Origin of the sequence: Pseudomonas sp. BIC9C, from assembly GCF_034541995.1 — a bacterium.
Lineage (GTDB): Bacteria > Pseudomonadota > Gammaproteobacteria > Pseudomonadales > Pseudomonadaceae > Aquipseudomonas > Aquipseudomonas fluorescens_CC.
Window position 1 is genome coordinate 172,563 of record NZ_JAWDGM010000004.1, and the last position, 113,446, is coordinate 286,008.

Annotated in this window: 104 protein-coding genes and 6 pseudogenes (1 of these 110 running past the window's edge); 48 read left to right on the top strand and 62 right to left on the bottom strand. The window is 61.2% G+C overall.

Annotated features, from left to right (window positions below; genetic code table 11):
- Positions 1-13: 13 nt before the first annotated feature.
- The 5 genes from RS887_RS18595 to RS887_RS18615 form a co-directional block, all read right to left on the bottom strand.
- A complete protein-coding gene (locus tag RS887_RS18595; RefSeq protein WP_322616485.1) occupies positions 14-817 on the bottom strand; it encodes a hypothetical protein in 804 nt (267 codons plus the stop codon).
- Between the two features lie 469 nt (positions 818-1,286).
- Positions 1,287-1,835 carry a cupin domain-containing protein gene (locus RS887_RS18600; RefSeq protein WP_007975263.1) on the bottom strand — a complete coding sequence of 183 codons (549 nt, stop codon included), beginning with the start codon at positions 1,833-1,835 and terminating at the stop codon, positions 1,287-1,289.
- Positions 1,836-2,236: 401 nt separating this feature from the next.
- Complete coding sequence (locus RS887_RS18605; protein ID WP_322616486.1) at positions 2,237-3,535, bottom strand: FAD-binding oxidoreductase; 1,299 nt, start codon at positions 3,533-3,535, stop codon at positions 2,237-2,239.
- Between the two features lie 53 nt (positions 3,536-3,588).
- Positions 3,589-5,079 carry an aldehyde dehydrogenase gene (locus tag RS887_RS18610; protein WP_322616487.1) on the bottom strand — a complete coding sequence of 497 codons (1,491 nt, stop codon included), beginning with the start codon at positions 5,077-5,079 and terminating at the stop codon, positions 3,589-3,591.
- 188 nt (positions 5,080-5,267) lie between these two features.
- Positions 5,268-6,644, bottom strand: coding sequence for a glutamine synthetase family protein (locus RS887_RS18615; protein WP_322616488.1), 1,377 nt, complete (start codon positions 6,642-6,644; stop codon positions 5,268-5,270).
- Between the two features lie 283 nt (positions 6,645-6,927).
- On the opposite strand from RS887_RS18615, the gene RS887_RS18620 reads away from it, so the two are divergent.
- From RS887_RS18620 to RS887_RS18640, 5 genes are all read left to right on the top strand, one after another.
- Entirely contained in the window at positions 6,928-7,689 is a 762-nt protein-coding gene (locus tag RS887_RS18620; protein ID WP_322616489.1) for a gamma-glutamyl-gamma-aminobutyrate hydrolase family protein, read from the top strand.
- Positions 7,690-8,055: 366 nt separating this feature from the next.
- Complete coding sequence (gene potA, locus RS887_RS18625) at positions 8,056-9,198, top strand: polyamine ABC transporter ATP-binding protein (RefSeq protein WP_008019692.1); 1,143 nt, start codon at positions 8,056-8,058, stop codon at positions 9,196-9,198.
- Positions 9,195-10,109, top strand: coding sequence for an ABC transporter permease subunit (locus RS887_RS18630; RefSeq protein WP_322616490.1), 915 nt, complete (start codon positions 9,195-9,197; stop codon positions 10,107-10,109). Before potA ends, RS887_RS18630 begins: the two co-directional genes overlap by 4 nt.
- Positions 10,106-10,990 carry an ABC transporter permease subunit gene (locus RS887_RS18635; RefSeq protein WP_322616491.1) on the top strand — a complete coding sequence of 295 codons (885 nt, stop codon included), beginning with the start codon at positions 10,106-10,108 and terminating at the stop codon, positions 10,988-10,990. Before RS887_RS18630 ends, RS887_RS18635 begins: the two co-directional genes overlap by 4 nt.
- 165 nt (positions 10,991-11,155) lie before the next feature.
- Positions 11,156-12,253 (top strand): polyamine ABC transporter substrate-binding protein, encoded by a 1,098-nt coding sequence (locus tag RS887_RS18640; protein ID WP_322616492.1) that lies wholly within the window; start codon positions 11,156-11,158, stop codon positions 12,251-12,253.
- A gap of 228 nt (positions 12,254-12,481) precedes the next feature.
- Here RS887_RS18640 and thpR read toward each other — a convergent pair whose 3' ends face one another.
- Complete coding sequence (gene thpR, locus RS887_RS18645; protein ID WP_322616493.1) at positions 12,482-13,024, bottom strand: RNA 2',3'-cyclic phosphodiesterase; 543 nt, start codon at positions 13,022-13,024, stop codon at positions 12,482-12,484.
- A 157-nt stretch (positions 13,025-13,181) separates the two neighbouring features.
- On the opposite strand from thpR, the gene RS887_RS18650 reads away from it, so the two are divergent.
- Positions 13,182-13,376 carry a hypothetical protein gene (locus tag RS887_RS18650; protein WP_111286898.1) on the top strand — a complete coding sequence of 65 codons (195 nt, stop codon included), beginning with the start codon at positions 13,182-13,184 and terminating at the stop codon, positions 13,374-13,376.
- Between the two features lie 14 nt (positions 13,377-13,390).
- Here the strand turns inward: RS887_RS18650 and RS887_RS18655 are convergent, their stop codons facing one another.
- Together RS887_RS18655 and RS887_RS18660 are read right to left on the bottom strand one after the other, a co-directional pair.
- The gene (locus tag RS887_RS18655) at positions 13,391-13,744 is read right to left on the bottom strand and encodes a DUF1428 domain-containing protein (protein ID WP_322616494.1); all 354 of its coding nucleotides are present in this window, start codon (positions 13,742-13,744) and stop codon (positions 13,391-13,393) included.
- Between the two features lie 16 nt (positions 13,745-13,760).
- The gene (locus tag RS887_RS18660) at positions 13,761-14,828 is read right to left on the bottom strand and encodes a hypothetical protein (protein ID WP_322616495.1); all 1,068 of its coding nucleotides are present in this window, start codon (positions 14,826-14,828) and stop codon (positions 13,761-13,763) included.
- Positions 14,829-15,148: 320 nt separating this feature from the next.
- Here RS887_RS18660 and RS887_RS18665 point away from each other — a divergent pair, with 320 nt between their 5' ends.
- Positions 15,149-15,409, top strand: coding sequence for a hypothetical protein (locus RS887_RS18665; RefSeq protein WP_322616496.1), 261 nt, complete (start codon positions 15,149-15,151; stop codon positions 15,407-15,409).
- Between the two features lie 38 nt (positions 15,410-15,447).
- Here the strand turns inward: RS887_RS18665 and RS887_RS18670 are convergent, their stop codons facing one another.
- Complete coding sequence (locus RS887_RS18670) at positions 15,448-15,684, bottom strand: hypothetical protein (protein WP_008019682.1); 237 nt, start codon at positions 15,682-15,684, stop codon at positions 15,448-15,450.
- Positions 15,685-15,863: 179 nt separating this feature from the next.
- Between RS887_RS18670 and RS887_RS18675 the strand changes: the two genes are divergently transcribed.
- The 6 genes from RS887_RS18675 (at position 15,864) to yghX (ending at position 23,061) form a co-directional block, all read left to right on the top strand.
- A complete protein-coding gene (locus RS887_RS18675; protein WP_322616497.1) occupies positions 15,864-17,627 on the top strand; it encodes an L-lactate permease in 1,764 nt (587 codons plus the stop codon).
- Positions 17,628-17,819: 192 nt separating this feature from the next.
- Complete coding sequence (glcD, locus tag RS887_RS18680; protein ID WP_322616498.1) at positions 17,820-19,319, top strand: glycolate oxidase subunit GlcD; 1,500 nt, start codon at positions 17,820-17,822, stop codon at positions 19,317-19,319.
- The gene (gene glcE, locus RS887_RS18685; protein ID WP_322616499.1) at positions 19,319-20,383 is read left to right on the top strand and encodes a glycolate oxidase subunit GlcE; all 1,065 of its coding nucleotides are present in this window, start codon (positions 19,319-19,321) and stop codon (positions 20,381-20,383) included. The genes glcD and glcE overlap by 1 nt, the downstream gene beginning before the upstream one ends.
- A 3-nt stretch (positions 20,384-20,386) precedes the next feature.
- Positions 20,387-21,604 (top strand): glycolate oxidase subunit GlcF, encoded by a 1,218-nt coding sequence (gene glcF / locus RS887_RS18690; RefSeq protein ID WP_322616500.1) that lies wholly within the window; start codon positions 20,387-20,389, stop codon positions 21,602-21,604.
- A gap of 19 nt (positions 21,605-21,623) precedes the next feature.
- Complete coding sequence (locus tag RS887_RS18695; protein ID WP_322616501.1) at positions 21,624-22,025, top strand: heme-binding protein; 402 nt, start codon at positions 21,624-21,626, stop codon at positions 22,023-22,025.
- Positions 22,026-22,173: 148 nt separating this feature from the next.
- Positions 22,174-23,061: a YghX family hydrolase gene (gene yghX / locus RS887_RS18700; protein WP_322616502.1), complete on the top strand. Its 888-nt coding sequence runs from the start codon at positions 22,174-22,176 to the stop codon at positions 23,059-23,061.
- A gap of 143 nt (positions 23,062-23,204) precedes the next feature.
- Here the strand turns inward: yghX and RS887_RS18705 are convergent, their stop codons facing one another.
- Positions 23,205-23,858 carry a peroxiredoxin gene (locus tag RS887_RS18705; protein ID WP_085717968.1) on the bottom strand — a complete coding sequence of 218 codons (654 nt, stop codon included), beginning with the start codon at positions 23,856-23,858 and terminating at the stop codon, positions 23,205-23,207.
- 123 nt (positions 23,859-23,981) lie between these two features.
- The gene (locus tag RS887_RS18710) at positions 23,982-24,926 is read right to left on the bottom strand and encodes an aldo/keto reductase (protein WP_322616503.1); all 945 of its coding nucleotides are present in this window, start codon (positions 24,924-24,926) and stop codon (positions 23,982-23,984) included.
- Positions 24,927-25,055: 129 nt separating this feature from the next.
- Between RS887_RS18710 and RS887_RS18715 the strand changes: the two genes are divergently transcribed.
- From RS887_RS18715 to RS887_RS18725, 3 genes are all read left to right on the top strand, one after another.
- Positions 25,056-25,844, top strand: coding sequence for an alpha/beta hydrolase (locus RS887_RS18715; protein ID WP_322616504.1), 789 nt, complete (start codon positions 25,056-25,058; stop codon positions 25,842-25,844).
- Positions 25,845-25,978: 134 nt separating this feature from the next.
- Positions 25,979-26,608, top strand: a complete 630-nt coding sequence (locus RS887_RS18720; protein WP_111286876.1) for a hypothetical protein — start codon at positions 25,979-25,981, stop codon at positions 26,606-26,608.
- Between the two features lie 19 nt (positions 26,609-26,627).
- Positions 26,628-27,359 carry a helix-turn-helix transcriptional regulator gene (locus RS887_RS18725; protein WP_322616505.1) on the top strand — a complete coding sequence of 244 codons (732 nt, stop codon included), beginning with the start codon at positions 26,628-26,630 and terminating at the stop codon, positions 27,357-27,359.
- Positions 27,360-27,441: 82 nt separating this feature from the next.
- Here the strand turns inward: RS887_RS18725 and RS887_RS18730 are convergent, their stop codons facing one another.
- A complete protein-coding gene (locus RS887_RS18730; protein WP_322616506.1) occupies positions 27,442-29,439 on the bottom strand; it encodes an ABC transporter permease in 1,998 nt (665 codons plus the stop codon).
- Between the two features lie 35 nt (positions 29,440-29,474).
- On the opposite strand from RS887_RS18730, the gene RS887_RS18735 reads away from it, so the two are divergent.
- Positions 29,475-29,903 (top strand): hypothetical protein, encoded by a 429-nt coding sequence (locus RS887_RS18735; protein ID WP_322616507.1) that lies wholly within the window; start codon positions 29,475-29,477, stop codon positions 29,901-29,903.
- A 191-nt stretch (positions 29,904-30,094) separates the two neighbouring features.
- Here the strand turns inward: RS887_RS18735 and RS887_RS18740 are convergent, their stop codons facing one another.
- From RS887_RS18740 to RS887_RS18755, 4 genes and pseudogenes are all read right to left on the bottom strand, one after another.
- Positions 30,095-30,769 (bottom strand): ABC transporter ATP-binding protein, encoded by a 675-nt coding sequence (locus RS887_RS18740; RefSeq protein WP_322616508.1) that lies wholly within the window; start codon positions 30,767-30,769, stop codon positions 30,095-30,097.
- The gene (locus tag RS887_RS18745; RefSeq protein WP_322616509.1) at positions 30,753-31,424 is read right to left on the bottom strand and encodes an ABC transporter ATP-binding protein; all 672 of its coding nucleotides are present in this window, start codon (positions 31,422-31,424) and stop codon (positions 30,753-30,755) included. The genes RS887_RS18740 and RS887_RS18745 overlap by 17 nt, the downstream gene beginning before the upstream one ends.
- Position 31,425: 1 nt before the next feature.
- The gene (locus RS887_RS18750) at positions 31,426-32,004 is read right to left on the bottom strand and encodes a hypothetical protein (RefSeq protein ID WP_322616830.1); all 579 of its coding nucleotides are present in this window, start codon (positions 32,002-32,004) and stop codon (positions 31,426-31,428) included.
- Between the two features lie 124 nt (positions 32,005-32,128).
- Positions 32,129-32,404 (bottom strand): annotated as a pseudogene (locus tag RS887_RS18755) (hypothetical protein); the annotation flags it as partial.
- 184 nt (positions 32,405-32,588) lie between these two features.
- Between RS887_RS18755 and RS887_RS18760 the strand changes: the two are divergent.
- A complete protein-coding gene (locus RS887_RS18760; RefSeq protein WP_322616510.1) occupies positions 32,589-33,449 on the top strand; it encodes a CAP domain-containing protein in 861 nt (286 codons plus the stop codon).
- A 384-nt stretch (positions 33,450-33,833) separates the two neighbouring features.
- Positions 33,834-34,235, top strand: a complete 402-nt coding sequence (locus RS887_RS18765; protein ID WP_322616511.1) for a GFA family protein — start codon at positions 33,834-33,836, stop codon at positions 34,233-34,235.
- 901 nt (positions 34,236-35,136) lie between these two features.
- Here RS887_RS18765 and RS887_RS18770 read toward each other — a convergent pair.
- On the bottom strand, positions 35,137-35,769 hold the full coding sequence (locus tag RS887_RS18770) for a PQQ-binding-like beta-propeller repeat protein (protein WP_322616512.1): 633 nt from the start codon (positions 35,767-35,769) through the stop codon (positions 35,137-35,139).
- 35 nt (positions 35,770-35,804) lie between these two features.
- A complete protein-coding gene (locus RS887_RS18775) occupies positions 35,805-37,025 on the bottom strand; it encodes a helix-turn-helix domain-containing protein (RefSeq protein ID WP_322616513.1) in 1,221 nt (406 codons plus the stop codon).
- Between the two features lie 84 nt (positions 37,026-37,109).
- Between RS887_RS18775 and RS887_RS18780 the strand changes: the two genes are divergently transcribed.
- Complete coding sequence (locus RS887_RS18780) at positions 37,110-37,868, top strand: DUF899 domain-containing protein (protein WP_322616514.1); 759 nt, start codon at positions 37,110-37,112, stop codon at positions 37,866-37,868.
- 12 nt (positions 37,869-37,880) lie between these two features.
- On the opposite strand, the gene RS887_RS18785 is transcribed toward RS887_RS18780, so the two are convergent.
- From RS887_RS18785 to RS887_RS18795, 3 genes are all read right to left on the bottom strand, one after another.
- Positions 37,881-38,177: a hypothetical protein gene (locus RS887_RS18785; protein WP_322616515.1), complete on the bottom strand. Its 297-nt coding sequence runs from the start codon at positions 38,175-38,177 to the stop codon at positions 37,881-37,883.
- A 33-nt stretch (positions 38,178-38,210) separates the two neighbouring features.
- Positions 38,211-38,744 (bottom strand): molybdopterin-dependent oxidoreductase, encoded by a 534-nt coding sequence (locus RS887_RS18790; protein ID WP_322616516.1) that lies wholly within the window; start codon positions 38,742-38,744, stop codon positions 38,211-38,213.
- A gap of 78 nt (positions 38,745-38,822) precedes the next feature.
- Entirely contained in the window at positions 38,823-40,187 is a 1,365-nt protein-coding gene (locus RS887_RS18795; protein ID WP_322616517.1) for an OprD family porin, read from the bottom strand.
- 1,408 nt (positions 40,188-41,595) lie between these two features.
- Here RS887_RS18795 and RS887_RS18800 point away from each other — a divergent pair.
- Positions 41,596-41,871 (top strand): annotated as a pseudogene (locus RS887_RS18800) (cupin-like domain-containing protein); the annotation flags it as partial.
- A gap of 332 nt (positions 41,872-42,203) precedes the next feature.
- The gene (locus RS887_RS18805) at positions 42,204-42,476 is read left to right on the top strand and encodes a DUF2790 domain-containing protein (protein ID WP_322616518.1); all 273 of its coding nucleotides are present in this window, start codon (positions 42,204-42,206) and stop codon (positions 42,474-42,476) included.
- Positions 42,477-42,538: 62 nt separating this feature from the next.
- On the opposite strand, the gene RS887_RS18810 is transcribed toward RS887_RS18805, so the two are convergent.
- From RS887_RS18810 to RS887_RS18830, 5 genes are all read right to left on the bottom strand, one after another.
- A complete protein-coding gene (locus RS887_RS18810) occupies positions 42,539-43,471 on the bottom strand; it encodes a LysR family transcriptional regulator (protein WP_322616519.1) in 933 nt (310 codons plus the stop codon).
- A 63-nt stretch (positions 43,472-43,534) separates the two neighbouring features.
- Entirely contained in the window at positions 43,535-44,485 is a 951-nt protein-coding gene (locus tag RS887_RS18815) for an aldo/keto reductase (protein WP_322616520.1), read from the bottom strand.
- A gap of 23 nt (positions 44,486-44,508) precedes the next feature.
- The gene (locus tag RS887_RS18820) at positions 44,509-45,987 is read right to left on the bottom strand and encodes an efflux transporter outer membrane subunit (RefSeq protein ID WP_322616521.1); all 1,479 of its coding nucleotides are present in this window, start codon (positions 45,985-45,987) and stop codon (positions 44,509-44,511) included.
- A 19-nt stretch (positions 45,988-46,006) separates the two neighbouring features.
- Positions 46,007-47,503 (bottom strand): DHA2 family efflux MFS transporter permease subunit, encoded by a 1,497-nt coding sequence (locus tag RS887_RS18825; RefSeq protein WP_322616522.1) that lies wholly within the window; start codon positions 47,501-47,503, stop codon positions 46,007-46,009.
- Positions 47,503-48,639, bottom strand: a complete 1,137-nt coding sequence (locus RS887_RS18830) for an HlyD family secretion protein (RefSeq protein WP_322616523.1) — start codon at positions 48,637-48,639, stop codon at positions 47,503-47,505. The genes RS887_RS18825 and RS887_RS18830 overlap by 1 nt, the downstream gene beginning before the upstream one ends.
- Before the next feature lie 260 nt (positions 48,640-48,899).
- On the opposite strand from RS887_RS18830, the gene RS887_RS18835 reads away from it, so the two are divergent.
- Positions 48,900-49,526, top strand: coding sequence for a TetR/AcrR family transcriptional regulator (locus RS887_RS18835; RefSeq protein WP_322616524.1), 627 nt, complete (start codon positions 48,900-48,902; stop codon positions 49,524-49,526).
- A complete protein-coding gene (mug, locus tag RS887_RS18840) occupies positions 49,519-50,040 on the top strand; it encodes a G/U mismatch-specific DNA glycosylase (RefSeq protein ID WP_322616525.1) in 522 nt (173 codons plus the stop codon). The genes RS887_RS18835 and mug overlap by 8 nt, the downstream gene beginning before the upstream one ends.
- 152 nt (positions 50,041-50,192) lie before the next feature.
- On the opposite strand, the gene RS887_RS18845 is transcribed toward mug, so the two are convergent.
- Both RS887_RS18845 and RS887_RS18850 read right to left on the bottom strand, forming a co-directional pair.
- Entirely contained in the window at positions 50,193-51,275 is a 1,083-nt protein-coding gene (locus tag RS887_RS18845; protein ID WP_322616526.1) for a sterol desaturase family protein, read from the bottom strand.
- Between the two features lie 77 nt (positions 51,276-51,352).
- Positions 51,353-52,016 (bottom strand): annotated as a pseudogene (locus tag RS887_RS18850) (hypothetical protein).
- 151 nt (positions 52,017-52,167) lie between these two features.
- On the opposite strand from RS887_RS18850, the gene RS887_RS18855 reads away from it, so the two are divergent.
- A complete protein-coding gene (locus RS887_RS18855) occupies positions 52,168-52,539 on the top strand; it encodes a DUF3302 domain-containing protein (RefSeq protein ID WP_322616527.1) in 372 nt (123 codons plus the stop codon).
- A gap of 3 nt (positions 52,540-52,542) precedes the next feature.
- Positions 52,543-53,501, top strand: a pseudogene (locus RS887_RS18860) (HlyD family secretion protein).
- A 615-nt stretch (positions 53,502-54,116) separates the two neighbouring features.
- Here the strand turns inward: RS887_RS18860 and RS887_RS18865 are convergent.
- Entirely contained in the window at positions 54,117-54,509 is a 393-nt protein-coding gene (locus RS887_RS18865; protein WP_322616528.1) for a MerR family transcriptional regulator, read from the bottom strand.
- 74 nt (positions 54,510-54,583) lie between these two features.
- On the opposite strand from RS887_RS18865, the gene RS887_RS18870 reads away from it, so the two are divergent.
- Both RS887_RS18870 and RS887_RS18875 read left to right on the top strand, forming a co-directional pair.
- Positions 54,584-55,651, top strand: coding sequence for an SDR family oxidoreductase (locus RS887_RS18870; RefSeq protein ID WP_322616529.1), 1,068 nt, complete (start codon positions 54,584-54,586; stop codon positions 55,649-55,651).
- Between the two features lie 178 nt (positions 55,652-55,829).
- Positions 55,830-56,729 carry a DMT family transporter gene (locus tag RS887_RS18875; protein ID WP_322616530.1) on the top strand — a complete coding sequence of 300 codons (900 nt, stop codon included), beginning with the start codon at positions 55,830-55,832 and terminating at the stop codon, positions 56,727-56,729.
- Between the two features lie 228 nt (positions 56,730-56,957).
- On the opposite strand, the gene RS887_RS18880 is transcribed toward RS887_RS18875, so the two are convergent.
- The 12 genes and pseudogenes from RS887_RS18880 to RS887_RS18935 form a co-directional block, all read right to left on the bottom strand.
- Positions 56,958-58,331 (bottom strand): IS1182 family transposase, encoded by a 1,374-nt coding sequence (locus RS887_RS18880; protein WP_322616531.1) that lies wholly within the window; start codon positions 58,329-58,331, stop codon positions 56,958-56,960.
- A 246-nt stretch (positions 58,332-58,577) separates the two neighbouring features.
- Positions 58,578-60,056 carry an aldehyde dehydrogenase family protein gene (locus RS887_RS18885; RefSeq protein ID WP_322616820.1) on the bottom strand — a complete coding sequence of 493 codons (1,479 nt, stop codon included), beginning with the start codon at positions 60,054-60,056 and terminating at the stop codon, positions 58,578-58,580.
- A gap of 336 nt (positions 60,057-60,392) precedes the next feature.
- A pseudogene (locus RS887_RS18890) lies at positions 60,393-60,830 on the bottom strand (NTP transferase domain-containing protein); the annotation flags it as partial.
- Positions 60,831-60,857: 27 nt separating this feature from the next.
- Complete coding sequence (locus tag RS887_RS18895; RefSeq protein WP_322616532.1) at positions 60,858-62,366, bottom strand: aldehyde dehydrogenase family protein; 1,509 nt, start codon at positions 62,364-62,366, stop codon at positions 60,858-60,860.
- Positions 62,353-63,420: an aminoglycoside phosphotransferase family protein gene (locus RS887_RS18900; RefSeq protein WP_322616533.1), complete on the bottom strand. Its 1,068-nt coding sequence runs from the start codon at positions 63,418-63,420 to the stop codon at positions 62,353-62,355. Before RS887_RS18900 ends, RS887_RS18895 begins: the two co-directional genes overlap by 14 nt.
- A gap of 5 nt (positions 63,421-63,425) precedes the next feature.
- Positions 63,426-63,770: a cupin domain-containing protein gene (locus RS887_RS18905; RefSeq protein WP_111288867.1), complete on the bottom strand. Its 345-nt coding sequence runs from the start codon at positions 63,768-63,770 to the stop codon at positions 63,426-63,428.
- 266 nt (positions 63,771-64,036) lie between these two features.
- Positions 64,037-64,405 (bottom strand): cupin domain-containing protein, encoded by a 369-nt coding sequence (locus RS887_RS18910; protein ID WP_322616534.1) that lies wholly within the window; start codon positions 64,403-64,405, stop codon positions 64,037-64,039.
- Complete coding sequence (locus RS887_RS18915) at positions 64,398-65,681, bottom strand: glycosyltransferase (protein WP_322616535.1); 1,284 nt, start codon at positions 65,679-65,681, stop codon at positions 64,398-64,400. The genes RS887_RS18910 and RS887_RS18915 overlap by 8 nt, the downstream gene beginning before the upstream one ends.
- A gap of 32 nt (positions 65,682-65,713) precedes the next feature.
- Positions 65,714-66,793, bottom strand: a complete 1,080-nt coding sequence (locus tag RS887_RS18920) for an ABC transporter ATP-binding protein (RefSeq protein ID WP_322616536.1) — start codon at positions 66,791-66,793, stop codon at positions 65,714-65,716.
- Positions 66,786-67,592 (bottom strand): ABC transporter permease, encoded by an 807-nt coding sequence (locus tag RS887_RS18925; protein ID WP_223448706.1) that lies wholly within the window; start codon positions 67,590-67,592, stop codon positions 66,786-66,788. Before RS887_RS18925 ends, RS887_RS18920 begins: the two co-directional genes overlap by 8 nt.
- Positions 67,589-68,449: an ABC transporter permease gene (locus RS887_RS18930; protein WP_322616537.1), complete on the bottom strand. Its 861-nt coding sequence runs from the start codon at positions 68,447-68,449 to the stop codon at positions 67,589-67,591. The genes RS887_RS18925 and RS887_RS18930 overlap by 4 nt, the downstream gene beginning before the upstream one ends.
- 82 nt (positions 68,450-68,531) lie before the next feature.
- Positions 68,532-69,587 (bottom strand): spermidine/putrescine ABC transporter substrate-binding protein, encoded by a 1,056-nt coding sequence (locus tag RS887_RS18935; protein WP_322616538.1) that lies wholly within the window; start codon positions 69,585-69,587, stop codon positions 68,532-68,534.
- A gap of 198 nt (positions 69,588-69,785) precedes the next feature.
- Here RS887_RS18935 and RS887_RS18940 point away from each other — a divergent pair, with 198 nt between their 5' ends.
- From RS887_RS18940 to RS887_RS18955, 4 genes are all read left to right on the top strand, one after another.
- On the top strand, positions 69,786-70,718 hold the full coding sequence (locus tag RS887_RS18940) for a GntR family transcriptional regulator (RefSeq protein ID WP_322616539.1): 933 nt from the start codon (positions 69,786-69,788) through the stop codon (positions 70,716-70,718).
- Between the two features lie 100 nt (positions 70,719-70,818).
- Positions 70,819-72,093, top strand: a complete 1,275-nt coding sequence (locus RS887_RS18945) for a glycosyltransferase (protein ID WP_322616540.1) — start codon at positions 70,819-70,821, stop codon at positions 72,091-72,093.
- Positions 72,094-72,163: 70 nt separating this feature from the next.
- Entirely contained in the window at positions 72,164-73,561 is a 1,398-nt protein-coding gene (locus tag RS887_RS18950) for an FAD-dependent oxidoreductase (RefSeq protein WP_322616541.1), read from the top strand.
- Positions 73,562-73,574: 13 nt separating this feature from the next.
- Positions 73,575-73,934 carry a cupin domain-containing protein gene (locus RS887_RS18955; RefSeq protein WP_322616542.1) on the top strand — a complete coding sequence of 120 codons (360 nt, stop codon included), beginning with the start codon at positions 73,575-73,577 and terminating at the stop codon, positions 73,932-73,934.
- A 33-nt stretch (positions 73,935-73,967) separates the two neighbouring features.
- Here the strand turns inward: RS887_RS18955 and RS887_RS18960 are convergent, their stop codons facing one another.
- From RS887_RS18960 to RS887_RS18990, 7 genes are all read right to left on the bottom strand, one after another.
- On the bottom strand, positions 73,968-75,008 hold the full coding sequence (locus RS887_RS18960) for a GGDEF domain-containing protein (protein ID WP_322616543.1): 1,041 nt from the start codon (positions 75,006-75,008) through the stop codon (positions 73,968-73,970).
- Between the two features lie 125 nt (positions 75,009-75,133).
- Entirely contained in the window at positions 75,134-76,549 is a 1,416-nt protein-coding gene (locus RS887_RS18965; RefSeq protein ID WP_322616544.1) for a cytosine permease, read from the bottom strand.
- Positions 76,550-77,060: 511 nt separating this feature from the next.
- Positions 77,061-78,101: an ABC transporter substrate-binding protein gene (locus RS887_RS18970; RefSeq protein ID WP_322616545.1), complete on the bottom strand. Its 1,041-nt coding sequence runs from the start codon at positions 78,099-78,101 to the stop codon at positions 77,061-77,063.
- 35 nt (positions 78,102-78,136) lie between these two features.
- The gene (gene argE, locus RS887_RS18975) at positions 78,137-79,306 is read right to left on the bottom strand and encodes an acetylornithine deacetylase (RefSeq protein ID WP_322616546.1); all 1,170 of its coding nucleotides are present in this window, start codon (positions 79,304-79,306) and stop codon (positions 78,137-78,139) included.
- Complete coding sequence (locus tag RS887_RS18980; RefSeq protein ID WP_111288897.1) at positions 79,299-79,973, bottom strand: DUF1028 domain-containing protein; 675 nt, start codon at positions 79,971-79,973, stop codon at positions 79,299-79,301. Before RS887_RS18980 ends, argE begins: the two co-directional genes overlap by 8 nt.
- Positions 79,974-79,983: 10 nt before the next feature.
- Entirely contained in the window at positions 79,984-80,394 is a 411-nt protein-coding gene (locus RS887_RS18985; protein ID WP_003201555.1) for a RidA family protein, read from the bottom strand.
- Positions 80,394-81,755, bottom strand: a complete 1,362-nt coding sequence (locus RS887_RS18990; RefSeq protein ID WP_322616547.1) for an NAD(P)/FAD-dependent oxidoreductase — start codon at positions 81,753-81,755, stop codon at positions 80,394-80,396. Before RS887_RS18990 ends, RS887_RS18985 begins: the two co-directional genes overlap by 1 nt.
- A 277-nt stretch (positions 81,756-82,032) precedes the next feature.
- On the opposite strand from RS887_RS18990, the gene RS887_RS18995 reads away from it, so the two are divergent.
- The 6 genes from RS887_RS18995 to phnE all read left to right on the top strand — a co-directional run bounded on the left by RS887_RS18995 (position 82,033) and on the right by phnE (position 88,101).
- Positions 82,033-83,409 (top strand): pyridoxal-phosphate dependent enzyme, encoded by a 1,377-nt coding sequence (locus RS887_RS18995; RefSeq protein WP_322616548.1) that lies wholly within the window; start codon positions 82,033-82,035, stop codon positions 83,407-83,409.
- Positions 83,406-84,584: a PLP-dependent aspartate aminotransferase family protein gene (locus tag RS887_RS19000; protein ID WP_322616549.1), complete on the top strand. Its 1,179-nt coding sequence runs from the start codon at positions 83,406-83,408 to the stop codon at positions 84,582-84,584. The genes RS887_RS18995 and RS887_RS19000 overlap by 4 nt, the downstream gene beginning before the upstream one ends.
- A gap of 286 nt (positions 84,585-84,870) precedes the next feature.
- On the top strand, positions 84,871-85,722 hold the full coding sequence (locus tag RS887_RS19005) for a putative selenate ABC transporter substrate-binding protein (RefSeq protein WP_322616550.1): 852 nt from the start codon (positions 84,871-84,873) through the stop codon (positions 85,720-85,722).
- The gene (locus RS887_RS19010) at positions 85,719-86,516 is read left to right on the top strand and encodes a phosphonate ABC transporter ATP-binding protein (protein WP_322616551.1); all 798 of its coding nucleotides are present in this window, start codon (positions 85,719-85,721) and stop codon (positions 86,514-86,516) included. The genes RS887_RS19005 and RS887_RS19010 overlap by 4 nt, the downstream gene beginning before the upstream one ends.
- Positions 86,510-87,337, top strand: a complete 828-nt coding sequence (locus RS887_RS19015; protein WP_322616552.1) for a PhnE/PtxC family ABC transporter permease — start codon at positions 86,510-86,512, stop codon at positions 87,335-87,337. Before RS887_RS19010 ends, RS887_RS19015 begins: the two co-directional genes overlap by 7 nt.
- On the top strand, positions 87,334-88,101 hold the full coding sequence (gene phnE / locus RS887_RS19020; RefSeq protein WP_322616553.1) for a phosphonate ABC transporter, permease protein PhnE: 768 nt from the start codon (positions 87,334-87,336) through the stop codon (positions 88,099-88,101). Before RS887_RS19015 ends, phnE begins: the two co-directional genes overlap by 4 nt.
- An 85-nt stretch (positions 88,102-88,186) precedes the next feature.
- Here the strand turns inward: phnE and RS887_RS19025 are convergent, their stop codons facing one another.
- Positions 88,187-88,501 carry a hypothetical protein gene (locus RS887_RS19025; RefSeq protein ID WP_322616554.1) on the bottom strand — a complete coding sequence of 105 codons (315 nt, stop codon included), beginning with the start codon at positions 88,499-88,501 and terminating at the stop codon, positions 88,187-88,189.
- A 509-nt stretch (positions 88,502-89,010) separates the two neighbouring features.
- Here RS887_RS19025 and RS887_RS19030 point away from each other — a divergent pair.
- Positions 89,011-89,361, top strand: a complete 351-nt coding sequence (locus tag RS887_RS19030; protein WP_322616555.1) for a BON domain-containing protein — start codon at positions 89,011-89,013, stop codon at positions 89,359-89,361.
- A gap of 92 nt (positions 89,362-89,453) precedes the next feature.
- On the opposite strand, the gene RS887_RS19035 is transcribed toward RS887_RS19030, so the two are convergent.
- Complete coding sequence (locus tag RS887_RS19035; RefSeq protein ID WP_322616556.1) at positions 89,454-90,557, bottom strand: polyamine ABC transporter substrate-binding protein; 1,104 nt, start codon at positions 90,555-90,557, stop codon at positions 89,454-89,456.
- Between the two features lie 298 nt (positions 90,558-90,855).
- On the opposite strand from RS887_RS19035, the gene RS887_RS19040 reads away from it, so the two are divergent.
- Positions 90,856-92,229, top strand: a complete 1,374-nt coding sequence (locus RS887_RS19040) for an IS1182 family transposase (protein ID WP_322616557.1) — start codon at positions 90,856-90,858, stop codon at positions 92,227-92,229.
- 410 nt (positions 92,230-92,639) lie between these two features.
- Positions 92,640-93,866: an RtcB family protein gene (locus RS887_RS19045; protein WP_322616558.1), complete on the top strand. Its 1,227-nt coding sequence runs from the start codon at positions 92,640-92,642 to the stop codon at positions 93,864-93,866.
- Positions 93,867-93,905: 39 nt separating this feature from the next.
- Here the strand turns inward: RS887_RS19045 and RS887_RS19050 are convergent, their stop codons facing one another.
- Complete coding sequence (locus tag RS887_RS19050; protein WP_322616559.1) at positions 93,906-94,148, bottom strand: type II toxin-antitoxin system VapC family toxin; 243 nt, start codon at positions 94,146-94,148, stop codon at positions 93,906-93,908.
- 503 nt (positions 94,149-94,651) lie between these two features.
- Between RS887_RS19050 and RS887_RS19055 the strand changes: the two genes are divergently transcribed.
- Positions 94,652-96,025 carry an IS1182 family transposase gene (locus RS887_RS19055; RefSeq protein ID WP_322616531.1) on the top strand — a complete coding sequence of 458 codons (1,374 nt, stop codon included), beginning with the start codon at positions 94,652-94,654 and terminating at the stop codon, positions 96,023-96,025.
- Between the two features lie 322 nt (positions 96,026-96,347).
- Here the strand turns inward: RS887_RS19055 and RS887_RS19060 are convergent, their stop codons facing one another.
- Positions 96,348-96,809 (bottom strand): hypothetical protein, encoded by a 462-nt coding sequence (locus RS887_RS19060; RefSeq protein ID WP_322616560.1) that lies wholly within the window; start codon positions 96,807-96,809, stop codon positions 96,348-96,350.
- Between the two features lie 428 nt (positions 96,810-97,237).
- Here RS887_RS19060 and RS887_RS19065 point away from each other — a divergent pair, with 428 nt between their 5' ends.
- A complete protein-coding gene (locus tag RS887_RS19065) occupies positions 97,238-98,503 on the top strand; it encodes an epoxide hydrolase (RefSeq protein ID WP_322616561.1) in 1,266 nt (421 codons plus the stop codon).
- Positions 98,504-98,522: 19 nt separating this feature from the next.
- Here the strand turns inward: RS887_RS19065 and RS887_RS19070 are convergent, their stop codons facing one another.
- On the bottom strand, positions 98,523-99,539 hold the full coding sequence (locus RS887_RS19070) for a succinylglutamate desuccinylase/aspartoacylase domain-containing protein (protein WP_322616562.1): 1,017 nt from the start codon (positions 99,537-99,539) through the stop codon (positions 98,523-98,525).
- Between the two features lie 171 nt (positions 99,540-99,710).
- Here RS887_RS19070 and RS887_RS19075 point away from each other — a divergent pair.
- Positions 99,711-100,196: pseudogene (locus RS887_RS19075) on the top strand (TetR family transcriptional regulator C-terminal domain-containing protein); the annotation flags it as partial.
- Here the strand turns inward: RS887_RS19075 and RS887_RS19080 are convergent.
- The 6 genes from RS887_RS19080 to RS887_RS19105 form a co-directional block, all read right to left on the bottom strand.
- On the bottom strand, positions 100,152-101,156 hold the full coding sequence (locus tag RS887_RS19080; protein WP_322616563.1) for a DMT family transporter: 1,005 nt from the start codon (positions 101,154-101,156) through the stop codon (positions 100,152-100,154). The pseudogene RS887_RS19075 and the gene RS887_RS19080 overlap by 45 nt on opposite strands.
- Positions 101,156-101,854 carry an ABC transporter permease subunit gene (locus RS887_RS19085; RefSeq protein WP_322616564.1) on the bottom strand — a complete coding sequence of 233 codons (699 nt, stop codon included), beginning with the start codon at positions 101,852-101,854 and terminating at the stop codon, positions 101,156-101,158. The genes RS887_RS19080 and RS887_RS19085 overlap by 1 nt, the downstream gene beginning before the upstream one ends.
- An 18-nt stretch (positions 101,855-101,872) precedes the next feature.
- The gene (locus RS887_RS19090; RefSeq protein ID WP_007981895.1) at positions 101,873-102,586 is read right to left on the bottom strand and encodes an ABC transporter permease; all 714 of its coding nucleotides are present in this window, start codon (positions 102,584-102,586) and stop codon (positions 101,873-101,875) included.
- A gap of 147 nt (positions 102,587-102,733) precedes the next feature.
- A complete protein-coding gene (locus RS887_RS19095) occupies positions 102,734-103,516 on the bottom strand; it encodes a transporter substrate-binding domain-containing protein (protein ID WP_322616565.1) in 783 nt (260 codons plus the stop codon).
- Between the two features lie 27 nt (positions 103,517-103,543).
- Positions 103,544-105,547: an aminotransferase class I/II-fold pyridoxal phosphate-dependent enzyme gene (locus RS887_RS19100; protein WP_322616566.1), complete on the bottom strand. Its 2,004-nt coding sequence runs from the start codon at positions 105,545-105,547 to the stop codon at positions 103,544-103,546.
- Between the two features lie 157 nt (positions 105,548-105,704).
- On the bottom strand, positions 105,705-107,105 hold the full coding sequence (locus tag RS887_RS19105) for an MFS transporter (protein ID WP_322616567.1): 1,401 nt from the start codon (positions 107,103-107,105) through the stop codon (positions 105,705-105,707).
- Between the two features lie 215 nt (positions 107,106-107,320).
- Between RS887_RS19105 and RS887_RS19110 the strand changes: the two genes are divergently transcribed.
- Both RS887_RS19110 and RS887_RS19115 read left to right on the top strand, forming a co-directional pair.
- Complete coding sequence (locus RS887_RS19110; RefSeq protein ID WP_322616568.1) at positions 107,321-108,205, top strand: LysR family transcriptional regulator; 885 nt, start codon at positions 107,321-107,323, stop codon at positions 108,203-108,205.
- A gap of 230 nt (positions 108,206-108,435) precedes the next feature.
- Positions 108,436-108,855: an organic hydroperoxide resistance protein gene (locus tag RS887_RS19115; protein ID WP_322616569.1), complete on the top strand. Its 420-nt coding sequence runs from the start codon at positions 108,436-108,438 to the stop codon at positions 108,853-108,855.
- Between the two features lie 178 nt (positions 108,856-109,033).
- On the opposite strand, the gene RS887_RS19120 is transcribed toward RS887_RS19115, so the two are convergent.
- Positions 109,034-109,486, bottom strand: coding sequence for a cupin domain-containing protein (locus RS887_RS19120; RefSeq protein ID WP_322616570.1), 453 nt, complete (start codon positions 109,484-109,486; stop codon positions 109,034-109,036).
- A gap of 211 nt (positions 109,487-109,697) precedes the next feature.
- Positions 109,698-110,225 (bottom strand): helix-turn-helix domain-containing protein, encoded by a 528-nt coding sequence (locus tag RS887_RS19125; protein WP_322616571.1) that lies wholly within the window; start codon positions 110,223-110,225, stop codon positions 109,698-109,700.
- Positions 110,226-110,324: 99 nt separating this feature from the next.
- Between RS887_RS19125 and RS887_RS19130 the strand changes: the two genes are divergently transcribed.
- Together RS887_RS19130 and RS887_RS19135 are read left to right on the top strand one after the other, a co-directional pair.
- Complete coding sequence (locus RS887_RS19130) at positions 110,325-110,957, top strand: isochorismatase family cysteine hydrolase (RefSeq protein ID WP_322616572.1); 633 nt, start codon at positions 110,325-110,327, stop codon at positions 110,955-110,957.
- A complete protein-coding gene (locus tag RS887_RS19135; RefSeq protein ID WP_322616821.1) occupies positions 110,957-112,522 on the top strand; it encodes an aldehyde dehydrogenase (NADP(+)) in 1,566 nt (521 codons plus the stop codon). Before RS887_RS19130 ends, RS887_RS19135 begins: the two co-directional genes overlap by 1 nt.
- Positions 112,523-112,656: 134 nt before the next feature.
- On the opposite strand, the gene RS887_RS19140 is transcribed toward RS887_RS19135, so the two are convergent.
- On the bottom strand, positions 112,657-113,446 hold the 3' portion of the coding sequence (locus RS887_RS19140) for a TolC family protein (protein ID WP_322616573.1). The gene runs 626 nt beyond the window's last position; only the last 790 of its 1,416 coding nucleotides appear in the window; its start codon lies beyond the right edge, outside the window; its stop codon occupies positions 112,657-112,659.

A 113,446-nucleotide genomic window follows, 5' to 3' on the forward strand; every position in this document is an offset into this window, starting at 1 on the left:
GCGGTTGCCCCTTTCACTCCTCGTTGCCCGCTGTGATGAAGTAACCCGTCAGCGAGCGACAGATCGACTGCGCGAGGTCCTCCTGGGTGGCGATGCCATAGGGTCGATCACGATCGAACTGCGCCGACCAGCGAATCCGCCCCTGCGCCACCTCCACCAGGCGCAATGACGCTCGCACCCGCGAAGGCTCGACCCGCACGCTGCCCTCCAGGCAAAAGCTGCAACGCCCGCCACGCTTGAAGTCCGGTACCGGCTCGCTGTGGCGTGCCACCCGCATCAATACATGATTGGTCCCGGTCTGCGTCTGCTCGAACGACTCGAACAGTCGGCAGCTCAACTCCTCGCACAAACCCCGGGTAAAGTCATCGCCATCGCGGGTGAGGCAGGTAAACGGCTGGATCTGGACCACAGGGTGGCGAGTGCCGACACCCTTGGGCCGCAGCCGCTGATAGGTCAAGCGATAACACCCGGGTGGAATGCTGAAGCGCACCGGGTCCTGCTGGCCGTTGCCGGCGTAATGCGCTGCGAGCTTGCGCCGCAAGCGCCCCACCTGCACTCGCACCACCGGATCGTCGCCCGTGCAATACACTGCCGGGTCACGACGAAACACCGCGATGCCGATGGCGTGTTCGGTCAGCGGCGTATTGCAAGCCTGAAGGTCGTGCTCGACCAGAAAGCGCAACAGACTGCCCATGCGCCTGGATTTGGCAAACAACGGGCTGGCCAGCAACAGCGCCAACACCCGCTCGATTTCTTCCCGATCGAGCGGCACGGGAACCCCCGCCGCAGCCGAATCGGCCATGCTCTTGATCACCATCGCCTGCCTCCGTGCAGGTTGCCGACAGGAATGGATGTCGCACTCCGTGATTACCCTTGCAGCGCGAGCAGGAATGGGGCTCGGGCACTGCAACGACCAAGCGTAGCAGCCGTGTCGAGATCGGCAGGCATTTGCGATGGTAGCAACCCGCCATCCGACGAACGTTCAATCTCGACGTTTGAAAAATTTGCAGGGCTTGTTTCTTTGTGGCGAGGGAACTTGCTCCCGCCGGGCTGCGAATTGCCGGGCGAAGCAAGGTGGTAAAGGGTGCGAAAATATCCATAACGACGACCTGCGCAACCAGTGCAAGGCCGTGACGTCATGAAAGAGCGGCCTCAAAACGGTCAATTAAGCCCAATTGCATGATCTTTGGTCGCATAAAAAAATCCGACGCCTGAATGGGCATCGGATTTTTATCATCCACGGTCAATGCAGGCTCAGCCAGCAGCCGAATTACGCATCGTCGTAATCAGAAGTTCGCCGGCGTGTTGGCACTGATAATTTCAGCCTCATCCGCGCCGATATTGCGAAACCGATGCGGCAGGGTCGTCGGGAAGTAATAGCCATCCCCGGCATTCAGTACACTCACCTGCCCGTCCACGGTCAACTCCACGGTACCCCGTGTCACCAACCCGCACTCCTCGCCTTCGGAATGCACGATCGGCTCTTCACCCGAACTGGCGCCCGGTGCGTATTGTTCGCGCAGCAGGCGCATCTGCCGGCTCGGCACGGACGCGCCGATCAGCAGCAGGCGCAGGCCATGGCGGCCAAGGTCAGGCTGTTCATTGGCGCGGAAGACATACTGGTGTTCGCGTGGTGGCTGATCGAAGGTGAAGAAGTCAGCCAGGGACATGGGGATGCCCTCCAGCAATTTCTTCAGGGAGCTGACGGAAGGACTGACCCGATTCTGTTCGATCAGGGAGATGGTTGCATTGGTGACGCCACTACGCCGGGCCAGCTCGCGCTGGGACAGTTTGTAGCTTTCGCGTACTAATTTGAGTCGTGAGCCCGTGTCCATGACAGCCTTATGCGCCAACCTGTAGGAGCGAGCTTGCTCGCGATTCTGATTTGACCTTCAACATTGATGTTGACTGAACCGCCGCTATCGCGAGCAAGCTCGCTCCTACAAGGATAATGGAGGGGTGGAGAGCAGGCGCGGATCACGCCGTTTTCCGGTCCCGGAAACGTGAAAGGCGGCTATTAAATCACGTTTGTTCGTAATGCTCAGCAGGTTCGATAAACGGCAGAAAAAAACGACTTGTGGGAGCGAGCCTGCTCGCGAAAACGGTGTGTCAGGCGCCATCTATTTTGACTGATATGGCCTCTTCGCGAGCAGGCTTGCTCCCACAAGCAGACTGCGGTGTGTCAGATAAAAAAACCGGCAGCACCTTTTTAGGGCGGCCGCCGGCGAGGTAAAGTCTAGATGCCGAAACGGTCGCGCAGCGAGTAGTACACGGCGCCGAGGGCGGTCAACGGTGCCGAGAAAGTGCGCCCGCCGATCATTGGCATGTGCGGCAGCGAGGCAAACGCGTCGAAACGCTCGGCATCGCCACGGATCATCTCCGAGATCAGTTTGCCGGCCAGGTGCGAGCAGGTAACGCCGTGGCCACTGTAGCCCTGCATGTAGTAGGCGTTTTTCTCGATACGGCCGAATTGCGGCATGCGCGACATGGTCAGCAGGAAGTTGCCGGTCCAGCGGTAGTCGATCTTCACGTCCTTCAATTGCGGGAAGGTCTTGAGGATTTTCGGGCGGATCAGTTGATCGATGTCGTCCGGTTCACGAGCGCCGTAGACTACGCCACCGCCGTACAGCAGGCGGTTGTCAGCGGTCAGGCGGTAGTAGTCGAGCAGGTAGTTGCAGTCTTCGACGCAGTAGTTGTTCTTGATCAGGCTGCGGGCCTGTTTTTCCGACAACGGCTCGGTGACGACGATCTGCGAACCGCACGGCATGCTCTTGCTGGTCACGCGGTTGTCGAGGCCCTGTGGCAGGTAGGCGTTACCGGCGATCAACAGGTACTTGGCCCTCACCAGGCCTTTGGCTGTGCGCACGGTGATCGGCTCGCCGTAGTTGATTTCCACCGCCGCCGATTGCTCGTAGATCTTGCCGCCCAGGCCGATGATGGCCGAGGCTTCGCCGAGGGCCAGGTTCAGCGGGTGAATGTGGCCGCCCTGCATGTCCAGCAGGCCGCCGACGTAGGCGTCGGAACCGACTTCGCGTTTGATGTCGGCTTCGCCGAGCAGTGTCAGGTTCTTGTTGCCGTAGCGTTCCCAACTCTTCTTCTGCTCGGCCAGGCCCTTGAGTTGCTTCTTGTTCATCGCCGCGAAGATACCGCCTGGACGGTAATCGCACTGGATGTCGTAGTGCTGTATGCGCTGACGGATGATGTCGGCGCCTTCGAAAATCATGCTGCCGAGGACTTCGGCGGTCTTGTCGCCATAGCGCTCTTCGATGACATCAACGTCGCGGCTGTAGGAGTTGACCAGTTGGCCGCCGTTGCGACCACTGGCACCGAAGCCGACCTTGGCCGCTTCCAGCACGGTCACGCTGTAGCCCGCTTCGGCGAGGAACAGCGCCGAGGACAGACCGGTGTAGCCGGCGCCGATCACGCAGACGTCGCAGTCCACCGCCCCTTCCAGCACCGGGAAATCGCCGGTGAAGTTGCGGGTGGCGGCGTAGTAGCTGTTTACATGCTTTTGTTTAACGGAATCTTGTTTCATAGGTTTCTCCGATGGCCGCCGGCAACGTGCAGGCGACCGCCGTTCAAAAGGTCTTAAAGCTTGATCCAGGTCGCTTTGAGTTCGGTGTACTTGTCGAACGCGTGCAGCGATTTGTCCCGACCGTTACCCGACTGCTTGAACCCACCGAACGGCGCGGTCATGTCGCCGCCGTCGTACTGGTTGACCCAGACGCTGCCGGCACGCAGGCCACGGGCGAAGGTGTGGGCCTTGCTCAGGTTGCTGGTCCATACGCCGGCAGCCAGGCCGAAGATACTGTCGTTGGCAATCGCCAGGGCTTCTTCAGCGGTGTCGAAGGTGATGACCGACAGCACCGGGCCGAAGATTTCTTCCCGGGCGATGGTCATGGCGTTGGTCACGCCGTCGAAAATCGCCGGCTCCAGGTACAGGCCACCGGTGTCTTCGAGGGTGCGGCTGCCGCCGGCGATCAGTTGACCGCCCTGCTGCTTGCCGACTTCGATGTAGCGCAATACGTTTTCCAGCTGGCGCTGGTCGACCACCGCGCCGACGGTCGTCGCAGGATCGAGCGCGTGCCCCGGCTTCCAGGCTTGCAGGGCCTCCACCAACAATGGAATGAACTGCTCGCGAATCGAACGCTCCACCAGCAAGCGCGAACCGGCGGTGCAGACTTCGCCCTGGTTGAAAGCGATGCCACTGGCCGCCGCCTGTGCCGCCACGCGCAGATCCGGCGCGTCGGCAAACACCACGTTCGGGCTCTTGCCCCCCGCTTCTGCCCAGACGCGTTTCATGTTGCTTTGTCCGGCGTAGATCATCAGTTGCTTGGCGATCGTCGTGGAGCCGGTGAAGGCCAGCACGTCGACGTCCATGTGCAACGCCAGCGCCTTGCCGACGGTATGACCGTAGCCCGGCAGGACGTTGAACACGCCTTTCGGGATGCCCGCTTCCAGGGCCAGCTGTGCGATGCGGATCGCGGTCAGCGGCGACTTTTCCGAAGGCTTGAGGATGAACGAGTTGCCCATTGCCAGGGCCGGGGCGAATTTCCAGCTGGCCATGATCAACGGGAAGTTCCACGGCACGATGGCCGCGACCACACCGGCCGCTTCGCGCGTCACCAGGCCAAGCTGATCCTGGGGCGTGGCGGCGACTTCGTCGTAGATCTTGTCGATGGCTTCGGCGGTCCAGCGGATCGCATTGGCGGTCGCCGGAATGTCGATGCTCATGGAGTCGCTGATCGGCTTGCCCATGTCGAGGGTTTCGAGCAGGGCCAGCTCTTCACGGTTGGCCAGGATCAGGTCGGCGAAACGGATCAGGACACGCTTGCGCTCGGCCGGGGCCAGGTTGGCCCAGACGCCGGATTCGAAGGTGCGGCGCGCCACGGCGACCGCGGCATTGGCGTCAGCTTCGTCGGTGCTGGCGACGTTGGCCAGGAAACGACCGTCTACCGGGCTGATGCATTCGAACGTGGCGCCACTGGCGGCCGCGCAGTACTGGCCGTCAATGAATGCGCGACCTTCAATGGAGAGGGACTGGAAGCGTTGCTCCCAATCGCTGCGAGTGTTTGTCATGGTTGTGACTCGACGCAGGGGAATAGGTGGTCGCCGGATTGAACGCCAACCAATTACGACCTTGGAAATACGGTCCCCTGTGGGAGCGGGCTTGCTCGCGAAGGCGGTGTATCAGGCGGCATCAGTGTTGACTGTGCCGCCGTCTTCACGAGCAAGCCCACTCCCACAGTTGATAGGTGTGATCCGTCTTAAACAGTGTGCAGGTACCAGTTGTACTCAAGGTCCGAGATGGAGTTCTCGAACTCGGCCAGCTCGCTTTCCTTGCACGCCACGAACACATCGATGTACGTCGGGTCGATGTAGCGCGCCATGACTTCGCTGTCGTCCAGTTCGCGCAGGGCATCACGCAGGTTGTTCGGCAGGCTCTGCTCGTTCTGCTCGTAGCTGTTGCCTTCCACCGGGGCGCCCGGTTCGATCTGGTTGGTCAGGCCGTGGTGCACGCCGGCCAATACCGAAGCCATCAGCAGGTACGGGTTGGCGTCGGCACCGGCTACACGGTGCTCGATGCGCACGGCGTCCTTTGAGCCGGTGGGTACACGGACAGCCACGGTACGGTTGTCGATGCCCCAGCTCGGCGAGTTCGGCACATAGAACTGCGCGCCGAAACGACGGTACGAGTTGACGTTCGGGCAGAGGAACGCCATCTGCGCCGGCAGGGTCTCGAGCACACCGCCGATCGCGTGACGCAGCGCGGCGTTCTGCTCGGGATCCTCGCTGGCAAAGATGTTGTTGCCGTCCTTGTCGAGAATCGAAATGTGCACGTGCAGACCATTACCTGCCTGGCCCGGATACGGCTTGGCCATGAAGGTGGTGTCCATCTCGTGGTCGTAGGCGATGTTCTTCACCAGACGCTTGAGCAGGACCGCGTAATCGCACGCCTTGATCGGGTCAGCCACGTGGTGCAGGTTGACTTCGAATTGCGCCGGGGCGCTTTCCTTGACGATGGCGTCAGCCGGGATGCCCTGCTCTTTCGCGCCTTCGAGGATGTCTTGCAGGCAGTCGACGTATTCGTCGAGGTCGTCGATCAGGTACACCTGGGTCGACATCGGACGCTTGCCGGATACCGGCGAACGTGGCGATTGCGGACGACCGTTCACGTTGTCCTGGTCGATCAGGTAGAACTCCAGTTCGAACGCGGCGCAGATGGTCAGACCCATGTCGTCGAACTTGCGCACAATATTGGCCAGCACTTCACGCGGGTCGGCGAAGAATGGCTCGCCTTCGAGTTCGTGCATGGTCATCAGCAGTTGCGCAGTCGGGCGCTTTTGCCAGGGTTCGATGCTCAGGGTGCCCGGGATTGGGTAGCAGATCCGGTCGGAGTCGCCGATGTCCAGACCCAGGCCGGTGCTTTCCACCGTGGAACCGTTGATGTCCAGAGCAAACAGAGACGCCGGCAGGTTGATGCCTTTCTCGTAAACCTTATGAAGACTGGTGCGCTCGATGCGCTTGCCGCGCACCACACCATTCATATCCGCAATCAGAAGGTCGACGTACAAAACCTCAGGATGTTTCTTAAGGAATGCGTTTGCTTCGTTGAGTTGAACGGCACGCAGAGGGACCGACATGATGCACCTATTTTTTACTGTTAATTATTATGTTCACCGCCCTTTCACGAGCCCAGTCAATCCGAAAGGCAAAGTGAAGTCAATAGCGAACACTCAGCCGTTCAACGTTTATTTTCGGGCCTTTCAGAGGGCCATGAGTGCCAGAAACGCCCTCAAGCACGCATAAACCCTGAAGATCGGACGTGTGGCGTTTAGAATTTTTTACATGGGAGTTGTTAATTAAAATCAACGAGGCTAAGCTCCGGAAAAGCTCGTTCAAGTGTGAAACTTCGAGGTGATAAAAATGGCACTCAAGCCATTGATCGGCGTTACTGCGTGCGTCAAACAGATTGGCCTGCACCCCTACCACATCAGCGGCGACAAGTACTTGCGTGCTGTCAGCGTTGCGGCGCTGGGGCTGCCTGTCGTCATTCCTTCCCTGGCTGAACTGACCGAAATCGATGACCTGCTGCCGCAGCTCGACGGTCTGTTGCTGACCGGCTCGCCGTCGAACGTGGAACCCTTCCACTATCAAGGCCCCGACAGCGCCCCCGGTACGGAGCACGATCCGCAACGGGACCGCACCACCCTCCCCCTGATTCGCGCGGCCATTGCGGCTGGCGTTCCGGTCCTCGGCATCTGCCGGGGCTTTCAGGAAATGAATGTGGCGTTCGGTGGCAGCCTGCATCAGAAAGTCCATGAACTCCAAGGCTTCCTAGATCACCGCGAAGCCAACCACCCGGACCTGGCCGTGCAATACGCGCCGGCCCATGGGGTGAATGTGCAGCCCGGTGGCGTGTTCGAAGCGCTGGACCTGCCGGCGGTGTTCCAGGTCAACTCGATTCACAGCCAGGGCATCGACCGCCTGGCGCCCGGCCTGCGTGCCGAAGCCGTCGCACCCGATGGCCTGATCGAGGCGGTGTCGGTGGAGAACAGCAAGGCCTTCGCCCTCGGTGTGCAATGGCACCCGGAATGGCAGGTCCTGAACAACCCTCCTTATTTGAGTATTTTCCAGGCGTTCGGCGAAGCCTGCCGGCAACGGGCGGCGCTACGTCACTCGCGCTGACGTAAAAACACGAACAAAGGATTTTCTGCCCCCGTGGGTCAGGCGGGCGTGCCTTTGCGCGTCCGTCACCCGCGACAACAACACACTGCAATAACAACAAGTACGAAAGGCAGCCAGGATGGCGGCGCCGAATAAACCCGAACGGTATGGGTGATTTCGGTCAGCAAACGCAAATCCCTGTGGGAGCGAGCTTGCTCGCGATAGCGATGTGTCAGGCGACATCAATGTCGATTGTGCCGGCCTCATCGCGAGCAAGCTCGCTCCCACAGGGTCTGCGTTCTGAGCGAAGTTCCCGATGCGGGTTTGCAATCCACTATTAAGCCGGGCCGTGTTGGCCTGGCGACTGAAACCTGTTGGGAGTTTCACATGGCAAACGCCTCCAGCACTTACAGGAAGGCAATTGAAGGTCACCAGGCACCGAAAAAGGTGTTGGTGAAAGTCGATCGCGTCACCAAGAAATTCGACGAAACCACCGCGGTGGACGATGTGTCCCTGGAAATCCACCAGGGTGAAATCTTCGCCCTGCTCGGCGGTTCCGGCTCCGGCAAATCGACCCTGCTGCGCATGCTCGCCGGTTTCGAGCGCCCGACCGAAGGGCGGATTCTGCTCGACGGTGTCGACATCACCGACATGCCGCCGTACGAACGACCGATCAACATGATGTTCCAGTCCTACGCGCTGTTCCCGCACATGACCGTGGCGCAGAACATCGCCTTCGGCCTCAAGCAGGACCGTTTGCCAGCAGCCGAAATCGAAGCCCGCGTGCAGGAGATGCTGCGCCTGGTGCACATGACCCAGTACGCCAAGCGCAAGCCGCACCAACTGTCCGGCGGCCAGCGTCAGCGCGTGGCCCTGGCCCGCTCCCTGGCCAAGCGTCCGAAACTGCTGCTGCTCGACGAACCGATGGGTGCACTGGACAAGAAGCTGCGTTCGCAAATGCAGCTGGAGCTGGTGGAAATCATCGAGCGTGTGGGCGTGACTTGCGTGATGGTGACCCACGACCAGGAAGAGGCCATGACTATGGCCCAGCGCATCGCGATCATGCACCTGGGCTGGATCGCCCAGATCGGCAGCCCGGTCGACATCTATGAAGCCCCCGTCAGCCGCATGGTCTGCGAATTCATCGGTAACGTGAACGCCTTCGACGGCACCGTGGTTGAAGACCTGGAAGGTCACGCGATCATCCACAGCCCGGACCTGGAGCAGAAGATCTACGTCGGCCACGGCGTCAGCACCTCGGTGCAGGACAAGTCGATCACCTACGCGATCCGCCCGGAAAAACTGCTGGTCAGCACCCTCAAGCCGGAGAACCGCTACAACTGGTCCAGCGGCAAGGTGCATGACATCGCCTACCTCGGCGGCCACTCGGTGTTCTACGTCGAGCTGCCTGGCGGCAAGATCGTCCAGTCGTTCATGGCCAACGCCGAACGCCGTGGTGCGCGTCCGACCTGGGACGATCAGGTCTACGTGTGGTGGGAAGACGACAGCGGCGTGGTACTGCGCGCATGAAAACCTTCAATCAGCAATTTTTGAGGTTGGTCCCCAGCGGGCGCAAGTTCGTCATCGGGATTCCATTCATCTGGCTTTTCCTGTTCTTCATGTTGCCGTTCTTCCTGGTGATGAAGATCAGTTTTTCGGAAGCAGCCCTGGCCATTCCGCCCTACTCGGAGATCTACACCTACGCCGAGCAGAAATTCCAGCTGTTGCTCAACATCGGCAACTACTCCCTGCTGGGCGAAGATGAGCTGTACCTCTCCGCCTACCTGGGTTCGTTGAAGGTCGCGCTGTTCAGCACCCTGATGTGCCTGGTGATCGGTTTCCCGATGGCCTACGCCATCACCAAGGCCAGCAAGGAAGCGCAGAACGTCCTGATGCTGCTGATCATGATGCCGACCTGGACCGCGATCCTGATCCGCGTCTATGCGTGGATGGGCATCCTGAGCAACAACGGTTTGCTCAATGCCTTCCTGCTGTGGACCGGGCTGATCGATCACCCGATCGAGATCCTCAACACCAACACCGCCGTCTACATAGGCGTCGTATATGCGTACCTGCCGTTCATGGTGCTGCCGCTGTACGCCAACCTGGTCAAGCACGACCAGAGCCTGCTGGAAGCCGCATCGGACCTGGGTTCGAGCACCTTCAACAGCTTCTGGAAAATCACCGTGCCGTTGGCCAAGAACGGCATCATCGCCGGCTGCATGCTGGTGTTCATTCCGGTGGTCGGTGAGTTCGTGATTCCGGAACTGCTCGGCGGTCCGGAAACCCTGATGATCGGTCGAGTGTTGTGGCAAGAGTTCTTCAACAACCGCGACTGGCCGGTGGCATCTGCCCTGGCGGTGGTGATGCTGTTGATCCTGATTGTGCCGATTCTGCTGTTCAACCGCAGCCAGGCCAAAGAGATGGAGGCACGGGGATGAAACGCTTCGGATTTTCAAAGTTCATGCTGATTTTCGGCCTGTCGTTTATCTACCTGCCGATGCTGATCCTGGTGATCTACTCGTTCAACGCCTCGAAGCTGGTGACGGTGTGGGGTGGCTGGTCGATCAAGTGGTACGCCGGCCTGCTCGACAACTCGCAACTGATGGGTTCGGTGGTGCGTTCGCTGGAAATCGCCTGCTACACCGCCGTCGCGGCGGTGGCCCTGGGTACATTGGCAGCGTTCGTGTTGACGCGCGTCACGCGCTTCAAGGGTCGTACCCTGTTCGGTGGCCTGGTCACCGCGCCGCTGGTGATGCCTGAAGTGATCACGGGTCTGTCGCTGTTGCTGCTGTTCGTGGCCATGGCGCAGTTGATCGGCTGGCCGCAGGAACGCGGCATCGTCACCATCTGGATCGCCCACACCACGTTTTGTGCGGCCTACGTGGCGGTGGTTGTCTCCGCCCGCCTTCGCGAGCTGGACCTGTCCATCGAAGAAGCGGCCATGGACCTGGGTGCGAAGCCGTTCAAGGTGTTTTTCCTGATCACCATTCCGATGATCGCGCCGTCACTGGCGGCCGGCGGCATGATGTCGTTCGCCCTGTCGCTGGACGACCTGGTGCTGGCGAGCTTCGTGTCCGGCCCGGGTTCCACGACCCTGCCGATGGAAGTGTTCTCGGCGGTGCGTCTGGGGGTCAAACCCGAGATCAACGCCGTGGCCAGCCTGATTCTGCTGGCAGTGTCGATCGTGACCTTCATGGTCTGGTACTTCAGCCGTCGTGCCGAAGAAAGCCGCAAGCGCGCGATCCAGGAAGCCATGGACCAGACCGCCAGCGAATCCTGGCAACAACCGAAAAAGCAAATGGCAGGCGCGACAGCCTAGTGCCCCCCCTGTAGGAGCGAGCTTGCTCGCGATGGACGTACACGATGACGTGGGCTGTCTGAATCAACGCGGCGTCCTTGTGTTTTTCGCGAGCAAGCTCGCTCCTACAAAGGAGCGCTCTTGCCACTGGTTTTGTGTTTTGTATAAAAAAATGGAGTTGTACCGATGAAAATGTTTGGCAGGACTCTGCTGACACTGTCCTTATTGGGCGCAATCGCCACTGGCGCCCAGGCCAATGACAAGGTTCTGCGCGTCTACAACTGGTCGGATTACATTGGCCCGGATACCGTCAGGAAGTTCGAAGACGAGACCGGCATCCAGGTGACCTACGATGTGTTCGACAGCAACGAAACCCTTGAAGCACGCCTGCTGGCGGGAAAATCCGGCTACGACATCGTCGTGCCGTCCAACAGTTTCCTGGCCAAGCAGATCAAGGCCGGCGTCTACCAGACGCTGGACAAATCAAAGCTTGCGAACTGGAAAAACCTCAACCCGGTGCTGCTGAAGAACGCCTCCGCGAGCGATCCCGATAACGCCCACGCCATCCCGTACATGTGGGGCTCGATCGGCATCGGCTTCAACCCGCAGAAGGTCAGGGAAGTGCTCGGCACCAACGCCCCGACCAATTCCTGGGACCTGCTGTTCAAACCGGAAAACGCCGAGAAGCTAAAAGCCTGCGGCATCAGCTTCCTCGACTCGCCGACAGAAATGATCCCGACCGCCCTGCACTACCTGGGCTACCCGGTGAACGATCAGAACAAACAGCACATCGCCGAAGCCGAGGCGCTGTTCATGAAGATTCGCCCGAACGTGGCGTACTTCCATTCGTCGAAATACATCTCGGACCTGGCTAACGGCAACATCTGCGTGGCCGTGGGTTACTCCGGCGACGTGCTGCAGGCCAAGGCCCGCGCCCAGGAAGCCGGGGACAAAGTGAAGATCGACTACAGCATCCCGAAAGAAGGCGCCGCCAGCTTCTACGACATGCTCGCCATCCCGCGCGATGCCGCCAACGTCGAGAACGCCTACCTGTTCATGAACTTCCTGATGCGCCCCGACGTGATCGCCGACATCACCAACAACATCGGCTACAGCAACGCCAACGCGGCGGCCACACCGTTGGTCGATGAGGCGATCCGCAACGATCCGGGCTCCTACCCGCCGGAAGCGGTGATGGCCACGCTCTATGCCGTGCCGGACCAGCCGATCGCCATCCAGCGGATCATGACCCGTGGCTGGACCAAGGTGAAACTCGGCCAATAATCCAGAACACCACCGATCCAGTGTGGGAGCGGGCTTGCTCGCGAAAACGGTGTGCCAGCCACCATAAATGTTGAAGGTGATGGCCTCTTCGCGAGCAAGCCCGCTCCCACAAGGATCCAACCATTTCCGTTCACGCAGCGCCTTACCACCGCTGCCTCTCCTGCAGTAGAACGGCCTCACCTGGGCTCCCTCGGTCAAGGTGAAGTTTGGCGCCCTCGGGCGCCTTTTTTATTGGGGATCAATCAAAGGCCATTCGGCCAGCGCCCGATAGCGCCCCTTGTGGGATTCGAACAGGGTGAAGCGCTCGGCACGCAGGAAGAATTGCGGTGCGGTCGCGGGCTCCGGCACCGGCGCCCGATACTGCCGTGCCAGGGTCAGGTGCGGACGGTATTCCCTGGGTGCTTCCTCCAGACCGAACGGCAACATCGCCTGCTCCAGCGCATACACCAATCGCAACAATGCCGGGGACGCCTGCTCCGGCGCGAGCACCAGCGCCCCTGCCCTGCGCCACACATCCAGCCGGTCCAGCACCACCGTCAAGCGCTCGCCCGGTGTGCGAATAGACGCCGCAGCGATGCAGATGTCGGAAATCTGCGCCACACCCACAGCGCCCAAAAACTTCAGCGTCAGGTGAAAGTTTTCCGCCGGCACCGGCCGTCCATTGCGCAGTTGCAGCGCACTGCGCCACTGGGCGATGTCCCGGCGCTGGGCAGGCGCGCAATCGAGCGCAAAGAACAGACGCTTGAACGGCTCGCGGGACTCTTCATTCATGCCGGACACCTCCAGGGAAGACTGCCTGAGTGTACTCAACCCTCGCGTACCGGCCAGCGCATTTCTGGCGCCGTCCGGCAGGCGCGTTATAGTTCTAGGGGGCGTTCTCAATCAGTTTTCACACCGCGCCGGGTTGTGCCTTAAAGCGGAGGGGGCGATGCGACAGATCCTCAGCAAAGAGCCATGGTGGGCCAGACCGCCCGAGCCAGGTCAGGATGAACTCAAGCTGGAATGGGGCTGGCTGGTGCATTACAGCGAAGGTGAGCCGCGCTTCGAGTTCATCCGCGAGCGGCCGACGGACGAAGAAATCCAGCAGCGCAAGAGTTGCAGGATCACCCCGACGCCGGAGTGATCCCAGGGCCGGCGTCAGACTTCGAGGAGTATTTCAAACCCGCCATACACCAGGCGCTGACCGTCAAACGGCATCGGATTGACGTTCGGCTGCATGCGCGGGTCCTGCATCATCCTGTCCATCCCGGCATTGCGGGTGGCCTTGTCCGGCCAGATGATCCAGCCAAAAGCCACGGTTTCGCCGTCCTTGAGTTTCACCGCCAGCGGGAACGAGGTGACCTTGCCTTGCGGCACGTCCTCGCCCCAGCATTCGACCACGCTCAAGGCACCGTTTTCCTTGAAGATCGAGGCGGCGATTTCGGCGTGCTTGATGTATTGCTCACGGTTGGCGGTGGGTACGGCAGCGATAAAACCATCGACGTAAGACATGAGTGCTCTCCTTGGGTCATGGGGTGTGCTGCTGGATAGTCGATTGCGCTGGCGTCCGATCGACAGTGCCGGTGCCCAAACCGACCGGCGGTGCAGTGCGGTCCGCCAGGCTGCCTTCGATCTGCGCCGCCATGTAAAGCGTGGCGGCCATGACGCCGCTGGTCGGGCTCTGCACCAGTTTGGTCCAGACCTTGTCGAAGGTATTGCCCAGGCTACGGCGAATCAGCGCCTCGCTATCGGGCCGGTCAAAGGCCTGGATGAATGCGCGAATGCCAGCCACCCCTAGCGTGATCAAGCCACCGGCCAGTTTCCCGGTCGCTGCGGCCACGGCGCTGGCGGCCCCGCGCGGGGCCATCTCGGCTTCCATGCGCCGGCTGGCGCGCCTGGCCACCGGCGCCATCGCGATGTCGGTCGAGCCCACGCCCTTGTCGCCACCGGCCTTATGGACTTTGTCGATCAGCGCGGCGAAGGCCGGCAAGGAGTTCAGCGGTTCGGTGTGCACGACCTGGTACAACGAGGCGTCCCTCGTCGGCGGAGGCCCGAGGGCGATGGCCGGGACTTTCTGGATGCGCCCGTTGAGCTGGGCCATCGGCACGCCGTGGCGGTGGGAGATTTTCTGCAGCTCTTCCTTGAGGATATCGACATAGAACGCCGCTGCCAGGCCGAGAATCGCATCGGGATCGACTTCCACGGCCGCCGGGGCCAGGACCTTCTCCTGATAGGCTTCGAGCAGGTACGCCGCCAGGTGTTTTTCCACGGCGTCCTGCTCACCCTTGGCGCTGATGGTGTACCAGCTGACCTTCATCGACAGCCATTCCTGGGTCCAGTAACTGCTGAACCACGGAATGAAATTCTGTTCGGTCAATTCATAGACCCGTGTGCGCCAGTATTCCATGGCGCCGCGGGCGTAGATTTTGGTCTCCTCGGTCGCCGCCTGCGACGCGGCGACGATCTCCCGGTCCACTTGTTGCCAGGTGCTGGCAGGAACAACGATGACCGGTGCCACTTCCACTGGCGCGCGCACAGGCGTAGCACACCCCGCCAACACCACCAGCACGGCAATGATCAGCGAACGCAGGTTCAAGATGGTGGTTTCCTGCAGTTGGTACCGGGCGGAATGCCTGACACACGAAACTTTCGGTTTAAGTATAGGTGGCGGTGTCCCGGAGCCCGCGAAAGGGTCCGCATCAATAGCGAAAAAACCACCATCACTTGCGTCGATAATCACCATCGCCGCGATTGCCTTCCGCTTGATGGCTGTCAGCGTAGGATCGATCCCAGGCCAACACGAAACCCCGAATCGGAGGGGAACATCATGCTGATCCATTTGCTGACCTGCCTGGCCCTGACGGCGCTCACATTGGGTGTGTTTTCCTGGTACGTCTTGAGCGAGGAGCAAACGTCATGATTCACACCGTCACCCTCGCCGTGCATTTTCCGGTGTTTGGCAACAATTTCTACGCGCAGGAATTCGAGTCACGTAAAGAGTTGACTCTGATGTTCGACAAAAATTTCGAGGCATTGCTGATTCCGGCAGCCGATCATCACTTCAGCAACGAAGTGGTCGGACTCAATGATCAGTTCCGTTTTTTGAATGATGTGCTGGTCGAGCATCTACTGGATGTCGAGCTGGCAAAAGGCTCGGCCCGTTCGTTCGGGTTCTGACAGCGACCGCCGGTCGCCCGGGCACGAACGGGAACCGCTCACAACGTTCGCTGGCTATTGCCAATCCCCTTGGCAATATCGATCCCCCAATCCATCGCCGCCTCCATGTCCATCATGTGCGGCCGTGGATCGTGGTTTTCATTGATGACCGTGCCGTCCGGCCGATACACGCCGATGAACATGCCCAATGAACCGTCCTTCAAGATCTCGGCCTTGACTTCGATCCGGCATCCGTTCGACAGCGTTTCCTTGTGGACCTCATGGCGCTCAGTCATTGCTGCTTTCCTCCCGCCTGTGGATTGCGAGCCTACCGGCAATGCTAGCTCAGCCCCCGCAAATGCGCCGACCCGCTGGACCAGAGGACTGCCCTGGCAGCGGCGCAAGGCCACCTATACTCAAGACCACCTCCCCCCAGGGGATCTGCACGTTCAACAATAAAAAGCAGAGGTGGAACATGGTCTGGCAGCAAGTCTACGATCCGTTCGGCAACCCGGTGCTTTCAACCATCATGGCCGCCGTACCGGTGGTGGTGATGCTGGCGTCCCTCGCTTTTTTCCATGTCAAGGCGCACCTGGCGGCGTTGCTCGCCCTGACCTCGGCCTTGCTGATCGCGATCTTCGCCTTCGGCATGCCGGCAAACATGGCTGGCACGGCGGCGCTGTTCGGTGCAGCCAACGGTCTGCTGCCGATTGGCTGGATTGTGTTGAACATCATCTTCCTGCACCGCCTGACCACCGAGAACGGCTCGTTCAAGGTGCTGCAAGACTCCCTGGCACGCATCACCGATGACCGACGCCTGCAATTGCTCCTGATCGCCTTCTGCTTCGGTGCGTTTTTCGAAGGTGCGGCCGGTTTCGGTACGCCGGTGGCGGTGACTGGCGCGATTCTGATCGGCCTGGGGTTTTCGCCGCTCGCCGCTTCAGGGCTGGCGCTGATCGCCAACACCGCCCCCGTGGCGTTCGGCGCCCTCGGCACGCCGATCATCACCCTGGCCAAGGTCACCGGGCTGGATGAAATGGAACTGTCGATGATGGTCGGCCGACAGTTGCCGTTCTTCTCGGTGCTGGTGCCGTTCTGGCTGATCTGGGCCTTCGCCGGCTGGCGCAAGATGCTGGAAATCTGGCCGGCGATCCTGGTGGCCGGGGTCAGTTTTGCCGTGCCGCAGTTCCTGGTGTCCAACTATCACGGGCCGATGCTGGTGGATGTGATCGCCGCGCTGATTTCCATGGCCTGCCTGACCGGTTTCCTCAGGGTGTGGAAGCCGGCCACGGTACACACTTCCGCCGCCCTGTCCGGCCGGGTCGACAACTCGAAGATCGATGCCGAGCACGACGAAAAGCCCGTACCGACTGCAACCTTTGCCAATGAGGCAAAACCGGCCGTGATGCGTGCGTGGATGCCGTGGATCATCCTCACGGTCTTCGTGTTCATCTGGGGCACCCAGGGCTTCAAGAACACCTTCGACACCCGCCCTGCCATCGACCCGCAAACCAGCGCTGCCAAGCTCGATCCCCAGGGTAAACCGCTGCGCGAGGCGAATCCGGTGTTTGCGCCGGTCGTGACCTTCACCACCCTGCACCTGCAGGTCGAGAAAGTCCCGCCCGTGGTGCCCGCGCCGAAAACCGAAGAAGCGGTGTACAAGTTCACCTGGTTCACCGCGACCGGCAGCGGCATTCTGCTGGCGGCGATTGTCGGCGGCTTGCTGATGGGTTACTCGATCCCGCAACTGATCCGCCAGTACCTGCGCACCCTGTGGGTGGTGCGTTACTCGCTGATCACCATTGCGGCAATGCTTGCCCTGGGCTTCCTCACGCGCTACTCCGGCCTGGATGCGACCATGGGCCTGGCCTTCGCCGCGACGGGCATCTTCTACCCCATGTTCGGCACCCTGCTCGGCTGGCTCGGCGTGGCGTTGACCGGTTCGGACACCGCATCCAACGTGCTGTTCGGTGGCTTGCAACGGGTGACTTCCGAGCAGTTGGGCATCAGCCCGGTGCTGATGGCCGCCGCCAACAGCTCCGGCGGGGTCATGGGCAAGATGGTCGACGCCCAGTCGATCGTGGTCGCCTCCACCGCCACCCGCTGGTACGGCCATGAAGGGGAAATCCTGCGCTACGTGTTCTTCCACTCGATCGTGCTGGCGATTCTGGTCGGCGGACTGGTGACGTTGCAGGCCTACGTCGCGCCGTTCAGCCATATGGTGGTGGGCGGGCATTAAATCGACCCCTTGTGGGAGCGGGCTTGCTCGCGAAGGCGGTGTGTCAGGCGACAGTTGTGTTGAATGTGTCGCCGCCTTCGCGAGCAAGCCCGCTCCCACATGGTCCGTCGTGCAGACAAACATCCCAATGGACAGCCGGCCGTCTCAGGCCAATGATGAAGGTCAGTGGCCTCCAGCGAGAATCATCGACCCATGAACATTCTCTACGATGAACGCGTTGACGGCGCCTTGCCCGACGTCGACAAAGAGGTGCTGTTGCACACCCTGAAAACCCGCTTGCCGAATCTGGAAATCCTCCATCAGCAGGAGGAACTCAAGCCCTACGAATGCGATGGGCTCTCGGCCTATCGCACCACGCCGATGCTGGTGGTGCTGCCCCGATACATCGACGAAGTGCAAGGGGTGCTGCGCGTCTGCCATGAACGGCACGTCCCCGTCGTGGCCCGTGGTGCGGGCACCGGTTTGTCCGGTGGCGCCTTGCCTCTGGAGAAAGGCGTGCTGCTGGTGATGGCGCGCTTCAACAACATCCTGCACATCGACCCCGCCGCCCGTACTGCGCGGGTTCAGCCCGGCGTACGCAATCTGGCGATTTCCCAGGCGGCGGCACCGTTCGGCCTGTATTACGCGCCGGATCCGTCCTCGCAAATCGCCTGCTCCATCGGCGGCAACGTGGCGGAAAATGCCGGTGGCGTTCACTGCCTGAAGTACGGCCTGACCGTGCACAACGTGCTGAAGGTCGACATCCTCACCGTCGACGGCGAGCACCTGAGCCTGGGCTCCAACGCCCTCGATGCCCCCGGTTTCGACCTGCTGGCGCTGTTCACCGGCTCCGAAGGCCTGCTCGGGGTCATCACCGAAGTCACGGTCAAGCTGCTGCCCAGACCCCAGACCGCCAAAGTGCTGCTGGCAGCATTCGACTCCGTGGAAAAAGCCGGCCGTGCCGTTGGCGACATCATCGCCGCCGGCATCATCCCCGGTGGCCTGGAAATGATGGACAACCTGGCCATCCGCGCCGCCGAGGACTTCATCCACGCCGGTTATCCGGTGGACGCCCAGGCCATTCTGCTGTGCGAGCTCGATGGTGTCGAAGCCGATGTTCAGGATGACTGCGACCGGGTGCGCCAGGTACTGCAAACGGCCGGCGCAATCGAGTTGCGTCAGGCGAAAGACGAAGCCGAACGCGTGCTGTTCTGGGCCGGGCGCAAGAATGCCTTCCCGGCGGTGGGTCGCCTCTCGCCGGACTATTACTGCATGGACGGCACCATTCCCCGTCGCGAACTGCCCGGCGTGCTGCGGGCCATCGCCGAGCTCTCGGACGAATACGGTCTGCGGGTGGCGAACGTGTTCCACGCCGGCGACGGCAACATGCATCCGTTGATTCTGTTCGACGCCAATCAACCCGGTGAACTTGATCGGGCCGAAGCCCTGGGCGGCAGGATTCTGGAGTTGTGCGTGAAGGTCGGCGGCAGCATCACCGGTGAACACGGCGTGGGCCGCGAGAAGATCAACCAGATGTGTGCGCAGTTCAACAGCGATGAACTGACCCTGTTCCATGCCATCAAAGCCGCCTTCGACCCGAGCGGCCTGCTCAACCCCGGCAAGAACATTCCGACCCTGCACCGCTGCGCCGAATTCGGTGCCATGCACGTGCACGGCGGACAATTGCCCTTCCCTGAGCTGGAGCGTTTCTAATGCGCAGCCCTGAAGATTTCGATGACAGCCAGTCGCTGCTGGAACAGGTCAATCAGGCACTGGAAAACGCCACGCCGTTGCGCATCCAGGGATCCAACAGCAAGGGCTTCCTCGGCCGTACCACGGCCGGGGAAATTCTCGATACCCGCTCGCACCGGGGCATCGTCAGTTACGACCCCACCGAACTGGTGATCACCACCCGTTGCGGCACGCCGTTGGCGCAACTGGCGCAGGTGCTGGATGCCGCACAACAGATGCTGCCCTGCGAACCGCCGGCCTTTGGCGACAGCGCCACGGTCGGCGGCATGATCGCCTGCGGGCTGTCCGGCCCACGGCGTCCGTGGTCCGGCTCGGTGCGCGATTTCGTACTCGGCACACGGGTCATCACAGGGCAAGGCAAGCTGTTGCGCTTCGGTGGCGAGGTGATGAAAAACGTCGCCGGCTACGACTTGTCGCGCCTGATGGCCGGCAGTTACGGCTGCCTCGGGCTGATCACTGAAGTCTCGCTCAAAGTGCTGCCCAAACCCCGACAATGCCTCAGTATCAGCCTGGAAATGGACACCGCGCAGGCCTTGCTGCGCCTGGCGGAATGGGGGCAGCAGCCGTTGCCGATCAGTGCCGCTTGTCACGACGGTTCACGCCTGCACCTGCGACTCGAGGGCGGTGAAGGTTCGGTGGCGGCGGCCCATGATCGCCTCGGTGGCGAACGGCTGGACGCTTCATACTGGGACGATCTCAACGAGCAGCGCTTGAGTTTCTTCGATGAAGACCAGCCGCTTTGGCGCCTTTCACTGCCGCACAACACGCCATGCCTGACGCTGCCGGGCCGCCAGTTGGTCGACTGGGGGGGCGCCCAGCGCTGGTTGAAGTCCGATGCCGAAGCAGCGTTCATCCGCCAGGTCGTCGAAGAGGTCGGCGGCCATGCCACCTGTTTCAGCCACGGCCTGACCGACACCCCGTTCCAGCCGCTGCCCCCGGCCCTGATGCGTTATCACCGCAACCTGAAACAACAACTCGACCCACGAGGCATCTTCAACCCCGGACGCCTGTACGCGGAACTTTGAACCATGCAGACGACCTTGAGTGAAAGCGCCAGCCATCTACCCCGCGCCGCAGAAGCCGAAAGCATCCTGCGCACCTGCGTGCACTGCGGGTTCTGCAATGCCACGTGCCCGACCTATCAATTGCTCGGCGATGAACTGGACGGACCGCGGGGCCGCATCTACCTGATCAAGCAAGTGCTGGAAGGCAACGACGTCACGCAAAAGACCCAACAGCACCTGGACCGCTGCCTGTCGTGCCGCAACTGCGAAACCACCTGCCCGTCGGGCGTCGATTACCACAACCTGCTGGACATCGGCCGGGCGGTGGTCGATGCGGCGGTGCCGCGCCCGCTCGGTCAGCGCCTGTTGCGCGAGGGGTTGCGTCAGACCGTGCCGCATCCCGATCTGTTCAAGAGCCTGATCAATAGCGGTCAGGTATTCCGTGCGCTGCTGCCCGGCCCCCTGCAAAGCAAGTTGCCGCGCAGAATCTACCCGGCCAAGCCACGACCCATGACCGTCCGTGAGCGTCAGGTGCTGATGCTCGAAGGATGCGTACAGCCCAGCCTATCACCCAACACCAATGCCGCGGCGGCGCGGGTGCTGGACCGCCTGGGGATCAGCGTCATCGCGTCCCGCGAAGCCGGTTGCTGCGGTGCCGTGGACTACCACCTGGACGCCCAGGCCGCCGGCCTCGATCGTGCCCGGCGCAACATCGACGCGTGGTGGCCGAGCATCGAAAAAGGTGCCGAAGCGATTGTGCAGACGGCCAGCGGTTGCGGCGCCTTCATCAAGGATTACGGCCACCTGCTCGCCAGCGACCCGGCCTATGCCGACAAGGCGAAAAAGGTCAGTGCGCTGGCCCGGGACCTGGTGGAAGTGTTGCGCGACGAACCGCTGGAGCAACTCGGCATCCACGCCTCGCAGCGCCTGGCGTTCCATTGCCCCTGCACCTTGCAGCACGGGCAGAAACTCGGCGGTGCCGTGGAGGCACTGCTGACCGGGTTCGGTTTCAACCTGACGTCCGTTCCCGACGGGCACCTGTGCTGCGGTTCGGCGGGCACCTATTCACTGACCCAGCCCGAACTGTCGCGACAACTGCGCGACAACAAGCTCAACGCCCTGGAAAGCGGCCATCCCGAAGTCATTGTCACGGCCAACATCGGCTGCCAGTCGCACCTCGACGGCGCGGGCCGAACCCCCGTGCGGCACTGGATCGAACTGGTCGAAGCCGCCCTGCCTTAACCGAACCCCGGAGATGCCCATGAACCGCAAAGCCGTCCTGAGCCAGGCCGAAGTCAGCCGGATCATCAAAGCCGCCCGCGCCGAAGCCCAGGCCAATCAATGGGCCGTGACCATCGTGGTAGTCGATGACGGCGGCCACCCGCTGGCCCTCGAACGCCTCGACGGCTGCGCGCCGGGCAGCGCCTATATCGCTACCGAAAAGGCACGCACCTCAGCCCTCGGGCGGCGCGAATCGAAAAACTATGAGGACATGATCAACGGTGGGCGCTACGCTTTTCTGTCAGCACCCTTGCTGACCTCGCTGGAGGGTGGCGTGCCGATTGTTTTCGATGGCCAGGTGATTGGCGCTGTCGGGGTGTCCGGGGTCAAGCCTGAGCAGGATGCGCAAATAGCGAAGGCCGGTGTGCAGAGCTTGAAATAAAATTTTGCATCACCCCGGCCCCTGTGGGAGCGGGCTTGCCCGCGATGAGGCCATCACAATCAACATCGATGGCGACTGACCCACCGCTATCGCGGGCAAGCCCGCTCCCACAGAGGTTGTGTTGAACCAGCCGAGAGGAACTCCGCCGATGACCCGCCTCACAGCCAAAGACTTTGCCCCCGAATTGCTGGAACTCTACGACTACTACGCCCACGGCAAGATCGACCGTCGGGAGTTTCTCGATCGCGCGGCGTTATTTACCTTCGCAGGTCTGACAGCTGGAGCCCTGCTCGCCGCGCTGAGCCCCAACTATGCGCTGGCCGAGCAGGTCGCGTTCACCGACCCGGAGATTGTTGCCGAGTACATCACCTACCCCTCGCCCAAGGGCCACGGCCAGGTTCGCGGTTATCTGGTGCGTCCGGCCAAGGCCACCGGCAAAGTGCCGGCAGTGGTGGTCGTGCACGAAAACCGCGGGCTCAACCCGTACATCGAAGATGTGGCCCGGCGGCTGGCCAAGGCCGGTTTCATCGCCCTCGCCCCGGACGGCCTGAGTTCGGTCGGCGGTTATCCGGGCAATGACGACAAGGGCCGCGAGCTTCAGGCCACGGTCGATCCGGAAAAGCTGATGAACGACTTTTTCGCCGCCGTCGAATGGATGATGAAACACCCTGCCGCCAACGCAAAAGTCGGCATCACCGGATTCTGCTACGGCGGTGGCGTGACCAACGCCGCTGCCGTGGCCTATCCGGAACTGGGTGCCGCCGTGTCGTTTTATGGTCGCCAGCCAGCGGCCGAGGACGTGCCCCGCATCAAGGCCCCGCTGATGCTGCACTACGGCGAGCTGGATACGCGGATCAACGAAGGCTGGCCAGCCTTTGAGAAAGCGTTGAAGGCCGGGGGCAAGACCTATGAGGCCTACATTTATCCGGGCTGCAATCATGGTTTCCACAACGACTCCACGCCGCGCTTCGACGAGGCGGCGGCGAAACTGGCGTGGGAGCGGACGCTGGGGTGGTTTCGCAAGTATCTGGTTTGAATTGAAGTCTGGGGTCGGCAGGACCGGCCCCTTCGCGGGCAAGCCCGCTCCCACAGGGTCCGAGTCGAAGCTAATGTCTGTGAACGACTCAGGAAATTGTGGGAGCGGGCTTGCCCGCGAAAGCGGTTTCAGGTCCGCAGCAGTTACTTCGGTTGCGCCACCGTACGCAGATACGGCTTCAAGGTCTTGAAGCCATCCGGGTATTTCTTCTTCGCGTCTTCGTCCGAAACCGAAGTCGGGATGATCACATCTTCACCCGGCCGCCAGTTCACTGGCGTGGCGACGGTGTGCTTGGCATTCAGTTGCAGGGAATCGAGCAGGCGCAGCACTTCATCGAAGTTGCGCCCGGCGCTCATCGGGTAGATCAGCATGGCCTTGACCTTCTTGTCCGGGCCGACGATGAACACCGAACGCACCGTGGCGTTATCCACCGCCGTGCGCGCGCCGCCGCTGGCATTGGGGTGGATCATGTCGTAGAGCTTGGCCACCACCAGGTTTTCGTCGCCGATCAGCGGATAGTTGACCGCGCTGCCCTGGGTTTCGGCAATGTCACCGACCCAGCGGTGGTGGTCACTGACCGGGTCGACGCTGAGGCCGAGGACCTTGGTGTTGCGCTTGTCGAATTCCGGCTTGAGTTTGGCCAGGTATCCCAGTTCGGTGGTGCACACCGGGGTGAAATCCTTGGGATGGGAAAACAGGATGGCCCACCCGTCGCCGATCCATTGGTGAAAGTTGAGGGTGCCTTCGGTGGTTTCGGCGGTGAAATCCGGTGCTTCATCGCCAATGCGGATAGCCATGTTCGATCTCCTTGCAGTGATGGACAGGGACGCCGTCAGGGCAACGAATGCGCTTTCAACGGCATGGACGCGAAACAGTATAGGAGAGGTTCCGGGACTCGCCGGGCTGCGTTGGGCGAGTCGCTAGCCCACCAGTGCAATCAGTTGCTGACGCTGGGCATCGGTCAGCATCGGGCCGAAACCGGCCCGGGCATTTTCCGCCATGTAGCGCGGGTTGCCGGTGCCCGGAATCACGCACGTCACCGCCGAATGCGACAGCAGGAACTTCAGCGCCAGTTGCGGCCAACTCTTGACCCCGACTTGCGCCGCCCAGCCTGGCAGCGGCTTATCCTTGAGCCTGGCCAGCAAGCCGCCACCGCCGAACGGCCGATTGCAGATCACCGCCACGCCAAGCTCACGGCACAACGGCAGCAGGCGTTTCTCGGCACCGCGATCATCCAGGGCGTAGTTGATCTGCAAGAAATCCACTGGTTCGGCCTTGAGTACCGCCTCCACTTCTTCATAGGCCGACGCCGTGTAATGGGTGATGCCGATGTAGCGAATGCGCCCTGTTTCCTTCCAGTGGCGCAGGGTCGGCAGGTGAATCTGCCAGTCCAGCAGGTTGTGGATCTGCATCAGGTCGATCCGGTCGGTCTGCAACAGGGCAAAGGAGTGTTCCATCTGCGCGATGCCTTCTTCGCGCCCCCGGGTCCACACCTTGGTAGCCAGGAACGCCGGCGAGCGCGGCTCATGGATCGACAGCAGTTCGCCGACGGTCTGTTCGGCGCGACCGTACATCGGCGAACTGTCGATCAGCTTGCCACCTTTGTCGAACAACGCGTCCAGCACCGCGGGCAAGTCTTTGTACGCCGGTTGCGAAGGCTCGACATCGAATCCGCGATAAGTGCCCAACCCTACGATCGGCAAGGACTCGTTGCTGGAAGGAATGGCACGGGTCTGCATGGTCTCGCCTCCTGTTCCCGTCGACGGCACGGGTTGAGCACCCGTCGGACCGAACGTGAAGACCGCCGAAGCACCGGCAGCCAGCGTGAGTATTTCTCTACGGGTGTAACCCACAGGATGGCTCATAAAACGTTTCTCACCAGTCGCCCGGATCAGACCTGTTGCACCGACAACCCGGATAACCCGCGCCAAGGGTCGATTGACTACACTCAGAAAGCCTTGCGGCGCCAGCCTCTTTCAACCCCCGAGCAGTCAATGCCGCCCACTAACGTTAGCCGAATGTCGCGCACCCTGGTGTTACTCGTCGTCATCGTCGCTGCGTTGTACCTGGCGCTGTGCGTGGCGCTGTTCGTGTTTCAGCGGGCGCTGATTTATTACCCGCAACCGCGCGCCGTCGGCACAGCCGCTACCCTGCTCACACTGCCGGTCGCCGACGCGCGGGTGCTGGTCACCATCCGGCCTCACGAAGGTCCCGACGCGCTGATTTATTTCGGCGGCAATGCCGAAGACGTCTCGCGCAACCTGCCTGAGTTCACGCAAGCGTTCCCTGACCATGCACTGTATCTGCTGCATTACCGTGGTTTCGGCGGGAGCTCCGGCTCGCCTTCGGAAGAGGCCATCGCCCGCGACGCCATCACCTTGTTCGACCAGGTGTATGCCACCCATCCCCATGTGGCGGTGGTCGGACGCAGCCTGGGTTCCGGGGTCGCCGTGCGCCTGGCCAGCCAGCGCCCGGTGGCACGGCTGGTGCTGATCACGCCCTACAACAGCCTCGAAGGGCTCGCCGCCCGTCAGTTCCGCTGGTTTCCGGTGCGCTGGCTGTTGAAGGACAAATACCTGTCCTGGCAGTACGCCGCCCGCATCACGGTGCCGACGGTGTTGATAGCCGCCGAGCATGACGAGGTGATTCCGCGCTCGAGTACAGAGCGCCTGTTGAGTCACTTCACCCCTGGTATGGCGTCATTGCAGGTCATTGCGGGGACGGGACATAACTCGATCAGCGACAGCCCCGACTACCTCAAACGTCTGCGTGAAGGGTTGTAAAATCTGAGCACAGCCAGCCTTTTCCCATGACGAAATACGACCGTTGATCCGGGATTTTGCTACGGACCAATAAAAACATATTTTTATGCCTATATTGATATTGTCGAACGTTCCCATTCTCAGAGGGTGCCGTCATGAATATCAAAACCCTGGCTTTGCTCCTGCTGGCTTTCTGTGCGCAACCGGTCTGGAGCCAGACGCCCACCGCCTCACCCGCCGCTGCCGACAGCCCCGCGCTGACCACGCGCCTGGCCCTGCGTGACCTTTGGGTCGAACACATTTTCTGGATCAGAAACTACGCGTTGGCCAATCAATCCGCCGACCAGAAGCAAGCCAAAGTGGCGGCGGACCAGGTGGTCGACAACGCCACCAAAATCGCCAACAGCATCGCCCCGCTCTACGGCCAACCGGCAGCCGATCAGTTGCTCAAGCTGCTTGCCGGTCATTGGGGCGCGGTGAAACACTACAGCGATGCCACCGTCGCGAAAGACGCGAAAGGCAAGCAGGCCGCCGTCACCGAGTTGACCAGCAATGCCAAGGCGATTGCGGCTTTCCTGGCCAGCGCCAACCCCAATCTGCCTGAAGCCACACTGGTCAACATGTTGTCAGCCCATGGCGGTCACCACGTTGCCCAGATCGATGAATTCGCGGCACACGATTACGCTGGCGAAGCCCGCACCTGGGCGATGATGCGTACGCACATCCTGGCCCTGGCCGACGCCTTGACCGGCGCGCTGGTCAAGCAATTCCCGGACAAGTTCTGATATCGCGCGAGGGCACACCATGCTGGAAGGACTGGGCCGAACACAGCAAGACCTGCTCAATGCACTGCTGCACCATGCGGGCGGCATGAGCATTGACGAGTTGGCTGACCACCTGGCCGTCACGCGCACGGCGATCCGCCAACACCTGGCGGCGCTGGAGCGTGACGGTCTGGTGCTGCGCGGCGACACCCGGCCGACGGGTCGTCGTCCGGAGCAGCTCTATCGGCTCACCGACCACGCGCGGGAGCAGTTCCCTCGCCACTATCAGCTGCTGGCCAGCGTATTGATCGATGAAGTGGCGGGCATCATCGGGCCTGAGGCCCTGGCCTCGCTGATGCGCAGCATGGGCCGCAAGCTGGCTCTGGAGCGTGAACAACAGGTCGTGGATGAAGCCAGGATCGTGCAACACATGAATCAGGCGGGCTACGAGGCCGAGGTGTTTTTTCGCTCGGCCGGCACCCCGGAAATCGTCGCGCATAACTGCGTGTTTCATCGACTGGCCGCCGAGCACCCGGTGGTCTGCGAACTGGACCTGGCCTTGATTGGCGCGTTGGGCGGCGGTGAAGTCGAGCACAGCGAGTGCATGGTGCGTGGCGGGCATGTCTGTCGCTTCAGGCTGCGACCGAGCGAAACCCCGGACGTCGCGACAGAGGCTGCGTCAGCCAATACCGATCAGCCAGCCCAGGAGCCTGTCAGGCGTAGAAAAATCAGGAAACGCTACTTGCTCTCTAAGCAAGTCACAGACGCTTGATGCCGTAGAATTCACGTAACGCTCAATTTTATAGTTGTTATTTGCTCATTATCGGGGTTTTCGCGGAAAATCTGACAGGCTCCTAGAGTTCGCGCATACGTTGCACCGCCGGTATTCGCGTATCGCGTAACACCCCCAGCACGGCGAGGACAATCGACACCAACGCCAGGAAAATCAGCGCCCCCAGATAACTCCAGGGTATCTCGAGGCTCTGCGGTGGAGGATCGAACACGCCGGTCAGCAATTTGACGAGCATCCAGGCCAGGCCGAGTCCCGTGAGCACACCCCAGCTGGTACCGGCAACAAACTGCAGCAGTGCCTCGCTCCAGATAAAGGCGCCGAGCTGCCGTGGCTTGGCGCCCAACGCCGAGAGGATGGCGAAAGTACGACGGCGCTCAGCCAGACCGAGGGCCAGCATCAGCCCGCAGGCGGCGGTCACCATCAGGACCGCGAAACTCAATTCCAGTTGCGCAAGCCCGCGAAGGTCGATGGCCGTAAGGCCCGAGGCAATCAATCGGTGTGCCTCGTCGAGGTCACTGACCTTACTGCCTGGCAGGTCGGCGACCACCTGCCGGGAAGCCCTGGACAGCCCCGCGAGATCCGCTGCATCGCTGCGCATCAGAACGATTTCAGCTCCCTGCGCGCCTGACTGCTGGCTCACATAAGCCGCATTAGCGACCAGGAAGGAGTCATGGGGGGCCGTGGGGAATTCCCGGACCAGACCGATAAAGTGGAAGCGTACACTGTGGTATTGATGGTCGACTTCGCTCTGCAGTCGCAAGTTCAGTTCGTCGCCAAGCTGCAACTGGAAGTCCTGTGCAGTTTCTTCCGAGACCAGTATGCCGTCCGGCGTCTTCGCCAGCAGTCCCAGTGAGGTCTCGGCACTTGCGCCTTGAAAGTAAGCATCGGCCAGTCGCGTGGCCTCACCGATATGCAGGGGATCAATACCGTAAAGATCCTGCAGATCGTTGCCAACATAGGCGTAACGGTGCTGCATCGGCTGTGCGGCCTCCACGCCTGGCAGCCGCTCCAGTTCGTGCAGGCGGCTGGATGCAGGGGCCTGTACGGTACCTGTGACAGTGACGTCGGCCCCGTTGGTCAATTCAGCGTCGACCCGCGCCTGAGCGTTGTAAGTGGTATTGAAAATTGCCGTCGAGGTGGCAAAGGCAAAGCCCAGCGCAGCCAGGGCAATGCCCTGCGTTACACGTCGGCGCTGCTGGTTGATGGAGGCCGCCACCAGATCCGACAGTGGGCCGGCCAGCGGGCGCAGCAGGCGTGCCAGCGATCGGCGGCCATGTTGCAGGGCGAACGTGCAGAGCCGCAGGACCAGCAGCCCCATCCCTATCCAGAACAGCAGAGGCGCGAGGAAGGCCTGGTAGTCGATCTGGGCTGTCGGCACGCCTTCCGGTGCCAGCACCAGTTGGTAACCGCTGCTCAAGGTGCGCCAAAAAACCACGCCCGCCAGCGCCAGGCAGATGAAGTCCAGACCAATGCGCTGCCAGATCGGTGGGTGCCCTTGCACGCTGCTCATGCGCGCCTGCTTGACGGTCACCTGTCTCAGGTCGCGCCAGGCAGGCAGAAGGATGGCCGACAGCGCCAATAGCAGCCCGATCAGGGCGGCCAGGCCAAGCCAGAGAACAATGGCTGTCTGGAACAGTCCTGCACTCAACAAGAGTGGCGCCCCCAACGCGGCCATTGCCACGCCGATGATAAGTCCACCGACCCCGATCATGGCCGCCTCGGCAGCGGCCAGCCAGAGAATGTCGGCAGCCACAGCTCCGCGAATGCGCAGTAGCGCTTGTTCGCGCCGACGCCGTTCACTGCCGGAGGCTGCTACGGCGAGGGTAAGAAACCCCGCCAGCAGACAACCTGGTACACCAAGAAACAGAAACAGTACCCGGGCATAGAGGGCATCACCGCGTACCGCGTCGAGCCGCGCCGTCAGGTTGTCAGCAAGCACCCCACGCCCTGCGATACGAACTTCCAGATTGCGCGCGGCACGCTGGCTGAAGACAAAAGCCGTGTCAGGGGAATCCGGCAGCTGGCTGCGTTCGAGTGCGATGTGCAATTGCAGGCGCACGGAATCCGGCCTGACCTGTGCTTGCGGATCGAACAGTGAATGCCAGAGTGGCAACGGGAGCAACAGCACATTGTCCGGCGGTGCCTGGGGGCGGCACCGGGCGGTACACCGATGGCCTGGAACAGCGAGTCTGCGGTGGGCAGGTCAACCACCCCGTCAATCCGTACCTCGGTGGCTGTCAGCCCAGGCCTTTGGATGGTCACCAGGTCGCCGGGGGCTACATGCAGGTTGGCCGCGGTTTGCTGGGCGATGAGCACGCCCTCGCCGGTACCGACCAGCAGCCGGAGCTGGCCCGGAAAGTCTCGAGCATAGTCGCCTCCCAGCCCCAGCACTATACCGGCACCGGTGGTTTGTACCGTGCCACTCGACTGCGCCTGCAAACCCTCCACGCTGGCAAACCCGACCGTCTGTTGACGGCTGACGCGCGCGGCCTTGGCAACCGCCAGGGAGATATCGGCAAGTGACTCCCCCGGTACCACTTGCAGTTGCCAGTCCACCGGGATATCCCGAACTGCCCGGGCGGTCATACTGGCACCGCTCTGGGCAATAAAGGCGCCGAGCAGGGTCAACAGCGCTACCGTGAGGGCGACCCCGGCCATGCTGCCGGCGAGTCGTCCTCTGCGCGCGCGGAGCAGACCGCCGAGCCACAGCCAGATCATACCGAGCCTGCGGTTCGTTCACCGCAACTGAGCAGGCCATGCTCCATGTGCCAGTGGATGTCCATCCTTGCAGCGATGACCGGGTCGTGAGTGGCAATCAGTAAGGCACATTCGCTATCGGCCAGGTGCCTGAACAATGCGTCGAGCAGAGCCTGTGCACTGAGCTGGTCGAGCTGCCCGGTGGGTTCGTCGGCCAGGATCAGTTTCGGTTGCCCCACGATCGCTCGAGCCATAGCGACGCACTGCATCTGCCCGCCGGACAGCGTCTGCGGCAATTTGTCGACCAGCGCGAGCAGGCCGAAGGTTTTGAGTGCAAAGGCTACCCGTGCGGCGCTATCCCTGCCCTGTCCGGCCATCAATAGTGGCAAGGCAACGTTTTCGGCAACGCTGAGCGAGTCCAGCAGGCTCGGTGCCTGGAATACCAGGGCAACTTTCTCTGGCAGCAGCGATTCAACCGGCCCCAGCGTCGGCCACGCAAGCTTTCCGCAACTGGGTTGATCGAGCCCGGCGAGCAGGTGCAGCAGCGTCGATTTGCCACTGCCGGAACGGCCCACCAGCGCTATCCGCTGGCTGGGCCAGATGCGCAGAGACGCCGGACTCAACGCAACCACCGCCTCCCCGGCTTGCTGGTAGCTGCGCCCGAGGCCGTCTGCCTCAATCAGCGGGGTCATTGATCAGGCATCCATCATTGAGTTGCAGCAGCCGGTCGGCCTGGCTGGCGAGCGCACGACTGTGGGTCGCGATCAACATCGAGCAGCCCTCGCGGCAACGGGCCTTCAAGTAGTCGAGGATGTTCGCCTCGGTCGCCCCGTCCACCTCGGCGGTCGGTTCATCCGCCAGCAGTAACGCTGGCCGGGTGCACAGCGCCAGCGCCAGTCCGGCGCGTGCCAGCTCACCACCGGAAAGCTGCGACGGGCAGGCCTGCAAGCGCTGAGTCAGCCCCAGGGTCTGGAGCATGGCATCGATCCCGGCCCGTTCGCGCAGCCCCGCCAGTTTCAGCTGAAAGCGCAGATTGTGTTCCAGGGTGAGGTGTTCGAAGAGGTTACCCGACTGCATCAGGATGCCGATATGCCGCGACCGCAAGCGCGTCCGCTCACGCTCGGTGCGCCTGGAAATACGCTGCCCCATTACCTCGACTATGCCGCCGTCCGGGTTGTCCAGCCCGGCCAGACACGCCAGCAAGGTAGACTTGCCGCTACCGGATGGCCCCATGATGGCGACAAACTCGCCTGCTGCGATCTGCAGGGACACTCCCTTGAGTGCCGCCGTCTCGACGTCGCCGTTATGGTAGAAGCGGTAAAGCCCGTTAGCCGAGAGAGGCAGCATCTCAGTTCCAGCGCAATGAATTGGCCATCAATCGCCATTGATCGGCATTGTCAGCCCCCACTGGGGCCGACAGATCAAGCGCGGCCTGCCGGCCATCGTGAAAGAACAGATAGCGTTCATGCTCCAGGCGCAACTGACGGTGGGTCACGGGGTTGGCTTCTGAGTCTGACGTGTAGCGGATGCGGATGGCCGGCCCGCCCTTGAGCGTGACGCTCTCCACTTTGCCCGGTTCGACTTTGTCTCCGGTGTTGACCAGCACCGGCACCTCAACGGCCTTCGCCGACTCCAGGCTCGGTGCGGCAGCCACCTGAGTCAGACTCAAGTCAACCGCATTGAACTTGTCGGCAAAACGCGCGCCGTCATCACGCTCGGTTCGCGCCCAGCCCTCGGGCACCTTGAGCGAAAGCCCGAGCGGTGATTGATAGCTGATAAAAACCTGGGAGTCAGGAATGTCGCCTGGCGGACTTTTTTCCTGTTGAGCGGCAGAAACACCGGAAGATGCCAGGCAAAATACTGCCACCATGGCCATGAGGCGCTGCCCGATGGCGAGTCGTGGAAAGTGTCGAATGTTGCCGTTCATGCTGGCCTCGGCGTGCAAGCTGATGGGCAGGCGACCGCGAGTGTCGCCTCCCACTAAGCGTAGGTGACTTGCGCTCTGTTGCCTTGGGAAAACGTCGGTAAGCGCCTGAACGTCTTCCTGTCAAGGACACCGGGCTGAGCTGAACGTGCGCCTCACCCACGGTCATGGCAGTGAATTCGACCATGCGTTCGCCTTGCCCTTTGGCCAGCGCCGGCTCCCTGTTGGCCTGCGTATCAAAGATCCAAAACACCTTGAGGCTGGCCGGAATCCGAGCGTAGACAGCGACATGAGTCAGCCACTGAAACCCGACGATCTCCGCTTTGGTCGTCTCGCACGCATCGGTCAGAGCGGCGACCAGTCGCCGCTCGATATGCGCCTGATCGCGTTTGCTCAAACCCATGGATTGATCCTTGCCCGGGGTGAAAAAGTCCCAGCCTACAGCCCCGCCGACACCCTTCGTAGGACTCATGGCTTCGCCCGAAAATAGACCGGTCTGCAGCGTGAACCTTGTTTCGAGGCGCCAGTCATAGCCCAGCGCTTTTCCCCCACTTTCTTCGTTGTCATCTCATCAGAGTTGTCCGTTCATGCGCCAAACTGTCGTTGCCTCGCGCTTTTCTTCACTGTGCCTGTTTTCCCTGCTCCCCGTTTTTTCCAGCCCCGCCCATGCCGATGGGCAGCGGCAACTGGTCGACGCCATCAACGACTACCGCGCCCATCCGCAACGCTGCGACCGGCGACCGACGCAACGTTTATCCCCCCTGAAGCTCAAGTCGAACCTGGCCTTGCCCGTTGGCTATGGCGGTGGGTTGCGGGACCGGTTAAAGGCTTCCGGCTATCAGGCAACCATGGTGCGGTCGATCCGCGTGGTGGGTGCACGAGATGCCGATGAGGCGTTCGATTTGTTCCAGGACGAACATTGCGCAGCACTGCTCGACAACCAATACGCCGACATCGGCGTCAGCCGCGCCGGGAGTGAGTGGCAAGTGGTGCTGGCGCGCCCGGTATTCGACGGGCAAACCGGCGATCCACGCAGCGCCGCCCAAGCGTTGCTGGCGCAGGTCAACGCGGCCCGGGCCAGGCCGCGCCTGTGTGGTCGTCAGCGCTTCGCCGCCGCGCGGCCGCTGTCCTGGAACGCAGCCTTGGGCTCCGCAGCACAAAGCCACAGCAAGGATATGGCCTACGGCCACTATTTCGCCCACCAGGACCCCGACGGCGACATGCCCTACGACCGCGCCAGGGCCGCCGGTTACCGAGGCCGGCAGATCGGTGAAAACATCGCCGCCGGGCAAGGTTCGCCGAGCAAGGCCATGGCCGGCTGGCTCGCCAGCCCCGGGCACTGCGCCAACCTGATGAACCCGATGTTTACCCAGGTCGGTGCCGCTTACGCCGCCAACGCGCGCAGCGACAACGGTGTTTACTGGACGATGCTGTTTGGCGCGCCTTGAGCCGCTGACCAACCCCACCGTGCGGGCATTAAAAAGCCCGCACTGGGCGGGCTTCGCTGGTGAGTATAAGTAGGTGGCCGGTGCTGGTCTCCGGCTTACAAGGTTTATCAGGCCTCCCACAAAAGAGTCATGAAACTGTAATGGAACTCTTCTGCTTCACACGGCATAAGGGCTGGATCCCAGCGCGGAGATCTTTCTAACCGTGTACCCTTCGGAACGCGCCCCACGTCTCCTTGCTATCCTTTTGCGCATCAGTCTGCGTCTTCACCTACAGGTTTGAGGATAGCAAAACAGACACAATTGCCAACCGGGCTTTTAGACCGATTTCGACCAGCAGAAAACACCGCAGGACGGAAAAATACTATCGATACAGGGATGACTTTAATGGATGCGTTTCACCAAGGCAGTTGCCTCTGCGGCGCCATCAGATATGGCCTGTCGACCGAGCTGAAAGCCGTCACCCATTGCCATTGCAGCCAATGCCGGAAGGGACATGGGGCTGCGTTTGCAACCTATGCCAGCGCGCCCGCCTCGGCACTATCGATCATGACCGGCGCAGACTCGCTGCAGGCGTATGAGTCGTCCAGGGGTGTCACGCGGCAGTTCTGTTCCCGCTGCGGATCTTCGCTGTTCTGGACTGACTCGACAGGAATGTTTTCCGACTGGGTTTCGGTTGCCCTCGGCACGCTGGATACGCCACTACGACCAAACAAGCAAAAACATGTTTTTGTCAGCTCGAAAGCGGATTGGTACGACATCAACGATCAGCATCCACAAACCGATTGATTCGTGGGAGCGAGCCTGCTCGCGATGAGGTCAGCACATTCAACATTGATATCCGCTGACCCACCGCTATCGCGAGCAAGCTCGCTCCCACAGTGATTTCGGTTGCCCGCAGATGTTGCGTACACCCACTACCCCTGTGGGAGCTTGCTCGCGATGGCGTCCTTACAGCCAGCATCGGTGCGACTAACCCACCGCTATCGCGAGCAGGCTCGCTCCCACAGTGATTTCGGTTGTTCGCAGATGTTGCGTACACCCACTAACCCTGTGGGAGCGAGCTTGCTCGCGATGGCGTCCTTACAGCCAGCATCGGTGCGACTAACCCACCGCTATCGCGAGCAGGCTCGCTCCCACAGTGATTTCGGTTGTTCGCAGATGTTGCGTACACCCACTAACCCTGTGGGAGCGAGCTTGCTCGCGATGGCGTCCTTACAGCCAGCATCGGTGCGACTAACCCACCGCTATCGCGAGCAGGCTCGCTCCCACAGTGATTTCGGTTGTTCGCAGATGTTGCGTACACCCACTAACCCTGTGGGAGCGAGCTTGCTCGCGATGGCGTCCTTACAGCCAGCATCGGTGCGACTAACCCACCGCTATCGCGAGCAGGCTCGCTCCCACAGTGATTTCGGTTGTTCGCAGATGTTGCGTACACCCACTAACCCTGTGGGAGCGAGCTTGCTCGCGATGGCGTCCTTACAGTCAGCATCGGTGTGACTAACCCACCGCTATCGCGAGCAGGCTCGCTCCCACAGTGATTTCGGTTGTTCGCAGATGTTGCGTACACCCACTAACTCTGTGGGAGCGAGCTTGCTCGCGATGGCGTCCTTACAGCCAGCATCGGTGTGACTAACCCACCGCTATCGCGAGCAGGCTCCCAAACAGGTTACACCGGGCAATCCGTGCTTCATGAAGGCCGACGCACCACCCTCACCTTGCCGCTATCGCCGCCACCGCAGAACAACCGCTCGCCACCATCGGACTCAAGCCCCGACACGCCCACGCCTTCGGGCATCTTGAGGCTCTCCAGTACTTCACCGGTTTGCGAGTTGATGCGACGTAACTCACTCTCGTCACCCTCCCAGGTACCGTGCCACAGCGCGCCGTCAACCCAGGTCACGCCGGTGACGAAACGGTTGGATTCGATGGTGCGCAGAATCTTGCCGTTCTCGGGGTCGATCTGGTGAATCCTGCGTTCGCGGTACTGGCCCACCCACAACGTCCCTTCGGCCCAGGTCAGCCCCGAATCGGTGCCTGCGCCGGGGGCAGGAATCGTCGAGAGGATGCGGCCGGTGCGGGGGTCGATTTTGTGGATGCGGTCTTCGGCGATCTGGAACAGATGCTCGCCATCGAACGCGGTGCCGGCATGGGCCGCGACATCGATCGAGCTCAGCACTTTGCCGCTTTCCGGGTCCAGGGCGTTGATTTTGCTGTCGCTTGCGAACCAGACCTTTTCGCCGTCCCAGGTCACTCCGCACACATGGTCGACATCGGCAAACGGGCCATACTCACGAATGATTTCAGCAGCTGCGTGTTTCATCTGGCATTCCTCGATGGGGGTTGGTGGCGTTCATCCTAGCCACCGGGCAGCGGCGCCGGGAGTAACAAGGTCGTCGCGAATCCCGGCACGGGCGGTGTCATCCAGCGCCGTGCGCGACCACGGCCAAACCACTGCACCTTGCCCTGTGCCGCCAGCGTATCGAGCGCCCGTTGCACCGTGCGCTGGCTGGTACCCAGCGCCAATGCCAGGGCGGAACTCGACCACGACTCGCCATCGGCGAGGCAGGCAAAGACCGCGGCGAATTTTTCCTCGACCGGTGGCGCCAGTGTCACCACCTCCGTACAGACCGGTGATTGCAGGGCATAACCGCGCACCGTCGCGATGACGCCGGCCAACGGCTTGAGCGTTTGACGCAGCCTGCCGACTTCCACGCGAAGCCGGGCGCGATGGGATTCATCCGAGAGCTTCAAGCGGAACGCCCGGGCGATCAGCGTTTCCCGCGCAACATCGGCGGGCCACGCTTCGGCCAAGGCGCGGGCCAGCATGAACAGGATCGGCCGCGTAGCGAGCGACACCGACATGCCACAGCCATGCACAACGTACCGGCAGGCATCCACCACCAGAGACGTTGAACAGAACAACGTTTCAATGTCATCGAGCAACAGCGGCCGTTCTTCACCTTGGGCAATCAGGCGTGCCGCGGGGGTATCGAGCAGATGCGCTGCGTGTTCGACCTCCGCCATCAGCGCGGCAATCCCTGTTTGACTGGCTGCGTACCCGGCCCTCGTCAACGCCTCCCGCGCTGCGTGCGATTGCAAGCGTCGAATGGCGATCCCCGCCAGCACCAGTTCATGGGTTGCCCGCAACGCTGGCGGCAATGGGCCGGGGTCGAGTTCGGCCAATAACTGCTGCGCCTCATCGAGCTGGCCGAGCAACAGCAAACGGCGGATTTGCAGATAGCGCGCATGGGCGGCATTGACCCGGTCACCGTGCTGTTCAAGGGTGACCCGCGCCGTTTCGAGCGCCTTGACCGGCCACCCGAGCTCCCGCGAAGCCAGGGCGATTTCGGCCTCGGCCACCACGCATCGCGCCCGGGCCAGCACTTCCCTGGGCGCAAAGGCCCGTTGCGCACGCTTGACCAGCGCCCTGGCCCGCACCAGATCGCCCAGTTGCGCCATGGCGATACCGCGCAGGGCCAGCGCCGGCGCATCGTCGCGCAATGCCACGCGGTCCAGTGCGCCCAGCGGGTTCCCCGCCGCCAACGCCTGGGCGGCCGCCGCGATCATCGAGTCCATCGCAATCCCGCCACGCTTGTCACTCCCACCGTTCGATACCCGGGTTTAGTCTAAATCACGACCTTTCACCAGGAGCGTACAACGATGAACACGCACAAAACCGCGACCCGGGAACAATGGCTGGCGGCACGTTTGCAATTGCTTGAAGCGGAAAAGGCCCTGACCCGACGCAGCGATGAAGTGGCCAGGCAACGCCAGGCATTGCCATGGGTTCGCCTCGACAAGGCGTACCGCTTCGATACCGACAGCGGCAGTGCAACCCTGGCCGAACTCTTTCAAGGGCGCTCGCAACTGCTGGTCTACCACTTCATGTTCGGCCCCGACTACACGGCCGGCTGCCCGTCCTGCTCAGCCATCGCCGATGGCTTCGACCCCATCGTCATCCACCTGGCGAAGCACGACGTGACCCTGATGGCGATATCCCGCGCACCGCTGGCGAAACTGCAAGCCTACAAGCGCCGAATGGGCTGGACCTTCCCCTGGGCCTCGGCCGCCGACAGCGACTTCACCGCCGACTTCAATGTCTACTTCACCGAAGCGCAGCAGCGCGAAGGCTTGGTCGAATACAACTACCAGCGAGGCGGCCATGCCATGGACGCCAGTGAAATACCGGAACCGGTGAAACAGTTCGCCGCGACCTGTGGCACCGACGCGCCAACCTATACCCGCGACAGGCCAGGGCTGAGCACGTTCGTGTTGGAAAGCGGCAAGATTTATCACACCTACTCCACCTACGCGCGGGGCCTGGACGGATTGTGGGGCATGTACCAGTGGCTCGACCGCGCACCCAAGGGGCGCAATGAAACGGGGCCCTGGTGGCGCCGGCATGATGAATACAAGTGAGTACCAGCGGTGTCACTGGCTGCCGATAAAGACATCCGCCAGTTTGTCCACCAGCGCCGGCTTGGTCTGCGCGAACCAGCGTCGGGTCGCCCATTCCTGCCATTCCTCGGCACGGTCCAGGGTGTATCGCGGCACAAAGTCGCCGAGGAACCGGCCCAGGTTATGCAGCGTGAGTTCATGACCGGCGTTGGCCATTTGCTCCAGCAGATCCCTCAGGGCCACTTCGAATTCGGGTGGCCACTGTTCGCCGGCCAACACCTGCTCGACCGAGGGATGTCGATCATGACCATGCGAATGGAAGACTGGCATCGGCATTTTCCTCAGTACCGCGTGGTGGATGAGTCAGCCAAAGATGCTGCACAGTTCAATGCTGCGCAACCACTTCACCTGACGCGCCCCGGAGTGGCGATCGCTTCCCGAGACCAATGAAAGGTGCTCGCCGAGATCCGTCTGCCCGTGCGAATGTTGTCGGTACACCACCAGCACCGCATCGCCCACGTCGGTATTGATCAGTTCGTTCCAACTGAACAACGCGACATAGCCGTCACTGGCCCGCGCCACCACATAGGCGCGTTTCCAGCCTTTGGGGTCGTCGCTCTTCAGCCCGGCCTTGAGGACAATTTCCCGCAGCAGCACCCCGCGATAACCCTTTTTCTGTGCTTTTTGCGCATTGCCCTCGCAGGTATTGCTGGTCAGTCTCACCCAGTCATAACCCGGCATGGCTTGCAGGTCGGCCACGCTCAGGCACAGCGGGTTCTGCACCTGCCCGACCACCTCCAGCGCCTGCCCGGCCACATCGATGGCTGCGCCTGGCAACAACAGGGGTTTTGCGCTGGGGCGAACAAGGCTTTGCACAGTCGAAAAAATGGAACGCATGGCGATGCTCCTGTCGTGGTTGACCAATCACCGGGGACCCTGGCCGCGCAATGGCAGCCAAGGACCGGTCTGCCGTGCTTAAAGCAACGGCAGGCTGTAGCTGAGGATCAGACGGTTTTCATCCAGGTCGCTGCTGGCATTGCCACGCAAGCTGGCGTTACGCCAGGAAATGCCCACCCCCTTGAGTGGACCGCTTTGCAACGCGTAGTCGATGCGCAGGTCGCGCTCCCACTCTTTGCGATCACCGGCGGCGGAATCGATGTTGTCACCGCTGAGATAAGTGACCACGGTCTTGAGCCCCGGCACGCCAAGCGCAACGAAGTCATACCCGTACTCGGCCAGCCAGGTGCGCTCGCCGGCACTGAGGAACTTGCCGATCTGCCGGTCGGTGATCAGGTAAGCGGTGGCGCCATCACCCTGGTTGACGAACGGGAACGCGCTGTCACCGGAGACTTGCTGATAGCCCGCGCTGAAGGCATGACCACTCAGGCTGTAGGTAAACAGGGCGCTCCAGGTGTTGTTGTCCACCTCACCGGCGTGTGTGTCGCCGGCTCTCCAGAAACCGCTGCTTTTGTAGCCCTGGGCACGTCCGGCGGCGTTGCCGTTCTTGCCATCGGCGCTGCTGTTGAAATAGCGCAGGTCAGTCTTCAGCGCGCCGGGGCCGATGGCCAGGGTGTGGATCAGGCCGAGGAAGTGCTGCTTGTAGAAATCTTCGAGACTGCCGTAGTAGTACTGGGCGGTCAGGTCCTTGGTGATTTTGTAGTCGCCGCCGGCGAAGACGAAGCTGTCCGAATCGGCCAGCGCGGTGCTTACCGGGGTACCGGCGGGACGTGTCGCGCCGCCGATGCGCAGATCGATATCGTCGGTGGAGCTGCGGGTCTTGGTGCTTTGCAGTTGGCCGGCGGTGAGGGTCAGGCCGTCGATCTCGCTCGAGGTGATCTGCCCGCCCTCGAAGGTTTGCGGCAGCAGGCGACCGTCGTTGAAGTTGATCACCGGCAGCCTGGGTTGCAGGGTGCCCAGGCGTGCTTCGGTCTTGGAAATGCGCACTTTGCCGGTCACGCCACCCTTGGAATATTCATCGACCGCATGGCCGTCGCTGTCCGTGGGAAACAGCGCCCCCGGCGTGCGGTCGATACCGGCCTTGCCCGCACGACCGCCGCTGTCCAGTTTCAGCCCCGTCATGGCGATGGCGTCCAGACCGAAGCCGACAGTGCCCTGGGTAAATCCGGAGATCACGTTGAGTTGCAGCCCCTGCCCCCACTCCTTGGCCTGGCTGGCGTAGGCGGCATTGCCCACACTGCCCTGGCTTTCCCGGTTGTCGGAGTTGAAATAGAAATTGCGCAGGCTCAGCGAGGCCTTGCTGTCATCGATAAAACCGGCGGCGATGGCCTGGTGGGTCAAACCACCCAGGGTGATGGCCAGGGCCAGGGGTTGCAGCTTCATTGTGTTTACTCCAGTGCGGGTCTCTTGTTTTTTTGGTGTCCAGGGTCCGGGTTTTCTTGGGCTCTGGCGGGCGGCCTATCGCTATATATTTTTGTATATAGCGATAGGCGCGGCGAGAGCCTGGAAACCGGCTGGTCGGGCGGCATCTTTCGAGATTCTGACTTTTAAGTCAAATTAATTTCGACGGGCATGCAGCCGTTCAAGGAGGTGGCCGAGTCGCTGGGCGCTACCGAGGGTGCCACAACCGAAAACAACTGCCGGCATGGTTTTCTGAGGTACACGCGAGCGTTTTTTTGCATGCGATAATTTGAAAAACAACCAACTTTACCTTTCCAGGCTACGGTCAGATACAGTTTCAATAATAGGGAATGTTGAGTTCACGCCATTTCCAGCCTGGAAAGTTAAAACGGGAAAGTTCCCTGTAGGAAATATCTCTCTTGAGAAAAAGAAAAGTTACTTAATGCATAGGACGAAGCTGACTTAACAAACGATCTACACACTTTAAAATTCTTTCGTACAGCGCCTGACCTGTATAGGTAGACTCACACTAACTTCGGCCAACTAATCGTTCGATCGCACTAGCTATTGGAGAAATAAAAATTCGCGAAATTACGTTAGAAGAAGCCGAAATTATTAGTGGCGCTGTCGGTCCTGCAGGTGCCGTAGCCGGCGGTGTGGCAGGCGCTGCGGGATATGTTGGGGGGCTCCTTGGCGGGGGTACGTTCAATACAAGTGTTTTTTAGCCGATGTGGGGACGGGTGCATTGGCTGGTGCAATTTCCGGATCGGCAGGCATAGCCGCGGCTTTGCGTAATGCAGGCGTGGGTTTCGGCAGCGGCGTCATAATAGGAAACGCAGACCGGGTCGGTGCTTAGAACAGAAGACAGCAAAAATATATCGTAGACTTTGATTTAATATGCAATACCTATTAAAAGGTATTGCATATTAAGATAGATACTCAACACTATTTCGGAGAAATTGTTTTGGACACATATGATATCACGCTAATAACTCTTTCACTCGGAGTTGCATTACTCCTGAGTCTCACTGCAAAGGGATGCGCATTGCTTATAAATACAAAATTCAACCGAAATATTCAAAGCGGAGACTTACACGTATTCGTCGTACCGGCTATCATTTCTATAGTAAATTACTTCGTTCCAAAATTGATGGTTTTCCTAGGCATTCATCAACCATGACAGTTTGATTCTGATGTACAACAAGATAGCAAACGAATTACCAGCACTTTGTCAATGTCGTGTTTTCGAGATAACTCCATACCCCTTCATCATAGGCATGTTGTTGCCCACACTGAAATAACAATAGTGAGCAAATATACTTACCAAGTCGGAATTTAAAAATGCGCCAACAACGATTTGCCGTACCACTTCTTCCGCTGATTGAATTTCACTCTGTTGCTGGCTGCGCCTCACCACCGCATTGCATTGGGTAGTTGGTCGACTTCGCCTCACGGTGGTCTGGAAGGCTGCGACTTCGATCCGTCACATCCGAACTTTGAGGAGTTTCCGGCTGCAAAACAGGTGAACTTTCTTGAAGTGCATCTGAAACCTGGCGATTTGCTTTTTTTACCTGAAGGCTGGTTTCACCAGGTAAGGTCATTGTCTTCGTCTCTCTCGATAAACTTCTGGGTAAATTCGGTGCGCGAGAAAACCGATGGCGATTGAGCATTGCAATCGTTGGACACCATGAACATCAATTGTCCCAATTGTCGTCGACGGCCGATCTCATCGCCCCAAGTTCACCAAAGGTGCCGACTGCCACGGGGTGGCTGAACTTAAGTGACGCTTGATAACCGTCGCCTTTCCCTCCCTGACATAACTGGCAATGTTGATTCATGAGCAATCCGGCAACAGTGTTTATCCCGCCGACCGATATTTGCCCCCCCGCCAAGCGCCTAACATCGGCTCTACCCAAGTGAGTAACCCCAGACAGGCGTAATCCACTCACGCGGGAAAAATCGTTCACGGGACAACGCTTTAACCACGAGGTGAAGATCATGAAACTGCTCAACATTGCGCTCTTCGTAGCCCTTGGCGCCGCCGGTGCCCAGGCCTTCGCAGACGACAGCCACTCAACCGCCGCCACCGGCCAATCGCCGGTTGAAACCTACACATACGGCACCAGGCTGGATATCAAGCGCGTCATCGAGGTCTCGGAAATCGCGAATGAATGCGGACCGGTCCCGGCGCACATGACCTATGAAGATTCCCAAGGCCAACGCCACACCCTTGAATATCAAGTCATGGGCAGCGGATGCTCGAACGGTTGAACACTGTACGGACGATGGAGGGTCGACACTCCATGCGTACAGCCTTTTCCAACGCTTCAAGGTTATACGGCGGCACCCACGATTTTTTCATCGGACGCCAGCAACCCGGGAATGAAATGCTTCAGAAACTCCACCCAGGTTTTTATTTTTGCATCCACGAACTTGCGTGACGGGTAGATCGCAAACAGGCTCAACTCTTCAAGCCGATAGCCCGGCAATACGCGCACCAGAGTCCCCGCCCGCAAGCCCTCGACAGCCGATGCAATCGGCTGAATGCCAATCCCCATCCCGTTCTTGATCGCGAATGTCATGGCGTCAGCCGTGTTGACGTGAAAGGGAGGCACAGGCGTGCTGAACGTTTCTGCCCCTTGCGGGCCTTCAAACACCCAATTCTCGACCGGCATGACCGTGTTAACGATTCGCAGGCAATCATGGCCGTCGAGGTCTCTCGGCGTCTCGGGAATCCCGCGTTTGCTCAGGTACGCCGGCGAGGCGCAGAGAATGCTGTAGGTGATACCCAGCCGCTGGGCGACAAACCCGGAATCGGGCAGGTCCCGCGCCAACACGATCGACATGTCATAGCCTTCCTCCAGCAGATCCGGCAGCCGATTGGTCACGGTCAGGTCAAACAGCACCGAAGGATAGGTTTCTCGGTAGCGGGCAATGGCACCGATCACGTAATGGTTGCCAATGGCCGACATGGCATGGATTTTCAGCCGGCCTGCGGGCATGACCTGAGCGGTGCCCGCCTCTTCGTCGGCCTCGTGCATGTCCTGCAGGATCCGTTCGCAGCGCTGCAAATAGCGCGCACCGGCTTCGGTCAATGCCAGGCGCCGGGTGGTCCGGTTGATCAGCCGCGTCTGCAGCCTGGCCTCCAGGCTGGAAACGGCTTTTGATACGTTGGTCGTGGTGGTGTCCAACATCGCGGCCGCCGCGGTGAAACTGCCGCTTTGGGCTACCGCCACGAAACACCGCAGGGTCTGGAAAACATCCATCGTTTTACCTCAAGGGATAGGCAAACAGGACGGCCCGGTGACGGACCGCCCCGGCGTCGGGCACTACGGCTTGCGCGGAATGAATCCGGGGACACCGGTTTCAACCACCGAGTTGAAGCGTATACGGGTTGTGATGTCTTGTTGAATCTCGATCATGGCCCTGTGGGGCAAGGTCGAGATATCGATATTTTCCCGGATATGGCTCGGCGTGGCCGAGGTGGTCAGGAACGCCACCCCACGTTGTACCGACCAGGCCAGTGCCACCTGGGCCGGCGTTTTCTGCAGGCGCCGGGCAATGCCGGTGATCACCGGGTCCTGCAGCACATTCGGCTGCATGCCATGCCCCAGTGGCGCGAACGCCAGCACGATAATCCCGTGCTCTTTGCAGAACTCAAGCAACTCCCATTCCGGCAGATAAGGATGGGACTCGACCTGCACCACGGCGGGTTTTATCCGGGCGACGGCGACAATCGCCTTCAGCGCCTCCAGTGTGATATCGGACAGACCGATGGACCGCGCCCGCCCCTCATCCACCAGCCGCTCAAGCGCCCGCCACGTCTCGATCAATGTCACGCCGTTGTCGTAGATGACGTTGCCCTGCCCGTCCCTCGGGTCCTGGTTTTCGCCGGGTTGAAAGGCAAACGGCGTGTGGATCAGGTAGCAGTCGATGTAGTCCACTTGCAGGCGCTGGCAACTGGCGTCGAACGCAGGCTCGACGCGTTCGGGACGGTGGTTGGTGTTCCACAGTTTGGTGGTGATGAACAGTTCCTCGCGCCGGACTTTGCCGACCTCCAGCACGTCCTTCAGCGCAATGCCAACCTGTGCTTCGTTGCGATAGCGCTCGGCACAATCGAAATGGCGGAAACCGGCGGCCAGCGCTTCCTTCACGGCCTGGGTCGTGGTGGCGAGATCGCGGAACAAGGTACCGAATCCGACCGCCGGCATCTCGACCGCCCCGTGATTGAGTGTGAACCTGGTGTCACGCAGGCCGTCGTGAAAGGCTTCATAGGTCATGTGTTTACTCCAGGCCGCAGCCATTATTGATACGAAGGTTTTTGCCCGTCGCCAGAGGCAACGCGTTGCTCGAAGGCACCGACCGAATTGCCGCCCAGTGCAATGAACAACTGCACGGTGTCGAGGTACTGCGCGGTTTTCACGCGGATCTGTCCCAGCAGCGCCTGTTCATAGGCACGCTCCGCTTCCAGGACCTGGAGAATGCTGTTTTCGCCCTGGGCAAAGGCTTGCCGGTTCAACTGCAAACTGATTTCGGCCGCTCGCAAGGCATCGGTCTGGGCCAGGTGTTCCTCGGCGTCATGGTTGATCGCCTGCAAGGTGTCGGCGACCTGCCCGAACGAGGTAATGACCGTCTGCCGGTAACCGGCTAGCGTGGCGTTGTAACCGTCGACGGCAGCCTGCCGCTCGGCCTTGAGCGTTCCGCCATCGAAGAGCGGCCCGGCCAGCCCGGCAGCGAACCCCCAGAGTGCCGCGCCGCCATTGCCGGAAGCCGCCTGCGCCAGGGACGCCGACAGCGTGACGTGGGGATAGAGGTTTGCCGTCGCCACGCCCACCGCCGCGCTGGCCATGTGCAGTTGAGCTTCGGCTTGCAGCACATCCGGCCGGTCGTGGGCCATTTCCGAAGGCAGGCTCACCGGCATGTTCGACGGCAGGACAAACTCGCTCAAGTCGAAGTCGGGAGCGATCCAGTCCGCCGGCCCCTTCCCCGTCAGAATCGACAGCGCATGGCGGGCGGCATCGCGCTGCTGAGCGAGGGGCGGCAACAGGGTGCGGTCCTGCGCCAGCCGTGTCTCGGCCAGCGATACGTCGATCTGCGTGGTGCTGCCATTGAGGTGGGCCATGCGCACCAGTTCAAGGTTCCTGGTGTCATTGGCCAGCAGCTTTTCCACGGCCTGGATCTGCGCGTTGGCGGAGGCCACCAGCAACGCCTGGCTGGCGACGTTGCCGGTCAGGGTCAGGTAGGCCGCTTCGTAGCGGTGTTTTTGCAGGTCGGTAAACGCCTGCTGCTGCTCGACCAATCGCTGGTTGCCACCGAACACATCAAGGTCGAACCCTACCCGCGGCCCTATCGCGTAGAAGTTGCTGATGGAGGGCTCCTTCGCGTTGTGCACCCGTTGACGGCCGGCCACGGCGCCGAAATCGACCTGCGGATAAAGCGCACCCTGCGCCGCCGCAACAGAAGAAGCCGCTTGCCGGATCGTGGCATCGGCGGCCACCAGATCCAGGTTGCCGTCGATGGCGCGACGAACCACCTGATCGAGCTTCGGCGAGCGAAAGGCAGACCACCAATCGCCGCTGACCTTCCTGCCGAGGTCGATCCGTGGGTCGGCACCCTGAGCCAGACGCTGTTCGGCTTGCCGGTCATAGTGCTGCGAAGTGCTCGCCGCCGGCGTTTCATAGTCCGGGCCAACGGTGCAGGCCGTCAGCAATACAAGCACCGACAACGCCGCGAGCTTCGTTGGTATCCAGTAGCGGTTGATGACCAGCGCATGAGATTTCATTTGGCAAACTCCACGAAAACTAATTGGTCGCAAGGGGCTTGCGAAGAAACAACACCAGCGGGCTCACCACCAGCATCACCAGCATCAGGATCTTGAACTGGTCGATCACGGCGATGAACGCGGCCTGGCCGGTGATCATTTCGTTGAGCCCGCCCAGCACCTGCAAAGGCGCCGAGGCCAGCGAATGCGTAGCGGCGCTGTATGGCGTCAGGTTGCTGGCCAGCGCCATGTGCATCGCCTGGGTGTTGTTGAAGAAGAACAACTGCACGATCGCCACCCCCAGCGTGCTGCCGTAGACACGGGCCAGGTTGAACAGACCGGTGCCTTCGGGGCGCAGCGTGGGGTCGAGGGTACTGAACGCGACCTTGCTCACCGCCGGCATCAGGATGCCCAGGCCCGCGCCCTGGATCGCACCGGCCACAGCCACGGGCCACTCGTCCATCAGCGGCGAATAACCGAGCATCAGCCAGTTGGCGTAAACCACGATGGCGATACCGGCCGCCACGAAGAGGCGCCGGTCGAAGCGCTCGGGCAGCCGCCCCATCAACAGAAAGGCGCCGACCAGGCCGATGCCACGGGGAATCGTCAGGGCGCCGGTGGTGTCAGGCGGGTAGCCGAGAATTTCATCGAGCATCGGCGAGGTCAGGGCCATGGTCGACAACAGCACGAAACCGAGGGCGAAAAAGATCACCGTCGACAACACGAAGTTGCGGTCCTTGAGCAGGCGCTTGTTGAGGAAGTGCACCTTCGAGGTCAGCACATGCACCACGAACAGGTAGATCCCCAGCGCCGACGCCACGGCATCCAGCCAGATTTCCGGCGCGGCGAACCAGTCCAGGCGCTCACCCCGGTCGAGCAGCATTTGCAGGCTGATCATGCCGAGGGTGAAGGTGCCGAAACCGAAGAAATCGAACGCCGGAGGTTTCTCGGCCTTCTTCTCGGTCAACAACAGCGCCACCACCAGGAAGATGAACGCCGACAGTGGCACGCTGAGGTAGAACATCGGCCGCCAGCCAAAATGCTCGGCGATCCAGCCACCGATACTCGGCCCGCTGACGATGCCGAACAGCACGATGGCGGTCCAGCTCGCGGCAAATTTTGCCCGCTTGTCCAGCGCCAGGGTTTCCGTGGCAATCGCCATCGACAGCGGCGCCAGCACGCCACTGGCGATGCCTTGAATGATGCGCGCGCCCACGAACTCCAGCGGCGTTGTCGCTGCCGTGGCGAGCAACAAGCCAAGGACGAACAACGCCAGCGCAGCCTTATAGACCAGCTTCAAACCAAAGCGTGCGGCCAGCCACTGCGCGAGCGGCATGCTGATCGCACTGGCGGCCAGGTACGAAGTGAAAATCCACCCGGCCTGATCGTCGCTCATCGACAGGCTGCCCTGAATCAACCTGAGTGCCGAGTTCGGCAGCGGCAGATTTGCCGACTGCATATAGGTCGCCAGCAGGGCGGCGAACCTGAGCGAACGCGCACCCTCCCCACCGGGGCTAGCCATCGGTTGGGCGTTCATCAGAAGTTACCTGCGGTCAGCAATGCCTTGAGCGGATGCCACCACGGGCTGCGAAACCGGGTGTCGATCCTCACCGTGGCGCTGGTTCCGGAGAACAGCGGCAGCGCCGGGTCCCCTTCGTCGAGCTCAAGCCGCACCGGCACCCGCTGCGTCACCTTGACCCAGTTACCGGTGGCATTCTCCGGTGGCAGCAGCGCGAAATCCGACCCGGCCCCTGGGCTCATGCTGGTGACGTGGGCCTTGAACACGCGATCCGGATAGGTATCGATACGAATGGTGGCCTCCTGGTCCGGGCGCATATGGGTCACATCGGTTTCGCGGAAGTTCGCCTCGATCCAGATCTCGTGACCGGACAACAAGGCAAAGGCCGGCGCGCCGTTGTTCACGTAGTTCCCCACCTGCAGGTCGTCGACCTTGGCCACGGTGCCATCCTGCGGCGCATACACCGTGGTGTACGAGAGGTACAACTGCGCCTCGTCGAGCTGTGCCCTGGCCTCGCGAACCGTCGGGTGGCTATCGGCATCGATGTCCGGATTGCCGTTCAAGGCCACCACGGTGCTGGCGATCTGTTGCTCGATGGATGCGATCCGTTGCCGTGCCACTTTCACGTCGGTGTCGGCACGTTCGTAAATCGATTTCGAAACGAACTCGGACGCGACCAGTGCTTTCTTGCGGGCAAAATCCTTTTGGTCGAAATCGGCCGACTCTTTCGCCGATTGCAGTTCCGCCTGCTGCTGGTGATAGCTGGCCTTGAGCCCGTCGATACGCAGCCGCGCCACGCTCAGTTGTGCTTGCGCGCGGTCGACGGCGATCTGGAACGGTTTCGGGTCGATCCGGAACAGCACCTGGCCCTTGTGGACCTGCTGATTGTCCTCGACGGCGATGTCCACCACTTGCCCGGAGATCCGCGCATTGATCGACGCCTTCGCCACCCGGGCGTAAGCGTTATCGGTCGAGACATAAGCCTGCCCCGACACGTAATGGGCATAGCCCAGCGCCGCGAAGAGAACGGGAACACCCACCATCAGCCAGGGACGCAACCTCTGTTTCAGCGGCTTTTGGGTGGGTGCGCCGGCCGGGTTTGGGCCAGTCTGCCCGAAGGTCTGTGAAGCCGGGATATCGAACGCTTTGGTCATGGTCGAGTACGCCTTTAGCCGAGTAATCGGACCCGCGTCGGCAACAAGCGCCAGCGGCCCGGATGTCAATAAATGCTGGAAACAAGCAAGCCCGTGCGCAGTCGGGAGGATCGCTCCCACCGCGTCGGTTTCGTCGCCGCAACACTCAGTTCGCGCTCGGCTACAACAAACCCTGGATCAAGGAATTTCTGATTCCTTAATTTTGTGCGATGGTGTAAGAATATCTCTCGACCCACCTTCTCACAAGGATTTTGTACGACATGGCACAAAATAAAACGACAGAAGGCAAAGGCCGTGGCCGCCCCCGGGCATACGACCCGCAGACAGCGTTGCAGCAAGCACTCGGTGTGTTCTGGAACACCGGCTATTCCGGCGCGTCGCTCGATAGCATCGCCACCGCCGCCGGCATGAATCGCCCCAGCCTCTATGCGGCATTCGGCGACAAGCACGCGCTCTATATCAAAGCGCTGGAGCAATATTGGGAGTTTGCCGCAGCGTCCATGCACGAGGCGCTGACGGACCTGGAGCTGCCGTTGACCGAGGCCTTGCAGCGCTTCTATGAGGGGCAGCTATCGATTTACTTCTCGGGCGACGGCCAGCCCCGCGGCTGCTTTGCCATCGGCACGGCAACCACCGAAGCCGTCGAGGACCCGGAGATTCGCGAAGTGCTGTCCGACCGCTTGAGCCGGCTGGATGCCGATCTGGAAGTTCGCCTGCAAGCGGCGAAAAATGCGGGCGAGTTGAAAGGCGATGCCGACCCGGCGGCCCTTGCCGTGCTCGCCTCGTCTCTGCTGCACAGCATTTCGATACGCGCCCGGGCCGGTAAATCCCGAACCGAGCTGACGGCGCTGGCACGCCAGGCGATCAGAGTGATCTGCGGTGAGTGAAAAACTCGAAGATATCCTCGCCGGGCAGCTGGCCGTGATCTTCTGCGGCATCAACCCCGGAATGACTGCCGCCGCCCAGGGGCATCATTTTGCGGGGCGCGGCAATCGCTTCTGGCGCACGCTGCATCTCGCCGGGTTTACCCCCGAGCAAGTGCGACCGGAAAACGATCGGACGATCTTGAGCTACCAATGCGGCTTGACCGCAGTGGTCGAACGGCCGACGGCCAGTGCGGATCAGTTGTCGTTGCACGAGTTCACCGCCGCCGCAGCAGACTTCGAACAGAAAATCGCACGCCATGCGCCGCGTTTCGTGGCGTTTCTGGGCAAGGCGGCGTATTGCGCGCTGTCCGGTGAGCGGGACATTGCCTGGGGCCTGCAACCGAAAACCTTCGGCAACGCTTCGGTCTGGGTCCTGCCCAACCCCAGCGGGAGAAATCGAGGGTTCAGCCTTGAGCAACTGGTCACGGCGTACCGCGAACTGCGCCTGGCCGTCGACGAAAACCGGCGGGGGTAATCACCCCGGTGGAATCGTCGCGAGCACACCGATCAGGATGGTCAACACCAGGAAACCGCCGAGAAAAATCGTCATCTTGGCCATATGGCCTCCCACACTATGAATTGGCGGTACAGGGGCGTCTTGCGCTGCCCCAACGGCGTACCGAAGACTTATTGTGGGCTGGCGGCTGTATCCGTTACAGAGGCAGATCGCCCTGAAAAATACGGATCAGATCGTCTTTCAGGTTGTACTTTCGGGTGTTTTGCAGGGAAGAGTTTGCGGGCGATGTCCACAAAGGGCGTGACGATCAAACCCTGCATCGTCAGGTAACGCTCGTGATCCTGTTCACCGGTGCCGAAGTGAATGGGCTCGGGTCTGGACTGCGTGACGTAGAGCGTGCCGAACATCCAGTCCCACAGCGACAGATTGATACCGAAGTTCTTGTTGAAGTGGCGCGGCGCATCACTGTGATGAATCTGGTGTTGCGCCGGGCTGCTCAGCACCCGCTCAAGCACCGGCCCGAAGGACAGCCAGACGTGGCTGTGTCGCAGGTTGGCCGCCAGGCTATTGAAAATGAACACCATGTAGGTCACGCCAAATAGCGTATAGCGGCTGATCTCCCCGCCGCAGGCGTACCAGAACACACCGGCAAACGCGCTTACACAGACGATGTCGGTGAGCTTTTCCACCACTTCTTCCAGAAAGTGCACCCGACTGGCCGTCGCCGGCACCAGCACGGGCGCCGAATGATGGACTTTGTGGAAGGCCCACAGATAGCGCGAATGAAAAGCGCGATGGCCCCAGTAGTGGCTGAAATCCTTGACCAGAAATACGCCCAGCCCATAGAGCAGGGTCAGCGCCAGGTTTTCCTCCACTTGCGTGCGCGCGCCCCACAGGTTGGTGAAGAACGCGATGTAGTCCGCTGAACGCAAGACATACGGATCGACCAGGCCGACGATCGGCAGCACCAAGGCCACCTTGAGGATGGCGAATACAAAGTAGTAGCGGTAGTCGAGCAGCGCCGAGCGATGCAGATACACCCGGCAGCCGCCAATGAACTGCCAGAATGAGCGCGCGTCGGTCAAGCCCCGGGATTTGCGCAAGCGAAACAGGCCATAAGCGACGCCGTAAGACATGCAGAGAAAGGATAGACCGAGCCGACCGTTGAAGTCGAAAATGCCCAGGAACTGCCCGGTGACCGGTTCGATCACCCACTTGAGTAAATAAAGATGGCTCGCGGCAAGAACATCCATACCAGGCTGCCCGACGTAAATGGAAGGGCAAGTGTAAATGAGAACGAGTCTTTAGTGTGTTGAATTATCCCCTGTCGTTATCCACCCAGCGCAATGATTGCAAGGATCAGCACCGCCCCCGTGGCGGCCATGATCACCCCACCCTGCCACTGCGTGGCGCCCGCGTATCTGGCGAGCATCCAGCCTGCGATGAACAGCACCACAAGTCCGATCAGGTTGGACAGGCGGATGGCGAGTGCAGTCTGGTCAAGCAGTATGAACGGCACCACCAGCGGAAATGTCGAGCACACCACCAACAGGAAAACACCCAGAGCACCCTTGAAGTCGTTCCAGCCGAGACCGGCCCTGGTCGGCAAGGGGGGCTGTTCGAGCAGCCGACGGCGCAACAGTTCCAGGCCCTCGCCGCCGGCCGCCGCCGCGAATTGCAACGGCAACACTTGCGCAACGAGCGCCTGACCGGCCGCGGCGTCCGTGCCATTGCGCAAGGTCGAGGTACAGCTTGATCCGGCGCGTGCGCTCGACCAGTGCGCGCAACAGGTACATGACCGCATCGGCCAGTCCCCAGGCGAGATTGCATCCGAGCGCGGCAATCATCATCGTGCGTTCGGCCGCCTGGTCTGCCGTGGACACGCTGATGGTACCGGTGAACGTCATGGCCATCAGCAGGCCGAAGATCACCTCGGTAATGCGCTCGACAGGGTCAAGCACAGGCGCCCTGTCGAATTGACCCTTGGTTTGCATGAATTCACCTCGCCAGGATGTGCCGGCACGATAGCGGTCAACGCTTCGGCCAGGCACCGGTTGCTCATGCTGGATATCCGCGTCCCCGTCAAGTGTAGTTTGAACGGCTACACTCATGCGGACACGTCACCTGCTGTAAAAGGAGTGATTCATGCTTGATTACTTCGCACTGGGCATACTGATATTTGTCGGGCTCGTCTTGTTCTACGGGATCATCGTGCTCCATGACATCCCCTATGAAATTTCCGTTCACCGCAACCACCCGCACCAGGATGCGATCCACGCCACCGGCTGGGTCAGCCTGTTCACCTTGCATGCGCTCTGGCCGTTCCTGTGGATCTGGGCGATGGCCTATCGAGAGGACCGGGGCTGGGGTTTCAGTGACGGACACTCAGCCAAAAGCCATGTGGTGCACCTCGAACAACAGGTCGCCGAACTGCAAGGGCGGATCGAGCGCCTCGAGGCGGCAACGGGCACGGCACAGAGCAGGCTGCCAACGGACAATCACGGCGAGGGCCTCTGAGCCATGGATCTTTTACTCATTCTGACGTATGCCGCACTCTGCGTTGCCATCTTCAAGATCTTCCGCATCCCCCTGAACAAATGGACGGTGCCCACAGCGGTACTGGGCGGGATCGTGATCATCGGCGCGCTGATTTTCACCATGAACTACAACCACCCCTACCCGAGGTGGCGCGTACCTATTTCGTATCGGTTCCGGTCATACCCGTGGTCAGCGGCCAGGTGATCGACGTGCCGGTGAAATCCAACCAGCCCCTGGAAAAAGGCGATGTGCTGTTTACCATCGATCCCGCGCCTTTCGAATACCGGGTCAGATCCCTCAAGGCGCAACTGATTGCCGCCCAGGCCGATCGCGCCCGTATCACCGAGCTGATCAAGCGCAATTTCAGTACCCAACGGGAACTGGACATTGTGGTCTCTCGCAGTGATGACCTGAAGGCACAACTGGACAACGCGCAATACGAACTCGACAACACCACGGTCCGTGCGCCGAGCAAAGGCTTCGTCACCCATGTTTCGCTGCGTCCGGGCATGATGGCGACCAAGTTGCCGCTGCGCCCTTCGATGGTCTTCATTCCTGACGAAGGGCATTACTTCGCCGCATGGATGCGCCAGAACAGCCTGTTGCGCCTGACCGAGGGCGACGAGGCCGAAGTCGCCTTTGACGGCATTCCCGGGAGAGTATTCGAAGGCAAGGTCAAAACCGTGGTTTCGGTCATCGCCGAAGGCCAGGTTCAACCTTCGGGCACGCTGATCGGCTTCACCGGTTCACCACCGGCCGGCCGGGTCCCGGTGATCATTGAAATCACCGACCCCGACTATGCCCAGTACAGCAGCCAGATGCCCGGCGGGGCCTACGGCCAGGCGGCGTTGTACAGCCAGCATTTCCATCACATCGCGATGATGCGCAAGATCCTTCTGCGCATGGCCGCATGGATGAACTACATCTTTCCGTTCCACTAACCCGGCAGCGCCGGCAGCTGGCTCAATCCTTGAATTGGGTCAGTTGCCGGCTCAGCGAACCGGCCTGATCGCGCAATTGCAGCGACTGGTCGAGCAGGCTGAGGGTCAGAGTGAGAAGGTCAAACAGTGAGTCGCACCATTGTGGTACTGGAAGAATCGACGAGGAGGAGCGAAGCAGCGAGGGTCGGCGCTAAATAATCCAATACAGCAGCAGGCGAGAAGCAATCCAGTGAGATGCCTGGATCACCCCCCATGCCAGCAGGGCACACACCAACAAATAGCCCGCAAGGAACTTGAACATCGCGTCCCTTTCCATGCAACCCTCCCGGCTTTACAGCCATACAGGGCGTTCAATGCCAACGCGTAACCATTACGACGTTGGTCTCGCCCGTAAAGGCTTCGATTGCCAGAAGGGTTTGCAGTTCCATAGGCTGGGTATTTGCACAGACTTGCCCCCCCCCCCCATTTGCATTCGACCTGACCAGTCATTTGCGTCGGATTTGACCATCACGCTTCGTGACCATGACCGGCAGAGAACGACCGATTTCTGCCCATCGTGACAGGAAGAAATCGGCCAAGAATGGTCACCGGGATGCGCCGGGAAAACGTGTTGGTTTAATGGGTGGAAGAGTTGCTCAGCTGCTGAAGCTCAAGTTGCTTGGCAGCACTGGCTTCGAGGGTTGCACGCTCTTCATCCAGATACCGATAAATGCTTTGGAGGTTGGCAATTTTCTGTTTAATTTCTGCCATCTTCTTTTCAATCAGCTTCGCGCCGTCAGCACAATCGATCAGCTTGTTCCGCTGCGCATCCAGAATCTCGCCTATTTCCCCCAGGGAAAACCCCATGCTTTGCGCGCGCTGGATAAAGTCCAGATCCTGCAGAGTTTGCTCGGTGTAAACGCGATAGTTGTTGGTTTGCCGCAGCGGTGAGATCAGGCCGATTTGCTCGTAGTAACGCAGCGTATGGCGGCTGGCGCCGCTGCGGGCCTCAAGTTCGCCGATTTTCATGAAAACACCGCTTGACTATAGAGTTGGGTCTATAGTTTACGCTTGATTTCTCACCTTAAACAAGGAGCAGGGAAATGAGCGTGGAGTGCTTTGTCACGGGGGGTACCGGCTTCATCGGTCAACATTTGGTGGCGTACCTGAGTGCAAAAGGTCACATCATTCGGGTGTTGATGCGTCGCCCGGAGCGACTAGCTGCACTGCGGGAGCAAGTCGACAATTTGGGAGGGTGCGCAACCCGGGTATTTGCCGTAGCTGGCGATCTGGAACGGGAGAACCTCGGGCTGAGTCCTGCTGACCGAGAAGTGCTAAGGCACGCCAGAGTCATATTCCACCTGGGCGCCCACTTCGCATGGGGGCTTTCAGTGGAGCATTCCCGTGCGGTGAATGTGGAAGGGGCGAAGCGCGTGGCGCTGTTGGCGGCTGAGCAAAAATGCCGGTTAGTGATGATCGGCGGCTACATGCTGAAAAATCATGAACATTTGCAACGCATCGGAATTGATCCTCGTCATCCCGAGCTGACGAATTGGCCTGCCGTCTACCGACACGTCGGTGGTTACGAGGGGAGCAAGCTGGAGGCGCATTTTGCGACCCTGGAGGTCATGTCTGCCAAGGGCGGGGAGATTACCGTTGTCCACCCTGCGACGGTTTGCGGCCACAGCCGCACGGGGCATATCCTTGACGGTCAGCCGCTGGTGGAGCTGATACGCAACCTTGCGCAGAGAAAGCTGACTGCAGTGCCCGGTACCGCCGAGCACTGGCTGCCGCTGGTCACCGTGGATTACCTGGTTGAGCTGGTGGCGGTTTGTGCTTTTGATCCTGCCATGGCGGGCCAGGAACTGCTGGCGCTTGATGACCAAACTCCCAACTTGCGAGAACTCCTGGTACAGGTGGCACAACCTTTGGGCTTAAAGTCTCCCAAACATTACATTCCACTCCGATTGCTGAAGTTGCTACTGAGTATTCCTCCCGTCGCGTGGTTTTTGAATACAAAACCCGAAGCCTTGGACTTTATCCAGACCACTCGTTTTAATACAGCGGCGGCCGAGCAATTTGCCTACAGGCATGGAATAGCCAAACCGGATATACGTCAGTCTTTGCAGCACACTGCAACGTTCGTCAACTCATACATAGCAAAGGGCTAGGTCCTCTGACTTCGCCCTTGTCGACGACAAGAAGGCGCATAGCATCCTACTGGCCGATCCAGCGCTTATGCCACAATAAATACTGGGGTTGGCGGGATCTTCGTATCCTCAAATTTTGCACCGTCGATGTAGGGCGGCATTCTATCGAACGACAATTCAGCGACAGGGATCGTCATCAATGCAATCTACTTTCAGCAAAGGCGTCATATTTGCACTTTCCGCTGCGGCACTGAACGCAACGATCGGTGTACTCAGCAAAGTACTCATGAGTAATGGTTTCACCGCTAGCAGTGTCGCTGTCATCAAGACCGTACTGGGTTGCGTGCTTCTCTCGATCTTACTGTTTTTCCTCAAGCGCCCGGCGGCGTCGACCAAATGGACTCAGGCGGCTATCTGCGCATTCCTTGGCATCTTTGTCCTCTTCCATTTCGAAACGTCCGCCTATCGACACTACGCTGCGGCAGGTGTGGTGGTGGTCCTGATGGCCAGTGCCTCAATTTCCTCGATCATTCTGGGGCGCATTTTCCTCAAGGATGCCATCACCGCGAACGCTACCGTTGGCGCCGCACTGGCTATCGCTGGGATCTCGGTGATCTTCGGCGGCGACCTGCAGCAGGGCTTTACCCTGCAAGGTGCTGCGCTCGCCTCCATGGCCGGCTGCGGCTATGGGGCCTTTTCGGTTGCCATGAAACGTATGGGTGTGTCGGGGGGGCTGCACTTCACCCGACAATTGTTGTTCTTTGGCAGCCTGTACCTGCTGATGCCGGCTGCGGCCGATGGTTTCGCGATGGGCGAGCTGTCGCCGCTGGCAATCGCCGCGCTGCTGGCGTTGGCCACGCTGCCGACAATCCTGGGCTTCTTCTGCACCACCAAGGCCATCGAGTATCTCAAGCCATCCCAAGTGCAAGCGTTGGAGCTGACCGAGCCACTGTTCGCCGCGCTGCTGGCGTTTTTGGCGCTCAATGAAGTACCGCGTGAAAGTCTGTACGCGGGAGCGGCACTGATCATTGCCGGCCTGTGCTTCTCCAATGAACTCATCCGCTTGGGCAGCAAAGCATCCGTCCCTTCGACCGAGTGAGTTATTTTCGGAGCCTGATTACTTTAGCAATCAGTGGTTTTTAAAGGCGGCGATTGACCGCTTCTGGCCGATTGTGTTGAAAAAGTCGGATTTTCAGCTCGCCTGAACTCAGGCTCGGCCACCTCTGGAGAACCTATTCACCACGTTGCGTGGTTTTTCGGCCCTTCGTTAACCTTTACTGCTCGGTTATTGGGTTAATTTGAGGTTTTTTGCTTCGTGCAGACGCACCTATCCCGTAGCAGGTGGCCCTTGAGAGGTAAATTTGGCCAGCCGTCGCAGGTTCTGCACCGCGGCGGCCAGCGTGAACTCATCGGACGCGCCACTCATACCACGTAGGCGCAAGCGATCCAGTTTCAGGATGCGCTTGAGGTGGGCAAACAACATTTCGACCTTCTTACGTTCGTGGCGAGAGCGCTGATACGCCGGCGTCGCTGCGATGCGTCGAGCCACATCACGCGCGGCTTCATGGACGCTGCGGACGATCTTGCGAATCGAAGTGTTCGGGCAGCACTTGGCTTTCATCGGACAGGCAACGCAGTCGGTCTGCCGGGATCGGAAGATGATGGTGTTGGCTTTGGTGACGTGCGAACGCTCGTTCTTGAAGGCTCGCCATTCGCTGCGCAATACGTTGCCGGCCGGGCAGCGGTATTCCTCAGCCTCTTCATTCCAGTGGAAATCGTTACTCGAAAAGCTGTCGTTCTTGCGCTCAGTTTTGTCCCACACTGGCACATGCGGTTCGATGTCTTTGTCCTCCACCATCCAGGCCAGCATCGGCGCTGTGCCGTAAGCGGTGTCGCCGATGAGGCGTTCCGGTTTGATGTCGAACTGCGCTTCAACCCGATCGATCATCGTCTTGGTGCTCTCGACTTCTGCGGTGCGATGAGCCGGTGTGGGTTCCACATCCATGATCACGCCGTGCTCGGTATCGATCAGATAATTCGTGGAGTAAGCGTAGAACGCTGGGCCGCCTGGAGCCGCGGTCCAGCGAGCCTGAGGATCCGTCAGCGACAGGCGCTTCGGTAGCGTTTCGGCCAAAGCCTCTTCATCGAGGCCTTCAAGGTACTCACGCACGGCGCGGGTGCTCAGGGCCGGATCGCTCCAGTTGATCGGTTCATCACCCGGTACGCCGCGCTGCCGACTCGCATCCGCTTTGATGATGCTGGCGTCCACGGCAAAGCCTTCGCCTTTAACCAGACCTGCGTCCATGCAGCGACGCAGCACTTCATTGAACAACCAGCGAAACAGCTCACTGTCCCGAAAGCGGCCGTGTCGATTTTTGGAAAAGGTCGAGTGGTTGGGGACTTCATCGTCAAGGTTCAACCGGCAGAACCAGCGATACGCCAAGTTCAAATGGGCCTCTTCGCACAACCGCCGCTCGGAGCGAATGCCGTAGCAATAGCCCACGATCAGCATGCGGATCATCAGTTCAGGATCAATCGACGGACGCCCAATCGGGCTATAGAAATCGGCGAGGTAATGGCGCAGGTCGTTCAGATCAAGACACCGATCAATGCTGCGCAGAAGGTGATTGGCGGGAATGTGATCTTCAAGGTTGAACGAGTAAAACAGCCGCTCCTGCCCACTCGATAACTGTCCCATCATGCTGCGTGCTTCCCTGCTGGCCAATGCAGAGATTTTGCCGCAGGCCAGACAGGGGAGCTACTTTTTCAACAGAATCGGCCGTTCTCTGCCGATCATGATGACAAGGCACGCTGATCAAATCCGATGCAATCGGTGCTCAGGTCGAATGCAAACAAGTAATCAATTCGATGCAATTACACACATAGGACACAGATCGGGAGAAAACGACCTGCCCCTGTCCCGAGGCAGGCCGCTCTTGCGTTCACTTCACTTCAGATACCACCCCCAGGGTTCGCCGCTATAGCGGGTGATCTGCTTGGTTTCCAGATAATTGTTGTAGCCCCACTCGCCCAGTTCGCGACCGATGCCGCTTTGCTTGTAGCCGCCCCATGGCCCTTCGACGAAGGTCGGCTGCGAGCAGTTGACCCAGACAATGCCCGCGCGAAAACCGCGAGCGACCCGTTCGCAGCGCGGGATATCCCGGGACATGACCGCTGCCGCCAGGCCGAACGGCGAGTCATTGGCCAGGCGCAGCGCTTCGGCTTCCGTGTCGAAGGCGCGCAGGCACACCACCGGGCCGAAAATCTCCTCGCGCCACACCGCGCTGTCCTCAGGGACATCGGCGAAAATCGCCGGCGTCAGGTAATAACCCTTTTCCAGATTACCCGGCCGCACACCGCCCGAAACCAGTCGTGCACCCTCGGCCTGGCCGGCTGCAATCGCCGCCAGCACCTTGTCCAGTTGGCCCTGGCTGACCAGCGGCCCGAGCTTCACCCCTTCCTCGAAGCCCTGGCCGATCTGAATCTGCTCGGTGGCGGCAATCAAGCGCTCCAGCAGCGCCGGGTACAACCCGCGTTCCACCAGCACCCGCGAAGTGGCTGAGCAGACCTGGCCCTGGTTCCAGAAGATCCCGAACAGAATCCATTCCACCGCGGCTTCAAGGTCACTGTCGGCAAAGATCACGAAGGGTGATTTGCCGCCCAGTTCCAGGCTGATGTTTTTGATCTCGCTGGCGGCGGCCTGCATGATCTTGCGTCCGGTCGGCACGCTGCCGGTGAAGGCGATCTTGTCGACGTCCGGGTGTTCGGCCAACGGCGCTCCCGCCTTGTGCCCAAGGCCCGTGACCACATTCAGCACCCCGGCCGGCAACCCGGCCTTGTCGGCAATACCCGCCAGTTCAAGGGCCGTCAGCGGCGTCAGTTCGGAAGGCTTGAGCACCAGGGTGCAACCCGCTGCGAGTGCCGGGGCGACTTTCCACGCGGCCATCAACATCGGGAAATTCCACGGGATGATCGCCGCGACCACACCGACCGGTTCCTTGATCACCGATGAACTGAAACGCTCATCCGGCACCTCGATCGACTGTTCATTGTAGTGATCCGACTGCTCGGCCAGCCCGGCATAGAAGTCGAAGCAACCGGCGGTGTCGGCGATGTCCCACAACGCTTCGGGCAGCGGCTTGCCGTTGTCGCGCACTTCGATGGCGGCCAGTTCGTCCTGACGGTTGCGAATACCCTCGGCGATCCGCCGCAATACCTGCGCCCGTTGCGCACCGGACCAGCGTGGCCAGTCTCCTTCATCAAACGCTGAACGCGCGGCGTCAACCGCCCGGTCGATGTCCTCGAACGTGGCGGCAGCGACCCGCGCCAGAACCGACTCATCACTCGGATCGAGGGTATCGAAAACACCGCGATGAACCGGAGCGACCCACTGGCCGCCGATGTACAGCCGTTGATAGTCACCCATTGGACACTCCTTGATCCTGCGGCGCCGACGCTGCTGATACAGCTGCTCGGCAACCTGCAATTGCTCGCGATCATTGACCCCGAGCACATCGATTTCATCCACTTCCACGGCGGTCACCGCCAGCCCCGCCTCGTTGGCCACCGCCACCGCATCGGTGAGGTAGTACTCGCCCTGGGCATTGTGGTTGCCGATGCGCTCCAGCAGCCACAGGCAGGTATCGGCGCGCAGGCCCATGACCCCGCCATTGCAGAAGTTGATGTCCAGTTCCTGCGGACTGGCGTCCCTGGCTTCGCGGATCGCCAGCAAACGCCCGTCCTTGACCAGCAATCGCCCATAAGGTCCCGGCTGCTGAGTGTGGAAACCCGCCACCGCCACCGCTGCGCCGTCGATCAGCGCCCGACGCAAACGGCTCAAGGTCTGCGCGGTGATCAAGGGCGAATCGCCGAATAGCACCAGCACACAACCTTGCTCATGAGCCTGCAACGCAGGCCGGGCCGCGAGCACCGCATGGGCCGTGCCCAGTTGCTCATGCTGGGTATACACCTGCGCCGTCGGTGCCACCTGTTGCAGGTACTCAGTCACCTGCCCGCCACCAGCGCCCACGACCACCGCCCGTTGCTCGATACCCGCCGCCTGCACCGCCGCCAGCACATGGCCGAGCAACGGTCGATTGCCCACCGGGTGCAAAACCTTGGGCAGCGGTGAACCCATGCGCGTGCCCTGCCCGGCCGCCAGAATCACCGCCAACGTCGGCCACCCCTTGTCGTCGCTCATCGCGATCCTCCTGTGTGCATCGCGGCTTCAGGCCGGATCGCGATAGAACACGTCGTCGGCGTACGGGTACCACCAGTCCTGAATCTTCGGCTGATGATCGATGATGACCATTTTCGAGCGGCGGAACGCTTCCAGCCCCTGACGCCCGAGTTCGCGCCCAAGGCCGGACATTTTCCAGCCACCGAACGGCAGCGCATCGTTGTCGATCAGCGGATTGTTGACCCAGACCATCCCCGCTTCCAGACGCTCGGCAGCCTCCATGGCTTCGGCCAGGTCCGTGGAAAACAGCGAGGCGCCGAGGCCGAACGGCGAGTCGTTGGCCAACCGCAGCGCTTCATCGAAGTCGCTGACGCGGCAGATCGCCGCCACCGGGCCAAAGCATTCTTCCTGAAGAATCGCCATGTCGCCGGTCACCCCGGTGAGGATGGTCGGCTCATAGAACCAGCCGACGCTGTGCCCGGGTGGAATCCGTCCGCCACAGACCACTTTCGCACCCTTGGCCACGGCGTCATCGACCAGGCGCATGACTTTATTGCGTGCCGCTTCGCTGACCATCGGTCCGATCTCCGAGCGTTCCAGGCCATGGCCGATGCGCAAGGCACGGGTGCGTTCAGCGAATTTCGCGACAAACTCGTCATGGACCTCGTCAACGACATAGAAGCGCTCGGCCGACGTGCAGATCTGCCCGCTGAGGTGGAACGCAGCCGTCACCGCACCCGCCGCCGCGACATCCAGCGGCGCATGCCTGGAGATAATCAACGGATCGCTGCCGCCGGCCTCGATCACGCAAGGTTTCATCCGTTCGGCACAGGCCACGGCAACCGCTTTGCCTGCCGCCACGCTGCCGGTGAACGCCACCGCGTGGGTCTGCGCCGACTGCACCAACAACTGCGCCGTCACAGCATCGCCCGGCACACAAGACACCAGCCCGGGAAGCAAGGCGGTGAAATGCTCCATGAACTTGAGGGTGCACAGGGTCGTGGCTTCCGCCGGCTTGATGATGCAGGCATTGCCCGCCGCCAGCGAGGCAGCGACCGTCCAGCACATCAGCAGGATCGGAAAGTTGAACGGCATGATGTGCACGCTGACGCCATACGGCTCATAGCGCACGTGCTGGAAGGAACCGATCTGCGTGGTGCCGGCGACCTTGCCGGCATCGTCCCGGGCCATTTCCGCGTAGTAGCGAAAGATCGGCGCGCAGTTGGCCAGCTCGCCCATGGCCTCGGGAAACGGCTTGCCCATTTCCAGGGTCATCAGGCGCGCCACTTCCCGGTTGCAGGCCAGGTTCTGCTCGATGGCGTTGGCCAGTTGATGCAGGCGCGCGGCGCGGCTTTTGGCATCCACTACGCGCCATTGTTTTTGCGCGGCGGTGGCGGCATCGATGGCGGATTGCACATCGGCGTCGCCACACACGCCGACTTGCCCGACCGCTTGCAGGGTCGCCGGATCGAGCACTTCGCGCACGCGACCATCGGTCAACGGCAGGAACTGGGGATTGATGAAGCGCAAGGCAGAATCACAGTCAAACGTGGCCATGGGAGGATCCTTGAACCAATCGATAAGGGGTTTCACGCAATGTCGCCAGGGTCTCGGCGGGCAGTTCTTCACGCCAGCCCGGCACGTGCCGGTCAAGCCACTGACGCAGCGGTGCAAAGGCCTCGGCGCCCAGGGCGCGGACAAACAAACCCAGGGTACGCGGCAGGTGCGCCAGGTAACCGTGCTTGCCGTCACGGCCGGCCAGGCGCACGAAAATCCCCAGCACCTTGGCGTGACGCTGGGCGGCCAGACGCCGGTAGTCTTCAAGAAAACCCTGCGCATCCAGCTCCGGGCGCTGCAACAGGTAATGGCTGATCAGCGCCGACCGCAGCGCTTCGGGCACATCGCGCCGGGCGTCTTCGAGCAGCGACATCAGGTCATAGGCCGCCGCCCCGGCCAGGGCGTCCTGAAAATCCAGCAAGCCACAGGCCGCGACACCTTCACGGCCTTGCAGCAGCATCAGGTTGTCGACGTGAAAGTCGCGCAGCACCAGGGCCTCGCGGCGTTTTGCGACGTCGCGGCAGGCGGCGGCAAACAACGCCAGATACGACTCGCGCAAGTCTTGCGCCGCGTCTTTGCCAATCAGTAGCGGCACATACCAGTCGATGAACAGCGCGCACTCGTCCGCCAGCCGATGCTCGTCGTAAGGCGCCAGTTCCGCCGCTGGCGCTGCGCGATGCAACGCCACCAGTGTATCGACCGCCAGGTGATACAACGCCGACTCCGAATGCCCGGCCAACAGCAGCCGGGTGTAGGTGTCGTGACCGAAATCCTCGATCAGAGCCAGCCCCGCCGCCTCGTCAACATCCAGCAAGGCCGGCGCGGACAAGCCCAGCCCCTGCAACTGCCGGGCGATGCGGACAAACGGGCCGATGGGTTCGCTGTCAGGCGGCGAATCCATCAGCAACAGGCCTGCACCGTCCAGACGGAAGTAACGCCGGGTCGAAGCATCCGCCGGCAAGGCGACCAGCAAGGCCCCGGCAAAACCCGCGCGCGCCAGAAAGGCTGCACGCTGGTCCTCACGGGTTGGCAATGACGCCAGTGCATCTGTCATGGCAGTCACCGGATCATGTAGACCTTTTTGATGGTCTCGTGGACGGTGCACACGCCCTTCCAGTCCTTGCGGAAGAAAGCGGCGGTGTCTGGCTTGATCTCGATCACTTCGCCGGACTCGTGAACATAGGTGCAGCGGCCCTCGAGGAAGTGGCAGAACTCGTCGCTGGTGACGTGGCAGAACCACTTGCCCGGGGTGCAGATCCAGATGCCGCATTCGGACTGGCCTTCGGCGCCCTTGTGCAGCACCACGCCGCTGACGCGGGACTCACCTTCGAGCATGGTCGGGATCACGCCCCAGTCCTTGACGTCAGTGATGCTCAGCGGGTCGTACAGAAACGGGGTAGTCATGTGTTGCTCTCCAGGTTGTGTGTGTGTAGGAGCGAGCCTGCTCGCGATGGACGTCAACGATGACGCGCGCTGTCTTGATGACCGCGTTGTCCTGACGTTCCTCGCGAGCAAGCTCGCTCCTACATGGCGAATTCAGGCTTTGTGTAGGAGCGAGCTTGCTCGCGATGGACGTCAACGATGACGCGTGCTGCCTGGATGAACGCGTTGTCCTGACGTTCTTCGCCAGCAGGCTGGCTCCTACAGGGATTGCAGTGTTTCTCACAGGCTCAAGCCAACATGTACACGTTGCGCAGGGTTTCGCGGACGTCGCATTCACCCGTCCAGCCGGCCGGGAACAGCACCAGGGTGTTGGGGCGGATTTCGATCACTTCACCGTTGTCGTTGAAGTACGTCGCGTGCCCGGCGATGAAATGGCACAACTCGTCCCGGGGAATCGACAGCCGCCAGCGCCCGGGGGTGCAGACCCACAACCCGGTTTCCGGGCTGTTGTTCGGGCCCTTGAACAGCAAGCGGCCGCTGGAATGCGAAACCCCTTCGATGGCGTCGCTCTGCACGCCCCAGTCCACCAGGTCGGTGCGGCTGCTGACGGCTTCGAGGTACGGCGTGATACCCGCCGTGGTGGTTGAATCAGGCATCGTTAAGCACCTTGTCGAGAATCGCCGCCGCGTCTTGCGGCCCCTTGCGTGATTGCATCTGCGCGCTGGTGCGCTGCAAGCGTTGGCGCATCGCCTCGTCGTTGAGGCAGGCGTGGAGTTTTTCCGCGAGCTGTGCTTCGCTCCATTCGTAGCGATCGAGCTTGAAGCCGTGGCCGCTTTCCTCGGCGCGCATGGCGTTGTCGTGGCCGTCCCAGACGTAGGACATGACGATCGCCGGTTTGCCGAAGAACAGGCACTCGGTGAAGCTGTTGTTGCCGCCGTGGTGGATCACCGCGTCGACCTGGGCAATCACCGACGGCTGCGGGAACCAGTTGGAAATTTGCACGTTGTCCGGCAGGTCCGTGTACTCATCAAGGTGCTCGCCGACATTGAACAACGCCCGGTAAGGCAGCTTGCCCACCGCATCGATCAGGCGCTTGAGCAACTCGACATCGCCGGAACCGAGGCTGCCGAAACTGGCGTACAGCAGCGGCTTGTCGTTGTGGGCGCGAAATTGCGGAATCTCGTACGGCGTGTCGTAGCGCACGCAACCTTGCAGGTAATGAAAACGCTCGGCCGGCAGCGGATGGCGCCGGTCGAACTTGACCGCATCCGGGTACAGCAGCAGGTTCATGAACGGCGAGGCTTCAAAGAACGTGCCCAGCGGGTACGGCGCCTCACCGTGGGCCTTGAGGAACTGGTTGAAGTCCTCGTGAATCGGCCCGACCACTTCTTCGAAGCGCTGGCGGAATTGCGCGTGGCCCGCCTTGTCGTCGATGCTCATGCCCGACAGGTGCGGCGGAATATCCGGGTCTTCGATCTCGTTTTCCGAGCAGGAGATGATCCGCACCCACGGCTTGCCGTATTGCTTGATCGCCGGGAACAGGATCACGTTGTCGACGCAGATCAGGTCGGGCTTGACCTTGTCCAGCACCGCCGGCAGGTCCTTTTGCGCCCACTTGGCGGTTTCGACGATGGCCGCCCAGCATTCCTTGACGTAGTTGTCGATCTGCTCCAGGGGCGACTTGCGGAAATTCGGAATGTGGCCGTTGATGAAGTCGACCCAGTAGCGGGCCATCTCTTCGGCCGGCATCGGCGCCGACATGTTGACCATGTGCTCTTCGAAACCATAACCGGCGTAGACACCGCTCATGCCCGGGTCGGTCAGGAACACCGCCTTGTGCCCCAGGGCTTCGCACGCCTGGGCGATACCGACTGAGTTCAGCGCCGGGCCGTAGGCGGCTTCCGGAAAGAATGCGATCACTTTCTGTTTCATCGAGTGCTGCTCCTGCCTGGTCTTTTTATTGTTCAGCGTGTCAATACGCGGGCATGCCGGGCTTGCCAGCCCAGCCGGATGGTCGTGTCGATTGCAAAATGGGCGAATTCAAACTGTGAGGACGGCACGCGCACGATCAGCGGTTTATCGCTGAGCGGTGTCTGCACGTGCAGATTAGTGTCGAGGCCGTGATAGGCGATTTCGACGATATTTCCGCTGACCTGATTGGCGCAATCGCCGCCCTGCTCCGTCAGCACTTGCAGGCGTTCGGGGCGAACCACCACGGCAACGGATTGACCGGACACCAGCGGCGCGTCGGTTTCGACGCTCAGCTCCTGGCCGTTGACCCGCACCGAGTGCTGGCCCGAACGCACGCCCTCGAGCAGGTTACTGACGCCGATGAAGTTGGCGACAAAGCGGCTGTTGGGGTTTTCGTAAAGCTCGGTCGGGCTGCCGCACTGGCACACCTTGCCGCCGTCCAGCACGGCCATGCGGTCGGACATCACCAGCGCTTCTTCCTGATCGTGGGTGACGATGATGAAGGTGATGCCGCTCTCGTGTTGCAGGCGCTTGAGTTCCAGCTGCATCTTTTCCCGGAGCTTTTTGTCGAGCGCACCCAAGGGCTCGTCGAGCAGCAACACCCGCGGACGCTTGACCAGCGCCCGCGCCAGCGCCACCCGCTGACGCTGGCCGCCGGAGAGTTGATCGGGCTTGCGCTCGGCCAGCTCACCCAGTTGCGCGGTGCTCAGCACTTCATCGACCCGACGCCGGATTTCGCTTTCGGGCAGACGCTCCATTTCCAGGCCGTAGGCAATGTTCTTGCGCACGGTCATGTTGGGGAACAGCGCATAGGACTGGAACATCAGGTTCAGCGGACGCTTGTTGGCCGGCAGCGGCGAGATGTCATTGCCGTCCAGGTAGATGCAGCCACCGCTGGGGGTCTCGAAACCGGCGAGCATGCGCAACAGCGTGGTCTTCCCGCAGCCGGACGGCCCGAGCAGCGCGAAGAACTCGTTCTCGCGGATGCTCAGCGACACCTCGTTGACCGCCAGACCGTTGCCGTAAGACTTGCTGACCTTATCCAGGATCAGTACCGCGGATGAATTATTCATGGGTGCGAGGAGCCTTGTTGAGACGCTGCGAGGCCAGCAGCGCGGTAATGCTGACCAGCATCACCAGCGTCGCCAGAGCGTTGATTTCCGGGGTGACGCCAAAGCGGATCATGGCGTAGATCTGCATAGGCAACGTGGTCGAAGCCTGACCGGAGCCCGAGTTGAAAAAGGCGATGATGAATTCGTCCACCGACAGGGTGAACGAGAGCAACCCACCGGCCAGCACGCCGGGGAAGATCACCGGCAGCAATACCCGGCGCAAGGTGGTGAACCAGCTCGCACCCAGGTCGATCGAGGCTTCGAGGATCGAATAGTCGAAGTGCTTGAGCCGCGTGCGCACCACCGCGCAGACGAAGGCGATGTTGAACACCGCATGACTGATGATGATCGAGTGCAGCCCGAGGCCGACCTTGAGCAGGTTGAAAAAACTCAGCAGCGCAATCGCCAGCACGATGTCGGGAATGATCATCGGCGCCATCAGCAAGGTGTCGACCACCTGGCCCTTGTCATTGCCCTTGCGACGCAACTCGATGCCCAGCGCGAGGAACGTCCCGAGTACGCAGGCAATGAAGGTCGCCGACAGCGCAACAATCAGCGTGTTGAGCGCGGCCGACAGAATCGCCGTGTTGTGCGCCAGTGCCGCATACCACTTCAGCGATACGCCGCCCCAGGCGGTGGGCAATCCGGACTTGTTGAACGACAGCAGGATCAACACCAGGATCGGTATATAAAGGAAGGCATACACCAGACCCAGGTGCGAACCCAGCACGGTACCGCTGACAGAGCGAGACTGACTCATGAGCGCGCCCCTTCTGCACGACGGGCCAGCAGTGCCTGGATGAACAGCAGGATCAACATGATCGCGATCAGGAAGAAACTCAGTGCGGCGCCGAATGGCCAGTCCCGCGCCGTGAGGAATTGCGCATAAATCAGGTTGCCGACCATCTGCACCTGCTTGCCGCCCAACAGGTCGGCGGTAATGAAGTTGCCGATGCTAAGCACGAAGACAAACACCGCACCCGCCGCGATACCCGGCACGCTCAGCGGCAGGATGATCCGGCGAAAAGTCATCCAGCCCGAGGCACCGAGGTCTTTCGAGGCGTCCCACAGTTCGTTGTTGATCCGCGACAGCGACGAGAAAATCGCCAGGATCACAAAGGGGATGTAGTTGTAGACCAGGCCCAGTACCACCGAGGCTTCGGTGTACAGCAGGTTGATCGGTTCGCCGCTGTAGCCGAACACCTGCAGCACACGGTTGATCAGACCTTCGCGGTTGAGCAGGACGATCCAGGCGTAGGTGCGGATCAGGTAATTGCTCCAGAACGGCAGCATCACCAGGAACAGATACGCCGCCTGACGCCGCCGTGGCGCGCGGGCAATCGCATAGGCCGCCGGGTAGCCGATCAACACCGCAAACACCGTGGCCAGCCCGGCGATCTTCGCCGACTTGAGCAGAATGCCGAGGTACAGCGGATCAAACGCACGCTGGTAGTTTTCCCAGGTGAACAACCAGTCGATGCCGCCATACGCGCCACGTTCGACGAAGCTGTAGACCAGCACCAGCAGGCACGGAATCACCAGAAACATCAGCAGCCAGCCAAAGCCGGGCGCAAGAAGCCAGGCCGACAGACGCCTGTCAGCATGCAAAGCACTCATTACCCATATCCTCCCGCTTCAGGACAGAAGCGGCTTGCGAGCGTGGCGAGGCATGCCGGGCATGCCTCGGATCAATGCGGCGTCAGTTCTGCGCCGCCATGATTTCGGTGACGGCCCGGGTGTAGGCCTTTTGCGTGGTGCCGCCCAGGTCGCGCAATTGCTCCATTTTCAGCAGCTCGGCAGGGGCGATGGTCAGGTTGGGGTACTGCTTGAGCAGGTCGGCGGACAACCCGGCCATTGCGGCCTGGTTGGGGACTTTGTAGAGAATGTTTTCAGCGACCCAGGCATGGTTTTCCTTGGCGAGCATGAAGTTGACGAACTTGAAGGCTTCGTCCTGGTGCTTCGAACTCTTGAGCACCACCATGGTGTCCACCCACAGGTCGGAACCTTCCTTGGGCACCACGAACCTGATTGCTGCGTTGGCTTGGGTGCCGTAGTTGCACCAGCCGTCCCAGGCGTGAGCCATCAGGGATTCGCCGGAGGCCAGCTTGGAATAGAAGGTGGTGTCGTCGAAGGACAGAATGCGTTTTTTGGTGGCGATCAGTTGATCGCGAACAGCGGCGATTTGCGCGGGATCACTGTCGTTGACCGACCAGCCCTTGGCGAGGAAACCGGCACCGAGCATCCAGCGGTCGGTGGCGAGCATCGTCACCTTACCCTTGAGGGCATCGCTCGGATTGAGCAGCTCGTTCCAGCTCTGCGGCGCCGGCGTCACCTTGTCGGAGCGATAGCAGATGCCCGTGGTGCCCCAGGTGTAAGGCACGGAGAACTGATTGCCCTGGTCATATTCCAGGTGAGTGGCTTCGGGGTAGAGGTTTTTCAGGTTGGGGACTTTGACCGGATCGATGTCTGCCAGCAGCCCCTGCTTGTGCAGCACTTCGGCGAAGGGCGAGGAAACGAACACCACGTCATACCCTTCACCACCGGACGCCATCAGCTTGCCCATGATTTCTTCGTTGGTGGCGTGCAGCGCCTTGTCGACGTCCACACCGCTGGCAGCCTTGAACTTCTCCAGCGCATCCGGGGCCATGTAGCCGTCCCAGATGGAAATCACCATGTCTTTCGCACTTGCAGCCTGTGAAGCGATCGCCAGGGAAACGGCCAATCCCGCACACAGAAGATCATTCAGCTTGCTCATAAATACTCACCCGACGATTGCTTATTGTTGTGTTCGAAGGCAGTACGGCAAAACGAGAAACGATTGCTGGTGTTTTTTTTTAGAAATTAGGACCAGTATCAAAAGATGTCAACGCTTTTTTCCGGCCTGACGCTTCGCCGGCGCATGACATAAGATGAGCACCTGAGCCCGACAGCGGATCACCAAGAGAAAAGACGCTTGAGCACGACAGCCGAAAAAAAACCGCGCACCAATCACCTGGAACTGGCCCGCCGCATCCTCGAGCACACCCAGGAAAGCGGACTTGTGGCCGGTGATCCGGTGGCCGAACAGGCCCTGGCCCGGACCTTCCAAGTCTCGCGCACGCTGATTCGCGGCGCGCTGAAAGTGCTGCAGGAAGAAAACCTGCTGAGCCACGAAGCCGGCAAGGGTTACCGACTGCTGGCCTCGCCGACAGGCCAGGCGTTCAACGCCGCCCTGCCGCAAGCCGAAGAAGAAGAACTGGCCGCCTCGGTGCTGCGCGACCGCATGGCCGGGCGACTGGGCGACAGCATCAGCATCAGCGAACTGATGCGCCGCTACGATATCGGCCGGCCGGCGGCACAAAAGGTCCTGCAGCAATTGAGCGAAAGCCAGGCCATCGAGCGCGGCCCCGGCCAGTCCTGGCTGTTTCGCCCGTCGCTCAACAGCCTGGCCGCGCTCGAAGAAAGCCTGAAATTCCGCCTGATCCTCGAGCCCGAAGCCCTGCTCAGCCCGAGCTTCAACGCCGACCCGCAGCGCCTTGCACTGTTGCGTAGCGCCACGCAAAGCCTGCTCGCCCACCCCGTGGAAGACTTCGACATCCAGCAGTTTCGCGAACTGGACATCAGCTTCCACGAACTGCTGGCCCTGAGCTGCGGCAACCGCTTCATCAGCGACGCCCTGCTCCAGCATCAGGGCCTGCGCCGCCTGCCGAACCTGTTGCCATCAGTGAGCGTGCACCGCCTGCAGGAAGCCCTGCGCGAACACCTGCAAATCATTGCGCAGATCGAGCGCGGGCAGATGGAGATCGCGGCCGACCTGCTGCGCCTGCACCTGCGCTTGAGCGCCGCGCAACGCCCGCAAACCGCCAACCGTGGCATTCCGCAAAGTCATCTGTTCGGGCGTCGTTAAACGTCCCGCAAAAACATGATGATTTTTTTTTGAAAATAAGACAGCATCAAAAACACCTTCAGGAGCGGCGGGTCTGACCCGCCATGGACAGTCCCTCGCCATGCAAAAACAAAAACTGATCGCCCTGTTTCCGGAAGCCAGTTTCGGCGCGGCCTTGAACTGCATCGGTATCGCTCAGTCGCTGCGAGAGCTGGGCGCCAGACCGGTGTTCATCTGCCATGAACATTTCCAGGGGTTGTTCGCCGAATACGGCTTCGACGAATACCCGATTCCGCAAGCGAGCCCGTTGTCGGCGGCGGAACACCAGCACTACTGGGAGCGCTTCATCGAGCGCAGCATTCCGTACTTCGACCAGACCCCGCTGGCACAGATCGACAGCTACGTGGCACCGGCCTGGGAAGCCATCATCGACACCGCGATCGAAGCGGAAAAACCCTTGCAGCAGTTGCTCGGCCGCCTGAAGCCCGATGTGATCGTGCTCGACAACGTGGTGATGTTCCCAGCCATCGCCAACGCCGGGTGCCCGTGGGTGCGGGTGGTGTCCTGCGCCGAAACCGAACTGCCGGATGCGGCCGTTCCGCCGTACCTGTCCGGATGCCTGGCCAGTGACACGAAGGCCTGCGAACGTTACTCCGAGCAGTACCTCAAAGCTGTCGCACCGGCCCATGAACGCTTTTCGCAGTTTCTTCTGGGCAACAATACGGCGCCGTGTCCTTCGGGGCAGTTCCTCACCGATTCACCGTGGCTCAACCTGCTGCTGTCACCCACGCCGGTACGTTATGAACGCCAGCAGCCGCTGGACCCGCAGCGCTACGTGTACCTCGACGGCTGCGTACGACGGGAAGCGCCGTACATCGTCCCGGACTTTCCACGGCACAACGACGCGCCGCTGATCTACCTCAGCTTCGGCAGCCTGGGCGCTGCCGACACCGGGATGATGAAGCGCCTGATCAGCACGATCGAAACCTTGCCTTATCGCTTCCTGGTCAACGTCGGCGCCTACCGCGACATGTACACCACCGTGCCGGACAACGTGTACCTGGACAGCTGGTTTGCCCAGCCGGCCGTGCTCAAGGAGTGCCAGTTGTTCATCCACCACGGTGGCAACAACAGCTTCTGCGAAGCGCTGTACTTCGGCCTGCCATCGCTGATCATTCCGTATTGCTGGGACGGTCACGACAACGCCGCCCGCGCCGAGGAATCCGGTGTCGGCCGCTACCTGCCGCGCTTTGCCGATCCCCTGGCCGCCCTGCCCGCCGCCCTCGAACAGCTGCTGGCCGACCAACCGATGAAACAACGCCTCATGGCGTTCAGCGAGCGCATGCAGGCGACCCGCGGCACCGACATTGCCGCGCGGGCGATCCTCGCACTCTAGCCATAACAACAAAAACCGTCGGGCAACCGAACGCAATCGTCGCTGCCCGACACACCGCCGGAGTTTCAGCATGAATGCCCCATCGCGTTTCGATGCGCTTGACCATGTCCTGCCACATCCATTCTGGCAGGACACCGTCACCCCACGGCCCGCCGCACCTTCCTTAGCCGCAACTGTGCAGTGCGATCTGGCTGTGGTCGGCGGCGGGTTCACCGGCTTGTGGACCGCCCTGCTGGCGCGTCAGCGCCGACCCGATCTGAGCATTGCGATCATCGAGGCACGGCGCTGCGGTGGTGAGGCCAGTGGGCGCAACGGCGGTTTCTGCGCACCGAGCATTTCCCATGGGGTGTCCAACGCGCTCAGGCGCTGGCCCGATGAAGCGCAGCAGTTGATCCGCCTGGGCCGGCAGAACCTCAATGAACTGGCTGCCGACCTGCAACGCTTCGGCATGCACGTCGAGTTCGAACGCCAAGGCAAACTCAACGTCGCCAGCCAGCCGTGGCAGGTCGACGGGTTGCGCTCAATGCAGCACAACTACGCGCGCTTCGGCATTCACTGCGAATGGCTGGAAGGCCGCGATCTGGCGCAGAAGCTTGATTCACCGGCGTATGCGGCCGGCCTCTTCGAACCCAATTACGCCCTGCTCAACCCGGCAAAGATGGCGGTGGAACTGCGTCGCGTGTGCCTTGAGCAAGGGATTCAACTGTACGAAAACAGCCCGGTCCTGCAGCTGGATGCCCGCAACGACAGCCTGCACCTGCGCACGGCCGACGGCGAAGTCATCGCCGGGCAAATCGCCCTCGCCACCAACATCGCGCCACCGCTGCTTGGCCAACTGGCATCGAGCGTGATCCCGGTCTACGACTACAGCCTGGTCAGCGAACCGTTGAGCGATGCGCAGTTGCAAGCCATCGGCTGGATCGGGCGCTACGGCATCGCCGACGCCGGCAACCAGTTCCACTACCTGCGCAAGACCGCCGACAACCGCATTCTCTGGGCCGGCTACGACGCCATCTACCATTTCGGCGGACGCCGCGACGAAGCCCTGACCCAGCGCCCGCAAAGCTTCCGGCGCCTGGCCGAACAGTTTCAACAGACGTTCCCGGCCCTGCGCGGTGTGCATTTCAGCCATGCCTGGGGCGGCATCATCGACACCTCCGCACGCACCACGATGTTCACCGGTTGCGAGCACCAGGGCCGCGTCGCCTATGCCCTGGGCTTCACCGGTCAAGGGGTATCCGCCAGCCGCTTCGCCGCGTTGAACATGCTCGACCTGTTGGCCGGCGAGCGCACCGAACGAACAGAGCTGCTGATGACATCCAGTGCGCCCTTCCGCTTTCCGCCCGAACCCTTGCGCTATCTCGGCGTGAAGCTGGCCCAGCGCTCACTGGCGCGGGAGGACCGCGACGGTCACCGCGACTGGCTGCTCAAGACCTTCGATGCCTTTGGCATCGGCTTCGATTCCTGATCCGGAGACCACCATGTCCACAGCCCTGCCCCGGCACGTCATCGACTTCGCCAGCGACCTTGCCCCCCGTGAAACTGAAATCAACGACCCGGCCGTGGTCGACGCACCTTATCGCAACAAGAGTTGGCGGCACTTTGTGGCGCCTGGGAAAAACGCCGTGGCCGGCATCTGGGAGGCAGGACCGCACCGGGAGCGTTGCCAGTGCGATTACGATGAGCTTTGCCACATTCTGGAGGGCACGGTGCGCCTGACCGATGCCGAGAGCGTCGCGCGCACGTTCGGCCCCGGTGACTCCTTCGTGGTCGCCAGTGGATTCAACGGCACCTGGGAAAACCTCACCACGGTGCGCAAGGTCTACTTCATCCTCGGCTAACCGACGGATGGAATGAGCCACAGGTGATGGGGGTTACTGCCGCACCTGATTGCGCCCGTTGCGCTTGGCCTGGTACAGCGCGTCATCGGCGCGGGTCACCAGGCTTTCCGGCGTGTCGCCGGATTGTGCATGGGCCACGCCGAACGACGCAGTGATGGTGTCCAGCACGGTGTCGGTGCCCCGGGCCTTGACCCGCAGCGCCTGGACTTTCAGGCGCAGGTGCTCGGCAAACGCGCCGGCAGCCGCCAGATCCGGGCAATCCTTGAGCACCACACAGAACTCTTCACCGCCATAACGCGCGGCATAGGCCTCGGCCGGCAGCGAATCGCGCAACACCCGGGCGACATGCTGAAGCACCCGGTCACCCAAGGGATGGCCGTACTGGTCATTGAATTGCTTGAAGTGGTCGATATCCAGCATCACCAGCGCCACGCCGGTCGCCGAATTGCTCATTGCCTGTTCCAGCTTGCGGTTGAAGGTGGTGCGGTTGAGCAGTTCGGTCAGGCCATCGAGGGTCGCCGCCAATTGGGCGCGCTCCAGTTTGTCCCGCAGGCTTTTGATTTCGTGCTGTGCGGACTGCAACTGGGCGAGGAAATGCTCCTGCTGACTCTGCATGAGCTGGGTGCTCTTTTGCAGTTGGCTCAGGATGATCGGCAAGCGCTCGCTGGCCGGCTCTTCGAGCATTTGCAGGTATTGACCAAGGCTGGCCTGGAAATTCTGATTGCCCTTCACGCTGCGCGAAACATCGCGCTCCATGTCGTCAACCAGGTTGATCGCTTCCTGTTGCCCGGCGCGAGCGTCCGCCAGTTCATCGCGGATGATGTATTCGCGAAAAAGCCGGGTGGCCGACTCCGGCGGGAAGTAGTCGAAATCGTTGACCACCCGGTCCAGGTGCCGATTGAGTTCCGGCTCCTGGCCTTTGCTGTAGGTGTACCAGAGCGCGTAATGCACCGGGTTGGGCGGAATGTTGTGACGAACCATCAGCGGCACTGCCTGCTTGAGCAATGCCGCGGCCTCGCGGGAGTCTTCTGGATACAGCGCTAGAACAGTCGCACGCGTGTCTGATTGGCTCATGGCTTCACTGTGGTTGTTTTTATCTGGCGATTGGCAAACGCGCTGAGCATAACCATACGCCCGACAAACGGCCATCCCTGGCATTCACAACCGTTCAACCCGATACATCTGTTCCAGATGCCCGATCAACCGTTGGTTGGCATCAACCCGACCATGGTCTGGCGCCGACGGTAAGCCGTGTCACGGTTGGCCAGCCAGTAGTACAGCGGTGTGGTGACCACCAGGCCGACCAGCCAGGACAGATCCGCACCGTCGATATGTACCGCCACGGGCCCGGTGTAGATCGGCGTGTTCATAAACGGAATCTGCACCACGATGCCGATGGCATAGGCCAGCAGTGCCTGCGGATTGAAGCGGCCATAGATACCGCCGTCGACGCGGAAGATCGAGGCGATGTCGTAGTCACCCTTGTGGATCGCGTAGAAGTCGATGAGGTTGATCGCGGTCCAGGGCACCAGCACCACCAGCAACGCCAGCACCAGGTCGACGAAGTGCCCGATGAAGTCCGCCGAGGCGCCGATGGCCGCCACGCAGCAACCGGCCAGGATGATCAGCGACAGCACCGCCCGGCTCGAAGCAGTCGGAATCCAGCGGTGGGCGAAGGTTTGCAGCAAGGTGATCACCGACAGCACGGCGCCATACAGGTTCAGGGCGTTATGGCTGATCACGCTGAGCAAAAACAGCACCAGCATCAACGGGCCGATGGCACCGGTTGCAAGCTTCACGGCGTCCATGGTGTCCATGCCCACCGGCGTGGCCAGCACGGCGACGGCGCCGAACACGAAGGACAGGATCGAGCCCAGCGACGAGCCGAGGTAGGTCGCCCAGAAGGTCGCGCTGACTTTCACGTCCTTGGGCAGGTAACGCGAATAGTCGGACACGTAAGGCGCGAACGCGATCTGCCACAGCGCCGCCAGCGATACCGTGGCCAGCCAGCCGGAAATGTTGAAACTGCCGCGGGTCAGGAAGTCATCGGTCTGCACGTGGGTCAGGATGTAGCCGAAGCCCAGCACGATGCCCAGGCCCAGCACCCAGGTGCCGATGCGGTTGAGCACGTGGATGAAGCGGTAGCCAATGATGCCGATGATCCCCGAACCGAGACCGCCGAGGACGATACCGACCGATACCGGCACGCTCTCGACCACGCCATGCAGCGACTTGCCGGCCAGGACGATGTTGGAGGCGAAGAAACCGATGTACATCACCCCGGCAATCACCACCACCAGCAACGCGCCCAGCGAACCGAACTGCGCGCGACTCTGGATCATCTGCGGAATGCCCATCTGCGGGCCTTGCGCCGAGTGCAACGCCATCAGCACACCGCCGACCAGATGGCCAACGATGATGGCGACAATGCCCCAGACCAGGTTCAGGTGGAACAACTGCACGCCGAGCGCGCCGGTGACGATGGGTAACGGCGCGATATTGCCGCCGAACCACAGGGTGAACAGATCTTTGACCTTTCCGTGGCGATCCTCAGGGGGAACGTACCCGATCGTGTGTTTCTCGATGAGCGGGGCGGATGAAGCGGTGGTGGACATGACGAACTCCAAGGCAAGGATGAGTACGTGTTCGTACTTCGGTGTGCGCAGACGGGACGGCGCATTTCTTGTTGGGAGCGATCATGGACAAAGAGCGGCGGGAGGAAAATTAGTTAATTTGTGCCTTTAAACCTTAAAAAAGATTGCGCAATTATTCGGCCATTGCGGCAGAAAGAATCAATAAAAAACAAAAACACAGCACAACGCACCGCAACCTTTCCCGACATTCGAGAGGGTAAACGGAAAAAATCTGACCAATGAAATCCCTGTGGGAGCGGACTTGCCCGCGAAAGCGGTTCATCAGCCACATCCATGTTGAATGTGCTGCCGTCTTCGCGGGCAAGCCCGCTCCCACAGGGACTGCGGCGTCTGGGCCGTCCAGAACTGCGCATCCTCTGCGCTGGCGCCAGCCGGTTTTGTGGGAGCGGGCTTGCTCGCGAAAGCGGTTTGTCAGCCACACAAATATTGGATGTGCTGCCGTCTTCGCGAGCAAGCCCGCTCCCACAGGGGGTTACCGTGCAGCCCAGGCGTTGAAGCGCTGCTCAAGCTCCTCGCCATGGTCAACCCAGAACTCCGCATCCACTGCCCGCGCACCGGCCAGGTTGGCCTCGGCGGTCGGCAACTGCTCTTGCACGTCCTTGGGCAGCAATGGCAAGGTCTGGCGATGCACCGGCCCGTAAGGGATGTTTTCCGAGAACACTTTTTGCGTCTGCGGCTGACTGGCAAATGCAATGAAGTTTTCCGCCAACGCCTTGTTCGGCGTGCCCTTGACCACCGCCCAGTATTCCGGGTCGTACAGGCTCTGCGGCCAGACGATGCTCAGTTTCATCCCCTCCTTCTGCGCCGAGGCAATCCGGCCGTTGTAGGCCGCGCTCATCACCACGTCCCCGGCCACCAGCCATTGCGCCGGTTGTGCGCCCGCCTCCCACCACTGGATGTTCGGCTTGATCTGGTCGAGCTTGGCAAAGGCCCGCGTCACGCCTTGCGGGGTGCTCAGGACCTTGTACACATCGTCAGCCTTGACGCCGTCGGCCAGCAAGGCAATTTCCAGGGTGTACTTGGCGCTCTTGCGCAGCCCGCGCTTGCCCGGGAAGTCGGCGACGTTCCAGAAGTCCGCCCAGGATTGCGGCGCCTTGGCCTGCTTGCTCTGGTCATAGGCCATGACCATCGACCAGACATAAGTGGCCACCCCGCATTCGGTCAGCGCTCCCGGCACGAAGTTCGCCGAATCACCGAAGCGTCCCGCATCGAGCTTCTCGAACAAACCCTCCTCGCAGCCGCGCAACAACTCGGGGCTTTCGACTTCCACCACGTCCCAACTGGTGTGACCGGCCGAGACCATGGCCTTGATCTTCGACAGTTCGCCGTTGTATTCCCCGGCGATGATGTTGCCCGCGCCGCTGGCGTTAAAGGGCTGGAAATAGGCTTTATCCTGGGCCTGTTTGGTAGCACCACCGAAGGAAATCACGGTGAGGTCCTGGGGGGCCGCCCACACACTGGCACTCAACAACGCCAGGGTAAACGGAACACTGCAACGCAAGGATCTGGACATGGATCGCTTCCTCGGGGCTTGTCGGCCCGTTGTTGTTATGGGTGTTCGGATTCACTCAAGTACGCCGCCAGCCGATCCATCAAGCGGTCACAGGCCGCCATCTGTTCGACGCTGACAAATTCATCGGGCTTGTGTCCCTGATCCATGCTGCCGGGACCGCAGACCACCGACGCAATGCCGGCTTGATCGAACAGTCCGCCTTCGGTGCCAAAGGCCACGGTGCTGAAATCATCGCTGCCGCACAGCTCGGCAATCAGCCGGGCCGCCTCGCTGTCGGCGGGTGTGGCCAGGCCGGGGTAGGCCGAAAGCTTTTCAAAACGAATGGATGTGTCGGCTTTCACCGCCTGCATCGCCGGCAGCAAGGTTTGCTCGGCGTAGTTTTGCAGTTCATCGGCGACCGCTTCCGGAGCAAAGTCCGGCAAGGCGCGCACTTCGAAATCAAAACGGCAGTTCTCCGGTACGATGTTCAACGCCGTCCCACCGGAAATCACACCTACCTGCACTGTCGAATACGCAGGATCGAAGCGCTCGTCGTGGTACTGCGGTTCAGCCAGGCGCGTGCCGATTTCACCCAGCCGACCGATCAGCCGTGCAGCCTGCTCGATGGCATTGACCCCATAAGGCGCGTAAGCCGAATGGCACGGCGCACCGTGTACGTGACAGCGCATCGCCAGCTTGCCCTTGTGACCGAGTACCGGTTTAAGCTCAGTCGGCTCACCGATCAGACACAACGCTGGCGCCGGAATGCGTTGCGGCAGCACCTCCAGCAACCCGCGAACGCCAAGGCAACCGACCTCTTCGTCATAGGAAAACGCCAGGTGCACCGGGCGCTTTAAAGGGCTTTCCAAAAACATCGGCACGGCCGCCAACACAGAAGCCAGATAGCCTTTCATGTCCGCGGTGCCGCGCCCGTAAAGCTTGCCGTCCGTCTCGGTCAGGCGGAAAGGTTCGACCGTCCAGGCCTGGCCGTCCACCGGCACCACGTCGGTGTGACCGGACAGCACAATGCCGCCGGCCACGCTCGGGCCGACCGTGGCCAACAAGTTGGCCTTGGTCCGCTCGGCGTTGTAGATCAGTTCGCAATCCACGCCCAGTTCGTGCAGGTAGTCACGCACGAACTCGATCAGCGCCAGGTTCGAGTCGCGGCTGACCGTGGCGAACCCGATCAATCGCGCGAGCATGGCGCGGCTGCGCAGCTCACTCATCGCCGGGCACTCCATACGCGGGAGCCAGGGTCGGATTGAGGGCGCGGGTCAGGTAGTCCTGCAATTGCGGCTCGTAGGCAGACCACAGTTTGCCCAGCTCGCCAATCGGATTTTCATCGGCCCAATCCACCCGCAGGTCGACAATCGGCCAGGTCAGGTCACCGACCACCGACAACGCCGCCGAGTGCACCGCGCCGGCTTCGCCCCCCGCATCCTGCCCGGCCTGCAAGGCGCTCATCAGGCGGGTGGCGAGGCAGCCTTCGCTGTTTTCGAATGCCGCGACCATCGCCTCGATCACCCCACTGTTGGCCAGCAGGTTGCCGGCCGCCACGCATTGGTCACCGGCCAGGGCGTTGTTGATGCCCAGCGCATGGTTGCCGCTGAACACCGCCGTGCGTCCCTGGGCATCGACCACCGCCACCTGGCGGTACTGGCTGTAGCCATTGCGGGTCAATGAGTGGTCCAGCGCCTGGGGCGGCGCCGAACCGTTGGCCAGTTCATCGAGGATCTGCGGGCCGAGGGCCGGCAGCGTGATGTTCTGGCTCGACACTGCGCCGACACCGGCCCGCAGCCAGGGGCAACGCGCGCCGACGGCAATGCTCGAAGAGCTGATGGCAATGCCCAGCTGGCCGGTCTCGGCGCAGCGACCAACGATGGAAAAGGTCATGGCGAATTCCTTATTCAGGGATGACAGCGATCACATCGATTTCCATCAGCCACTGCGGCTGGCCAAGGGCGCTGACCACCAGGCCGGTGGAAATCGGGAACACACCCTTGAGCCACTTGCCGACTTCCTGGTACACCGGCTCGCGATAGCGCGGGTCGATCAGGTAGGTGGTGGTCTTGACGATGTGGCTCAGGTCGCTGCCCGCCTCTTCGAGCAATTGCTTGACGTTGCGCATGGCCTGTTCGGCCTGGGCACGCGGATCACCGAGGCCCACCAGTTGGCCGTTGAAATCGGTGCCGACCTGACCACGGACATACACGGTGTTGCCGGCGCGCACGGCCTGGCACAGGTCGTTGTCGAGCGTCTGGTTCGGGTAGGTGTCTTTGGTGTTGAACATGCGGATGCGGGTATGAGTAGGCATTAACGAACTCCCATGAGGCTGGCTTTCTGAAGAGGTGCACGGGCGGCGTCGGCTTGACGCTGGGTCGCATCCCGATAGTTGAAATAAGTGCGCTGTTTAACGATGTGATCGGCAATGTGCTTGGCGTCGTGCCAAACGCCCCAGATAAACGCGGAGCCACGACGGGACTGCCAAGGCAAGCCGACGAAATACACGCCGGGCTCGGCCGACACGCCACGTTGGTGCTGCGGCTTGCCGTTTTCCTTGAAGGCATCGACCTTCAGCCAGCTGTAATCGGTGGAGTAACCCGTGGCCCAGATGATCGTGGTGACGCCGGCCTTGACCAGGTCGAGCTCAAGAATCGGCTTGGTCACGCAGTCCGGATCGGCCAGCATGGCCCGGGCTTCGGGCTCCAGCGGCAGGTCCAGGCCATTGCGTTCGATATAGGCGTCGGCCTTGTCGAGCAGTGCGAGGTAGTTTTCATCGCCGCGCCGGATGTTGTCGGCGAGGTTATTTTCGAAACTGACCACGGCGCCGTTGAACGATTGAGTCAGGCCGACCAGCTTCATGCCCTGATGGGCCAGCCGGCGGAAGTCCACGGTGTGGCCGCCACGGGCACCGCTCACGGCGATGGTCACGTGCTCCTTGCCCGGCTGCATGGCCTCGGCATCCCACTCGCCAAGCACCCCCAGCCACCAGCAGAAATCACGGTTGCGGTAGGCGCGCGGCGGACGATCGTGGGCACCGACCGACAGGTAGACCTGCTTGCCGGAACGTTGCAGTTCATCGGCGATCTGCACGCCCGACGAACCGGCGCCCACTACCAGCACGGCGCCTTCGGCCAGTTGCTGCGGGTTGTAGTATTGGGCCGAGTGAATCTGGTTGATGCCAGCGATTTGCGGGGCAATTGGCGGAATGGCCGGACGCTGGAACGGGCCGGTGGCGACCACCACATTCCGGGCCTCGATCACGCCATCAGAGGTTTCAACAGTAAAGCCCGGGCGATCCGCGTTGCGCTCTACTTTCTTGACTTCAACACCGGTGCGGATCGGCGCGTTGAACTTGCGGGCGTAGGCCTCGAAGTACTCAGCCACCTGCTCCTTTCCGGCGAAGGCATCCGGGTCCACACCATCGAATTCCAGGCCCGGGAAGCGGTCGTGCCAGGCAGGACCGTTGGCCACCAGCGAATCCCAGCGGCCGGTGCGCCAGGCCTCGGCGATACGGTTGCGCTCCAGCACGAGGTGGGGCACACCGAGTTTGCTCAGGTGTTCACTCATGGCCACGCCGGCCTGGCCAGCGCCAACAACAAGCGTATCAATTTCGGTTTTATCAACTGTCATGGCTGTGCACTTCTGAAAGGTGGTTTGATTCAGGTCGGTCATGGCTGCCGCCTCGATTCTGATCACTGTTGTTCTTCTGCTACGGCTATCGGTGTCAGGGTGTTGGCCGCATTCTGTTCGGAGCCGGGAAATAGCGAAATTATGTTTTTTGTGGTCGCTGGCGAGGAAAACGCGTCGAGGCGACCGGCTGGCCACATGAGGTTGCGGCAGACCCGATCCCGGCCTATGGTCCTAGCGATGCAATGCCTGCGATCGATGCCTGATGGCACACCGCAGGCCACTGTCCACCCAGTGCGTATTTGCGCAAGGAAGTGACGACATGCCTGACAACTCCCGCCCTGCCGTGCTCGAACTGATCGGCAATACACCTCTGGTACGGGTCAGCCGGTTCGATACCGGCCCGTGCACGCTGTTTCTCAAACTTGAATCCCAGAACCCCGGCGGTTCGATCAAGGACCGTATCGGTCTGGCAATGATCGATGCCGCCGAACGCGATGGTCGCCTGCGCCCCGGTGGCACCATTGTCGAAGCCACCGCCGGCAACACCGGCCTCGGCCTGGCCCTGGTCGGCCGCGCCAAGGGTTATCGGGTGGTGCTGGTGGTACCGGACAAGATGTCCACCGAGAAGGTCCTGCACCTCAAGGCCATGGGCGCCGAGGTGCACATCACCCGCTCCGATGTCGGCAAGGGCCATCCCGAGTACTACCAGGATGTCGCCGCGCGGCTGGCCGCGGATATTCCCGATGCGTTCTTCGCCGACCAGTTCAACAACCCGGCCAACCCGCTGGCCCACGAATACAGCACCGCGCCGGAGATCTGGGCACAGACCCAGCATGATCTGGACGCCATCGTCGTCGGCGTCGGTTCCGCCGGGACCCTGACCGGGCTGACGCGCTTTTTCAAACGCGTGCAGCCGGATCTGGAAATGGTCCTGGCCGACCCGGTCGGTTCGGTGATGGCCGAGTACAGCCGCAGCGGCACCCTCGGCACGCCCGGTTCGTGGGCGGTGGAAGGCATAGGCGAAGACTTCATTCCGTCGATTGCCGACCTGTCCAGCGTGCGCCACGCCTATTCGATCAGCGATGAGGAAAGCTTCGACCACGCCCGCCAACTGCTGCGCGCCGAAGGCATACTCGGCGGTTCCTCGACCGGCACCCTGCTGGCTGCCGCACTGCGTTACTGCCGCGAACAGACCACGCCGAAACGGGTGGTGAGCTTCGTCTGCGACACCGGTACGCGTTACCTGTCGAAGATCTACAACGACCAGTGGATGAACGATCAGGGCCTGCTGCAACGCAAGCAATACGGCGACCTGCGCGACCTGATCGCGCGGCGCTTCGAGGACGGCCGGGTGATCAGCGTCGGCCCCGATGACACGCTGCTCACCGCCTTCCAGCGCATGCGCCTGGCGGATGTGTCGCAACTGCCGGTGCTGGTGAATGGCAAACAACTGGTCGGTGTGATCGACGAGTCCGACATCCTGCTGGGGGTGCATGAGGACGTTGCGCACTTCCGTAAAGCCGTGGCCAGCGCCATGACCGACAAGCTGCAAACCCTGTCCCCCGATGCCACGCTGGCTGATCTGGAGGCAGAGCTGGGCCGTGGGCTGGTGGCGATCATTCAGGATGCCTCGGGTTTCCACGGCCTGATTACCCGAACCGACATGCTCAACCACCTGCGGAGATCCCTGCCATGAGTCAGCACGATGAAAACGCCCCGCCGCGCGGCTTCGCCACCCGCGTGATCCATGCCGGGCAAACGCCGGACCCTTCGACCGGGGCGTTGATGCCGCCGATCTATGCCAACTCCACCTACCTGCAGCAGAGCCCCGGGGTGCACAAAGGCCTCGACTACGGGCGTTCGCACAACCCGACGCGCTGGGCGCTGGAACGCTGCGTGGCCGACCTGGAAGGCGGCACCCGGGCCTTTGCGTTCGCCTCGGGCCTGGCGACCATTTCCACCGTGCTGGAACTGCTCGACGCCGGCTCGCACATCGTCTCCGGCAACGACCTTTACGGCGGCACCTTCCGCCTGTTCGACAAGGTGCGCCAGCGCAGCGCCGGGCACCGCTTCAGCTTCGTCGACCTGACCGACCTGGCGGCGTTCGAGGCGTCACTGCAAGACGACACGCGGATGGTCATGGTCGAGACCCCGAGCAATCCGCTGCTGCGCCTCACTGACCTTGCCGCCATCGCCCGCACCTGCCGCGCGCGCGGCATCATCTGCGTGGCCGACAACACCTTCGCCAGCCCGTGGATCCAGCGCCCGCTGGAACTGGGTTTCGACATCGTGCTGCACTCGACCACCAAATACCTGAACGGCCACTCCGACGTGATCGGCGGCATCGCCGTGGTCGGGCAGAACGCCGAGCTGGCCGAGCGCCTGGGCTTCCTGCAAAACGCCGTCGGTGCCATCGCCGGCCCGTTCGATGCGTTCCTCACCCTGCGCGGCGTAAAGACCCTGGCGCTGCGCATGGAGCGTCATTGCAGTAATGCGCTGGACCTGGCGCAATGGCTGGAGCGTCAGCCACAAGTGTCGCGGGTGTATTACCCCGGCCTGCCGTCACACCCTCAGCACGAACTGGCCCAACGGCAAATGCGCGGTTTCGGCGGGATGATTTCCCTCGACCTCAACAGCGACCTGGCGGGCACCAAACGCTTCCTCGAGAACGTGCAAATCTTCGCCCTGGCCGAGAGCCTGGGCGGCGTGGAAAGCCTGATCGAACATCCGGCGATCATGACCCACGCCACCATCCCCGCCGACACCCGTGCAGAACTGGGCATCGGCGACGGGCTGGTGCGGTTGTCGGTGGGGGTCGAGGATGTCGAGGACTTGCGGGCTGATCTGGCGCAGGCGTTGGCACGAATGTAAATCACCTGAATGTTGGGACACCGCAATACCTGTAGGAGCGAGCTTGCTCGCGATGGTCGTTAACGATTACTCGCCTTACCAGATGCCCGGCGGCGCTCTCGGGTTTATCGCGAGCGAGCTCGCTCCTACAGTTTCTTTTTCGCCTTCATCCCTGTTGCAAGGCTGGTCAAGCAAGCAAGAGTCCCTATAATCGCGCCGTTTTCGTCTACCCTCACGAAGCGTCGTGCAGCAATCAGCTTGTGCGGGGCGCATCGACATTTTTCCGCTATTGAACCGGAGAACTTCCATGCTCAAACGTACCCTGGCATTGGCCGTCGGCCTGACCCTATCCTTTTCCGCCCTGCTGGCACAGGCAGCCGACACCCTCAAGGTCAGCGCCATTCCTGACGAAGCCCCGACCGAATTGCTGCGCAAGTTCAAGCCGCTGGGCGAGTATCTTGAGAAGCAGTTGGGCATGAAAGTCGAGTTCGTGCCGGTTTCCGACTACCCGGCGGTGGTCGAGGCACTGGCCACTGACCGCATCGACATGGCCTGGCTGGGTGGCTTCACGTTCGTGCAGGCGCGACTGAAAACCGGTAATGCCATTCCATTGGTACAGCGTGAGCAGGATGCCCAGTTCACCAGCAAATTCATCACCGCCGACCCGGCCGTCAAGTCACTGGCCGACCTCAAGGGCAAGTCCTTTGCCTTCGGTTCGGTGTCTTCCACTTCCGGCAGCTTGATGCCGCGTTATTTCATGCTGCAGGACGGCATCAAGCCGGAAACTTACTTCAGCCGTGTCGGCTACTCCGGCGCCCACGACGCCACGGTGGCCTGGGTTCAGGCAGGCAAAGTGGACGCCGGCGTACTCAATGCCAGCGTCTGGGAAAAACTGGTCAAGGCCGGCAAGGTCGACACCGACAAGGTCAAGGTCTTCGCCACCACGCCGGCCTACTACGATTACAACTGGACCGTGCGCGGCACCCTCGACCCGGCCCTGGCCAACAAGATCAAGGTGGCCCTCCTCGCGCTCGACCCGGCCAACCCGGAGCAAAAGGCGATTCTGGATCTGCAGGCCGCCAGCCGCTTCATCGAGACCAAACCTGAGAACTACAAGGGCATCGAGGAAGCCGCGCGCGCTGCCGACCTGCTGAAATGACATTGCATCTGAACCGGGTCAGCCTCACCCACGGCAATGGCGTGCGTGCGCTGCATGAGGTCGACCTGCACATCGCTACCGGTGAGCAGGTCGCAATCATCGGGCCGTCCGGTGCCGGCAAGTCGAGCCTGCTCAACCTGCTGGCAACCGCCCTGCGTCCCGGCAGCGGCACGGTCGAGGTACTTGGCGAGCACGCCTGGCAGCTCGGCGCCCGACAGCGCCAGCGATTGCGCGCACGCATCGGCCTGGTCCATCAGGCGCCGCCACTGCCACCGCGGCAACGGGTGGTCACGGCGGTGCTGGCCGGAAAGCTCGGGCAATGGGGGTTTGCCAAAAGCCTGTTGAGCCTGCTGCATCCGGTGGATGTTCCGGGAGCGCGGGCGGCACTGCTCAAGCTGGACCTCAGTGACAAGCTGTTTACCCAGTGCCAGCAATTGTCCGGCGGCCAGTTGCAGCGCGTGGGCATTGCCCGCGTGCTGTACCAGGCGCCCGAAGTGCTGCTGGCCGATGAGCCGGTGTCGGCGATGGACCCCGTACTGGCCGGGCACACCCTGTCGACCCTCTGCCGCCACGCCCGGGAACACAAGGTGACGCTGGTCGCCAGCCTGCATGCCGTGGAGCTGGCCCTGACGCACTTCTCGCGCATCATCGGCCTGCGCGATGGCCAGGTCCTGTTCGACCTGCCCGCCAGCGACGTCGACCACGCGTTGCTCGACAAGCTCTACGCCAACGAGCAACTGCAATCGCCGCCCGTCCCGGTGGTGCCCTTGAGTGTGCAGATTCCCCGATGCTGACGCGTGATATGCGAGACCCGGCCACCCTGCCTCGTCTGTTGCTCAGTCTGTTGGCGCTTGCCCTGCTGTGGCCTGGCATCCACTTCAGCGAACTGGACCCGGGTGTGCTGCTCAAGGCCGACAGTCAGAGTGAGATGGGGCGTTTTGTGTCAGCCTTCTGGCCACCCGCCCATGGCGAAGAATTCCTCCAGTTACTGTGGCAAGCCACGCTGCAGACATTGGCCATCGCCACCGCCGGCATGGCCCTGGCCTTGCTGCTGGCCGTGCCCGCCAGCCTGCTGGCCAGCCGGGCACTGTCGCTGTCGGCCGCCTCGCGCAGCGGTCGCCCGAGCGCCTTGGGCCGGCTGTTGCGCTGGCCGGTGCGCGGGTTGCTGATCTTCCTGCGCAGCGTGCCGGAAATCGTCTGGGCCTTGCTGTTCGTGCGCGCCGTCGGCCTTGGCCCGACGGCCGGGGTGCTGGCCATTGCCATCACCTACAGCGGCATGCTGGGCAAGGTCTACGCGGAGATCTTCGAGTCGGTCGACCAGCGCCCCGTCCACTCATTGCTGCAAGCCGGCAGTGGCCGGTTGGCCGCATTCTGCTACGGCATCCTGCCCAATGTCGGGGCGGAATTGCTGTCGTACACGGTGTATCGCTGGGAATGTGCGATCCGCGCGTCCGTGGTGATGGGGTTCGTCGGCGCCGGCGGGCTGGGCCAGCAGATTGACTTGTCGTTGCGCATGTTCGCCGGCGGTGAAGTGGCGAGCATGTTGCTGACCTTTCTCCTGTTGGTGCTCTTCGCCGATCAGATCAGCCGCCTGCTGCGCTGGAGGTTCGCATGAATCGCCTGTTCAACCTGCTGCTGATCCTGGGCATCGGCGCAGCGGTCGTCGCCTCGTTCAGCTACCTGGGCATCGATCTCGGCGAGCTGACCGGCGGCGGTAACCTGAAGCAGATGGGCGCCTACGTGCTGCGCTTTCTCGGCCCGGACCTGAGCGCCGGCCATCTGCAAGCCATCGGCCGTGGCTCCGTGGAAACCATGGCCATGTCGGCCCTTGGCACCCTGCTCGCCGCGGTGTTCGGAATGCTCTTGGCACTGCCGGCGGCCGGGCGTTTCGGTTGGCCGTTGCAGAGCACGTCGCGCCTTGTGCTCAACGCCCTTCGCGCCATTCCGGAACTGGTGTGGGCGGCACTGATGGTGCTGGCCGCCGGACTCGGCCCGAACGCCGGTACCCTGGCGCTGGCCATGCACACCACCGGGGTGCTCGGCCGCCTGTTCGCCGAAGCACTGGAAAACACCCCAGCGGAACCGGCCGAAGCCATCCGTTTGCAAGGCGGCAACGTCGTCTGGGCCTTCTGTTACGGCACCCTGCCCAATCTGTTTCCGCAGCTGCTGGCGTATATCCTGTACCGCTGGGAAAACAACATTCGCATGGCCAGCGTGCTCGGTTTTGTCGGTGCTGGCGGTTTGGGGCAGATGCTCTATGTCAGCCTCAGCCTGTTCCAGGAGGCCCAGGCCAGCACAGTGATCCTGGCCATGTTGCTGCTGGTGTTTGCCGTTGATGGATTGAGCAGCTGGAGTCGTCAGCGTTGGGTCAAGACGTGATGGGTAACCGCTGTGGTAACCCAACAGCGGCATTCTGCCTGGAGCCAGTATCTACGCAGCCTGTAGGCATTCAGTGCGCGACCTGTCAAGCGGCACTCGCCTCATTGGCAGGATTCAGAAAGCAGGCCATCTCCCGTTCGACAACGTCGATCTCATTTAGCCCCCAGTTAGTCAGGGGCGCGGAAGGTTTGCCGGTCGACGCAAAACTCGCCGCCAGCAGACGGGTCATCAGCGTCTTAGCCAAGTCCAGTTGCTTCTGAAGCTCCTGAGCCGCGCGATCAGCCTTGTCCAGACGCTGTTGCAGGGCATCGCGCCCGGCAGTGATCTGTCCGATACTGGCCATCGTTTCATGTGGGGCGACCATCACTGCCGCTTTTTCTTCCAAAGATTTATCACTCATCAATGTGCTCGTTCGCTCAGGTTCAAGGTCAGACGCCCGCGGGCCTTGCCTCACTGATATCGGCACGAGAGTTTATTCCTGTAGTTTTCCATCGCACTGCTGCGTAAGGCGCCGACCAACGGCAGCGTAACCCATCAGCGAACCCAGCCTGGTTGCGAACAAGCCTCTCAGCTGGCACTGGGTTTAGTGCTCGTATCTATAAACGTCCGTTCCTGGCCGATTCTGTCGGTCGAGATCGGCAGCTTTGGGTTGATCAGGGCTGATCGCAATAAGGACTGTCTGGAGTGCTCTGTAGGTGTTGCGCCTGGCACAGAGCGACCAAGGGGGACGTTCACCGGGACAGCGCTCTGACCGCAGGCAACGGCCGTACTATAATTAATGTCTGTCAGTGTTTGCGTGGCGAGCGCTCCAAAACGAATCAGGTATCCATGGCGCTCACTCGACAGGCAGAGGGCAGCACAGCAAATGGGATGGACAGTACGTCTGATTACGCGAGAGAGGGTTCAGCCATGAAAATTCACTCTTTCCAACATTACTCTCATGGTCTGGAAATGGCCGTTCACGATGCATGGATTACCGCCAAGGTGAAGTCGGCCCTGGCATTTTCCGATCCGACCCTTAGCCTGCATATCAATGTCAAAACCCATGCGGGCATAGTGGGGTTAACCGGCCGCGTCAACACTCATAGACAGTGTGAACAGGCCATTGGTCTGGCCCGTTCGGTTCATGGTGTCGCCGAAGTCGATGCCAGCGACTTGCAGACCCATGTGTTTACGCCAGGGAGTTTTCCAGAAGCGCCCAACGCCGAAGAGAGCACTGAGCGCCGGCCACAATCGTCAACAAAGATGGACGACAAATGATAATGGCAACTTTGTAGGCGCCGCGCTCCCGGTCGGGAACCGAGGTGGCGGTATCCAGCCTCATCACCACATGCCCATTTTCCCAGGTGGTATCAGTTGCCGTTCTTGATATTGCTCCAGGAGCGCGTGCGGATACGATCGACCGCATGGGACTGCGGTTGCAGAGTGAACAGCGTGGCTATCACCTGCGCAGAGGGGTAGATGTTCGGGTTGTCTTGCACCTCGGCCGAGACCAGCACGTTCGCGTCTTTGTTGGCGTTGGCGGTGAGCGCCAGATCGGTAGCAGGCGCAATCACTTCCGGACGCAGCATGTAGTTGATGAAGGCCAGCCCATGCTCCGGGTGGCTGCCGTCTTTCACCAGTACCAGGTTATCGGACCACAGCGGTGCACCTTCGACGGGGATGCTGTATTCAATTTTCACTCCTTTGCCGGCTTCGTTGGCGGCTTGCTTCGCACCGAACACCGCGCCAGACCAGGTCAGGGCCACGCAGATATCGCCATTGGCCAGGTCGCTGCCGATCTTGGACGAATTGAAATAGGTGATGTACGGGCGCAGCTTCAGCATCAGCGCTTCGGCTTTTTTGTAGTCATCGGGGTTGCTGCTGTTGGGAGGAAGGCCAAGGTAGTGCAGGGCGATCGGCATGATCTCGGCGGGTGCGTCCAGAATTCCCACCCCGCACTGACTGAGTTTGACCAGGTTCTCCTCTTTGAACAGCAGGTCCCATGAGTTCACCGGTGCCTGCTCACCGAGGACGGCGCGGACCTTTTCAACGTTGTAGCCGATCCCGTCGGTGCCCCATAGGTAAGGTATGGCGTACTGGTTGTCAGGGTCGTTCGCGCGAAGTTTTTCCAAAAGCACCGGGTCGATGTGTTTCAAATTGGGCAGTTGGCTGCGGTCCAGCTTCTGCAAGGCTCCGGCCTTGATCAGGGCCGGCAGAATGAAGTTACTGGCCACTACCACGTCATAACCGCTATGGCCGGTCATCAGCTTGGCTTCCAGTACTTCGCCGCTGTCGAAGGTGTCATACACAGGCTCAATGCCCGTGTCGCGCTTAAAGTCCTGGAGGGTGGTTGGACCGATGTAGTCGTACCAGTTGTACACGTGCACGGTGGGCGTATCAGCTGCTGCGGTCGTTATCCAGGCCGACAGACAGGTGCTGATTCCGAGGCTCAAAGACGAGCGGTAACGACACACAATGTGGCACTCCTGGCCTGATTCAGGACCATGATGTTCGGGAGATGTCAGGTTAGTGATGCGCGCCGTAGCTGCCTATTACCATGCCGGGTTACTCGAAAGAGGTAGTGATTGGAGGCCTTGTCGCCAAGCCTTGCAAAAAAATGCTGCAAGCGTTGAAACGTTGATGCCTTAAGTCGCGACGGGTCGTTTTCTTTCCGTAACGACTGACTGCTCGTGGCCGATTCTGTTGAAAAAGTAGCTCCCCTGTCTGGCCTGCGGCAAAATCTCTGCATTGGCCAGCAGGGAAGCACGCAGCATGATGGGACAGTTATCGAGTGGGCAGGAGCGGCTGTTTTACTCGTTCAACCTTGAAGATCACATTCCCGCCAATCACCTTCTGCGCAGCATTGATCGGTGTCTTGATCTGAACGACCTGCGCCATTACCTCGCCGATTTCTATAGCCCGATTGGGCGTCCGTCGATTGATCCTGAACTGATGATCCGCATGCTGATCGTGGGCTATTGCTACGGCATTCGCTCCGAGCGGCGGTTGTGCGAAGAGGCCCATTTGAACTTGGCGTATCGCTGGTTCTGCCGGTTGAACCTTGACGATGAAGTCCCCAACCACTCGACCTTTTCCAAGAACCGACACGGCCGCTTTCGGGACAGTGAGCTGTTTCGCTGGTTGTTCAATGAAGTGCTGCGTCGCTGCATGGAGGCAGGTCTGGTTAAAGGTGAAGGCTTTGCCGTGGACGCCAGCATCATCAAAGCGGATGCGAGTCGGCAGCGCGGCGTACCGGGTGATGAACCGATCAATTGGAGCGATCCGGCCCTGAGCACCCGCGCCGTGCGTGAGTACCTTGAAGGCCTCGATGAAGAGGCTTTGGCCGAAACGCTACCGAAGCGCCTGTCGCTGACGGATCCTCAGGCTCGCTGGACCGCAGCTCCAGGTGGGCCAGCGTTCTACGCTTACTCCACGAATTATCTGATCGATACCGAGCACGGCGTGATCATGGATGTGGAACCCACACCGGCTCATCGCACCGCAGAAGTCGAGAGCACCAAGACGATGATCGATCGGGTTGAAGCGCAGTTCGACATCAAACCGGAACGCCTCATCGGCGATACTGCTTACGGCACCGCACCAATGCTGGCCTGGATGGTGGAAGAAAAAGACATCGAGCCGCACGTACCAGTGTGGGACAAAACCGAGCGCAAGAACGACAGTTTTTCGAGCAACGATTTCCACTGGAATGAAGAGGCTGAGGAATACCGTTGCCCGGTCGGCAACGCATTACGTAGCGAATGGCGAGCCTTCAAGAACGAGCGTTCACACGTCACCAAAGCCAACACCATCATCTTCCGATCCCGGCAGACCGACTGCGCTGTCTGTCCGATGAAAACCAAGTGCTGCCCGAACACTGCGTTCCGCAAGATCGCTCGCAGCGTCCATGAAGCCGCGCGCGATGTGGCTCGGCAAATCGCAACGACGCCGGCGTATGTGCGCTCTCGCCACGAACGTAAAAAGGTCGAAATGTTGTTTGCCCACCTCAAGCGCATCCTGAAATTGGATCGCCTGCGCCTACGTGGCATGAGTGGCGCGACTGATGAATTCACGCTGGCCGCCGCGGTGCAGAACCTGCGACGGCTGGCCAAATTTACCTCTCAAGGGCCACCTGCTACGGGATAGGTGCGTCTGCACGAAGCAAAAAACCTCAAATTAACCCAATAACCGAGCAGTAAAGGTCAACGAAGGGCCGAAAAACCACGCAACGTGGTGAATAGGTTCTCCAGAGGTGGCCGAGCCTGAGTTCAGGCGAGCTGAAAATCCGACTTTTTCAACACAATCGGCCGTTCTCTGCCGGTCATGTCTCCACGAATTTTACTGGTCAAATACGGTGCACATGACTGGTCAGGTCCAATGCAAATGGGTGGTCATATGCAACGCAAACGGGTGGTCAAGTAGGGTGCAATTTCGCAAAAATTGTGGCTCCGCATTTACCAGTGTCCTATCACCAACAAGCAGGGCGAGCTGGCTTGCCAGCGATAGGGCCCGCCAGAACACTGTAAAATATTCCTGCCCCCGCGGAGGAATCCCCCATGCCAACCCCCACCTACGAACTCCTGGAAGTCCCCGGCGGCAAGCCGATCAAGCTCTGGACCCAAGGCGTGCCTGTCGAACCCGAGGCCAGGGCCCAACTGATCGCCACCGCGAAGATGCCCTTCATCTTCAAGCACCTGGCCGTGATGCCCGACGTGCACCTTGGCAAGGGCTCGACCATCGGCAGCGTGGTCCCGACCGTCGGCGCCATCATCCCGGCCGCTGTGGGAGTGGACATCGGTTGCGGCATGATCGCCGCGTGCACCTCACTGACCGCCGCCGACCTGCCGGATAATCTGGGCCGCCTGCGCAGCGCCATCGAGAAAGCCGTACCCCACGGACGCAGCTTCGGCCGAAACAAGCGCGACACGGGAGCCTGGGACAACGTACCCGGCTCGGCGGAGCATGCCTGGAGAGCGCTGGCCGGGCGCTTCAAGGCGATCACCGACAAGTACCCGCGCCTGGAAAAGACCAACAATCGCCAGCATCTGGGCACCCTGGGTACCGGCAACCATTTCATCGAAGTCTGCCTGGATGAAGCCAACCGTGTCTGGTTCATGTTGCACAGCGGTTCACGCGGTGTCGGCAACGCCATCGGCTGCCTGTTCATCGAACTGGCCCAGGCCGACATGCGCCAGCACATCGCCAACCTGCCCCACCGCGACCTGGCCTATTTAGAGGAAGGCAGCCGGCACTTCGCCGATTATGTGGAAGCCGTAGGCTGGGCCCAGGATTTCGCCCGGCAGAACCGCGCCTTGATGATGCACGCGGTCATCGGCGCGGCGCGCCAGGTCATTGCCAAGCCCTTTGATGCAGAACTGGAGGCAGTGAACTGCCACCACAATTACGTGCAAAAAGAGTGGCACTTCGGCAGGGAGGTATTGGTCACCCGCAAGGGCGCGGTGTCGGCGCAAATGGGTGAACTGGGGATCATCCCGGGCTCCATGGGCGCCAAGAGCTTCATCGTCCGCGGGCTGGGCAACGAGGAGTCGTTCTGCTCCTGCAGCCACGGCGCGGGCCGCGTCATGAGCCGGACCCAGGCGAAAAAGCTGTTCACCGTCGCCGACCAGATCCGTGCCACCGCGCATGTCGAGTGTCGCAAGGACGCTGACGTGATCGACGAAATCCCGATGGCCTACAAGGACATCGACCGCGTCATGGAAGCCCAGCGCGAGCTGGTGGAAGTCGTGCACACCCTGCGCCAGGTGGTGTGTGTAAAGGGATAGTTGAGCGCTGTCTCAGGCGTCCTTCGCAGCAGACAACCGTTACACCTTCCGCACAGGCCCCGGGTACTGCGCGACCATTGCATCAGCCGTCAGCAGCGTTATCCCCTCAACCATCGCCTGCGCCACCAGGATGCGGTCAAACGGGTCCTGGTGTATGGGCGGCAGACCATCAATGGCGACAGCATGCTCGCTGGCGATCGGCAATTCGCTATAGCCGTTATCCAGCAGACCCCGACGTAAAACACGTGGAGGGTTGGCCGGGATTCGCGCCAAATTCGCCAAAGTTAAGTTAACTTTTTGATTAACAGCTGAAATTTAGTATTCGAGCCGACTCACCTGTTCTCCGACGTCAATGCCTTAGTCTACGATTATCACAGTTGGTATTAGAGGCTTGATGGAGTCATTCGGTAACTGATTGCGTCAATGTATTTGTCCGGGAAAGCATGCAATCACGCCTTCTCGGGCAATGACCATTGGATCTCCCTGTCAAAATGATGTCCATTTTGGGTCCAGGCTGTGTGAAAACGTTTTAGAGCAAGTTTTACAGTCAAAATAGGAACGAAAATCGCATTCCTACGTAAATTTCAGGGCGGGCTGACTAACCAAACGCGGGCAGATTTTACATAGCAACGCAGACTACAAAACAGCGCATGCGTTTTCACCCAGCCTGGGTCTGAAGCAGTCCTTAGGCGAACGCCCGCTTTTGGCCGATTCTGTTGAAAAAGTAGCTCCCCTGTCTGGCCTGCGGCAAAATCTCTGCATTGGCCAGCAGGGAAGCACGCAGCATGATGGGACAGTTATCGAGTGGGCAGGAGCGGCTGTTTTACTCGTTCAACCTTGAAGATCACATTCCCGCCAATCACCTTCTGCGCAGCATTGATCGGTGTCTTGATCTGAACGACCTGCGCCATTACCTCGCCGATTTCTATAGCCCGATTGGGCGTCCGTCGATTGATCCTGAACTGATGATCCGCATGCTGATCGTGGGCTATTGCTACGGCATTCGCTCCGAGCGGCGGTTGTGCGAAGAGGCCCATTTGAACTTGGCGTATCGCTGGTTCTGCCGGTTGAACCTTGACGATGAAGTCCCCAACCACTCGACCTTTTCCAAAAATCGACACGGCCGCTTTCGGGACAGTGAGCTGTTTCGCTGGTTGTTCAATGAAGTGCTGCGTCGCTGCATGGACGCAGGTCTGGTTAAAGGCGAAGGCTTTGCCGTGGACGCCAGCATCATCAAAGCGGATGCGAGTCGGCAGCGCGGCGTACCGGGTGATGAACCGATCAACTGGAGCGATCCGGCCCTGAGCACCCGCGCCGTGCGTGAGTACCTTGAAGGCCTCGATGAAGAGGCTTTGGCCGAAACGCTACCGAAGCGCCTGTCGCTGACGGATCCTCAGGCTCGCTGGACCGCGGCTCCAGGCGGCCCAGCGTTCTACGCTTACTCCACGAATTATCTGATCGATACCGAGCACGGCGTGATCATGGATGTGGAACCCACACCGGCTCATCGCACCGCAGAAGTCGAGAGCACCAAGACGATGATCGATCGGGTTGAAGCGCAGTTCGACATCAAACCGGAACGCCTCATCGGCGACACCGCTTACGGCACAGCGCCGATGCTGGCCTGGATGGTGGAGGACAAAGACATCGAACCGCATGTGCCAGTGTGGGACAAAACTGAGCGCAAGAACGACAGCTTTTCGAGTAACGATTTCCACTGGAATGAAGAGGCTGAGGAATACCGCTGCCCGGCCGGCAACGTATTGCGCAGCGAATGGCGAGCCTTCAAGAACGAGCGTTCGCACGTCACCAAAGCCAACACCATCATCTTCCGATCCCGGCAGACCGACTGCGTTGCCTGTCCGATGAAAGCCAAGTGCTGCCCGAACACTTCGATTCGCAAGATCGTCCGCAGCGTCCATGAAGCCGCGCGTGATGTGGCTCGACGCATCGCAGCGACGCCGGCGTATCAGCGCTCTCGCCACGAACGTAAGAAGGTCGAAATGTTGTTTGCCCACCTCAAGCGCATCCTGAAACTGGATCGCTTGCGCCTACGTGGTATGAGTGGCGCGTCCGATGAGTTCACGCTGGCCGCCGCGGTGCAGAACCTGCGACGGCTGGCCAAATTTACCTCTCAAGGGCCACCTGCTACGGGATAGGTGCGTCTGCACGAAGCAAAAAACCTCAAATTAACCCAATAACCGAGCAGTAAAGGTCAACGAAGGGCCGAAAAACCACGCAACGTGGTGAATAGGTTCTCCAGAGGTGGCCGAGCCTGAGTTCAGGCGAGCTGAAAATCCGACTTTTTCAACACAATCGGCCGTTCTCTGCCGGTCATGGTTACAAAGCCTGCTGGGTAAATCCGATGCAACCGGTGGTCAAGTAGAGTGCAATTTCGCGCCTGACGACCAAACCAGTACTTTCCACGCAAAAAACCCTTCCTGCGCGTCAACGCAGGAAGGGTTTTTTGTTTGCGGCCGATCAGTCTTTGGCCTGGCTCAACTTGGTGTACAGCTCGGTCGGTACTTTCTTGCCGTTGGAGATGAACTGGTTGGTGCGGTACTTGTACGTCTCTGCCTCGGACAGGAAGCCGTCGCCGTTGGTGTCTATCGCCTTGAATTCCTCAGCACCATTGGGCGCCACCGCCAGCAGTTCCTTGAGCGACACGCGGCCGTCATGATCGGCGTCGGTCCTGGCGAAAGAAGCATCGCCGCACTTGCCCTCACCGCACTTGCCCTCGGCCTGGGTCTTTTGCGCGCTGGCTTGACTGGCACCGCACTTGCCTTCGCCACATTTGCCTTCGCTGGTCTTTTCCGCAGAGGCCAGTTGATAGCCCTGAGGCAAGGCTTCAGCGGAAAACGCCGTGGAAGCGAAGTTGATACCGCCGACCAGTGCAACTGCGAGCAGGCCAATACGGGTTTTGTTCGACTGGATACGAGACATGTTGATACTCCGGATCAATGGCGTGGCTGGACCACTATTGGTCGTACCACAAGGGTTTATGAACCTGGTTGCGAGGTGCGTTGTGCATCTCGCTCTGGCAGGTCTATTTGGCCCCCGTGGTGTATCCCGGCTGTATCCGTGAAGAGTGGGTTTTGTATGGTTGTATGAAGATGTCGTGCCTTGATACACGGTGATACGCGAAAGGCGGTAGGCAGTGGATCGCAGGTGCTGATGTGCGCACGACATCGCCCAAGAGCGCGTGTTTAAAAAGTGGGTGCTTGTCTGGGGCGAGGGAGCTTGCTCCCTCGCCGCAGGTTTTGTGTGTTTGATAAAACCTCCTTGCGTGCCCCGTCGAACGAGATCAGTCTCAGGAGCTATATCGCCCTTCGCCCCTGCGCTTGCGCGTCCCCCTCAGCGAGGAAATGAAGATGAAATCTGTTTTCGTTGTTCTGCTGATGACCCTCGCACTCTGCAACTCGTCCCTTGTGAGCGCCGCTCCCGTCGCCGACGCTGTTGTGCCCTTCCATGTCGATATTTCGGATCAACAACTCACTGATCTGCGTACCCGCATCGCGGCAACGCGCTGGCCGGACAAGGAGACGGTGGCCGATCGATCCCAAGGTGCACAGCTTGAGAAACTGAAGGAGCTGGTTCGCTACTGGGGCACGAGCTATGACTGGCACAAGGCCCAGGCGCAGCTCAATGCCTTGCCCCAGTACACGACCACCCTCGATGGGGTCTCCATCCACTTCATCTGGGTGCGCTCGCCTGCGCCGAATGCTTTGCCGATGATCCTGACCCACGGTTGGCCTGGCTCGGTGCTGGAGTTCATCAAGGTGGTCGGCCCACTCACCGATCCGGCCGCTCATGGCGGCAATGGCGCGGATGCATTCGATGTGGTGATTCCGTCGATCCCCGGTTACGGCTTTTCCGGCAAACCGACTGAGCCCGGATGGGACCCGGACCATGTGGCCCGGGTCTGGGGGCAATTGATGCAGCGACTGGGGTATAGCCGCTACGTCGCCCAGGGTGGCGACTGGGGCGGTCCCATCACCAGCGCCATGGCCCGCCAGTCAGTGCCCGGGTTGCTGGGCATTCACCTCAACCTGCCGGCGACGGTGCCGCCGGAGGCAACCGCTGCACTCGCTGCCGGAGGTCCCGCACCTGCCGGATATACCGAGCAGGAACGCGCGACCTACGACGCGCTGGCCGCCTCCATCAAACAGGGAAACCTGGCCTACAGCGCGATGATGGCGGCGCGGCCACAATTGATTGGCTACGGCGTAACGGATTCCCCGGCATTTCTCGCGGCGTTCATGCTCGGTCACCCCGGATTTGCCAAGTGGACCTATGGCGCCGACCCACAGCAATCGCCAGGCAAGGATGAAGTGCTGGACGACATCACGTTGTACTGGCTGACGAACAGCGGCGCCTCGGCGAGTCGGCTCTACTGGGAAAACAAGGGCCGCAGCCCGCTTTTTTCTGCGGCACAAAAGACCGGCGACATCTCACTGCCGGTGGCCGCCACGGTATTCCCCGATGATGTCTATTACCCGCCGGAGAGCTGGGCCCGACGTGCCTATCGCAACCTGATCTACTTCCATCAGGCGGCCAAGGGCGGCCATTTCGCAGCGTGGGAACAGCCGGAGCTGTTTACCGAGGAGCTGCGCACGGCGTTTCGGCCGCTGCGCTGAACCACCGGCCGGCTTCGCATCAATTGGGGTCGAGCAACCCGCCACTCCAGTTGCGCGACACCCGGCTGCCGGTGAACTTCGCCACGCCCATGCCCTGGGCTATCAGGCGGTCGCGATAGCGCGTCACCAGGCGCCCCGCTTGCTCGGCATGCAGCACCACTTCGGAGGATGGGTCGCCCGGGGTCCTCAGAATCCGTGCAAAGCGCTGCCCTTCTTCGACGAAATCCCCCAGCTCTTTTTCGAAGATCAGCACGCCGGGTTGCGGGGCGATGATGGTTTCCATGTGGCCCATTTCCACCGCCTCGACAGGCCAGTCTGCGGGCGCCACTGACTCATCGATGACGCCGCAACTGCACAGCCAGTTGTACAGCCCTTCGGCATCCGATTGCGCGAAACCGTCGCTGACATCGCCCTGCCCGCGCAGCTCCAGCGTTGCCGCCATGCGCTGCTTGGTGTCGCCTTTGCGCAACCACGGGGCAATGATGGTTTCTTCGAAGGAGCCATCGCCGCCGTCATCCCAGATGATGGCCACGTCCATCTTCATCGCCGCCGCCAGTTCACGGCCACGGGGCCAGAAACTGCGGTGCACGTAGAGGTACGGCAAGGCCTCGTCATCGGTGTGCAGGTCGAGCATCACATCCGCCGGGGCGGCCAGTTGCACCAGTTTTTTCTGCCATTGCTGGACGCAGGTCGAAGGTCGCGCCATAGCCGCCGACTGGTCGAACCCGCGATTGAAGTTATGCCCGGTGGCGTCATGGAAACGGCCGAGAATCCGCCCCTGGCGAAACTGCCCGATGCCCAGCGGGTTGGCCTGTGGCACCACGGTGATGTTGCCCTTGAGCCGACCTTGGGTCTCGGCGACCTGAAGCCGTTGCATCAGCAGGTGCAGGACCAGCATCCCGGCGATTTCATCGGCATGTACGCCAGCCTGCAGGTGCACGTTCGGCCCGCTGCCATCGCCTGCATAACGCCAGGCACCGACCTGCACGGCATCGCCATTGTTGTTGCGAACGCTGAATGAAATATCCTGCGGCATTGGCTTTCCCTCCCGTCATGAACCTTGAAAAACGTTGTATCGCTGCTGTCGAAGCTGGAGATTGAACGTCTGTTCAACTAAGCTCGGCAACGTGGAACCTCACCCAAGGACAGCCTCGTGACAACCGATGCCCCGAAAAACCGCCGCGCCGAACCCGATGACCGCCGCGAAATGCTGGTAGCCGCCACCCTGCGCTGCCTGGGCCGCGACGGTCACGCCGGGATCTCCGTGCGTCGCATTGCCACCGAGGCCGGGGTGTCCGTGGGGTTGCTCAACCATCACTTCGGCAGCATCGAGGCCCTGATCGCTGAAACCTACCAGCGGCTTGCGAGCGAACTGACCACTGCCCTGCTCCAGGAAATCGAACAGGCCGAAACACCCGCGCAAAAGATCGATGCCTTTCTCGAAGGCTCGTTCTCGCCCAGGGTCATGGACCCGAAGCTGCTCGGCGTGTGGGTGGTGTTCTGGAGCCTGATCCGGCACTCCGACCACGTCAGCCAGTCCCACGAAAAAAGCTACCGCGCCTACCTTGACCTGATCCGCCAGTTGCTCGACGGGCTGGCGGCCAGCGAAGGCTTCGTGATTCACGACACCCGCCTGGCGGCCATCGGCTTATCGGCGATGCTCGACGGCCTCTGGCTCGAGTGGTGCCTCAACCCCGAGACCTTCAGTGCCGCCAACGGGCTGCATATCTGCCGCTGCTGGATAAAGGGGCTGCGTCACGGAGCATTCGGCACCGACGACGTCCTGTGACGAGTGCCGGCCAAAGATCATCGCCAGGGTGCCGCTGACCGCGATCAGCCCGGCACCGATCATCAGCGACGTATCCATCAGCGTGCCCCAGACCAGGCTCGACAGCGCAAACGCCCAGATCAACCCGGTGTATTCGAACGGCGCGAGCAAGGTCGCGGTGGCGCGGCGGAAGCTCGCGAACAACAGGAACTGGCCGATGCCGCCCACCAGGCCGGCGCCGAGCATGCCCAGCCAGGCGGGCGTCGGCGACGGCGTGTGGGTCCACGGCAACGCGACCGTCATGCAAATCACGAACACTACGTTGGTGATCAGCATCTGCTCCAGCACTGACGTCTGCTCATCCACCTGGCGCAACTGGATGTAGGTGAACGCCCAGCACATCGCCGCCAGCAGGGTCAGGACGACCGGCAACGGGTCGGTCATGTTGTCGGGGCGACAGGCAATGATCACCCCGACAAAACCGATGATCAGGCTGAACCACTGCCAGCCGCTGGCGCGCTCCTTGAGAATCACCGCCGCCAGCACCGTGACCATGATCGGCGCGGAAAAATACAGGGTGGTCATCTCGGCCATGGTCAGGTCCCTGGCCGCCGTGTAGTACAGCACCCAGGCGACAATCGAGAGCAAACCGCGCACCACCAGCAAGCGCCGGCTCGGCGAACGCCAGGCCCGCTGGATCAGACGCAGGCGCCCGGCCAGCAACACCGCGGCGACCACCACCAGGCTGCGCCAGAACAGGATGGTCACCACCGAATAATCGGCCACCAACCATTTGATGACCGCATCCTGCAAGGCCAGGAACGCGTAGCCCAAAGTGCACAGGCCAATGCCCTGCAGCGAGCGGTCTACCCTTGGCGAACTCATCAGGCTGACCTGCGCACGGGCGTCCCGCGCCGCTCGGCAAAGGCAAACAGCGCTTCGATCAGGAACGTCAGGCAGACATACACGCCGGCCACCAGCAACAAGGGTTCGTACACCTGCAGGGTTTGTGCACGGACCACGTTGGCGGCGCCGAGCAGATCGATCACGGCGATGGTCGAGGCCAGTGCCGTGGACTTGAGCAGCATCACGGTTTCCCCGGCCAGGGTCGGCAGCAACAGGCGCATCGCCCGGGGCAAGCGCACCCGCAGCAAGGACTGGCGCGCGGTCATGCCAAACGCCGAGGCCGCTTCCATTTCGCCCTTCGGTACCGCCAGCAGGCCACCGCGAATCACTTCGCCGACATAAGCCCCGACCGACACCACCAGGGCGAACACGATGTACCAGTAACCGTCGCGCAGATACGGCCAGAGGAAGCTGCCGCGAATCAGCGGGAACTGGGCAAACAGGCTGCCCAGGCCGTAGTAGAAAATGTAGATCTGGATCAGCAAGGGCGTGCCGCGGGTCACGCTGGTGTAGAACAGGCTGACCTTGGCGATCACCTTGTTTTTCGAGATCCGCGCCAGCGCCACCAGGATCGCCAGGGCAAAACCGAACACACTGGAGACCAACAGGATCGCGAGGGTGGTTTGCAGCCCCCGGCCCAACATTGCCGCGTATTCAACTATCCACGCTGGAATCATTTCATTCTCTCTGCCGGTTCAGTCAACAAGAGGCATCCAGCGACGAATGCGTCGCTCCAACCGTCCCGAAAGATAGTTCGACGCCAACGTCACCGCGTAATACAACGCGGCAGCCGTGAGGTAGAACAACAGATAGTGGCGCGTCGACCCCGCGCCTTGCTTGGCGGTGTACAGCAGCTCGTTGGTACCCACCACGCTGATCAGCGCACTGTCCTTGATCAGGTTGATCCACAGGTTGGCCATCCCGGCCATGGCGTAAGGCGCCATGATCGGCAGCGTGACCCGACGGAACAGCCCGAAACCGTTCAGGCCGAACGCCTTGGCCGCTTCGATCTGGCCGAAGGGAATCGCCTGGATCGCAGCGCGGAAAATCTCCGAGGCGTAGGCGCCCTGCACCAGCCCCAGCACCACGATGGCCGCCAGCGGACCGCTGACATTCACCACGCCGTAGCCGAGTCGGGTCATCAGCGAATTGAGGAGCATGGAGCCGACGTAGTACAGCAACAGGATCAGCAGCAACTCCGGAACCGCCCGGAACAACGTGGTGTAGCCGCGCATCAGCGCCGCAATCGGCTTCGGCGCGCCAAGCTTGAGGCACGCCACCACCAGCCCGATGGCCAGCCCGAGCACAAAGGCCCCGGCGGAAATCTGCAGGGTCATCCAGAGCCCCTTCAACAGCGCACTGCCCCATCCCTGTTCGGTGAAATTGATCAGATCGAACATTGCCGGCATTTCACTCTCCAGTTGCGAACCTCACACCCCCCAATGTGGGAGCGGGCTTGCTCGCGAAAGCGGTGTGTCAGTCGACATCATTGCTGAATGCGATGCCGTCTTCGCGAGCAAGCCCGCTCCCACAGGGGGTCTGCGTTTAACCAGTCATCAGAACGCAGGTTTCACACTGGTGCCGAAGTAGCTTTGGGAGAGGTCGTCGTAGTCCTTGCTCGCCAGCAGTTGCTGGATGGCCTTGTCGAGCCTGGCCTTGAGTTCGGTGTCGTCCTTGCGCAGGCCGGCCCCCACGCCTTTGCCGAAGATCGGGTCATAAGGCACGGTGCCGAGGTAGGCCAGGTCCTTGGCATCCGGGGTTTTGACGAACGCGGCCATGGCGGTGCCGTCGGCCATCATCAGGTCGATGCGGCCGGCAATCAGGTCGGCGTTGGCCGAGTCCTGGGTGTCGTAGTACTTAACGTCGGCAATCTTTTCGTAGTAGGTCTTCAGGTAACTGGCACTCACGGTCGAGTTCTGCACGCCGATGATCTTGCCCTTGAGATCATCCGGGTACTTCTTCACCAACGCCTCTTTCGGGCCGACGACGGCAATCGCCGAATCGTAGTAGGCCTTGCTGAAGGCGATCTGTTTTTCCCGTTCTTCGGTCACGGACATCGAGGAAAAAATCACGTCGATCTTCTTCGCCAGCAACGATGGAATGATGCCGTCCCACGCCACTTCCTTGATCTCGCAATCGGCTTTCATTTCGCTGCACAGCTTGTGGATCAGGTCGACTTCAAAACCCTTCCATTCACCATTGGCCTGCTTTTCGGTGTACGGCGGATAGGGTTCGGCTGCGACCGCGAACCTGATCGGTTGCGCCTGTGCCGCACTCATGCCGGCCAGCAATACGCAGGCCGCACCGGTCAACCAGTTTGCAAAACGTCGATTTCCCATGTTGTTTTCCCGTCTTTTTATGATGAGTTAGCGAGTCTGATGAGCGTTGACGAATTGTCGGCAACGCTCGCTGCGTGGGTGTACGAACACTTCGTCCGGCGAACCGGTTTCCTCGATCAGCCCTTGATGCAGGAAGGCGACTTTGGAAGAGACATCGCGTGCGAACGCCATTTCATGAGTCACCAGGATCATGGTCCGGCCTTCTTCGGCGAGGGAGCGGATCACCCGCAGCACTTCCCCGACCAGTTCCGGGTCGAGTGCCGAGGTGGGTTCATCGAACAGCATGACCTTGGGCCGCATGGCCAGGGCCCGGGCGATGGCCACCCGTTGTTGCTGTCCCCCGGAGAGAAACGCCGGGTACTCGTTGCGCTTGGCCGCAAGCCCGACGCGTTCGAGCAGGGCTTCGGCCCGCTCCGTGGCCTCCGCACGGCTTTCACGCAAGACCTGGGTCGGCGCTTCGATGAGGTTTTCCAGCACCGTGCGATGGGGCCAGAGGTTGAAGTTCTGGAACACCATGCCCAGGCTGGACCTTATGCGCACCAGCTGTTTGGCGTCCGACACCAAAGGTGCGCCGGGACGATTCTGGTTGAGGTGAATGCTTTCTCCATCGACCAGGATGCGGCCCTGGTCCGGAACTTCGAGCATGTTGATGCAGCGCAGCAAGGTACTTTTGCCCGAGCCGCTGGCACCGATCAGGGAAATCACTTCGCCCTCGCGGGCGGTCAGGGAAACGCCCTTGAGCACTTCGATATTGCCAAAGCGTTTGTGCAGGCGATCGACCTCGATCATGGTCTTGGCCGCGGCCGGTTCGACGGTTGCGGTACTGGTCACCGTGCCGATCACCGGCCTCGGCGCTTCGCCGTTCAGCACCCGGACAAAGTCGCGAATGCGCTGGCAGGCCTGGGCCAGTCGCTCTTCACTCAGGGTGAACGATAGCCGTACAAAACCCTGGGCCGGCTCACCGAATGCCGCCGCATCCAGCACCGAGACACCGGCTTCACGCAGCAGGCGCCAGGCGAATTCCAGCGACGTCAGACCGGTGCCACGCACGTCCACCAGCACGAACATGCCGGCATCGGGGTTGAGTACGCTGATGCCCGGGCAATCGGCCAGGCCGGACACCACCAGATCGCGGCGCCGACGATAGATCTCACGCATGCCGTGGGTGACTTCATCGTGTGACTGCACGGCCTTGAGCGCCGCTTCCATGACAAACCCGGGCAGGCCGTACAGCATGCTCAGCACCAGGGTTTCGACATGATTGATCAGGGCCTCGTTGGCCACGACCCAGCCGATGCGCCAACCGGTCATGGCATGGGATTTCGACAGGCTGCCGATCACCACGCAGCGCTCGGCCATGCCCGGCAACGCCGCCAGGCTGAGGTGTTCGCGCTCGTAGGCGAGGCTCTCGTAGACCTCGTCGACCACCACCCACAAGTCATGGGCGATGGCGAGGTTGGCGATGGCTTGCAGTTCTTCGCGGCCCAGCACCACGCCAGTGGGATTGTTCGGATTGGAGAAAAAAATTGCCCGGGTGCGCGGGGTAATGGCCTTGGCCAACACGGCGGCATCGAGGCGGAAACCCGAGTCCGCCGCACAAGGCACCCGCACCAGCGTGGCGCCGGACGCCTTGAGCGTCGCTTCGTAGGTCACGTACATCGGATCGAAGGCGATCACTTCGTCGCCGGCGCCGAGCAGGCACATCGAGGTGGCAAACAACGCGTTCTGGGCACCGGCCGCGACAATCACGTTGCTGGCTGGCAGTTCGCGGTCGATCAACCGGCTGTAGCGGCCGGCAATGGCCTCGCGCAGAGCCTGGCGGCCGGCGATTTCGGTGTAGTGGGTATCCCCTTCGCGCAAGGCGTGGATGGCGGCGTCGGTAATGAAATCCGGGGTGGGGAAATCCGGGTCACCGACGCTGAGGATGATCACGTCCTCGCCGTTGCGCTGTGCCGCATTGGCCGCGTAGTGAATATCCCAGGCGGCAACGCCCTGGCCACTGATCCGCTCAACAAAGGGTGAAAACCGCATGCCAGTGCCTCGTTCGAATTGAAGAAACGCAAGCCCGCAACCAGCCGGGGGAAGGTGGCCCCCAACATAGTCGAGACTGAACACTCGTTCAACAGAAAACTCACGAGGCTTCGCGTTCAGCGCAAACAGGTCGTTTTCACGACAGTCGCGCCGTTTTTCAGCACGAGGCTGCCAGGCGCCGGGACACGAACTGACTGAGCGTGCCGATGACCAGCGCCACGACAACCAGCGCCGCCGCGACGGCGAACGTGACCCGCATCCCCTGCGCAACCGCTTGCGGTGGTGCCTGCACAATGTTGCTGCTGGCCGTGGCGAAGGCGAACACCGCGCCCATCACGCAAGCGCCGGTGATCAACCCCAGGTTGCGTGACAGACCGAGCAGACCAGAGATCACGCCACGTTGGTCTGGCGCAATGTCCGACAGCACGGCGGTATTGTTCGCCGCCTGGAACAGCGCATAGCCGGCGGTGAGCACCATCAGCGGTGCAAGGTAGCCGAGTACGCCGACGCTTATCGGCACGGCCGGCAGGATGGCAGCGCCGACCAACAGGGCAATCAACCCGACCACGCTCGAACGCTGCGCGCCCAGTCGGTCGACCAGCCACCCGGAGGGCACACCGGCCAATGCCGCCACCAGCGGGCCGGCCGACATCACCAGCCCGACACTCACCGCCTGCAAACCCAGCGCACCCGACAGATAGAACGGGCCGACCACCAGGGTGGCCATGACAACCGTGGTCACCAGGGTGCTCATGGCGAACCCTGCGCTCAGCAGCGGGTTGCGCAACATCGTCAGTTTGACCAGCGGCGACGCGGCCGTCTGCTCGACGAACACGAACAGGATCAAGCCGATCACCGCGACCAGCAGCAGCGCGGTATTGAGCGGGCCGAAGCTGCCGTGCCCAAGGGTCATGGCCAGCGTGTAGGCCAGCAGGGTCAGGACCAATACCAGCGTGCCGAGTGCGTCGAAATCTGGCCGATTGGACGTCATCTCGTGGCGATCCACCGGCAAAAAGCGCCAGGCGAGCCCGAGCGCCAAGACACCCAAGGGTACGTTGAGCAGAAAAATCCCCTGCCAGCCCACTTGCGCGATCAACACGCCGCCAAGCGTCGGCCCCAGGGAAGTGCCGACGGCCGACATCGTGCCGAGCACGCCCATCGCGCTGCCCGTTTTTTCCTTGGGCACCGCCCCGCTCAACAGCGCCATGGACAACGCCATCATGGTGGCCGCGCCGACGCCCTGTAAGGCCCGGGCAGCGATCAGCAGCCACAGACTGGATTCCATTGCACACAGGACCGAGGCGACGGTAAACAGCGCAATGCCGATCAGCAGCAACCGCCGCCGCACCATGAGGTCGCCGAGCCGGCCAACGCTGACGATCAGCACCGTGATGCTCAGCAAGTAGGCGAGCACCACCCACTGCACGGCCTGGAACGACGCCGAAAACGCCTCGGCCAATGCCGGCAGTGCAACGTTGGCAATGCTGGTGCCCAGGGACGACAGCAACATGGATAACGACAGGCTGGCCAAGGCTCCCCGAATCGATATGGACTTCATTCTCTCGCGACTCCGCAAACAGGTTGTCCCGAGCCTAAGCCCGGCCATAACATGGCGGAAGACGCAGCATTTGCACTTTATACGTGCATACAACGCCTCTCATCCATAAATCAGTGTGGGAGCGGGCTTGCTCGCGAAAGCAGACTGTCTGGCACCACAGATGTGACTGTCTAACCGCCTTCGCGAGCAAGCCCGCTCCCACAGGAACCCATTCCATGCCCGATCTGAATTTGCTGATCACCCTGAACGTGTTGCTGGAGGAAGGCAGCGTGGCCCGCGCCGCACAGCGTCTGCGCCTGAGCCCGTCAGCCATGAGCCGGGCGCTGGCGCGATTGCGCGAAACCACGGGCGATCCACTGTTGGTGCGAGCCGGGCGCGGGCTGGTGCCCACGCCTCGGGCACTGGAATTGCGTGAGCGCGTCGGTGTGCTCGTACAGGACGCCGAAGCCGTCCTGCGCCCCGCCGAGGCGCTCGATCTCAATCAACTGACCCGCACCTTCACCCTGCGCACCAGCGACGGCTTCGTGGAAAATTTCGGGCCACAACTGATCGCCCGTATCAACGAAGAGGCGCCCGGTGTCCGCTTGAATTTCGTGCAGAAGCTGAACAAGGACAGCACCTTGCTGCGCGAAGGCTTGGTGGATCTGGAAACCGGTGTGATCGGCGAATCGACCAGCCCGGAAGTGCGGACCCGGATGCTGTTTCGCGACCGGTTCATTGGCGTCGTGCGCAAGGGACATCCACTGACTCAAGGTGAAATGACAGCTGTGCGCTATGCCGACGCCCGGCACATTCTGGTTTCACGCCGGGGTCACGAAACAGGCGTCATGGACGACGCCTTGAATGAGCTGGGACTGAAGCGGGACATCATCACCATCGTTGCCGGTTTCTCCTCTGCGATTGCATTGGCGCGGGCTTCAGACCTGGTCGCCAGCGTACCGGAGCGGCACGTCGGCAACCTGTGCCAGGGGATGCATCGCTTTGCCCTGCCGTTCCCCACGCCGCCGATCACGGTGTCGATGCTGTGGCACCCGCGCATGGACGCCGACCCGGCCCATCGCTGGCTGCGCGGTTGTGTGTGGGAGGTTTGCAGTCAATAACCCCACCGGAAAACTGAGTGTGGAACGCCCGGCTTGACCGCCACATCCTCCCCGGTCGAAGGCATTCAAGTGCTTTGTATCGAACTGTATTTCCCCGGCCATCTTACACAGCGATACAAATCCGCCAGGTTCAGGACATATAGGCAGTACATGGCAATGAAAAAGTGGGGCGCATCGGAAGCGCAGGTTTTCCGAGCATTCCAGCGACCCACTGACAGGAAAAAACCACCATGATCAATGCAATCGATACCGTGCTGTACACCGGCAAGACCCACACCACCGGCGGCCGCGATGGTCAGGCGCGCAGCACCGATGGACGTCTGGACATCAAGCTTTCGCCTCCCGGCTCTTCAGGTGCCGGCACCAATCCTGAACAACTGCTGGCGGCGGGTTGGTCGGCTTGTTTCATCGGGGCAATGGGCAAGGCGTCCGTCGCACTGAAAGTGGCCTTGCCGAGTGACGTTGCGGTGGATGCCGAAATCGATCTGGGCAAGTCCGAAAGCGCTTTCTTCCTTCAAGCCCGCCTGAATGTCAGCCTGCCGGGCCTGGACCCGACCATCGCACGCAAGGTGGTGGAACTGGCGCATCAGACTTGCCCGTACTCCAAGGCAACCCGCGGCAACATCGACGTCGAGATAAATCTGGTTTGACCGATGCAGAAAAGCCTGGCCTGACGTCTTGATACCGGTCAGGCCAGGCTTCTTGAACACCGCAATTGCTTGTAGGAGCGAGCTCGCTCGCGATGGTCTTGAGAGCGCCGCGTTTAGCCAGTAAACACGCGTTATCGTTAACGACCATCGCGAGCGAGCTCGGCTCTACAATTGGCCTCTACTCCTTCAGGATCAGCAGCGACTCGCCTTTCTTCACGATGTAGGTCGCCAGTTCCGAGGCCTTGCCCCCACCCACGTTCTTCGCCACATGGGCAACGCCTTCAGGGATATACAACGAGTCACCGGCCTTGAGCGTCACCGGTGCCCGCCCTTCCAGTTGATACTCGAAGGTGCCGCTGATCACGTGCGCCACCTCGACACCCGGGTGAGCATGTTTGGGCGAAGTCACGCCGGGATCGAAGTCCACGAGTACTTGAAGGACTTCGCGATCGGCAGTGCCGAGGTCTTCGTGAACCAGGTCGGTGCGATGCAGGCCCTGCTGCCAGCTTTTCATCGCCGGGGCCGGCTGTGCTTCTTGGGCTTGAGCGAGGCCCGCTGCGCTGGCGAGCCCTGCCGCGGCCAGGATGATGCCAAGCTTGCCGAGGGTGTGACGGGTGTGGATACGCAACATTGTCTTTCCTCCAGTTGAACCACGCCAGGCCGCGCCGAAAGTGGCGCGATGCCGGTGGTTGCATTTGAAGGCCGCCGTGTATCGCCCGGGTGTCGGGAAACGCCGGTTTTGTATGCCCGGGTAACGGCGGGCGTCGTGGATACCTACAGATACAAAACTACGGATACAAACCTACGGATACAAACCCGCCGCTGCGGGCAGGTCGCCGGTCTTACTCCCCTGCCACTCCCGCATCCGCTCCGCGACTGCCCTTGAACGCTTCGCGCCGGGCGCTGCGTTCGGCGACATAGGCAACACTCGGTTCACTGATCAGGTCTGCGCGGCGCAAGGGCTGCCCGCAATGCTCGCATAACGGTCCGAGTCCGGCCGGCTCGCCGCAACTGCGGTGGGTATACACCACCGCCAACCCTTCCTCGGGCGATTTGCACCAGGTTTCGCCCCAGGCCCGCAGCGCCAGGACCACCGAGTAGAACGCGTCGCCTTTTTCCGTGAGGTGATATTCGTAGCGCTTTGGCCGTTCGCTGTAGGCGCGGCGTTCCACGAGCCCGTCCGCTTCCATGCTCTTCAAACGCGCCGCGACCATTTGCGGCGTACCGCCGGTCTGCGCCTGGATGTCGTCAAAACGATGGCTGCCCATGAACAATTCGCGCAGCACCAGCACCGTCCAGCGGTCACCCACGACGGATTCAGCCCGGGAAATCGGACACAGGGTTTCAGAAACGGTTTTTTTCACCGACATGCGGTATTGCCTCTTTCCTAGTTACTATGATTATCATATCTACGTAGATCCTGAGCAACTACACTTCATCATCCACGGATTATTTTGCGGAGAACCGCCATGTCCAACGCCACCTACCCTCTTGACCGGACTGCCTATCTGCTGGTCGACCCCTACAACGATTTTCTCTCGGATGGCGGAAAGGTCTATCCCTTGATCGAGCCAATCGCCAGGCAGGTCGGCCTGCTCGACAACCTGCGTACGCTCGATCGCACCGTACGCGCGCTCAACATTCCAGTGGTCATCGTACCGCACCACCGCTGGGAAAAAGGCGACTACGAAAATTGGGACCACCCAAGCCCCAGCCAGTGCAAGATCATGCATATGCATCACTTCGCACGGGGTGAATGGGGCGGAGAATGGCACCCTGACTTCGCACCGAAGCAAGGCGATATCGTCGTGCAGGAGCATTGGGGGTCGAGCGGCTTTGCCAATACCGACCTCGATTTGCGCCTCAAGCAAAAGGGTATCACCCACGTGATCATCGTCGGCCTGCTGGCCAATACCTGCATCGAGGCAACCGCCCGTTACGCCCAGGAACTCGGCTATCACGTCACCCTGGTACGGGATGCGACCGCCGCCTTCAAGCCGGAAATGATGCACGCCGCCCATGAGCTGAACGGTCCGACGTTCGCCCATTCCATCGTGACCACCGACGAACTCGTTGCCGCACTGGCACAGGCGGGTGCGTGATGCAGTTGACCGGCAACCTGCTGATTGGCGCCAGCGATATCGGCGCCAGCGAAGGCACCCTGAAGGCGCTCAATCCCGCGACAAACCAACCGATTGAACCGGCGTTTGCGCTGGGTAGCGTGGCCGACGTTGACCGCGCCGTGGTCCTCGCCGATGAGGCGTTCGATGTTTACAGCCATACCTCGCTCGCCGCCCGGGCGGCGTTTCTCGAGTGCATCGCCGACAACCTCGACAGGGTCCGCGAGGCGCTGGCGGCACGGGCCGCCCTGGAAACCGGCCTGCCCGAGGCGCAACTGGAAGGCGAGGTAATCAAGGCGGCCACCCAGTTCCGCCAGTTCGCCGATGTCGTGCGCAAGGGGCGTTTTCTGCAACTGGCTATCGACCCCGCTCAACCCGAGCGTCAGCCTCGCCCGCGCATGGACCATCGCCTGCAGAAAATCGCCATCGGCCCGGTGGCGATCTTCGGTGCGAGCAATTTTCCCATCGCCTACTCGGTGGCCGGTGGCGATACCGCTTCGGCGCTGGCAGCCGGCGCGACCGTCATTCTCAAGGCGCACAACGCGCATCCCGGTGCCTCGGAAATTCAGGCCCGTGCCATTCGTGAGGCGGTGCAGGCATGCGCACTGCCCGAAGGCGTGTTCTCGATGGTGCGTGGCAGCGGCAATGCCATCGGCGAGGCGCTGGTCGATCATCCGCTGATCAAGGCCGTGACCTTCACCGGATCCGAGCAAGGTGGCATGGCGCTGTATCGGCGTGCGCAGCAACGCCCCGAGCCGATTCCGGTCTTCGCCGAAATGACCAGCGTCAACCCGACCTTCATCCTGCCCCAGGCACTCGCCGAACGCGGTGCGCAGATTGGCGACGGTTTTGCCGAACGCATGCTGGTCAACGTCGGGCAAGCCTGCCTCAAACCGGCGATCCTGATTGCCATCGAAGGTGCAGGGTTTGCAGCATTGCGCCACGCCATGAGCAAACGCGTGAGTGAAGCACCGGCACGTACCATGCTGACACCGGGCATCCATGGGGCGTACCTGAATGGTCTCTGCGCAATGGAAAACGCCGGAGCCAGCCTCGTCGCCGTGGGCTCGACCTCGACCGCTGAAGTGGATGGCCGCTCGGCGCTCTTCGAAGTCGATGGCCAACGCTTTCTCGCCGAACCGGCGCTTGCACAGGAGGTATTCGGCCCGTCCGCGCTGCTGGTGAAGGTCAGGGATGAGGAAGAGCTGTTACGGGTAGCACGCTCATTCAAGGGGCAACTCAGCGCGACCCTGCATCTTGAACAGGACGACTTGCCACTGGCCCGTCGCGTGCTGCCGACCCTTGAGCGACGTACCGGACGCATCGTGGTCAACGCCTTCGCCCATCCGCAGGAAGTGTGTTTTGCCACCGTGCATGGCGGGCCGTTTCCGGCCACCTCGGACAGCCGCTTTACCTCAGTGGGCATGACGTCCATCGAGCGCTTCCTGCGCCCGGTGGCCTACCAGGGTTTTCCGGATGCCTTGCTGCCAGAGCCTCTGCGCGAGGGCAATCCTTTGGGGCTGCCGCGCCTTGTGGACGGTCGATAAATGCCATTGCACTGACTGTAGGAGCAAGCTTGCTCGCGATGGACTCAAGAGCGCCGCGTATAACCAACAAAGGCGCGTCATCGTTAACGACCATCGCGAGCGAGCTCGCTCCTACAACCATAACAACGGGTCTGTCAGTTGTTTTTCGCCAGGGTTTCACCGCTGTCCCAACCGCCACCCAGGGATTTGTAGATCGCAACAATGGCCCGGTACTGGTCGGTTTCACCCAGTGCCTGGGCATCCTCGGCGTTCAACCGCTCACGTTGTGCGTCCAGCAACACCAGATAGTCCACCACCCCTTCCTTGTATTGCGTCGCCGCCAGGTCGGCCGCTGCGCGACTCGACTCGCTTTGCTTGATCAGCGACAGCAAGCGTTGCTGGCGTTTGCCGTAGTCGCTGAAGGCGTTTTCCGACTCTTCCAGTGCGAGCAACACCTGTTGCTCATAGGTCGCCAATGCCCCCTCGGCGTCGGCGTTTGCGCCACGAATTCGCGCCCGCACACTGCCCAGGTCAAACGCGGCCCAGGTGATGCTCGGCCCCAGGCTCCAGGCGCGGGCGGCACTGGAACCGATTTGCGAGCCACGCCCCGCTATGAACCCCAGGAACCCGCTCAAACTCACCCGTGGAAACAGGTCGGCGGTGGCCACGCCGACATCGGCCGTTGAAGCCGCCAGCCGGCGCTCTGCCGCGAGCACATCCGGCCGCCGATGCAACAGCCCGCCGGGATCGCCAATCGGCAACGCCTTGGCGATGGCCGGCAAGTCCTTTGGACTCAAGTCGATGCTCAGCGTGTCCGGGCGTTCACCCAGCAGCGTGGCGATGCGGTTTTTGTGGTGCACCTGCTCCGCTTGCAGTTGCGGCACGCTCGCCTCAACGGCCGCCAACCGGGCATCGGCACGCACCACGTCGAGTTCGTTACCCACG

What these genes read in the sequence shown, in the direction of transcription:
- RS887_RS18595 (WP_322616485.1), bottom strand. Translation starts at nt 817, where the DNA reads ATGGTGATCAAGAGCATGGCCGATTCGGCTGCGGCGGGGGTTCCCGTG.
- RS887_RS18600 (WP_007975263.1), bottom strand. Translation starts at nt 1,835, where the DNA reads ATGGACACGGGCTCACGACTCAAATTAGTACGCGAAAGCTACAAACTG.
- RS887_RS18605 (WP_322616486.1), bottom strand. Translation starts at nt 3,535, where the DNA reads ATGAAACAAGATTCCGTTAAACAAAAGCATGTAAACAGCTACTACGCC.
- RS887_RS18610 (WP_322616487.1), bottom strand. Translation starts at nt 5,079, where the DNA reads ATGACAAACACTCGCAGCGATTGGGAGCAACGCTTCCAGTCCCTCTCC.
- RS887_RS18615 (WP_322616488.1), bottom strand. Translation starts at nt 6,644, where the DNA reads ATGTCGGTCCCTCTGCGTGCCGTTCAACTCAACGAAGCAAACGCATTC.
- RS887_RS18620 (WP_322616489.1), top strand. Translation starts at nt 6,928, where the DNA reads ATGGCACTCAAGCCATTGATCGGCGTTACTGCGTGCGTCAAACAGATT.
- potA (WP_008019692.1), top strand. Translation starts at nt 8,056, where the DNA reads ATGGCAAACGCCTCCAGCACTTACAGGAAGGCAATTGAAGGTCACCAG.
- RS887_RS18630 (WP_322616490.1), top strand. Translation starts at nt 9,195, where the DNA reads ATGAAAACCTTCAATCAGCAATTTTTGAGGTTGGTCCCCAGCGGGCGC.
- RS887_RS18635 (WP_322616491.1), top strand. Translation starts at nt 10,106, where the DNA reads ATGAAACGCTTCGGATTTTCAAAGTTCATGCTGATTTTCGGCCTGTCG.
- RS887_RS18640 (WP_322616492.1), top strand. Translation starts at nt 11,156, where the DNA reads ATGAAAATGTTTGGCAGGACTCTGCTGACACTGTCCTTATTGGGCGCA.
- thpR (WP_322616493.1), bottom strand. Translation starts at nt 13,024, where the DNA reads ATGAATGAAGAGTCCCGCGAGCCGTTCAAGCGTCTGTTCTTTGCGCTC.
- RS887_RS18650 (WP_111286898.1), top strand. Translation starts at nt 13,182, where the DNA reads ATGCGACAGATCCTCAGCAAAGAGCCATGGTGGGCCAGACCGCCCGAG.
- RS887_RS18655 (WP_322616494.1), bottom strand. Translation starts at nt 13,744, where the DNA reads ATGTCTTACGTCGATGGTTTTATCGCTGCCGTACCCACCGCCAACCGT.
- RS887_RS18665 (WP_322616496.1), top strand. Translation starts at nt 15,149, where the DNA reads ATGATTCACACCGTCACCCTCGCCGTGCATTTTCCGGTGTTTGGCAAC.
- RS887_RS18670 (WP_008019682.1), bottom strand. Translation starts at nt 15,684, where the DNA reads ATGACTGAGCGCCATGAGGTCCACAAGGAAACGCTGTCGAACGGATGC.
- RS887_RS18675 (WP_322616497.1), top strand. Translation starts at nt 15,864, where the DNA reads ATGGTCTGGCAGCAAGTCTACGATCCGTTCGGCAACCCGGTGCTTTCA.
- glcD (WP_322616498.1), top strand. Translation starts at nt 17,820, where the DNA reads ATGAACATTCTCTACGATGAACGCGTTGACGGCGCCTTGCCCGACGTC.
- glcE (WP_322616499.1), top strand. Translation starts at nt 19,319, where the DNA reads ATGCGCAGCCCTGAAGATTTCGATGACAGCCAGTCGCTGCTGGAACAG.
- glcF (WP_322616500.1), top strand. Translation starts at nt 20,387, where the DNA reads ATGCAGACGACCTTGAGTGAAAGCGCCAGCCATCTACCCCGCGCCGCA.
- RS887_RS18695 (WP_322616501.1), top strand. Translation starts at nt 21,624, where the DNA reads ATGAACCGCAAAGCCGTCCTGAGCCAGGCCGAAGTCAGCCGGATCATC.
- yghX (WP_322616502.1), top strand. Translation starts at nt 22,174, where the DNA reads ATGACCCGCCTCACAGCCAAAGACTTTGCCCCCGAATTGCTGGAACTC.
- RS887_RS18705 (WP_085717968.1), bottom strand. Translation starts at nt 23,858, where the DNA reads ATGGCTATCCGCATTGGCGATGAAGCACCGGATTTCACCGCCGAAACC.
- RS887_RS18710 (WP_322616503.1), bottom strand. Translation starts at nt 24,926, where the DNA reads ATGAGCCATCCTGTGGGTTACACCCGTAGAGAAATACTCACGCTGGCT.
- RS887_RS18715 (WP_322616504.1), top strand. Translation starts at nt 25,056, where the DNA reads ATGCCGCCCACTAACGTTAGCCGAATGTCGCGCACCCTGGTGTTACTC.
- RS887_RS18720 (WP_111286876.1), top strand. Translation starts at nt 25,979, where the DNA reads ATGAATATCAAAACCCTGGCTTTGCTCCTGCTGGCTTTCTGTGCGCAA.
- RS887_RS18725 (WP_322616505.1), top strand. Translation starts at nt 26,628, where the DNA reads ATGCTGGAAGGACTGGGCCGAACACAGCAAGACCTGCTCAATGCACTG.
- RS887_RS18740 (WP_322616508.1), bottom strand. Translation starts at nt 30,769, where the DNA reads ATGACCCCGCTGATTGAGGCAGACGGCCTCGGGCGCAGCTACCAGCAA.
- RS887_RS18745 (WP_322616509.1), bottom strand. Translation starts at nt 31,424, where the DNA reads ATGCTGCCTCTCTCGGCTAACGGGCTTTACCGCTTCTACCATAACGGC.
- RS887_RS18750 (WP_322616830.1), bottom strand. Translation starts at nt 32,004, where the DNA reads ATGAACGGCAACATTCGACACTTTCCACGACTCGCCATCGGGCAGCGC.
- RS887_RS18760 (WP_322616510.1), top strand. Translation starts at nt 32,589, where the DNA reads ATGCGCCAAACTGTCGTTGCCTCGCGCTTTTCTTCACTGTGCCTGTTT.
- RS887_RS18765 (WP_322616511.1), top strand. Translation starts at nt 33,834, where the DNA reads ATGGATGCGTTTCACCAAGGCAGTTGCCTCTGCGGCGCCATCAGATAT.
- RS887_RS18770 (WP_322616512.1), bottom strand. Translation starts at nt 35,769, where the DNA reads ATGAAACACGCAGCTGCTGAAATCATTCGTGAGTATGGCCCGTTTGCC.
- RS887_RS18775 (WP_322616513.1), bottom strand. Translation starts at nt 37,025, where the DNA reads ATGGACTCGATGATCGCGGCGGCCGCCCAGGCGTTGGCGGCGGGGAAC.
- RS887_RS18780 (WP_322616514.1), top strand. Translation starts at nt 37,110, where the DNA reads ATGAACACGCACAAAACCGCGACCCGGGAACAATGGCTGGCGGCACGT.
- RS887_RS18785 (WP_322616515.1), bottom strand. Translation starts at nt 38,177, where the DNA reads ATGCCAGTCTTCCATTCGCATGGTCATGATCGACATCCCTCGGTCGAG.
- RS887_RS18790 (WP_322616516.1), bottom strand. Translation starts at nt 38,744, where the DNA reads ATGCGTTCCATTTTTTCGACTGTGCAAAGCCTTGTTCGCCCCAGCGCA.
- RS887_RS18795 (WP_322616517.1), bottom strand. Translation starts at nt 40,187, where the DNA reads ATGAAGCTGCAACCCCTGGCCCTGGCCATCACCCTGGGTGGTTTGACC.
- RS887_RS18805 (WP_322616518.1), top strand. Translation starts at nt 42,204, where the DNA reads ATGAAACTGCTCAACATTGCGCTCTTCGTAGCCCTTGGCGCCGCCGGT.
- RS887_RS18810 (WP_322616519.1), bottom strand. Translation starts at nt 43,471, where the DNA reads ATGGATGTTTTCCAGACCCTGCGGTGTTTCGTGGCGGTAGCCCAAAGC.
- RS887_RS18815 (WP_322616520.1), bottom strand. Translation starts at nt 44,485, where the DNA reads ATGACCTATGAAGCCTTTCACGACGGCCTGCGTGACACCAGGTTCACA.
- RS887_RS18820 (WP_322616521.1), bottom strand. Translation starts at nt 45,987, where the DNA reads ATGAAATCTCATGCGCTGGTCATCAACCGCTACTGGATACCAACGAAG.
- RS887_RS18825 (WP_322616522.1), bottom strand. Translation starts at nt 47,503, where the DNA reads ATGAACGCCCAACCGATGGCTAGCCCCGGTGGGGAGGGTGCGCGTTCG.
- RS887_RS18830 (WP_322616523.1), bottom strand. Translation starts at nt 48,639, where the DNA reads ATGACCAAAGCGTTCGATATCCCGGCTTCACAGACCTTCGGGCAGACT.
- RS887_RS18835 (WP_322616524.1), top strand. Translation starts at nt 48,900, where the DNA reads ATGGCACAAAATAAAACGACAGAAGGCAAAGGCCGTGGCCGCCCCCGG.
- RS887_RS18845 (WP_322616526.1), bottom strand. Translation starts at nt 51,275, where the DNA reads ATGGATGTTCTTGCCGCGAGCCATCTTTATTTACTCAAGTGGGTGATC.
- RS887_RS18855 (WP_322616527.1), top strand. Translation starts at nt 52,168, where the DNA reads ATGCTTGATTACTTCGCACTGGGCATACTGATATTTGTCGGGCTCGTC.
- RS887_RS18865 (WP_322616528.1), bottom strand. Translation starts at nt 54,509, where the DNA reads ATGAAAATCGGCGAACTTGAGGCCCGCAGCGGCGCCAGCCGCCATACG.
- RS887_RS18870 (WP_322616529.1), top strand. Translation starts at nt 54,584, where the DNA reads ATGAGCGTGGAGTGCTTTGTCACGGGGGGTACCGGCTTCATCGGTCAA.
- RS887_RS18875 (WP_322616530.1), top strand. Translation starts at nt 55,830, where the DNA reads ATGCAATCTACTTTCAGCAAAGGCGTCATATTTGCACTTTCCGCTGCG.
- RS887_RS18880 (WP_322616531.1), bottom strand. Translation starts at nt 58,331, where the DNA reads ATGATGGGACAGTTATCGAGTGGGCAGGAGCGGCTGTTTTACTCGTTC.
- RS887_RS18885 (WP_322616820.1), bottom strand. Translation starts at nt 60,056, where the DNA reads ATGGGTGACTATCAACGGCTGTACATCGGCGGCCAGTGGGTCGCTCCG.
- RS887_RS18895 (WP_322616532.1), bottom strand. Translation starts at nt 62,366, where the DNA reads ATGGCCACGTTTGACTGTGATTCTGCCTTGCGCTTCATCAATCCCCAG.
- RS887_RS18900 (WP_322616533.1), bottom strand. Translation starts at nt 63,420, where the DNA reads ATGACAGATGCACTGGCGTCATTGCCAACCCGTGAGGACCAGCGTGCA.
- RS887_RS18905 (WP_111288867.1), bottom strand. Translation starts at nt 63,770, where the DNA reads ATGACTACCCCGTTTCTGTACGACCCGCTGAGCATCACTGACGTCAAG.
- RS887_RS18910 (WP_322616534.1), bottom strand. Translation starts at nt 64,405, where the DNA reads ATGCCTGATTCAACCACCACGGCGGGTATCACGCCGTACCTCGAAGCC.
- RS887_RS18915 (WP_322616535.1), bottom strand. Translation starts at nt 65,681, where the DNA reads ATGAAACAGAAAGTGATCGCATTCTTTCCGGAAGCCGCCTACGGCCCG.
- RS887_RS18920 (WP_322616536.1), bottom strand. Translation starts at nt 66,793, where the DNA reads ATGAATAATTCATCCGCGGTACTGATCCTGGATAAGGTCAGCAAGTCT.
- RS887_RS18925 (WP_223448706.1), bottom strand. Translation starts at nt 67,592, where the DNA reads ATGAGTCAGTCTCGCTCTGTCAGCGGTACCGTGCTGGGTTCGCACCTG.
- RS887_RS18930 (WP_322616537.1), bottom strand. Translation starts at nt 68,449, where the DNA reads ATGAGTGCTTTGCATGCTGACAGGCGTCTGTCGGCCTGGCTTCTTGCG.
- RS887_RS18935 (WP_322616538.1), bottom strand. Translation starts at nt 69,587, where the DNA reads ATGAGCAAGCTGAATGATCTTCTGTGTGCGGGATTGGCCGTTTCCCTG.
- RS887_RS18945 (WP_322616540.1), top strand. Translation starts at nt 70,819, where the DNA reads ATGCAAAAACAAAAACTGATCGCCCTGTTTCCGGAAGCCAGTTTCGGC.
- RS887_RS18950 (WP_322616541.1), top strand. Translation starts at nt 72,164, where the DNA reads ATGAATGCCCCATCGCGTTTCGATGCGCTTGACCATGTCCTGCCACAT.
- RS887_RS18955 (WP_322616542.1), top strand. Translation starts at nt 73,575, where the DNA reads ATGTCCACAGCCCTGCCCCGGCACGTCATCGACTTCGCCAGCGACCTT.
- RS887_RS18960 (WP_322616543.1), bottom strand. Translation starts at nt 75,008, where the DNA reads ATGAGCCAATCAGACACGCGTGCGACTGTTCTAGCGCTGTATCCAGAA.
- RS887_RS18965 (WP_322616544.1), bottom strand. Translation starts at nt 76,549, where the DNA reads ATGTCCACCACCGCTTCATCCGCCCCGCTCATCGAGAAACACACGATC.
- RS887_RS18970 (WP_322616545.1), bottom strand. Translation starts at nt 78,101, where the DNA reads ATGTCCAGATCCTTGCGTTGCAGTGTTCCGTTTACCCTGGCGTTGTTG.
- argE (WP_322616546.1), bottom strand. Translation starts at nt 79,306, where the DNA reads ATGAGTGAGCTGCGCAGCCGCGCCATGCTCGCGCGATTGATCGGGTTC.
- RS887_RS18980 (WP_111288897.1), bottom strand. Translation starts at nt 79,973, where the DNA reads ATGACCTTTTCCATCGTTGGTCGCTGCGCCGAGACCGGCCAGCTGGGC.
- RS887_RS18985 (WP_003201555.1), bottom strand. Translation starts at nt 80,394, where the DNA reads ATGCCTACTCATACCCGCATCCGCATGTTCAACACCAAAGACACCTAC.
- RS887_RS18990 (WP_322616547.1), bottom strand. Translation starts at nt 81,755, where the DNA reads ATGACCGACCTGAATCAAACCACCTTTCAGAAGTGCACAGCCATGACA.
- RS887_RS18995 (WP_322616548.1), top strand. Translation starts at nt 82,033, where the DNA reads ATGCCTGACAACTCCCGCCCTGCCGTGCTCGAACTGATCGGCAATACA.
- RS887_RS19000 (WP_322616549.1), top strand. Translation starts at nt 83,406, where the DNA reads ATGAGTCAGCACGATGAAAACGCCCCGCCGCGCGGCTTCGCCACCCGC.
- RS887_RS19005 (WP_322616550.1), top strand. Translation starts at nt 84,871, where the DNA reads ATGCTCAAACGTACCCTGGCATTGGCCGTCGGCCTGACCCTATCCTTT.
- RS887_RS19010 (WP_322616551.1), top strand. Translation starts at nt 85,719, where the DNA reads ATGACATTGCATCTGAACCGGGTCAGCCTCACCCACGGCAATGGCGTG.
- RS887_RS19015 (WP_322616552.1), top strand. Translation starts at nt 86,510, where the DNA reads ATGCTGACGCGTGATATGCGAGACCCGGCCACCCTGCCTCGTCTGTTG.
- phnE (WP_322616553.1), top strand. Translation starts at nt 87,334, where the DNA reads ATGAATCGCCTGTTCAACCTGCTGCTGATCCTGGGCATCGGCGCAGCG.
- RS887_RS19025 (WP_322616554.1), bottom strand. Translation starts at nt 88,501, where the DNA reads ATGAGTGATAAATCTTTGGAAGAAAAAGCGGCAGTGATGGTCGCCCCA.
- RS887_RS19030 (WP_322616555.1), top strand. Translation starts at nt 89,011, where the DNA reads ATGAAAATTCACTCTTTCCAACATTACTCTCATGGTCTGGAAATGGCC.
- RS887_RS19040 (WP_322616557.1), top strand. Translation starts at nt 90,856, where the DNA reads ATGATGGGACAGTTATCGAGTGGGCAGGAGCGGCTGTTTTACTCGTTC.
- RS887_RS19045 (WP_322616558.1), top strand. Translation starts at nt 92,640, where the DNA reads ATGCCAACCCCCACCTACGAACTCCTGGAAGTCCCCGGCGGCAAGCCG.
- RS887_RS19055 (WP_322616531.1), top strand. Translation starts at nt 94,652, where the DNA reads ATGATGGGACAGTTATCGAGTGGGCAGGAGCGGCTGTTTTACTCGTTC.
- RS887_RS19060 (WP_322616560.1), bottom strand. Translation starts at nt 96,809, where the DNA reads ATGTCTCGTATCCAGTCGAACAAAACCCGTATTGGCCTGCTCGCAGTT.
- RS887_RS19065 (WP_322616561.1), top strand. Translation starts at nt 97,238, where the DNA reads ATGAAATCTGTTTTCGTTGTTCTGCTGATGACCCTCGCACTCTGCAAC.
- RS887_RS19070 (WP_322616562.1), bottom strand. Translation starts at nt 99,539, where the DNA reads ATGCCGCAGGATATTTCATTCAGCGTTCGCAACAACAATGGCGATGCC.
- RS887_RS19080 (WP_322616563.1), bottom strand. Translation starts at nt 101,156, where the DNA reads ATGAGTTCGCCAAGGGTAGACCGCTCGCTGCAGGGCATTGGCCTGTGC.
- RS887_RS19085 (WP_322616564.1), bottom strand. Translation starts at nt 101,854, where the DNA reads ATGATTCCAGCGTGGATAGTTGAATACGCGGCAATGTTGGGCCGGGGG.
- RS887_RS19090 (WP_007981895.1), bottom strand. Translation starts at nt 102,586, where the DNA reads ATGCCGGCAATGTTCGATCTGATCAATTTCACCGAACAGGGATGGGGC.
- RS887_RS19095 (WP_322616565.1), bottom strand. Translation starts at nt 103,516, where the DNA reads ATGGGAAATCGACGTTTTGCAAACTGGTTGACCGGTGCGGCCTGCGTA.
- RS887_RS19100 (WP_322616566.1), bottom strand. Translation starts at nt 105,547, where the DNA reads ATGCGGTTTTCACCCTTTGTTGAGCGGATCAGTGGCCAGGGCGTTGCC.
- RS887_RS19105 (WP_322616567.1), bottom strand. Translation starts at nt 107,105, where the DNA reads ATGAAGTCCATATCGATTCGGGGAGCCTTGGCCAGCCTGTCGTTATCC.
- RS887_RS19110 (WP_322616568.1), top strand. Translation starts at nt 107,321, where the DNA reads ATGCCCGATCTGAATTTGCTGATCACCCTGAACGTGTTGCTGGAGGAA.
- RS887_RS19115 (WP_322616569.1), top strand. Translation starts at nt 108,436, where the DNA reads ATGATCAATGCAATCGATACCGTGCTGTACACCGGCAAGACCCACACC.
- RS887_RS19120 (WP_322616570.1), bottom strand. Translation starts at nt 109,486, where the DNA reads ATGTTGCGTATCCACACCCGTCACACCCTCGGCAAGCTTGGCATCATC.
- RS887_RS19125 (WP_322616571.1), bottom strand. Translation starts at nt 110,225, where the DNA reads ATGTCGGTGAAAAAAACCGTTTCTGAAACCCTGTGTCCGATTTCCCGG.
- RS887_RS19130 (WP_322616572.1), top strand. Translation starts at nt 110,325, where the DNA reads ATGTCCAACGCCACCTACCCTCTTGACCGGACTGCCTATCTGCTGGTC.
- RS887_RS19135 (WP_322616821.1), top strand. Translation starts at nt 110,957, where the DNA reads ATGCAGTTGACCGGCAACCTGCTGATTGGCGCCAGCGATATCGGCGCC.